Here is a 115,343-nt window from a genome sequence, read left to right as displayed (position 1 = left end):
TTCACAAGCATTGAAAAATCAGTCTGGGCAGCAAATCATTGAAGACTACAATGGCGAAAAGGTACTCTCTGCCTTCACGCCCGTTGATATATTTAATACACGCTGGGCATTACTTGCCGAAATCGATGAAACAGAAGCCTTTTCTTCAATCACTTCGCTGTCTCAATATCTTACACTCATACTCGCCATCACGATAATTCTGGTGCTGTTTATCGCATACTGGTTTTCCAAAACACTTACCAAACCTGTTCGTGAGCTGGTTGATACGATGAAATCTGTCGAGCAAGAAGGTAACTTTTCTCTTCGAGCCCCAGTTCATAGTGTTGATGAAATAGGGTTAAGTGCACAGGCATTTAATTCTTTGCTAGATGCGTTACAACTCTCCATTACAGAGGCTAATCGTGTGATGAACCAAATGGCTTCTGGTAAATTTGACGACCGAATTAAAGTGCCATGCCGAGGCGAATTAGAAACACTCAAAGAAGCAACGAATCACTGCGCCAATACATTAAACCGCGCAATCTCAGAACTCAATGACATTTCTATTGATATGGCGCAGGGTCGCTTCGATACCAAACTAAGCGTCCCCATGTCTGGTGATTTAGAAAAGCTCAAACATAATATCAACGACTCCCTCTCATCCATTAACTCAACCATGAGCGGAATTGTCCATGTAATGACAAATATTGAACAAGGTAACTTTAAAGAAAAAGTGACAGTTCCGGCAAAAGGAAAATTAGCGCAGCTTAAGGATGCAGTGAACAACTCGGTACAGAGTTTAAGCAGCGCAATTGACGGGATAAGTAATATCATGTCAGCAATGAAACAAGGCGACTTTTCAGTTCAGCTAGATGCACCTTTAGCAGGGCAACTTGATACGCTCAAACAAGATATCAACTCCAGCATGGCAAACCTAGACAAGGTGATGAAAGAGATAGGCACCGTGATGGCAGGGGTCAGTAATGGTGACTTTAAGCGACAAGTGGATGTGGCAGCGACAGGACAGCTTGCGCAGCTCAAAGATGACATTAACGCCTCAATTACCTCTGTCGATGTCGCTATATCTGAAATATCGACCGTAATGATGGCCATCAGTCATGGCCGCTTCGACAGAACGATTCAGTCTGGAATGTCTGGTCAACTAGACAACCTGAAAACCGACATAAACCGCTCTGTAAATAACCTCAATCAAGTAGTCGAAGAGTTGGGTAGCGTGATGGGAGCGATGTCTGAAGGTGACTTTAGCCAAAAAATAGCGCTACCGCTACAAGGGCAATTGCAGCAGCTTAAGGACGACGTAAATGACTCAACACAACAAATCTCTGATGCAATTACCGAGGTGAGCAGCGTGTTGGCCAATATTGCTAAGGGAGACTTAAGCAATAAAGTCGAGGGAGATTATCTTGGTGTGTTTGCCGCATTGCAACACGATACGAATACCACTATACAGAAGCTGACGAGCGTAATTGAAGGGATCCAAACCGCAGCCAATTATGTTGCCCAAAGTGCAGGTGAGATAGCGGCAAGCAATACAGAGATTAGTCAACGTACCGAAGAGCAAGCCGCAAACTTAGAGGAGGCGAGCGCCAGTACGGGCAATATGTTAGACGAACTGACAAAAGTTTCGAATCAATCTGGAGATGCCGTAACCCTTGCAAGAAATGCAGAAAATATTGCAAAAGAAGGTGGTAGCCTGTCGTCTCAAACCGTCGCAGCAATCAACGAAGTAAATAAAGCCAGTAAAGACATCAATGAAATTGTTTCTGTTATTGATGGCTTAGCATTTCAAACCAACTTACTTGCATTAAATGCTGCGGTAGAAGCGGCTCGTGCAGGTGAAAATGGCAGAGGGTTTGCTGTTGTCGCAAATGAAGTGAGAGAATTGGCTGGTAGAAGTGCAGCATCGGCAAAACAGATAAAAGAAATCATTGCCAACAGCAACCAAAAAGTAGAGCAAGGCACAGAGCTTGCCAACGATTCAGGAGAAAAACTGGAGCAAATAGTAGGCGCAGTGAGTGATGTTAATCATAATATCATTAAGATTAATGAGTCGACTTCGATGCAGCAGCAGGCCATAAAAGAGGTTGATTTAGTGGTTCAGCGATTAACTGACCTTATTCAAGAAAATTCAGCGATAACGGAAGAAACCATGGCTGCGGCTCGGCAAATGGCTGAACAAGCCCGTGAAATGCGTACACAATTGAGCTACTTCCACCTATCAAAAGATGAATACCGTGCAGAGCGTGAGGATGGAGAGCTATTGGTGCACCAATACAATGCCTCATAGTAGCAGTTTGTGACGAATTCACCCAGCATGGCTGGGTGAAGCGTCTGATCTTCGCTTTGCTTTAAACCAGTGGCAGCATTACGTCAAAGCAAATGCGTCGGCATCCAGATACGCTGGAAAGCGGCTTTTGTATTCGGCTAGTTTATTTGTATCGATCAGAACAGTAATAATCCCAGGCCTTTCATCAGCAACAGAGTCAAGGGTATTACCATTAAAATCGATAACCTTAGTACCGCCATCATGCTCGGTCCCATAACCGTCCTGACCGACTCGATTTACTGCCAGAACAAAGCATTGATTTTCAATGGCTCTAGCTGCGAGTAAGGTATCCCAGTGCAAGCGGCGTGCTGCGGGCCAATTAGCGATATTAATCATCACATCATAATCATTGTGGTTGCGTTGAAAAACAGGAAAACGCAAGTCATAGCAGATCTGCGGTAAAAATTTAACTCCGTTTAATTCGAACACTTCACGGCACTTCCCAGCCACCACAAAATCCCCCTCATTGCCTAAACAGAATAAGTGCCTTTTGTCATAGTGGCATATCTCTCCATCTGGCTGACACCACACCATACGATTGGCTTTTTTCTCTTCATGTGGAATCAATATACTAGCAGCCAACACAGCCTGAAAACGCTGAGCACATTGCTGTAAAAATGCGATGGCTGCCTCAGCATGATGCTCAACACCCTGCTCTTTTACCGCAAACCCAGTAGCAAACGTTTCTGGTAGCAAGATTAAATCACTGTCCTCTAAACCTTCGAGTAACTGTTCTATCCGGGCAAAGTTAGCTTCTGGCGACAGCCATTGGATATCTGTTTGAACAAGAGAAACGGTTAAAGTTGACATAAACGTTTTGCAGCCTCTTCTAATGTTTGGTTTTCCTTAGCAAAGCATAATCTAATCACTTTGTCTTTAGGCGCTTGCTGATAGAACACACTAAGAGGTACAGCTGCAACCCCCACCTCGGTCACCAAATAGCGACAAAATGCAACATCATCAAGTTCAGAAATGGCACTGTAGTCCAACAATAAGAAATAAGTACCTTCACTTGGTAACAACTCAAATCGACTCGATGCCAATGCGTTAACAAGCACGTCTCGCTTGTGTTGGTAAAATGCACTTAATTCATCAACATGTTCAGGCTGCTCAGCTAACATGTCTGCTAGCGCAAGCTGTGCTGGAGTAAAGCTCGAAAACGTTACATACTGATGGATCTTTCTAAACTCCATAGCCATCTGTTTTGGCGCCACACAGTAGCCCATTTTCCAGCCTGTGCTGTGGAACGTTTTACCAAAGCTGGAAACCACAAAGGCACGTGCAAATAGCTCAGGATCCGACAGCACACTTCGGTGAGCAAAGCCATCAAACGTGATGTGCTCATATACCTCATCACTAATAAGTAGGAGGTCATGCTGCTCTAGTAATTGCTTCAACTGTGCTAAATCGTCGCTTTTTAGGGTTTTTGCGGAAGGGTTATGAGGAGTGTTAATAATAATAGCGCGAGTCTTGGAAGTGATACTTGCGGCGACTTGCTGCCAATCAATTTGGTAATTCGGCGCAGTTAACGCAATGTGTACAGCTTTACCTCCAGCAAGTTCTATCGCAGGCTCATAAGAGTCATAAGCTGGGTCAAATACGATGACTTCATCTCCTTTTGATACAATAGCCTGAATAGCCACAAACAATGCCTCAGTCGCCCCTGACGTCACCGTTACTTGCTCTTGCCCTGACACATTTACTTGATAACGACGTGCAATCAATGCGGCGACTTGCGCTTGCAGGTTTGGTATTCCAGCCGAAGGCGCATACTGGTTCTGACCTGCATGAACATAATGATTCAGCTGTGACTTCAGATAATCAGGTGCATCAAACTCAGGAAAGCCCTGAGATAAGTTAATTGCACCATGCTCATTAGCTAATGCCGTCATTTGGCTAAATATACTGATCCCGACTTCAGGTAACTTACTTTTCACTGGCGACACTCTCTTTCTTATGGTGCTAATCATGAGTGGATGCTATCATTGCTCAAAATAGATGCATAGCCGTCCAAACGCATTTAATTTATAGGTGTAAGATATGCACACACAAGCCGCAAAACTCGCGCTTATCGAAGCAGGAGCTTGGGTTGCTCAGCAAGGCTGGGTTCCCGCGACTGGTGGTAATTTTTCTATCAAAACAGACTCTGGCTTTGTTGTCACGGCCAGCGGCTTTGATAAAGGCAAATTAACCCCTGAACAATTTTTAGAATTAAACTCTGAGGGTGCCATAGTTGCGGGCAGTGGTAAACCTTCCGCCGAGACGGCTTTGCACCTTAAGTTATATGCACTATGCGACCACGCACAGTGTATTCTGCATACTCACTCAGTCGCTGCGACAGTATTATCACGCTACATAAAAGGCGAGCAACTACAGATCTGCGGTTATGAAATGCAAAAGTCACTGTCCGGTATTCAATCACATGAAGAAACCTTATCTATTGCTATTTTTGACAACGACCAGGACATCGAGCGACTGGCACAATACGTGGCTCAACGTCATCAGACTACACCGATAAGACATGGTGTATTAATACGAGGGCATGGATTGTATGCAGTTGGACAATCAGTGCAAGAAACCCGTCGCCATATTGAAGGCCTAGAATTTTTGTTTGCCTGCGAACTAGAACGCATAAAATTGGAGGGGCGCCAATGATCAAAGCAATACTAACGGATATCGAAGGAACCATTACCCGCATCTCTTTTGTCAAAGAGATACTATTCCCGTATGCCACGGCGCATTTACCACAATTTATTCGCGACCATCAACACGACGTCGACGTTGCCGAGCAAATTAGTGCCGTAAGAACGGAGTTGGATAATACTAACGCCGATATTGATACCGTGATCACAACTCTGCTTGAATGGATTGCTGCTGATAAGAAAATCACGCCATTAAAACAACTACAAGGCCTTGTCTGGCAGTTTGGTTATAAAAATGGTGACTTTACTGGACACCTGTATGAAGACGCCTACCAGTTTTTGACCCAACAAAAAGCTAATGGCCGAAGCTTATATGTATACTCCTCAGGCTCAGTAAAAGCCCAACAGCTCCTGTTTGCACACTCTGACTACGGTGACATCCGTGCACTTTTCAGCGATTATTTTGATACTAAAGTGGGCGCTAAGCAGGAAGTTTCAGCATACCTGAACATTATTGCCACCTTGCCGTACGAGGCAGAGCATATTCTCTTTTTAAGCGATATTGTCGCAGAACTGGATGCTGCAAAGGCAGCAGGTATGAAGACGTTACAGCTATTTAGAGATGCTCAATCAACATCAGCAGAGCATCCAGTCATATCAAATTTTGATCATTTTGATGAAGGGGCATTTTCATGAGTCAACTCACCATTTTCTCCGCAAACAACCCAAATCAAGCGCTACAGCAAGTGCAGGATGCAAACACAATCGCATCTTTACTTGCAGAGCAAGGCGTGCGCTTTGAACAGTGGCAGGCCACAAAAGACATCCACTCGGACATGTCGCAAACCGAGATTATTGATGCCTATCAACACGATGTTGAAAGGCTAAAGGCGCAGGGTGGCTATCAAACTGTTGACGTCATTTCACTTGCAAAGGGCAACCCAAGCGCCCCAGAGTTACGACAAAAGTTTCTTTTTGAGCATACTCATAGTGAAGACGAAGTGCGCTTTTTTGTTAAAGGACAAGGGTTATTTTGCCTGCACTTAAACAACAAGGTATACCAAGTACGGTGCCAGCAGGGCGACCTTATCTCAGTGCCAGAAAACACACCACACTGGTTCGATATGGGCAGTGATCCAGAGTTTACGGCAATTCGCCTTTTTAATAATCAAGAGGGATGGGTAGCAAGCAGTACCGGCTCTGAGATTGCAAAGCAATTTCCACTACTTGATTGATCCCAAACTGAAAACTCGGAGCAAGGAAGCAACTGCTTAGTCTAGGTTGCTTCCTTACATTAAACCCCAACCACTAAAGTACTTACCTCAACAATATCACTGCTTTTTTAACCGTAACCAACTCTTGCAGTGGTTAATTCCCAAAGATATAAGTAATAACTGCTGAATATTATTTTAAAATCTTTGATAATATCGGCATTAGGATCTGTGTACCTTTCAAGTTTGTTGTTGCAATAGTTTGAGTGGTATTTATACAAGGCAGTGCCTACGTAGCATAGTGTGTCTATGTAAATCAGGCGATAAAGACTATGTACTACTACAAAGTCACCTTACCCTACTCCTATGTTGAGCAACGCAGCAGAAGTGCTAATAGAGCTCAGCGTTTTGGATTTACCTGAGTGCGCGTTGTTCATTGTTGCCCAACTTTTACTTAGATTACTTGGCGGCAAGTCGAGCGCAGTGAACAAGACACAATCAGAGGAACAAAAATCAAACAGCAAAGGTCAACAGACCCCAAACAAATTGATATTACTGGTCACTAATTTGGTATTTTCATGGATCTCGAAACAACACACCCGAACTATATTGATATTGGATGCTGGCAACTGAATACAGCCACGCAAACCATCAGTAATGCCCAAGAAAGTAAAGAGCTAGAACCATTACTTTTCAAAGCACTGATGTATTTTATTCAAAATCAAAACCGGATCATTACTCGCCAAGAGCTTGCGCAAAACGTATGGCATCTTAGCTTTGTTGATGATAATACAATTAACCGTGTCATATTCGAGCTAAGAAAGCAGCTGGCTTCTGATCTGCAACCAAAACCAGTGATTAAAACGCACTACCGAAAAGGCTATAGCTTTACTGTACCGCTAGCAGATGCAGCGGAGTTGCCCCCCGAAGCAGAGACCGCTGTTTGCAAAAAAAGCAAAGCATCAAAGCCTTATAAATATTATCTTATTGCGTTTACCTGTTTTGTCTTGGCAGCTATTGCCATCACCCTGTATGTGGTGATGCCCCATCAAACTACTGAGCGTAACCATCAGCCACCACAAGCTGCAACATTTAACAATCAAATACTCTCGTGGTATCGAGGCCATCATGGCAAATTATACAACTCTCCAGATCAGCGCTACCTCGCTTATAGCTTTAAATCCGCGACCAATGAAGCGAATACACTAGGAGAGATAAGACTGATGGATCTCACCACCCAACATGAGAAGGCGCTAAGCATACCGACAAACAGTTCCATTTTAGGGTGGTCCGCTGACAGTAATTGGATTTATTATCTACACCAAGCCGAGCGCGACTCAGAGCAACCGGTATGCGAATATCGCAAACATCGCCTATCTCCAAACACCGTTAACCGCGATCAAGCTTTATTCCCATGCTCTGGCGGCGCTATCAACGCAATATTTGATTTCGGCCAAGCACAAATAGTGTATAGCCGACGAGGTTATTTAGGGATACCTAGCCTCGGAGCCATTTATCGTTATGACCTTAATACACAAAAAGAAACTCGGATCACGACACCCAGCAATCATGGTTTTGGTGATCGCCTGCTTGCAATCATCCCCGACACACAACAGTTGATTTTTACACGTAACATTGGTGATAAGGTTGAGCTATTAGTCACCACACTCAATGGCCATAAAACCTTGAAATTAGCTGAATATCCACATTTGTTATGGGCTGCAAATTGGGATCCTAAGCAAAAAACAGTGTTGTGGTTTGACCATGACAGCAGCGAAATTAAGCGTTATTCAATGCAAACTTTAACTGAGCTACCACCTGTTAGGGTAGCAGTAGAACCAACATCTTATGTTTTGCCTATGTCAAAGAGCCAACTACTCATGACCACTTATGGCTATGATCATGACAGTTATGTCATTGATTTAAAAACGGGCGAGTCAACAACTTTTGCTAAACCCAAGATCTACGAAGTGATTATGGCCTACCTTGGAGAAGGAGAGTTTGCCTACACAGATTCGGTCTTTAAGGACACCGAGTCATATACTGTAATTCGAATCGACCAACATCATAGATATAGTCCTATCACACAACTGAGTGCTGGATATTCAATCATTGACTCCGATCCTGCCGAGCAGCAAATATTGGTTAAGCAGACAGTGAATAAAGTCGCCCAAGTAAGAGCTTTAGGCTCGCTCGATATACTATATACGATGCCAGATAACGAAAAAAATGGTGACACCCGCCTACACAATAATCGAGTGGCACAGCTGCGCGCCCATGAAATAACGGATGATAAGATAATTGAAGTGATTTCTATCAGAGATCAAAAGAGCACAACTCTTCCTGCTCGCAATATTGTCGGTATTGACTGGTATGACGATACCCAGCTTGTCACGCTATCAAGCAATCGAGACATCGCACTATTGAACGTTGTAACCACCGAAGTCACCCCATTAATATCGGGTGAAGCCCTGCACCATAACTTGAAAGGTGAAAAGGTCAGACCCATGATAACGGCAGCTAACGGTGATATATACCTTTATAATCGACAGTCTGTATTTAAGCTTAATGACGATAACACCCTTGAAACCGTTCTGGATATAAAGTCCGTAGTCAATGCCGACTCTAGCATCTACTATTTAGATGCACATGGTAACAAACTGCTGATTTCTTACATCTCTCGATACCATAATGAAATTAAGTTATATCAACGCTAGGGCATGCCAGCACAAATAATAGATGGCATCGTATTGCTACTCAGTTACCACGTGTTTGCCATCCTCCTAGTAACTAGCGAAAATACAACTTGGATATGCGCTTATTTGTCAAAAGTCGAGTTAAAAAAATGGCGAGCACAGAGTGCCCGCCACGGTTGGGATCAATTTGGTTAACTTATTGAACGGTTAATGTTTTAACTTTAAAGCCCTTAGCCTCTAGTTGCGTTGTCAATGAAGGCGCGTCACCCACTACAATGTAAGTCATATTTGTTGGTGCAAGGTGCTTAGCAGCTAATTGGTTTAGTTCTTTTTTAGTCACCTTTTCGATAATGTTAGCCTGTGTTTCTACAATACTTGAATCAACATTATGTGCGTGCATCATCGCAAAGAAACTTAATTTCGCAGCTGGTGTTTCATATTTCAGTGCATCTCGCTGGGCAATGGCATTTTTTGTAAACTCCACTTCTTTGTCTGTCAGCCCCGATGTACTAACCAATTTTAATTCATGTTGAATTTCGTTTAGTGCATCTGCCACATTTTCAGCATTAATTCCTGAAGAAATCACATAATGTCCTGTGTCTCGATTTCCTGAGAAAGTGCCACGGATACCATAGGTGAAGCCTTTATCTTCTCGCAAGTTTTGCGTAATACGGCTGTTAAAACTATTTGAGAATGCAAAGTTCATAATTTGACTTTTAAAATGCTCACCTGATAAGTCTGCAGCCACAGTATGCGTTGCCACCCTGATCTGCGCCTGAGGTGCATTTTCTTTGTGTACAAGGTAAATCGTATTGCTGTCTAACTGCGCAGGTGTTGCCTCAACCATAGTAAGCTCACCTTTACCCAGCCACTTAGATAGTGCACCTTCCAATGCCGCAATGAGTTTAGGCTGCGCCATATCAGATACTACCGACAATTTACTACCTTGCGGGCGAACTTGCTTGGCGTAATAGGATTTAATATCGGTAAGCTCTAGCTTTGCAAGCTCGTCAACAGTAGGTAACCAAGGTTTACTGTAGTTTCCTTTTGCATACATCACTTCATTTAATGCACTATCCGCTAGAAAGTCAGCACTATCTCGCTCTGTTTTACTGTACTCCATGACAAGGCCTTTCACTCGATCAAAATCTGATTCAGCAAATTTAGGCTGCAATAACTTCTCAGCCAACACCGCTAATGTTTGCGTTAGATTCTTCGTTAAAGTCGACACCTCAATTTCAATATGCTCAGGCTTAGCATCAAATGATATTTCCGCACCGAGTTTAGCTAACTGCTGAGCGAGTTCTGATTTTGTATGTTGAGTTGTGGCTTCTGTTAGCATTTCCACCGTTAATAATGCAACACCTGGTAATTGCTCTGGGTCATATAAGCGACCTGCTGGAATTTGCAATAGTAAGGTTGTAGTAGGCGTTTCAGCATCTTCTGCACCTAACACTTCAATACCATTCATCGTTTTTGTTTTCCAAAGCTTGGGTAACGTAATCGTTTTTGCAGCACCAGAGGTAGGCTTTATACTGCGGTCAAAAGTATCTACGATAATAGGTAACTCTACCTCAGCTTTTGCCGTTTCAGTGCCTGCTGGTTCGAAAAATGTTGGTGTATAGTTGTCCGGTTGCGCCACTGTCTCCGGCTTACCTTTAGGTACAATGCTGAGCACAGTATGCGGTTTGTTAGCAACATATTGAGCATATACTCGCTTAATATCATCTACTTTCAGCGCTCTGATACCCGCTAGCTGCTGACTCAAGTAGTCCGGACTGTTATGGAAAGTCTCAAATTCGGCAAGCATTGACACTTTACCTTGCACACTTTGCAGCGCTCTAACAATTTCTGCTTCTCGTTTGGTAATAAATAGCTCAATGTCATTTTGAGTCAGGTCATTTTCAATGTAGTCACTCACTAAGGTTTCAATATCTTGGTTTAGCGCTGTCAACGTTTTACCACTTACAGGGTGTGGCAGTGCGATAATAATCATCTGACAAGATAATTCAAAACACTTATGCGTAGAGCTTGCATGGACAGCTTGCTGAGTATCAACTAATTTCTGACGCAGCATCGAACTCTCACCTTGGCCAATAAAATAACCTAGCGCATCTAATGCGGCTTCATCTTGGTGCCCCATATAGGCCGTCGGATAGGTTTTTCTGATCATTGGCAGTGACACATTATCTTCGTACGACACAAAACGAGTTTCACTCAATGTACCTAGCTGTTTTGCAGCGCTGGTCACGGCCTCGCCTCGTGGTATTGAACCAAAGTATTTTTGTACCAATGGCAACACGTCATCGCGACTAATTGCTCCACCAATCGTTAGTGTCGCGTTATTTGGGCCATACCAACGTTTAAAGAAGGCTTTTAAATCGTTGGCATCAGCTCTATTTAGATCCGACATATATCCAATTGGCATCCAAGAATAAGGATGTCCATAGCCATACAGAGCTTGATGCGACTTTTCGGTACCCTGCCCATAAGGCACATTGTCATAACGCATCATGCGTTCATTTTTTACCGCAGCACGCTGAACTTCAAACTTTTCTTGAGTAATACCTTGAGCAAAAAACCCCATACGGTCTGACTCTAACCACAGCATCTTCTCCAACTGATTTACAGGGACGGTTTGGAAGTAGTTAGTTCTATCTAAATTCGTTGTGGCATTTAGCTTTCCACCCGCTTCAGTCACCATTTTAATATGTTCTTCATCTGCCACATGTTTTGAGCCTTGAAACATCATGTGTTCAAATAAATGAGCAAACCCTGACTTACCCAGCTCTTCTCGTGCAGAGCCAACATGATAAGTCACATCTACATGCACTAATGGATCAGAGTGGTCTTCATGTAGAATAACGGTTAGGCCATTTTCTAATTCAAACTTTTCATATGCGATACCAATATCACCGCGTTCAATATGCTTTTGCTCAACAAATTCTGCACCTGCATATTTTTCGCTTTCAGACGATTGAAACTGACTACAGCCATTTAATGTTGCAGCCATAATTACTGCCATTGCTACTTTGTTTAAAAGCATAAGAAAATCCTTACATCAACTTTATTATTTTATCTGTTTAGAGGAGCTCGCAGGCTGTCCCCTGCTGTTGACGACAAGATTAACTATCTCTGCTCGGTGAGTCGCTTATGAAGTTATCATGAATTCATTTTTATTTTATTAGCAATATAATCAATAGTTTAAAATTATTATAGAAATATTCCACACGGGCTTTCGTTATTTCGAGGCTTTTTACAAGCAGTATCTGGGTGTAATGTTAGCGCAAGTGGCTAAGTAGTCTTTAGCAATCAGTGTCTATTAGTAATGCGTGAAGTGTGGGCAGTTACAATAGCTTGGTTTATACCAATTATCTTTATTAAGTGGTCTATGTTGAAGCGAGCAAACCTTGTCGATAACACCGCTTCCGCGTCCTGCTCACAGCGAGGTATTTACCTCCAGTAGGCAAGACAAAAATTTGTTTTGTCTAATCGAACAAGCATTAAGGCAAATTGGCATAAACCTGAGCCGAATATATATAAGGCCATAAAAAAAAGCCTGACTTCAATACAGTATCAAAGTCAGGCTTTTATTAGATTCTTTGTTGTCTACAGCTTCAGCGGTTGCTCTAAAAATGCCAGCACTTTTTGGTAGTACTTCAAGCGATGTTCTGGTTTGTAAAACCCATGACCCTCATCTTCCAGCAAGTAATATTGATGCGGTACTTTCGCTTCTTTTAAAGCATCAATGATAGACTCAGCCTGCTCGATAGGTGCCCGTTGGTCTTCACCACCATGAACAATAAGCACGGGAACTTTTAGCTTATCTGCGTTGTAACTTGGCGAAAACGCCTTTAGCTGTTTTTCGTCAGTCCCGAGTACACGCTCTAAATATGCGACCCCTGAGCTGCGCTGAGCTACGTCACCTTCTTCAAACATCAGTGGTAAATCGTATACACCAACAACACCGACTGCGCATTGGAATAAGTCAGGTTCTAATATTGCGCTTTGCAATGCAGAATAACCGCCAAAACTTGCCCCCATAATACAGATCCGTTTGTCATCTACGATGCCCTTTGCGATTAGATCTTTGGTTCCATCAATGATGTCGTATTGAATTTCTTTACCCCACTTCTGATAACCTAGTCTCTCAAATGCTTCACCATAACCACCCGAGCCTCTAAAATTCACTTGTAACACTGCGATACCACGACTTGCCAACATTTGCACTTCAGGATCAAATTGCCAGAAGTCCCTTGGGCCATGAGGGCCACCATGCGGCATAACTATCAGAGGCAAGTTCTTTTTCTCTTTTCCAAGTGGTGTAGTCAGATAACCATTAATGGTCAGTCCGTCACGGCTGGTAAATGCGATGGCTTCCATGTTGGACATTTTTGCAGGTGCTATCCATTGCCTAGCAGATGCCAGATAACGCATCTTATTCTCTTTGCTATTATATAAATAATAATCTCCAGGATTGGTATCGCTACTTGCAAATACCACGACTTGCTCGCCATCTCTGGTACTACTAACAATACGAATTTGATTACCTGGGATCGATGCCACCAATGATTTCAAACGCTGACTCCAGTTAGCATTATCATCAATAAATGCGTACGTCGGATAGCCTGGATCTAGTTCTATCGCAAAAGGAGATTTATCAAGCGGGTCAACCCACACCTTAGTTGGGTCAACTTCTTTATCTTGGAAAATATGTGTTAGCGCTTTACTTTCTAAGTTTAACTGATAAAACGCTTTCGGCTCACCATTTTTAGATGCTGATAGATAAACAGATTTACCCGTTTTATCAAACCCATGCATCCAAAAATCGTCTAACTCATCAGCAAGTTTTAGCTCAACCCAATCTGACTGTTTTGCTGTGCGAGTGTACACTGATGAGTACCCATCATCATCTTGTGTTACGACAGCGCGAACTTCGCCATGATGATCTGTTAAGAAACTCCCCATTTTTCTTGGTGAGGCCGTAACTTTGCGTCTAACACCGGTATGAACATTCACTTCATACACTCGTGTTACCGGCTCTTTGGAACCGCTCCAGGGATAAGTCACAATCAACATCTTATCTTCGTCATTAACCAATGGGTCAAGAATATAAGATGTCCCGTAAAGGGGAGTTGCTTTACGCAGTCGCGACCCTGTTTGGCCTTCTCCTTGATACCCAACCAAGTATTTACCACGGCTGCCGTCTGCATTCACGCCAAATAATTCACCATGATATTCTGGGTGATCTTTCCAGCCACGGATGTACTGTTTTTCAAGCACCACTCTATTGTCATTAACCCACTCATATCGACCTATTTGCGCGTTGTCGTCAAACCGAACAGCATGGAGCAGCTTAAATTTATCTAGCTGCAAAAAGCCAAGCGTGTTTTTCCCCTCCCGCTTTGTAATGAAGCTCAGATATTCGCCATTGGGCGATATTTGTACATCAGAAAATTCACTGCCTTTACTAAAGTGTTCAAGTGGGACTACTGATTTTGCGAGCGCCTGTGTCGCGAGTAAACCAACAGCCAATATCAGAAACTTTTTCATCCTAATTCACTACCTCCATTCAAAATTAAACGGGTACAGTGTAGCAATAGAGTGACTTGAGTAACAAACACTTACAAGCGTTAACCTAGTGAAAAGATCCCACTTTCAACATCACTAGCAGAATACAGCCCGGTATCTAACACCCAACCGGTAATTAAGCTTGCCGGAGTAACATCAAATGCCGGGTTGTATATCTCAGCATTATCCGGCGCCCATTGGCAGTGACCAAAACTGCCACTTACTCCCGTCACCTCTGCTCTTTCTCGTTGTTCAATTGGGATCTGTTCGCCACTTAAGCATCGGCTGTCTACCGTGGTAACTGGTGCCACAACATAAAAAGGGATCTGATGAAAATGTGCTAATACCGCGAGATTGTATGTACCTACTTTATTAGCAACATCACCATTAGCTGCGATGCGATCCGCACCAACGAAAATCTTATCTACTTTACCCGCAGCCATTAAACTCGCCGCCATATTGTCACAAATGAGTGTATATGGAATTTGCCATGCTTGTAACTCAAATGCCGTTAGCCTACCGCCTTGAAGTAAAGGCCTTGTTTCATCAACCCAGACGTGAATATTGCGATGTTGTTTTGCCGCATGGTGTATCACACCCAGCGCTGTTCCAACACCTGCGGTAGCTAATGCCCCGGTATTGCAATGCGTTAAAATATTATCACCAGCATTCACCAAAGTAGCGCCTATCGTTGCCATCCGATCGCACAGTGCCGCATCTTCTTCAAACAACTGCTCTGCTGTTGTCACCAATTGTGTTTGCCAGTCAGGTTTATCCAGTACGCTACGTAATTTAGCCATTGCGTGCATTAAATTTACTGCTGTTGGGCGCGTTGCCTCTAGTGTATTAATGGCATGGGCGATGGTAACTTTATCTTCACCTTGCTCACTAAGATATGCAACTAATAGACTTGCCGCTAAGCCTATGAGCGGCGCACCACGAACCTTAAGTGTCAGGATCAAATCGCTCATGGTCGCGACATCTCGACACTCATGCCATACCTGCTGGTGTGGCAGTAAATATTGATCTAGTACTTTTACAACCCCGGCTTCAAATTTAAGGCTGCGTGCAATTAAAGTTTTCATAACATTGCGCTCTGTTAACACTACCCCGAACATTTTACATCAAGATCTAAAGAAGTATAGACATCTAAACATTTAAAAATATAGAATGCTATAAACAAATATTCTCAAGGTTCAAAAACATGTCAGGTTATGTTGCGTTTGATGCTGAAAAAGTGATTGATTATGTCACTCACTTGGGACACTTTTTTGCAGAAGGTGAAACCTTATCTTGCTATGAGTTTGGTGATGGTAATTTAAATTTGGTATTTCGCGTCCAAGATACTCAGCGCAATAGCATCATCGTTAAACAAGCCTTACCATATGCTCGCTGTGTAGGAGAAAGCTGGCCATTAACATTGGACAGAGCAAGGATAGAAGCTAGCGTGCTACGCCGCCACGGTGAGATTTGCCCAACTACCACTGCCAAAGTCTTACACCACAATTCAGAGTTGGCCGTAACCATATTAGAAGACTTAGGTCAGTTACACATTTTACGTGGCGAGCTAAATCAAGCGCATACTTTCCCACAGCTTAGCCAAGACATCGCAACATACTTGGCGAAAACCAGCTTCTACTTTTCTAGTTTTTACCTTGAACCTAGCGAGAAAAAAGCCTTAGTCACTGAGTTTACCAACCCAGAGTTATGTGCCATTACTGAAGATTTATTTTTTGATGACCCATACCGTGATACCGAGCGGAACCATTTTCCCAGCGCTTTACAAGCCTCAGTCAACGCGCTGCGTCATAACAAAGCACTACTGATAGAAATTGCCAAACTCAAAGCACAATTCTTAAACGCCCCAGAAACCTTGCTTCATGGAGATGTTCATACCGGAAGTATCTTTGTAAGTGCTGAGCAAACTAAGCTTATCGATCCAGAATTTGGCTTTTTCGGCCCAATCGGATTTGATTTAGGCTCATTTATTGGCAACCTATTACTGAATTATTGCGCTCAACATGCACGGATTGAAGCACTGCCAAAGCGTCGCAATATGCAGGTATACTTACTAGATTGTATTGCCAGTACATTATCTGGCTTTTATGCAACTTGGCTAAAGCTGGCAAAAACGCAAACTCGTGATTTATCATTGCAAGCTGAAGGATATGCTGAGTATTTTCTAACAAAAGTACTGCAAGATGCGGTTGGGTATTGTGGCTGTGAGTTGATCCGCCGCACTATCGGCCTTGCGCATGTCACAGATATAGATGACATTGAAGACGATACTGCGCGCCTTGAAGTACAAAAGCGAGCGCTACAGCTAGGCGAACAACTGATATTAAACGCCAATAAGTGTCACACCACTGAAGATGTTTATCAATTAATCATTAGCTTTGTGAATTAATCAAAAATCAAGCAGGGTCTAACGCAAATGGCAGCCCAAAGCGTCTACTTTGGGCTGCTAAACATTTACTGCGCTTGACCCATAGTCGTTTCGATATATTTACCTATTTGCTCTTCTAAAACAAATAACGGAACGGATCCATGACGTAAGATTTGATGGTGATATTCTCGAATATCGAATTGATCACCCAGTGCTTTTTCCGCCTTTCGGCGTAAACGTTTAATGGTTAGCTCACCTATTTTGTATGACAATGCCTGCCCTGGCCAAGAGATATAACGGTCTGTCTCTGTTTTAACATTATGTAATGATAGTGCCGTGTTGTCTTTCATAAAGTTCATCGCTTTTTCACGACTCCAGCCAAACATGTGCATACCAGTATCAACTACCAAGCGTGCGGCGCGCCACATTTCGTAAGTTAAACGGCCAAAGTCACTGTATGGGTCTTGATAAAAACCGGCTTCAATTCCCAAAAATTCAGCATATAGTCCCCACCCTTCACCAAATGCAGAAATATATTCGTTGCGGCGATATTCGGGAAGATAGTCTAACTCTGCATTTAATGCGATCTGAAGGTGATGCCCCGGCACAGCTTCATGCAGTGTCAGTGCCTCTAGCACATACAAAGGACGCTTATCCAAAGCATAGGTATTTACCCAGTAATAACCCGCATCAGTATCGCTGCGCGCACCTGAGTAACGCCCTGTTGTGTATTTTGGTGCAATACTCGCAGGAACTGGCGCTACGCCATATGGCTTACGTGGCAATGTATGAAAGAGCTTAGGTAACTGCGCATCCATCTTTTTTGCAATATACGCCGCTTCTTTTAATAACGCTTCAGGCGTTTTTGCATAAAATTGCGGATCTGTTCTTAAAAATTGAACAAAATCAGCAAAGCTACCTTTAAAGCCCACCCTTTTGATGATTTTTTCCATTTCAGCACGGATCCGGGCAACTTCTTTTAACCCCAACTCATGTATTTGCTGCGGTGACATATCTGTGGTTGTGTAGTATTTGGCTCGATTGGCATAAAAGGCTTCACCATTTGGAGTGGCTGAAATACCTATTGTTGTTCTAGCAGCAGGCCGATATTCGCTGATAAAAAAGTCAAGGTAGTCTTGATAAGCACTTATCACATCTGTTTTGATGATATGCTTTGCGCGTTGCTGTAACGCACTAAATTCAGAGTCAGACAACCCTGCTTGATTGTGCTTAAAAGGCGCATAGAATTCAGATTTAGTCACTTCATCTACGATATATGCTTCAATAGAGCTTTCATAGCCTTCTAGCACCGCCTTTGGTTGTGTCAGACCAATTGCCATGCCCTGTTTCATCCAATGGATATTTTGCTGAAAATAGCGAGGAACTTGCTGCAAACGAGCAAGATATAGCTCATAACCGGAACGTTTCTTAAAATTATGATTTGAAATCATAAAAGACAGCCCAGAATGGAAACCATATTCAGAAGTTAGTGGCATATAGTGACTGTTAAAATGATATTCATCGACACTATTTTGTATTTGATTACGCAATATGGTGATGTTTATCTGGTTTTCTTCACTGAGTTGCGTTTTATCAATATCATCTAATTGAGCGAGAAAATCGAGTCGTTGTTGATACTGTGTACTAAGCTGTTGCGCGCTTAAGTTTGGCAGCAAAAACTCTGCGTTGACGTCACCACGTCCATAGGCGTTGTTATCACTTCTAAACTTCATCACATCGCCTGCTAACTGAGTAAAATCAGCATTCTTATCAATACCTGTAATGGCACAACCAGACAAAGTAACAGACAGACATATGGCAATGCTTGAACGCTTAGCCCACAGTTTTATTTTTGGTGATAACACGCTAACTTCCTCGATACTTGTTATGTCTCAATACTTGCACTTTCGCTGCTAAAAACTGCTGTTTTGAGTATTTGTTATGGTAGAACGAACTTATGAGCGTTCAAATTAGGAGAGTCAGGCCACAGATGCAACTTAATTCGACAAAACCACGAAGAACTAAGATCGGATACAAATCACTCAACCTAATAAAAATTGCTGATAAAATCAGCAAATCAACAAAAAAATGTAAATTTTCTATTTCGTAGACAAACTTTTTGCTTTTCAATTCGAACGATACAGATTAATGTAGCTCTAGTGCAATTAGGACAAGAGTGATGCCGATGGAGTTGGTGGTTGTTCATTAACGTTTGATAATAAATTGTTGTGATAAATGAAATGATGTTCCATGATCCCATGGCTGTTGCCCAAGAAAAAATGACACAGGTGTGCCTATTTTTAGAGCAGCATCATTTGCCGCCTACTCCTCTGAATTATCAGGTTGCATATACTTATATCAGTGCTACCAATAAGCCTCTTAATGAAACCCTAGCTAAAACCATCAAAAGCAATACTAAGATTGACTGTGTACTAATCGAGCAACTTTACTATCAATTTTTAGACCCTGGCCAAAAAGTGCAGTCTGAATTACTTGAAGGCGTAGATTCATTAGTTACTGAGCTCCATGAAAATACCGAGAGCTCACAGAAGCATATTATTCGCTTTGCACAGCAGGTGAGCCAATGTATTCATAATTTAGATGAACACAACATTCAAAAAAGTAAGCGTGCACTTTCTACACTTACTAAGCAAACCGAGCTATTGCTAAAACAACACAAGCTCTTTAAACAAGCGTTAATAAAAGCGCGCCAAGATTACGAACGAAACCAACAATTACTTTTAGACTTGCGCAAGCATCACCTATTAGACCCACAAACAGGGCTATATAAACGCCATTATCTTCATCAAAAAGTGGCGCTGTGGCAATCACAGCAAAAGTCTGTGTGCGCGTTATCAATACAAGTTGATAATCTTGATGCGTTTTCTACTCGTTTTGGCGATGTAGTCAGCGAAGTTGTGCTTAATCGGGTTGCGAATAATATTAAGCGTTATGTGGTAGAAAGCGGCCTACCGGGGCGCACTGGTAAAAAAGAATTTACTATCATTCTCGCTGATGTTGACTTAGACACAGCCAGTGTAATCGCGGAAAAAGTACGCAAAGGCGTGGAGCGCCTAAAGTTTGTCAGCACCAAAGGCAAAATGCCACTGCCTAACCTCTCTTTGGCACTGGGAATTGCACAACTTGCACCTGAACATGACTTCAATATCTTGGCTAAACGTGCCAGTTTTGCCGCGCAAAAAGCTCAATCTCTAGGTCAGCACTGTTATATAAGCCACTAATACGACACAAAGCGTGGATAGCAATGCCAAACTCTCGGTTTTTCCGTGATTTTAAAATACTTCCGTATTGAAGCTACAAACCTAGCAAACTCAACACAGGGAGCGCTAATCCAGGTTGCTAGCAAAACATTAATTATCCAAAGCCCAGGTCAAAGTACATTTATCTTTGTTTTTGTGAACATTATCAGCCTGACAAGGTAGATAAGAAATTGCACCTACAGCTACCTATCAAGTACACTAATGACACAGTTACCGTGTATTGATGGAATCCGCATGAAAGAATCACAAGACAACACCACCCACTTTGGATATAAAACAGTAGAAGCAGACAAAAAAGCTTCTATGGTTGCAGACGTGTTTCATTCTGTCGCAGCAAAATATGACATCATGAACGACCTGATGTCTTTTGGTATTCATCGCTTGTGGAAACGTCAAACCATCGCTTGTTCAGGTGTTCGGGCTGGGCACAAAGTCTTAGACTTAGCTGGCGGAACAGGCGACTTAACTGCCAAGTTTAGTGAGTTAGTTGGTGACAAGGGGCAAGTCATCTTAGGTGACATCAATGACTCGATGCTGAAAGTTGGCCGTGAAAAGCTGCGCGATCTCGGGTTGGTCAGTAACATAGAATACGTGCAAATGAATGCCGAAATGCTTCCTTTTGACGACAACACCTTTGATGTCATCACCATCGCATTTGGCTTACGTAATGTCACTGATAAAGATAAAGCGCTACACTCTATGTATCGCATACTCAAACCAGGTGGCCGCTTACTGGTATTAGAGTTTTCCAAAACCGATAACGAAGCGCTGGCAAAACTCTATGATATGTACTCATTCACTCTACTGCCTGCGATGGGTAAGTTAGTAGCAAATGACAGCGAATCATATCGCTACCTTGCAGAGTCTATCCGTATGCACCCAGATCAAGACACGTTAAAGGCTATGATGGATGACGCTGGGTTTGAACAAACTGATTATCAAAACATGACCGGCGGTATTGTCGCACTTCATCGTGGTTTTAAATTTTAGGAGTCTCCGTGCTTGCATCGCTACTTGGCGCCGTAATTGAAGCGGCGCTAAATAAAGCCCTAACACTCTCATCTGAGTTGCAAGGTGCATTAAGTAAAGGACGTCACAAAATACTGAGTGTTGAGGTTCGCGATTTGCATCTGCATTTAGCTATCACCAATACCGGTGAGCACATTCATGTATTATCCCCTTTTGATGGCAACGCTGATTGCACCATTAGCGCAGACTGCGCTACGCTGCTTGAACTCACAGATCCAAGTAAGCTAACCGCACTAATACGTCAAGATAAACTCGATCTAGATGGCGATCTCGCTTTAGCACAATTGTATAGTAACGCTCTTGCGGCTCTGGATATTGATTGGGCGGAGCACCTTGCTCAGTATCTTGGTGATGCCCCCGCACAAGTCATTGTGGATAGTATAAACACTATCCGCAAGCGAGCTCAACAAGATGCACAAGTTGCTAAAGTGACGCTCAGTGAGCTGCTTCAGGATGAACTCAAGGTATCTCCTCATCCACTCGAATTTGAACAGTTTAAGCAGCAAGTGCGTTCCGTGAATAGCCAGTTAGAGAGCGTCGCACAACGTATCAATACTTTACTTCAAAACTCCAAAGGAAATTAGCTTGTCTCTCCTTCGCTTGCATCAGATCACAAAAACGTTTTTAGATTATGGCCTAGACGAATTAATTCCTGCACACAAACAGCCTTGGTACGGCAAAGCTGCGCGAGCTAGCTTATTCTGGATGCGTAACAAGCACAAAGACAAACCTATTGGGACACGCCTTCGCCTTGCCTTACAGACACTTGGGCCGGTGTGGATCAAGTTTGGTCAAATGCTGTCAACTCGCCGCGACTTATTGCCGCCTGAAATAGCCCAAGAGCTGGCATTCCTTCAAGACCAAGTACAGCCTTTTGATCCGAAGCTTGCACAACAGCTAATTGAAGACGCTTTGGAGATCAGCGATATACACGAGCACTTTGTAGAGTTCGAAGCACAACCTCTCGCTTCTGCATCAATTGCACAAGTGCATGCAGCCAAGTTACATCACCAAGATGACGTCAAAGATGTCGTGATTAAGGTTATTCGTCCCGACATTGAGAAACAGATTCACGCTGATTTATCCCTGATGGAGCGCTTTGCCAAAGTGGTCGTCAATTTACTTAGTGAAGGAAAGCGACTTCGCCCAGTAGAGGTGGTACGAGAATATAAAAAAACCTTACTGGACGAGTTAGACTTAATGCGTGAGGGCGCCAACGCCATTCAGCTTAGACGTAACTTCGAAGATTCTGATTCTTTATACATTCCAGAAGTTTACAGCGATTACTCAAGAAAAAATATCCTCGTAATGGAACGTATCTATGGCATTGCGGTTTCAGATACCGAAGCGCTTCTTGCCCAAGGTACAAACATGAAGCTGCTCGCAGAGCGTGGTGTCGAGGTCTTTTTCACTCAAGTATTCCGAGACAGTTTTTTTCACGCAGACATGCACCCTGGGAACATATTTGTCTCTCGCGAAAACCCACACAATCCAAAATATATTGGCATTGATTGCGGGATTGTTGGTACGTTAAATCGTGAAGATAAGCGTTATCTAGCCGAAAACTTTATCGCTTTTTTTAACCGTGATTACCGCCAAGTTGCACAGCTCCATGTAGATTCAGGCTGGGTACCCGCAGACACCTGTGTGGAAGAGTTTGAATTTGCCATTCGCACTGTTTGCGAGCCTATCTTTAATAAGCCACTTGCGGAGATCTCCTTTGGTCATGTACTGGTGAACTTATTTAATACTGCTAGACGCTTTAATATGGAAGTACAACCACAGCTAGTATTACTACAAAAAACGTTGCTTTACGTCGAAGGCCTTGGACGTCAACTTTACCCCCAGCTTGACTTATGGAAGACTGCTAAACCCTTCTTAGAAAACTGGGTTCAGGAACAGGTTGGTCCATTAGCAGTAGCGAAGAAACTCTACGCCAATCTGCCGTTTTGGGCAGAAAAAATGCCAGAACTACCTGACTTAATTTATCAAAGTCTCAAGCGCAGGCCACCTCAAGTTGTCACAAAAACAGCTGATACTGCAACTAAACCGCTATTATTAGGTTTAGTGGCAAGTAGCCTAACAGTGGTATCAGGACTGAGTTATATATCCGATAAGTATTTAGCAAGTGCTATTGTGGCAATAATCGCCTTGTTAGTATTTGTTACCGCTTGGCGTAAAACAGGGTGATTTTTTGCTCGCTAGGCGTATAATCATTATTCTTAAGCTGTAAGTATCAATGGAGTTAGTATGGGATTCGGTGGGATTAGTATTTGGCAATTACTTATTATTTTAGCCATCATTGTTTTGTTATTTGGAACTAAAAAGCTGCGTGGTATCGGCAGTGATTTAGGCGGCGCAATAAAGGGGTTTAAAAAGGCCGTCTCTGATGAAGATTCAGCGACAGAGTCTAAACCAGAGGCTGAACCCGAAAAACTAAATAACACAACAACTCAACAAGCACAGCCTGCCTCAGAGAAAGAAAAGAATAAGGTGTAATTGAAATGGGTATGTGGGAGTTAGTGGTTGTACTTATCGTTGGTCTAATAGTACTTGGCCCTGAACGTCTTCCTGTCGCAATCCGCACTGTAGCTAGGTGGATCAAAACTGTGAAATCTTTCACCAACTCAGTAAAAGCTGAGGTGAGCGAAGAGCTTAGAGTGCACGAGCTACATAATAATTTAAAAAAAGCGGAACAAATGGGAATGCAAGACTTAGCCCCCGAGCTCAAACAGTCCGTTCAAGAGTTACGAGATGCTGCTGAATCAGTTAAGCACTCTTTTAAACCAACTGACAACAACAATAAAAACTAATTCAATCTTACTATTGAGTAGTTGAGTCATTGCAAAGCTTGGGCTACCGCGGCCCAAGTTTCGTCCATCAGCTAGTCTAATTTGCATTTTACTTCTTACGAGTCAAGCTACATGACAGAATCAGCCCAAAGTGGATTTATCGCCCATTTAGTTGAGCTACGAAACCGCTTAATGAAAGCGCTAATGAGCGTTTTTATTATTTTTGTCGCATTGGTGTACTTTGCCAATGACATTTATGCCTTTGTTGCAGCTCCACTGGTGGAGAGTTTACCAAGCAACACCACCATGATTGCCACCGATGTAACTGCACCTTTCTTTGCGCCATTCAAGCTAACATTATTTGTTTCTTTATTTGCTGCAGTGCCATTTATTTTGCACCAAATATGGGGGTTTATTGCACCGGGCTTGTACCAGCACGAAAAGCGTATGCTGATCCCTATTTTGCTATCTAGCGTGCTACTTTTTTATGGTGGTATCGCATTTTGCTACTTCGTCGTTATGCCTATCATTCTAGGCTTTTTTACTAGCGTAGGCCCTGAGATGATGACGCTATCACCGGATATTAGCAGCTATTTGGGGTTTATTCTTAAGCTATTTTTTGCTTTTGGGATCGCCTTTGAAATTCCAGTAGCCATTATGCTTATTTGCTGGAGTGGTATGACAACAACCGCGAGCCTAAAAGCAAAGCGACCCTATGTGGTCGTGGGCGCCTTCGTTATCGCCATGTTTTTAACCCCCCCAGATGTTCTATCTCAAACTTTGTTAGCATTACCCATGTTACTATTGTTTGAGGTCGGATTGATTTTAGCTAGATTTTACAGCACCAAACCACAACAACAGGAGTCAGAAGAATGAAAAAAACCATGATGCTGTTTGCAATGGGATTTTCTTCATTGTGTGCCGCTGAAACAATAAATACTCAAGCACTAAAAGCGTGTACCTTAATTGAAAATGATTTCAACCGCCTGATGTGTTACGACAACGTGATCGCGAATAAGCCCATTAGCAAGCCACAAGTTGCTAAAACATCGGCGCAGCCTACTGTGCAAAAGCAAGTTGAGTCTCTGGCTAATACAGCACCTACACCACAATCAGTAGAGGAAGGTTTTGGCTTAGAGCGCCGCGTCAAAGCCGCCAGCGAGGACATTGAAGAGATCACAGCCAAAGTCACTGAAATTACCGAAAAAGCGAGAAATAGAATGGTATTCACATTAGACAATGGCCAAGTGTGGAAACAAGTAAAATCAGAAACTTTCTTTGTCGATGCTGGTGACACAGTAATCATTGAGCGCGCATCTTTTGGTTCTTTCTTAATGAAAAAAGCGGGGCTTAATCGCACTACGCGCGTCAAACGAGTTAATTAATGAGCACCATGATTGATGCTGGAGTTAATTTAACCAGCTCACAATTTTCGGCCGATCTACCGTCCGTGATCGCCAGAGCTAAAAGTGCTGGGGTAAGTTCTATGCTGGCTATTGGTTGCGACCTGCAAAGTAGTAAAGAAAGTATAGAACTTGCCGAAAAACACCAATTGTTTTGTTCGGTGGGCGTACACCCTCATGATGCCAGACATGCACCAGATAGCCTCTACGATGATCTGAGTGCGTTATTAACCAGTAGTAATCATGTTGTAGCCGTTGGTGAGTGTGGTCTTGATTTTAATCGCGACTTTTCACCCAGACCAATCCAGCAGTCAGTATGCTTAACACAACTGCACCTTGCACAGGCGGCCAACTTTCCCGTTTATCTGCATGAAAGAGAGGCCCACTCAGCGTTGATGCCATTGCTCAACGAAGTTAAGGTTGAAGGTATACTACATTGTTTTACCGGTGATAAAACCGCGCTGAAAAACTATCTAGATTATGGACTAATGATTGGTATTACAGGCTGGATCTGTGATGAAAGAAGAGGCCAAGACCTGCAACAGTTACTACAATATATTCCTCTAGATCGGCTATTGATAGAAACGGATGCTCCCTATTTACTTCCGAGAACCATTACACCAAAGCCCAAGTCGCGGCGTAATGAGCCGATGTTTCTATCCTATGTGGCTGACCAAATCGCACATCTTAAGCAGTGTTCAGCGCAAACCATCATGCAGGCCACGACTCAAAACTTTAAACAACTGTTTGTGAGGTAAAACCATTGCTACGCCTGATGCTGTCTTTACTCTTATTGTTATCAAGTTTTATTGCGTGCTCTGCGGTGACGATATCTGAATCGTTTGATGCCGAACATCGAGTCAAACTGGATTATACGCTGAGTAAATACGCATCATTAAATGAGCTGCTCTCAGAGCCAGTAGAGTGGCACCAAAGCGCCCGCCTGCCAACAGGACTTAGACCTAATAAAAAGTACCTTTGGCTTAAGATAGAGCTGCATAATGCAAGCAGCGCTGTGAAGCCAATACTGGTGAGCATTAATAATAATCTATTAGATGCTGTAACCGCTTATCACGTCAGGCCAAACCACCCTATTTTAACTGTAGACAGTGGCGATGCGCTGCCCTTAATAAAGCGCCCCTTAAAATACGAGGCATTGATTGTACCACTAGAATTACAGCCGCAAACACAGAGTCAATTATATCTACAGCTCAGTGATGAAGGGGTGATAAATGCGCCAATCACAATTTGGGAGCCCAACGCGTATCTCAAACACAAAAGTAAATTTAATTTAATTTTTGGTATTCTAGCAGGCTTCATCTTAGCACTAGCATTAACCAATGTTACTTTGTATAACGTGACCAGAAAGCGTTACTTCTTATACGCCACTGTATTTACTTCGCTAGTATGGCTGCTTAATGCCCACCTTTATGGGTTTGGATATCGATATTTTTATTCTTCTTGGCAATGGTTCCAGCAATACGGTCAAGGCATAATGACTCTGTCACTAAGCCTATTACTATTACCTCAACTGCATTTCTGTTCGGGAAAACAGCTGTTATCTCATCCAACGCTTTCAGATAGCTGGGTGAAACTTGTGGTAATGTTGTTGTTGGTTAGCGTAGTCACGTTACCTGTTTCATTTTCAATTCTGCTGGCGTTGAGTGTCAGCTTAATAATCACAATCCTACTTACTTATAGTGTTGTGCGCCTTACTCATCCACGTCGAAATGCGCTACTTGCGGTGCTCTTGTGCCACTTTATTTTGGTTAGCTACCCACTCACTGTGGAAGTTGGCATTCAGTCAGGCAGTTTCTTACATCATGTTGGCTACTTCGGTATTTTTACCCTTGAAACAACACTACTTTGCTACCTTGTGGTTCACTTATACATTCATCAAAGAGATGAAAAACTCGCCAGCCAGCAACGCCGCCTCGCACACACGCAAGCTGAAGATGCACTACTAAAAGAAAAACTAAAACTACAAGAACAAGCACAATATGATTTAGAGTCCAGTATTGAGTCACGCACTTTTGAGCTTCAGGTCACGTTGCGCGAACTCGAAGATAAAAATCGCGAACTTGAGCGCATGAACATGGAAGACCCCTTAACTAAAGTAAAAAATCGCGGCTATTTTGATAAGCGCCTTCAAATGGAAGCGCGCCGTTCTAGACGAGAACAAACAGTACTGAGTCTGATCATTTTTGATATAGACCACTTTAAAAAAATTAACGACCAATATGGTCATTTAGCAGGTGATCAAGCCATTTGCGAATTCGCTAACTTGATTAAATCACATTTACGCCGACCACATGATGAAGTATTCCGTTATGGTGGAGAAGAGTTTATTTTGCTCCTACCCAACACATCAGAAGCGGGTGCCTGCGAAGTTGCAGAACGTGTAAGAATGGCAACCGCTGAGCTTGTTATTGAAATTGGTGAGCATCAGCTAACGATGACAACAAGTGCTGGTGTTTATAGTGCTATTGTTTCAGATCCACATAACCCACAACTTTATACTGATAATGCGGACAAAGCCTTATATCAAGCTAAACAGCAAGGCCGAAATCGTGTTATTACTTTTCAAACCAATCAGGAGAATTAACGTGGCTCAATCAGGACTTGATCTTTTCCCCCTTACTCGCATGCGCAGAATGCGTCGCGATGACTTTTCAAGACGTCTAATGAGCGAAAACACGCTGACAGTCAATGACTTGATTTATCCAGTTTTCGTATTGGATGGAGAATCAAAGCGCGAAGCTATTCCCTCTATGCCAGGTATCGAACGTTTATCAATTGACTTACTTGTTGAAGAAGCTAAACAACTCGTGGCGCTTGGTGTACCTGCCATTGCACTATTTCCTGTGACGCCAGCTGAACATAAATCTCTGCTTGCAGAGGAAGCTTATAACCCTGAAGGGATAGCGCAACGGGCAGTAAGAGCTATAAAGGCTGAATGTCCAGAGCTTGGTGTGATTACCGATGTTGCACTAGATCCGTTCACCGTCCACGGTCAAGATGGCATTTTAGATGACGATGGCTATGTAATGAACGAGGAGACCATTGAAGTACTGGTCAAACAGGCCTTATCCCATGCTGAAGCCGGCGCAGATGTGGTTGCCCCCTCCGATATGATGGATGGCCGAATTGGTGCTGTAAGAGAGGCGCTTGAGGAATGTGGTTTTATCCATACGCGTATTATGGCTTATTCAGCTAAATATGCTTCAAGTTATTACGGCCCCTTCCGCGATGCGATTGGATCAGCTGGTAATCTTAAAGGTGCCGACAAGAAAACCTATCAAATGGATCCTGCAAATTCAGACGAAGCACTCAGGGAAGTTGCCCTTGACCTACAAGAAGGTGCGGACATGGTTATGGTCAAACCAGGCATGCCATATCTTGATGTTGTTAGACGTGTAAAAGATGAATTTGGAGTACCTACATTTGCTTACCAAGTCAGTGGCGAATATGCAATGCACAAAGCTGCAATTGATAACGGCTGGCTGGCAGAAAAACCAGTGGTGCTTGAGTCCCTTTTAGCATTCAAACGTGCAGGCGCAGATGGCATTTTAACTTACTTTGCAAAGCAAGCAGCTATTTGGCTAAACGAAAAATAATCTGCAATTAAGTAGATGAGCACGTATCCCAACTAGCTTGGATAAGTGCTCATTTTGAACTTTGGAGTTTTATCAAGCATATCGCTGCCGCCAAAGTACCTATGTCCATATAGATAAGGCAAAGATTTGGTTACTTAGCTAACCTGAACTTCGGATAATGAATGCCATTCTGAGTAGCCAATTGTAGCACCTGATTTACTCTCTAGATGAGCAAGAATTACGCTGAAGTGGTGTTACCTAGCGTAATTTTATATGTTGAGAATAGCAACACTCTTTGTAGATTATCAGTGTAATATTGTATCTGCTTTATTCAGCTCTTCGCGGGTCATCTTCCAGCTTAAAAAGCGTTTAACAGTACCGTTATCTAGGTAAACTGCAGGGATGCTCAACACTCCAAAAGAGCGTAATTTAATAGACTTGATATGCTCAGCATGGATATAGTGTGTTTTACCAAAGCAGCTATAACTAACACCTACTTTGTCAATATGTAAAAAGCGCTTTCCCGTTAGTGAGAAGGCAAGTGTTGTTAGCACAGACAGTAATAGTAACATGGTAACAATTTGAAGCATTGATGCAGGAATGCTAAATGTTGAAAAGACTACGTGACCTAGCCATATCAGTGATAAAGAAAGTGCGTAAAAAAGCCAGTTAATTTCCAATTCTATGGTTCTCATTGAGTATCTCCTTTATTTACCCAAACACTCCCACCGACAGTTTCAATGACATCATGGAGCTATATTTATTCGACAAACCGTAATGATAAAGTGGCAATGTTCCTAAAGCAAGAACTTTAGAATTAATAAAATATGAATTAAAAGTGACGAATTGTAGAGGGAATATTCCTAGTTTAACCTATTGAATTTAAAAAATAAAAAAGGCCGCAGAAGGCGGCCTTTTCTGACAGAATAAGTAATTTATTACTTAGCTGCTTTTTTCTCTTTCTCAGCTGCGATTACCGCTTCAGCAACATTTGCTGGACACGGAGCGTAGTGTGAGAATTCCATAGAGAACTGACCACGACCAGACGTGATAGTACGTAGGTGACCGATATATCCGAACATTTCAGATAGTGGTACTTCACCCTTGATACGAACGCCCATTGCGCCAGCTTCTTGGTCTTTGATCATACCGCGACGACGGTTAAGGTCACCAATTACGTCACCTACGTTGTCTTCTGGCGTGAATACATCAACTTTCATGATTGGCTCAAGAAGTTGTGCACCCGCTTTAGGGATAGACTGACGGAATGCGCCTTTAGCTGCGATTTCGAACGCGATAGCTGATGAGTCAACTGCGTGGAAACCACCGTCGAATAGCTCAACTTCAACGTCTAGTACTGGGAAGCCAGCTAGAACACCTTCTTCCATCATTGACTTGAAGCCTTTTTCAACTGCTGGCCAGAATTCCTTAGGAACGTTACCACCAACAACTGAAGAAGAGAACGTGAAGCCTGAACCAACTTCACCTGGCTTGATACGGTAGTCGATTTTACCAAACTGACCAGAACCACCTGACTGCTTCTTGTGCGTGTAGCTATCTTCAACTTCTTGCGTGATAGTTTCACGGTAAGCAACCTGAGGCTGACCAACAACTAGCTCAACGCCGTAAGTACGCTTAAGGATGTCTACCTTGATGTCTAGGTGAAGCTCACCCATGCCTTTAAGGATAGTTTCACCTGAATCTTCGTCAGTCTCAACTTGGAATGACGGATCTTCTGCAACCATCTTACCGATAGCGATACCCATCTTCTCGTTACCACCTTTATCTTTAGGTGCAACAGCGATAGAGATTACTGGATCAGGGAAGATCATCGCTTCTAGAGTACATTCGTGCTTAGGATCACATAGCGTGTGACCAGTTTGAACGTTCTTCATACCTACAACAGCGATGATGTCACCCGCTTGTGCTTCAGTAAGTTCGTTACGCTCGTCTGCTTGCATCTCAACCATACGGCCGATACGCTCTGTTTTACCAGTTGCAGAGTTAAGGATCGTGTCACCTTTCTTCATGCGACCAGCGTAGATACGGATGAACGTAAGTGCACCGAAACGGTCGTCCATGATTTTGAACGCAAGCGCTTTAAGTGGCTCTTCTGCGTCAACTGTCGCAACGTCACCAGTAGGCTCACCTGTTTCAGGATCAGTTAGAGGCTGTGGATCAACTTCAGTTGGAGAAGGTAGGTAATCAACAACTGCGTCTAGTACTAGCTGCATACCTTTGTTCTTAAACGCAGAACCACAGTATGTAGGGAAGAATGCAAGATCGCGAGTACCTTTACGGATACATGCTTTGATTTGCTCAAGAGAAGGCATTTCACCTTCCATGTACGCTTCCATTAGGTCGTCATCTTGCTCAACAGCAGACTCAACTAGCATCTCATGGTACTCTTCAACTTTGTCTACCATGTCTGCTGGAACGTCTTGTACTTCGTAGTTCTCAGGAAGACCAGTTTCATCCCAAACGTATGCTTTCTTCTCAAGTACATCAACAACACCAGTAAATTGGTCTTCGATACCAATTGGTAGCGTCATCACTAGAGGGTTAGCGCCAAGTACTTTTTCAACCTGACCAACTACACGGTAAAAGTCTGCACCCATACGGTCTAGTTTGTTTACGAAGATTACACGTGCAACTTCTGATTCGTTCGCATAACGCCAGTTAGTTTCTGATTGCGGCTCAACACCACCAGAACCACAGAATACACCGATACCACCGTCAAGTACTTTAAGTGAACGGTATACTTCTACTGTGAAGTCAACGTGTCCAGGAGTATCGATAACGTTTAAACGGTGGCCTTTCCACTCACAAGTTACCGCTGCTGATTGGATAGTAATACCACGCTCAGCTTCCTGCTCCATGAAGTCGGTAGTAGACTCACCGTCGTGTACTTCACCAGTTTTGTGGATTTTACCAGTAAGCTTTAGAATACGCTCAGTGGTGGTAGTTTTACCCGCATCAACGTGCGCGAAAATACCAATGTTTCTGTATTTCGATAAATCTGCCATTGTTTTACTCTATTTAAAGTAGAAAAATTATTCGGCGGGAGTATATCACCTCTTGTAGCGAACATCATCCTTGAAGTCGTTTAAAATGCAATCAATTCGCGAAAAAGTTTCTAATGCGAAATTTTCGAGGATGATTTACCTGTACCTCACTTCTTAGAGCAGCATTTTTGGCGATGACATGACATATTGACACCTATATTTTACATCGCTTAGCTTGAGGATCAGAGAAAGAATAAGCTAGTTTATACCAATTAGGCTTAATCCTTGCTCAATTTGAAGGCGTAAATCTGACGCTAACCGCGTTAAGAATTTCGATTTAGAACAACTAAATAGCAAAATTTTTGCCTTGCCTAAATGGATGTAGGTACCTTAGCGATAGCAGGAGGCGGTAGCGGAGTTATCGACAAGATTTTCTTGCCTCAAAATAAACCACTTAATTAAGAAAATTGGTATTATCGTTTTATCAATTATTGCCTTATTAAACCAGAATGCTTTGAAAGTAGCTCAACTCTCATATCCGGCTAATTTGTATCCGATAGGTTACGTGAATTTACCCATAAACTTATTGGCTGTTGGAAGTGATTCCGACGCTGTTAGCACGAAACACTAAAAAGACATTGGTTATTCAAAGCCTAAGTTAACTTGCCAGTCTGAAAATATAACCACTCTCCACTTTATATCCGCACGCTAATGACAACTAATAATAGCCATAAAAGAATGCAGGAGTTGAACAGAAATACAACGATATCTAGCAGCATGTGGTTTGTTTTTGAGTCTCGTATAGGAGAGCAAAAGTAAACATCAGGAAAAAAGAATAACCAAATCGACACAATAAAAAAACATACGCCTCTAAAAGTTTATATTTGATTGATTTACATACACTTAGATCTAAATAAGAATTATTTTCAAAAAGAGTGTTGACAGCAACCTAGATCTAATTGATAATCAATATCAACAAGAAGGGAGTGACGGCTCAACTTGTTAATACACTAGTTTCTTGACCCGAAACATGGCTGGTAACCATAACTACCTAGGATGTTAGCAGGCACTTGCATTGCTCCTCGTATTTAGACGCTAACTCCACTTTTTACTTGCTACATTGCTCATATCGGTGACGGTAGATATGAAATCAAAAAGCCCTTTTCAGGGCTTTTTTTATTTTAAGGCTATTTAAATTGCGAGATGTAAGCTAATACCAATTATCTTTATTAAGTAGCCTATGTTGAGGCGATAAAATCTAGTCGATAACCCGCTGCCGCCTCCAATTCTCGCCAAGGTACCTCCCCGCCATGTAGGCAAGGCAAAAATTTTGCTATTTAGTTGTTCTAAATCGAAATTCTTAACGCGGTTAGCGTCAGATTTACGCCTTCAAATTGAGCAAGGATTAAGTCTAATTGGTATAACAACCTGTCATGACATAAAAGACCGCCTAAAACAGCGAAGACATCTGTAGTAGACCCCCAACAGTATTAAATACACACTCTACACATCACAAAGATATTAATGAGAATTATTTTCAAAAAACTATTGACTCACCACCAAATCTAACTGATAATCAATATCAACAAGACGGAAGCGTGTTGTTTAGCCAACTTAGTTAGATGTGTTGATGGTATCTATTAACCATCCACCCGATGTACTCCTAATTTGGCAATAGTACTCTAGTTTGTTTCTCGACCCTGAAACACGGATTGCCAACGTTAATGGCTTGAATGAACTTAATTCGGTCGCCCCTAAAGCTGACTAAGTCCATTCTCACAATTTACTTGCTACATTGCTCATATCGGTGACGGTAGATATGAACTTAAAAAGCCCTGCTCAGGGCTTTTTTTATGCCCTAAATCCAAGATATTATAACCCTTCACTCTAGCTAACCTAATCCGCAGATAATTAATACCTGTATAGCAGCGCTAGCTGGGTTAAGTTCACTTTTAAGCAAGGCAAAAATTTTGCTATTTAGTTGTCATAAATAAAAAACTTTTAGCACAGTTAGCGTCAGATTTACGTCTTCAAAATGAGCAAATATCAAGACTGATTAATATAAGAGGATTCCTTATCCGAACCTCAGGTTTGTCACTCACTCCCCCAAAAAAATCGATAATGAGAATTATTTTCAAAAAGATATTGACGTTTGAGTAAATCTAATTGATAATCAATCTCAACAAGAGCTCATACTCTTGCTGATTCGACCCTGAATCGTGTTGTCGGTGATGCGCTACAACGCCCCTTGATGTGTGTCACTGGCAACCATTACTTGCTACATTGCTCATATCGGTGACGGTAGATATGAACTTAAAAAGCCCTGCTCAGGGCTTTTTTATTTCTCACTCACGCTTAATCCCTCGACTTCAAATTAAGCTGTAATAGCGTGTTATCGCTTTCTGTTAGCCAAGCTCGTATCATGCTACTTTTCCTGAAATAACAATAATATGAACGCGAGACGCTATCGTTACAATATGTTGTTAAGTTTGCTACTGTTGGTAGGCTTCATCTTTACAAGCTGGATCAGTATTGAGCATGCAAAACAGTCTCTTTATCACGGGATTAGCGATGACGCTCTACTACTTACCAGTCATCTCGTCGATTTAGATTTACAAAAACGTTTGCAAGCACCAATCATTGTATCTCAGCAAATGGCGAATAATGTATTTATTAGACAGTGGCTGCAATCTGAGCAACGTAACTCAGATCTCATCTTCACTTACCTTGCTGACACCCGCGCACTGCACCAAGCCAGAACCAGTTTTTTAGTCGATGATAAACGCCTTACTTACTATCATGCGAATGGCTCAACAGAGCAATTAGATATTCGTGAAAAACAAGATGACTGGTACCGCGAGAGTCTTCACAGTGACTCCCCCTATTCTCTCAATGTAGACATTGACCCAAGGGATAATAGTGAAGCTATCGTCTACGTTAATCACAAAATAGAACTTGACGATGAGGTGCTAGGTATTGTCGGAGTGGGTGTGTTGTTGGCTGATTTACATCACTTAATCACGCAGTATGAAAATACTTATGAGCGTAAGTTCTACTTTATCGATCATAAAGGTAGAGTACTATTTTTTAATGATACTGTGTTGTCTGGCACCAGCATTCATGACCATTTCCCATCACAAGCAACAACATTACTTAAACAATCTGAATATCAATTTATCATTGAGTCGCAAAGCCATACAAAATTTGTCCATTCGCGTTACTTGGATTCTATTGGGTGGCATTTAATTGTTGAGCAGAAAGTTGATAAATCCAACGGTATAGATGACATTCTTACTACGAATTTATGGGTCGGTAGTTTTGTTACGATATTTATACTGGTCGTTGCACACTTAACATTTAACCATTATCAAAAGCGCTTAGAAAAAATGGCTAAATACGACAAACTCACAGACACCTTTAATCGCCAAGCTTTCGAGCCGCAGCTACAACATCACCTTGCGAAATCCAGAAACCAATCAACCCCCGTTGTTATGCTGATGATGGATATTGACCATTTTAAGCAAGTTAACGACCGACATGGCCATGTTGTCGGTGATAGGGTGCTGCAATGTTTCGCAACTGTGTGTAAACGCCAAATAGAAAACAACGGCTTATTGTGTCGCTGGGGTGGTGAAGAGTTTATGGTTTTGCTGCCAAAAACGACGTTAGATGAAGGAATTGCGGTAGCTGAGAAAATTCATATCGCTCTGGAAAGAGCTGAGTGTGAGGTAAAAGTCACTGTCAGTATTGGCGTTGCACAATATCACATTGATGAATCGGAAGATGGTTTTATAAAGCGCGCTGATGCCGCGCTTTATCAAGCTAAGCAAGGTCGAAATCAAACCAAATTCGCCGCTTAGCGGCGATTTTTTCGAGCCCTCGCGCGGCGCTGACGCTTCTCTTCTTCGCGAGCAGCCTTTTTGGCCTCTGCTTGAGCTCTCAATTCAGCGACCATTTGTTCTTCTGACTCACGCATTTCTGGTGTTTCCATGGTGATCCTGCCGATAACGGCATCGCGCAACTCATTAATGAGGATCTCTGACATTTTGTGAGTATCTACCTGATTTCCGCCCTTAACACAGCCTCGCTTACGACCCGCCATCTCGATAAATGTCCAATCACAATCAGGCAATTCATCCAGTTTGTAGCGCAGCTTCAATAGCTCAGGGTATGCAGTTAATAAGTACTCAGCAGTGTAACTTGCCACCTCTTCATAATTAATCGCGGTATCACGAATAGCGCCTGTCGCTGCCAGACGATAGCCTGAATTTTCATTTTCCACTTTTGGCCATAGCATCCCAGGCGTATCGTACAGCATAATACCGTCTTCAAGTTTAATTCGCTGTTGCGCTTTGGTTACTGCAGGTTCATTACCCGTTTTTGCAACAATTCGACCGGCAAGGGTATTGATAAGCGTTGACTTACCCACATTTGGAATACCCATTATCATCGCTTTTAGCTGCTTGTCTTGACCGACTTTATGGGGCGCAAGCTTTTTGCAAAGCGCATTAATGCGCTGCACTTCATTCGCCTTGTCATGACCAAACGCCAGCGCTTTTACGCCACTCTCACGCTCAAAGTACTCCATCCACTGCTTGGTTAATTCAGGGTCGGCCAGATCTGCTTTATTCATGATTTTGATAACAGGCTTATCACCACGTAACTGGCTCACCATCGGGTTTTCACTGCTATATGGAATACGGGCATCCAGCACTTCAATAATGACGTCCATCTGCGGCATGATTTCTTTGATCTCATTGCGCGCTTTATTCATATGTCCTGGGAACCACTGTATTGCCATTTTAATCACCTGTATTAATTAACTTTAAAAGCTCATATATTGAATACGTTGCGCTCAACTCACCGCCCTTGATGTGCTATTTGCATCTGACAGCCGCGGCACTTCGGATCAACATAGGGTACTAAACGCTTTTAATACAGCAGCAGTACCTCATCACTAAAGCTCCTATTCTACTATAAAGTAGAAGAATTGGGGTAATGACGAGTTAATTCTGTATAACTCGTGATGTATACCAAAAGTGTTTATCAAAAAATGGTAATTACGAAGACGCGAGTGCAACTAAACTAAAGTAAAGCTCACTAGCTTTGATGGATTATTTCACTGGGTGTAATTATATACATTCATTATATGCTCCCTAGCACTAATTGAACATATATCGCGCTATAGTGCAGGTTTTAAGCATGTTAGTTTTATATACGATAATTATGAAGCGCTTATTTATCTACCTTGGGCGGTTGTCTGGAGATTAATACTCACGATGATTATTTGCTCTTCGAACACGACTCCCATGCAAGAAACCAAAGCCTCCTACCAGCTAGACACATTGCGTTCGAGTCGGCGACCTTTTTTACCGATTGACCAAGTAAGAAAAACTCAAGCATCACAGGGATGATCGACTTACAAACGCTTTACGCTATGTTGTAATGATAAAATCACAACGTGAACTTCGACAGTAACGTTTCTTGCTCATGGGCATTTTTAGCAAGCTCTTCGCTGGCGCTGTACTGCTTGTCTGCAAAGCTACCAACTTCAACACTAATATCGTTGATATGTATTGTGTTTTTATTTATTTCTTCTATCACTACGCTTTGCTCTTCAATAGCGGTGGCGATTTGAATATTACGATCCATCAATTCTTTCACGGCTTCTGAGATTTCTTCCAGCATGTGCGTGGCTTGCTCTGTTTGCGACACACATTGCTGAGTTTTATCACGACTACTACCCATTGACTGCTGCACTTGTGTTGATGACACTTGGATTTGATCTATCATCGACTTAATTTCAGTCGTTGACTCCTGAGTTTTTGATGCTAAAGAACGTACTTCATCTGCTACGACAGCAAATCCACGCCCTTGTTCACCCGCTCGTGCAGCTTCAATTGCAGCATTTAATGCCAGCAAATTAGTCTGCTCTGCGATCCCGTTGATAACTGACAAAATATTTTCAATACTCTGGCTATACTCAGCAAGTTGAGTACTGAGCTCATAAGATGCAGTGATATCATCTGCTAGCGTATTAATTTGACCGCGAGCTTGGAAGAAAATCTCCCGCCCCTCAGAAGTCTTTTCATTAACCGAAGTAATAGAACTTGCTGCCTGTTGTGCATTACCTGCTATCTCCGTAGAAGTGGTGCTCATTTCGTTCATTGCTGTTGCTAGATTTTCAATTAAGCTCACTTGTTTATCCAGCCGACTCGATGAATGTGTCGCCAGCTCTTTTGCTGCATCGCTACTTAGTACGACATCATCAGCACGTTCTTTGACCCGGCCCACTAACCCATGTAAAAAACCTAAAAACACATTAAACTGCTGTGCTACCACACCACATTCGTCTTCATTAACTATTCTCAAGCGCTGGGTTAAATCGCCTCCCCCACTTGCCATACCAGTGATTGCGGTTTCTAAATCATGAAGTGGCTTCAGGAGATGTATTGCCAGTGTTCTAACGCATACCACACCAATAAATACTGCCAAAACAGCAATAATCAATGAGTTCAGAGTAATTTCCGTTAATGTTTTATATGCTTTTGCTTTGTCGATAAGTACCGCAAGATACCAATCTGTTCCGTAGGTATTATCTAATGGGTGTAAATAAAAAAGCCGGCTACCATCTTTTGTATCCACTTCTTGCAACTCACCGACGCCGGATAGACGCAAGTTTGAATACACCTGCTCCATCTTTTTCCCATTAAAATCAACATCATGATGTGAAATTACTCGACCGGCACGATCAACCAAAAAGGCATACCCAGTGTCGTCAAAGTTCACCAGATTGACACTACTTGCAATCGTTTTAAGACTTAGATCTCCACCTATCACTCCTTTGAAGCGGCCGGCAGCCATGATGGGCGATACCACAGACAGCAACAACTCTCCCGTTGCCGCGTCAGTGTAAGGGCTGGTGTAGACTGTTTTATTTTGGTTTTTACCCAGCTGATACCAAGCGCGTTCTCTGAAGTCAACGCCTAGAGGGTTTTTGCGCGCAGGATTGTTAGACCTTAATCCCTCTTCGGTTGCTAACGTCCCAAAAGCAAGTAAAAATTCGCTTTTGAATACGGGGATGTTCAATGCTTGCTGAAAGTGCTCTTCACTAAAATTTTGTTCTATTTGGCTCTTTACCACATTAATCTGGTTAGCTTTGCCCGCGAGCCAGTTTTCAATACTAATTGCCAACAGTTTCGTACTGTCAGTTACGTAAGCACGCGTTTTAGCTTTTACTGATTCACTGACAAACCAATAAGTAGAGAGGGTCGTTACAGATATTATTAACAAGATCACAACGGCGGAAGCCACAGAAAACTTAGTCCGGATCTTCATATTTCAACAACCTGAATAAAAAGTACTCGAATATCGAAAGTGTTGTCTATAATTCGGTTATTAGCAACTGAGAGATGTAAAAACGATGAATTTTACTTTAGCAACCTCAACCGCACTAATAAGCATTGCTTGTTTGTTGACTCCGACAAAATTACAGGCTTCTGAGCAACCCGTCACTATGGCCGATATTCAAAACTTAGAGCGCCAGCTTGCTGATTTGAAAGCACGGTTTATGATACAAAAAAAAGTTACTCCGCCCGAACCTGCAGTAAAGCCACCTCCGGCACAACAGTCTTCCCAAGCGACTACGACTTTGCCAAAAACCACACTCCGTACCTACGCCACAATAAGACCAACATTTGGGTTGCTTAATGAAAATGACGAGAGCAATTGGGATGTTCGCGACGCACTGTCTCACGCAGGGATTAAGGTCACCCATGAATTTATGCCTGGCTGGCAAGCTGAGCTTCATGGTGAATGGGGAATAGATCTGGCAAATGAAGGAAACTTCGGTAAATCTAGACGTGCCTATACCGCATTGGGTACGCCATTTGGACGCTTTGGAATTGGTAAACAACGACCTGCGCAGTATTTATTTATCGCTGAGTATGTTGATATTTTTAATCACGCAAGCAGTCCCTTTGCCTACGACCCTGAGAGTATTTTTTTCGTCGACAACCTTGTAACCTATCGCTATCACTTTGGCCCAGTGACGTTCATTGCGGCAGGGCAGTTTAACGGCGACAAGGGCGACAACCAAAGCGACTTATTTAATACCGGATTAAGTTACGACCAAGCAGGGCTACATGCTGCTATTACCTATCAGCATAATGATGTATATGACAACGAACTGCATATCGGTGAAAACCGGTTGTGGTCTGGTGCACTTGCTTATCAATTCACGCCTGATTTATACGCTGCTGTGGCTTATCAAGATAAAGAGTATGAGCGCAATAGTTCTCTTGCTTCAAGGCAAGGGCATACCTTTGATGTTTCCTTAGCGTATCAACTATCAAAGCATTACAAGCTAAAAACTGGTTACTTTAATTTTGATGATGGTTACTACCAATTCGATCCGCTCAATCAAAGTTTTGACGGTTACAACATCACATTGGAGTGGCTTCCCACAGCACCACTGAGAGTTCACCTTGAATATTTGAATAAGTCTTATGATAATCAAGAAGATATGGATTCAATCTCTATTGGCTTTCGGTATGATTACAAACAAGAGTGGCAATTTGAATAACCAAGTCATCAAGTATTCAAGTGAGAGTGATACACTTAAGCCAAACCTCGGGGTATTCACGTTCTCAGGAGCAACATGCGTCACTCTCCCATTCCTTTAGAAAACGTCGTAACACAACAAATACAATGTGTTGTTGTGTTACACGGATTGTATATGTCAGGCTTTGTAATGAAGCCCCTTAGCGCACGTTTGGAAAGATCTGGCTATCGTATCTTAAACTTGAGTTACAACACCTTAACCCCCAATCTCGACAAGATCTGCAAGGCGATAGACGACTTTATTGGTAACCACCCAGCTGCGTTAGTTTGTCACTCGATGGGAGGCTTGGTCGCGCGTGCTTATTTAGAGCGCAATTCAGTGGCAAGTACACAGGTAAAAAAAGTGGTGACGTTGGGGACACCACACAAGGGTAGTGCCATTGCCAAGCATATGCACGATAAAGGCCTAGAGTTACTGTTAAAAAACAGTGTGGAGTTTTTGTTGTCTCGTAACCAAGATTGGCCATTTAACGCCAAGCTTTACAGTATTGCCGGAGACTTGCCCATCGGGCTAATGCCATTGCTACAAAAAGGCAGTCAATCAGACGGCACTGTGCTGCTAGAAGAAACTAAACTCAATGGTATGGCTGAACATAAAGTATTTCACCTCAGCCACACCAGCCTAATTTATTCTCGCGCAGTCATGGATTATATATGCGATTTATTGAAAAACCCCTAGTGCTCTGCGCTTGCAGCCACTTTATATGCAATAAATGCAATCAACCCAACGACTAATGGAACCGGCGCAGCGATGTAACCAAAGGTATCAGAATTCGCAATACTTGCACCTGCCAAGTGACCAACTAGACCAACTACAAAAGCCACTAAAGCGATAACGACAACGACGATTTCCATTTTGTGTTCGGATGTTGTTTTGCCTTTCATACTCATTTCCTCAAGTAGTTAGACACGCTACTTTGTGTGCCTTGATGACCTGATTATGCGCTTCTACTTCGTTGATATTTTGACCTAAATCAATTTTAAAACCGCCAAAAGACCTAGCGGCTTTACGTTTTGTTTTGGATCAAATTTTATTCAACCTTGTCGATTTCAGGAAAAAGTTGGCAAACTTTATTCCCCAACGGTGGCGTCACTTTTTCGCTATTTGCTAACGATCTGATATAGGTCATCTTGTCTTAATATTTGATGTGTTTTCATGATAACGATTGATTTTTTAGATTAAATGGTTTGGTTTTAATCATTGGGCAATTCATCACGGTTGCGCCATACTGACTGTAAATCAACAAGGAGCATCGCATGACAAACATTAATTCTATCGGTTTAGACAAAGACAAAAGCCAAGCTTTAGTTACTGCTTTGAATACACTACTGAGTAGCTATCAAATTCAATACATGAATGCGCGAGGCTTTCATTGGAACATCAAAGGTCGTGAGTTCTTTGAACTACACCTAAAATTCGAAGAAATCTATACATTACTTCTGGAAAAAGTAGATGAAATTGCTGAACGTATTTTAACGATTGAAGGAAATCCACTACATGCGTTCTCAGATTACTTAGAAACCAGCAAAATTAGCGAAGCCAAAGGGATCAGCGACGGTACACAAGCGCTTGAGACTCTACTTAAAGGTTACACAACACTCATCGCCATGCAGCGTGAGATCTTAGCCCAAGCAGGTGATGCTGAAGACGAAGGAACCGCAGCGCTCATGAGCGACTATATCAAAGAGCAAGAAAAGTTGGTTTGGATGCTAAAAGCGTATTTAAACTAGCCCATTTGCTTGAAAGAGCATTCATTCTTTAAATACGCCATTACCTAGCGGTATAACTGACTGCGACCAAACTCGCTTAGCCTTTGGGTAAAAGTGAGTTTGGCCGTGATACTATATGAGCAATTAAGCTTGGCTATGTGTGTCCAGCAAACTTATAAAAAATGCCATTTCTAAAGCACGTTCATGCAAGCTTTTAAATCGCCCAGAAGCTCCGCCATGCCCTGCTTCCATATCCGTTTTAAACAATAGCAAGTTACCGTCCGTTTTATATTCCCTAAGCTTGGCTACCCACTTCATCGGCTCCCAATACTGTACTTGTGAATCATGAAGGCCTGTAGTAACCAGAATATGAGGATAAGCTTTTGCCTCGATGTTGTCATAGGGTGAGTAAGCCAATATCGTCTGATAATCCGCTTGGAAGTTCGGGTTACCCCATTCGTCATATTCATTCGTGGTCAGGGGAATAGATTCATCCAACATGGTAGTTAACACATCTAAAAACGGCACATGACAGCCTAAGCCGAGATAGAGTTCTGGCGCTTGATTTGCAATTGCCCCCATTAATAAACCACCAGCGCTACCACCCGATGCAAATACCTTGTCTTTATCACCATAACCTTGCTCAACCAATGCCTTAGTTACGTCAATAAAGTCGTTGAAGGTATTTTGTTTATGCGCTTTTTTGCCTTGCTCATACCACTGGCGACCTAGCATTTCAGAGCCACGTATATGTGCAATCGCATAAACAAAACCTCTGTCTAACAAACTTAAAATCTGACTTGAAAAGTTCGGGTCTATCGTGATCCCATAAGAACCGTAGCCATATTGCAGCAAAGGGTTACTGCCATCTTGTTGAAACTTATCTTTACGATAAACCAAGGATACCGGGACTTTTACACCATCTCTAGCAGTAATATGTAGGCGCTCAGAGTGATAATACTCTGGTTTAAAATCACCTAGCACCTGTTGTTGTTTTTTTAATGTTTTTTTACCGCTTGTTAGGTTGCAATCATACACAGAGCTAGGCGTTGTCATGCTTGAGTAATGGATACGAACGCTGGTTGCACTGGGTTCAGGGTTACTTCCAATCGTTGCGTAATAACAAGCATCATCAAAGCTAAGATGATAACTCTGCCCCTGATAGTCATGTACAACAAAGCGAATTTGCCCTTGCTCGCGCTCGGTCAGAACAAAGTGGCTATTAAATAACTCCAGTCCCTCTAATAAGACATGCTCTCGATGTGCTACCACCTCTTCCCACTGCTCAATATCAACGATAGTTTGCTCGGTGGCACGCATTAAGCGAAAGTTTTTAGCCGCTTTATTTGTCAGGATATAATAAAACTCTCCCATCTTTTCAAGGCCATACTCATGACCCTCCACTCTTGGGAGTAGCGTTTTAAACTCTCCCATTGGGTCATTCGCGTCTAATATAAGCTGATCGCTGGTTTCTGTAGCAGCAAGATAAATGAAGATCGCACTGTCATCTCGGCTTTTACCTAGCCCCATATAAAATTGGCGGTCTTGCTCTTCAAATACTAAAATATCATCGCTTTGCGGTGTGCCCAGTACGTGACGATATACTTGGAATCCCAGTAATGTTTGCTCATCTTTTTTAACGTAAAACAGTGTCTTATTATCGTTAGCCCACACTACCTGACCTTCTGTGTTATGCAGTACATCAGGAAGTAGTGTATTGGTAGTAAGATCCAAAAACTTAATTGTATAGATGCGGCGACCATCAGTGTCTTCACTATAGGCTAGCAGCTGTTCATGTGGGCTTACGGTAATATCTCCGACATCATAAAACTCGTTGCCTTGCGCTAGTTGGTTGACATCAAGCAATAAGGTTTTGTCTGACAGATCTTCTTGCGACGCGCGATAGTGCTTGGCATATTCCTCATCACCATTCACTTCACTGACATACCAGTAACTGCCATCTTTTGAGGGCACTGAGCTATCATCTTTTACTATACGTCCTTTCATTTCTTCAAATAGCTGTGACTGTAATGTTTGGTGCGGTGCCATTAGTGCATCACAGTGGGCATTTTCCGCATTTAAATGCGCCAACACTTCGTCATTTTTACGCTCATCATCCCGCATCCAGTAGTAGTTATCGATACGTTCATGATCATGATGTAGCAAAGATTTTGGTAACTTTTTGGCTAGAGGTTGTGTTTTATCCATCACCTAGTGTTCATCCTAAATTTCTATCATTTTTTGCCAGTGTAATATCAATCAGCTTAATTCTCCAAGCAATTCCAAGGCAGACATAAGGCGTAAACAAAAAGGCCGAGCTTTATGGCTCGGCCTGTTGAATGACTAATAATGATACTAAATTACTGGATCTCAGCTTCGTCTAGTGGTTCATCATCTGTCAGTGGCTTACGTCTGATTTTTCCTTTTAGACGAGCACCCGCAGCTTGTACATCGGCCAAGATAAGATATAAAGCAGGTACTAACACCAGTGTTATCAGCGTTGCAAATAACACCGCGAACCCTAGTGAAACAGCCATTGGGATCACAAAACGCGCCTGCAAGCTTGTTTCAAAGATGATGGGCATCACACCAGCAAAGGTCGTGATGGATGTTAGGGTGATAGCCCTAAAGCGAGCACAGCCGGCCTCAACTACCGCATCTTTGATCCGCACACCTTCTGCACGAGCTTGGTTAATATAATCTGTCATTACCAAGGAGTCGTTAATAACAACCCCTGCGGCTGCAACCAAGCCAAACATCGACATGGTACTCATATCTAAGCCAAAGATTAAATGCCCCCACAGCGCACCGACTAAACTAAATGGGATAACCGACATTACGATCAGTGGCTGTGCGTAACTTTTCAGCGGCACAGCTAAGAGGATATATACCATCAGCATACCCGCGGCGAAGAAGAGGATTTGCTCACTGGTTTGCGCTTGGCGCTCTTCAACAGAGCCACCCAATTTGGTTTTCACACCAGGGAACTGTTTGAGCAGATCAGGTAAAATGTTGTCTTCAATATTCTTCACCACAGCATCAGGCTCGATCAGCTCTTCATCAATACTGCCGTAAACATAAACGGTTCTAAACCCATCTTCACGACGAATATAGTTGATCCCTGGCTTTTCAATAAATTCGACTACGTCACCAAGCATGACTTCTTTACCTTGTGCGGTGGTAATGATAGTGCGCTTAAGTGAAGCAAGTGCCCTACGGTCAAGCTCTGGGTAACGTACCATCACTTTAATTTCTTCACCGTCACGGATCACGCGCTGCGCCTCACCACCATAGAAGCTATTGCCTACTTGAATGGCAACATCTGAAAGTTGTAAGCCTAATTCATAGGCAACTGGCTTCAATGCTATTTGCACTTCCTTGCTTGCAGGGTCAATACTTGAGCTAATATCAAATAGCCCAGGCTGTTGTTGCAGCATGGCTATAAGCTGTCTGCCAGCCGCATTAAGCGTATCTATATCAGAGCCGAGTAGGCGATAACCAAATTCGCCTTCGCCACCGCTTTGCTCACCAACACTATCGTATACAATGATTGATTTTACTGCGGTAATTTCTGGCATCGCTTCACGCCAACGACGTGCCAACTCAAAGGCTGTAAATGGTCTAAGATCCTCTTCAACTAATGTCGCAAGTACCGAGCCCTTAGTTCGACTTTGGTTCCAAGCGTATACATCTTTGATAATGCCTTGGCCAAACTCTTGAACAATCTCTTTATCCACGTTACGTACCATCAACTCAATTGCCTGCATTGCTGCAATCGTTTGTTCATCCGACACATTATCGTTCATGGTGATTTCTATTTTCGGATAGTCTTCAGGCACTTTCGGGAACGGAATAAAGCGCACAAGATTTGAAGTCACCAAACTTAAGCTGAACACCAACATCGCAACAAAGCTCAGCAGTACAGTCCAGCGCCACTCAACACAACGCTCAATAAAACGTTTATAAGGCCCATTTACAAAGGCAAAAAACTTTTTGTTAAACGCAGCGCGGCGGCTGTTGGCACGCATTGGCTTAATCTTAGTGTGGGCGATATGCGCAGGTAAGATCCACTTAGATTCTATTAAACTGAATATCAAACATAATATAATCACGCCTGAAATTGATTTAAAAAATGCGCTTTCAGGGCCTGAAGAAAACAGCATAGGCGCAAACACCGCAATCGTCGTCAATACGCCGAACGTTGCTGGAGTCGCTACGCGCTTAGCACCAATCACCACATTCTTTACACTGTGACCTTTGCGCTCGATCTCTGAATAGGCGGATTCTCCTATGACAATAGCATCGTCCACCACAATACCCAGTACCATAATAAAGGCAAATAAAGAGATAATATTGATACTGATCCCAAGGGCTGGCATAAACAAAAACGCCCCTAAGAAACACACAGGTAAACCAATCATCACCCAAAGGGCCAACTTGAAGCGCAAGAAAAGTGTCAGCATAATGGCAACCAGCAGGGCACCTTGCAGCATATTGCTCTTCATCATTTCTAATCGTGCGTTAAGGTAGTACGTCATATCCACAATAGGTTCAAGACGTAGACCTGAAGGTAAGGTTTGGTTTTTTTCTTCTATGTATTTATGTACCGCTTGCGCGATTGGGATCATATTTTGGTCTTTCGTCGCTTTTACCGACAAGAACACCGCGTTCTCACCATTTAATCGAAAGTAGTACTCGCCTTCGGTAAGACCATCTTTGATTTCTGCAATGTCTTGCAGGTAAATCTTCGCGCCATTATCGCCAACTTTAACGGGGATATTTCTAAATTCATTTCCACGGTACATTTGGTTTTCCACACGCACCGCAATAATGCCGGAGTCTGTTCTAATTTGCCCAGCCGAAATGTTAGTTGAGTAACGACGTATAGCATTGCTCACATCACTGATAGTTAAGTTATAACGACGCAGCGCATCAGGGTCCACTTCGATGCCAATCTCGTAGTTAGGTGTTGAGCGGTCAACTAGGGAAATAGTTGGGATCTCTAATAGCTCGTCCTCAATCTCTTTCGCTATTGGCTTAAGCGCATTTAATGGCAAATTACCAGCAAGGGCAACATTCACAACATCTTGACGAAACTCCACCAACTGTACTTGAGCGGGCTCCATAGATGCAGGGAACGTCGCAATACTGTTGACTCTAGAGCGAATTTTATCTTCAACCTCGGTGAGGTCTTCATCTTTATAGATCTCTAGCTGCGCACTACCGCTACCACGAGCAGCACGGTACACCCCTTTTTTAATTTCGGTAACGTCTTTTAATGCTTCCTCAATCTTAACTAGGATACCTTCCTCAATTTCTTGAGGAGAAGCGCCTGGATAAACAGCTGACACTGTCACATAGTTAATTTCGAAGTTGGGAAACATTTGCCTTTGAATAGTCATGTAACTGATAAAGCCCATTATCAGTATAAAAACCATCAACAAATTCGCTGCTACTGGGTTATTCGCAAAGTAAGCAATAATCCCGCGCTGCGGTGCTTTTTCTATATCACTCATGGTCGCTCCTTGCTGTTACAGCTTTTCCGGCTGACTACTACTTGGCTTTGCTGGCTGATCCGTGCCTGCAACTTTTACTTCCATGCCCTTTTGCGGGTACTCTGGTGGTGTCATAACCACTTTGTCGTGACTCGTAATGCCATCACCAATCAAGAAAAACTTACCCTCTTCGCGGATCACCTGCACCTTTCGAGGCTCAAGTTGGTTGTCTTGATTAAGCAACCAAATGGATTGATTATTCACGATTTCTTGAGGTAGACGGTAGATTTGCTTTAACGTTTTACCTGCAAAGCTAACCTGTACATAAGTGCCGTACTTCACTGCTGGCTGACCAGTTGTTAGCCCATAGGGGTCTTCAATACGCACCACTAAGTTGTTCATCCGTGTCTGCTGATCAACCGTGCCCAAGTCTCTGTCTATAACAGCTTCACGGCTAAAGGCATTAGCACCTCGCTGATAAACAGTTGCAGCCAGTCCAGATACACGCTCAGGTAAAAATACGGAATCAAACCCCGCGATCGGAATAATAACTTCCGCTGTTTCAATATTATTTAAAATGCCAACCGAGCTGCCCATAGAAACAAACTGACCAAGGCCCACCTGCTTACTCACCACCAAGGCATTATAAGGGGTAATAACTTCACAATTTTCAAGATCTCTTCTAGCGCGTTGTAGTGCTGCTTTGGCTGATTTAACTGACGCCTTTGCGCTCATCACTTGGGGCTTGCGTAAGAATAGGTCGGTATGTTTTTTGGTTGGAAATCGTCTCGCTTCATCTGCGGCAACATCCGCTTGCGCTTGCTCTTCAATTAACTGCGCTTCTGCTCGTGCCAATTCAGCTTCCGCTTGGAGTACAGCTGCCTCATAATTATCTTGCTCAATTCGCAATAGCACTTCGCCCTTTTGCACTATACCACCCTCGACAAAGCTCGGATGCCAGTATTCTACTTCTCCCGATACTTGGATAGACAGTTGAGTGCTTTCAAGCGGTTTGACTTCCCCATAGCTTTGTATCACCACTTGATGATCTTGCGCGGCTAAGGTTTCCACTTCAACAACAGGACGAGAATCAACTTCTTGTTTCTCAGGCTCACTTTTAGCAACCGCATTGACGACATTAAAGCCGACAACACCGGCTATAAGCACGGTAAAGGGTAGAATCCATTTTAGAGTTTTAGCTTGCATGACAGTACCTATTGATAATTTCCTGACCGTATAGTAACAAGTTTAGCGCGTTCTCGGATGTGACATTTGTAAGAATCTGTTACACCTTCCCACCACCTCCTCTCAGTGCGCCTTAAAACTGGAGCATTGTTTATTTATTTCAAATAATTAGAACTAAACTCCAAGTTATGTACAGCGCCAATATTTCGTATCACTATTGCAGATTTCATAACAAAAAGTTTCTGTTCTAGTTACAAACTACTGGGGTTCTTTGGGGTTTGCTTGTTGAGAAACATGATAAAGTTCAAGTATAAAAATAATACAACTGGTAAATACGCACGCAACTATCATATAGATCCATAACTGCGCAGTTAAAATACCAAACGCGCGACCTATAGCTAAAGACAGTATGTATGCGCAGATCATCACTGGTATTATCAAATATGCGCGCACTTTACATTGCTCGACTAAAATATCCCTGACTTTGGCTCCGACTAAACATTTAATCGAAAAAACAGGCGCACTAAGAATAGCTAAATACCCAATTAAGCCATACATACCCGCAACGACTTGAAACAGCATTACCACAGCTATCGCTAACCCTGCCCAAAAACTCAACATAGCGGATTTGTTCAGTTGCTGCATGCGCGCCTTTATGTCTACGAGTCTCAAGATAGACTGGCTTGGGTTATGTGCCTTATAAAGCTCAGTTATCGTGTTTAATTCCAGCGAAGCATTCGCTTTTGCGCGCACGATAATATTGCCGTTGATAAAGTTAAATGGCAGGTAGGCAAGTGGTTGCACTTGTAAACTATGACTGAAGGTATTCTCAACGATGCCGACTAGTTTTATCGGACGCTGATGCCTGTCGTATAGCGTCGTGCCAACATCATTGCTATTGAGCTCCAACATCTGTGCTAGCTTTTGGTTGATGATCACCTTTTGTCCAGTATCTGTTGTACTCAAGTCATCTTGATTAAACCCACCACCGGCAATAAAACGTTGACCCGTAGTGACAAAATAGTTTTCACCAATAAGCTGTAAATAAGCCGTTATCATATTAGTACCATCGTCACCGCGACTTAATGGCTCTAAAAATACAAATTCATGAGGAATGACTGCTGCTAGCGCTGCACTGTCTATATCTGGGTGATTATTTAACGCTGCTAAATTGATCTTTGCTTGGTTATATCTCGCTTGTATAGCGTCATCGCTCCGAGCATAGTCACTTTGCTGTAGCTCAACAAAATAAAGTGATTCAGCGTTAAAACCACTATGGGTAAGTAATTGACCACCAAAATAACTCAGCAGCCAAAATGCTAGCCCCATCGTAATGGCGCCAATGCCCATTTGTGTACCAAGTAAACTCTGGCCAACCCAGTTTGGTAATTGCTTGGTTTGTCCTTTGCCCGAGCCACTGAGTTGACTACGAATATCTCGAAATGAAACTTGCGATAATGCTAATGACACAAATACCCATGCACATAGCTGACTAAAAGCGATAACACTCAGAATGCTCCACCATGGTACAGATAACCATGTAACATGAGCCAAGCTCGCTTGTGTCCAAACGCGAAATAGTCCAAGTCCCCCTTGCGCTATCACCGCTGCAATCGCTGATGACAGTAAAAATATGAACGCGATATAACACCATTGTGCTCGCTTTAAGTCAGCGCGCTTGGCACCCATTGTGATCGCTAGCGCCAGTTGTGTTTGCTTTGATTTAAAATCTAAAAGGTATAGCGAAAAAGTATTCACTAACGTAATCAACAATAACGCGACACTAGCAAAAGTCAGCCAGTGCATTGTCGTTTTTAACTGGCCTTTGAGTTTATTCACCAATGGCTGTAAGGCAAATACAAGCTCAACCCGTCCAGGTAGTCCTTGCTGAATTTGCGCCTGCTTAAATGCGCTTTGTAGGTTTGCCTGTTGCACAGCAAGGTGTAGCTCAACGTCCTTACTCTTTGGTACTCGACCAACAAGAAACACATCACTTCTTACTGCTAAATGATCCAGATCAGAGATACCTTCCCCTATGGCCAAAGCAAAAGGCAGAAAAACATCACTACCTTGATTAGACTGAAATAACTGAGGCTCTTGGTCATCACACGCGGCAACGCCTACAATAGTGAAATATCGCTCATCTAGTTGTAGTATTTGACCAATCAGCGCATCACCGGATAAATGCTGCTGAGCAAAGCATTCGCTAACCACAGCTTCATTCAACGTTTCGCCTAATGTATCTGATTGAGAAAACCACCGCCCTCGTTTAAGCGACATGTCAAATAAGGAGAAAAACTCTTGATGCACATAAGTGGTCGATACCTTGGGCTCAACGAGCGCTCCTCGAAGTAGCCCTTGGCTGTAAAATACCGCAGAGGCCTGTTCAAAAACCTGTTTATCCTGTGCCAATTGCCATGCGACGGGCGTAGACATTGCTTGCGCCATGACCACTTTTTGATCGTCACCTACCATGTCTGAACGCAGCCACATCAGCTTGTCACTTTGCGGGTAGGGCAAAGGCTGATATGCGTGCCACGATAGCGCAACGCTCATCATTAACGCAGCAAAAGATAAGCTCAATAAGATGACCAAAACCACGTTAAGTTTGGCTCGACTGAGTTGTGCATGCCAATATTTCATTACACCTCCTTGGTCGCGGTAGACTGATCTATGAGCACACTCAAAGGCATGCGCAGCAAACGTTGCAACGAGGTAAGTAAGCACACACTAGATGTAATAACGATGCCAATCGAAGCGAGTATGAAGTCGACAACAGAAAAGGGCTGTTGAAAATACCAAGACAACAAAAAAACCCCAGCTAATGCGATACAAATTGCAACGCCAAGATGTTGTACATGGGTATACAGCACTTCTATTCGTAAATCTTGAAATTTAGCCCCTACTACCATCTTTGTAGCGTAATAAGTAGACCTGAGCGACTGCCCATAGCGATAGACACCAGCTAAACCGACCACAACCAAAAGCAATACCAACGAAAATAGAAACAGTGCACCATAGGTTACTAATGTGTCAGTTAATAAATATTGCTCTCGCTGCTTAGCCAAAGACTTAAAGCTAAATATTTTTAAAGCTGGGTGTACTTGCGCTAGCAATGCTGAAAAGTGTGCTTTGTTCACCGGGATAGTAGTCTGTAATAGTATATTATTTTGGCCAAGTACCGCGTTGTAGACATGTGGTTGCAGTGGCTTTCCGGGTTCGACTAAATCGGCGACGATGCCAATAATTTCAAAAGCGGCGCTGTCATCTGTAATATTGAAACTGAGAAACTTTCCAAGTGCCTGCTCTTGTCCACCAAGTTGCTCTGCAAAGGTTTTATTAATGATGAGTTGTTGCTCACCGCTGCGCACCTCTTCACTATCAAAAAACCGCCCTTCTAATAATTCTAACGAGAAAAATTCGAAGTATTGGCTATCAATAACTCGCCCAACAGGGTGCACGCGTTCAAGCGTAGTCACCTCTTGGAGTGACCAAGTTCCTGAACCTAACTCTATAGGTGAGCGACTACGACTGACAGCTGTAACTTCAGGTAAATTGACTAATACCTCACTGGCTTGGTGCATTACCTGTTGGTATTCAGATGCGGACATACTGTCTGGCGCATACAATACCATTTCATACTTATTTTCTAAGTCCACCGCGTAGGACTGCTGTAAGTGACTCAATGCGGACAGCCCCACTTGCAAACAAAAGAAAATCAACATGACAGAAAGACTGAGCTGGCTGATGGCCATTAATGTTTGTACGCGCTTGCTGACTACCACAGCGCTTCCTTTACCACTTTGCTTTAGTACTTTCGCCAACCGCTGATAACGTATCGCAGACATACCACCACCTAGCAGCAAACCACTTGTTAGTAACGCAACCATGCACAGCGCCGCAACGCTTTGCCATGTTAGTGTTATCAGTTGTGCTTGTGGTAACAGACCAAGTAATTGTTGCTGTAGCAACTCACACAGAAAATAGCCCACAATTATGGCTATCACCACAGAGCCAAAACACAGCTTTAATAATGGCAGCCATTGTGACCATGCAATGTCTTTTACCTTGGCGCCAACAACAGCTTGAATAGCTAATTTTCGCTGGATCTGGCTGAGTCTAGCCAAATACAAATTACAAATATTCAGCAGTGCAATGGCGAGTAGACCGAGCGATGCGGCAAATATACCAACCAACAAAATAGGAGATTTACCAAGCATTATGGTTTTCAATGGAACCGCCCTGACTCCGATACTCCACCCCGCAAAGTATTCACTTTCACTCACCTTGCTTTGCCATAACGTATTCATTTCATTAGAAAGAGAAAGTGAAACCTCTCGGTGTGTTGTCGTGGGTGCCAACTTTCCCACCATTAAATTTAATGGGTAACGATTCCACCAATAAGGCTTAGCCTCTTCTGAGGTTAAATTGTATTGCCAAGGTAACCATACTGCTGTTCGGTGGGACAACATTTTTAAGTTAGGTTCTGTAAAATCCTGTGCCACCACACCTACAATGGTAAATTGTTGTTCATCAAGCTTGACGGTTGTATTGAGAATATTAGGGTCGCCGTTAAAGTGTGCCTGCCACGCTTCAAAACTCAACACCGCAACTGGATTGCTTTGGGTTGCAGGCTCCGTTATCGCGCGTCCTAATGCCAATGGCATATCAAAAATGTTAAACCACTCTGGTGATACATAAGCAGTTTCTACACGTGGCATGTGTGCATGCGAAGTTAATAACTGCTCACCGTAGTGTACCAATGCAAGTTGCTCAATTGACTCTGGTTTATGCTCGTATAAGTGCATCAAAGAGGGGTAGTTAAAAGCTTCGCTGCTTTCATCACCTTTTTCATCAAACATCGGATATTCCAGCTTAACGATGCGTTCAGAGTCTGGGTATGGCAACGCAGACAAGTACAAACTATGTAACATCGCCATTGCCACTAACATAACCATAAACACACAGCTCAACGTGGTTATCACCCCAACATGATATACCCCTAACTGAGATAAATTTTTTAGTTTCATATCACCCTCGCTAGGCACTCTGATCTAAGGGCTGTGTTGATGCGACGGTACCTAACAGTTCACCGTCAAACAACTTCACCTGCTTAGGGGCCATATCGGCATAACGGGGATCGTGAGTCACCATACATATTGTGGTGCCCTGCTGGTGTAACTCAGCAATTAACTGCATCACTTGGTCGCCACTTTTTGAGTCCAAGTTACCTGTGGGTTCATCGACAAGTAAAATCGTTGGCTCAGTTACCAGCGCACGCGCTATCGCTACACGTTGTTGCTGGCCACCTGAAAGCTGATTTGGGGTATGCTGCGCTCGGTGTGACAAGCCAACTTTTTGCAAACAAGACTCAACGCTTTGTTTTATTTCTGACTTAGTGAGTTTCTTGCTCCGATACTTTAGTGGCAATGCCACATTGTCGAACACCGATATTTCATCAATGAGATTAAAAGACTGAAATACAAAGCCAATATGCTCATTACGTAGTTCAGCAGCCTGATCGAGTGTTAATGACGTCACATCGTGACCGCCGATGGAATATACTCCGCTGGTTGCGCGCTCAATTAACCCCATAATTGAAAGTAGCGTCGATTTGCCACATCCAGAAGGGCCAGAAATCGAAATAAAATCACCTTGGTCAACGACCAGTGAGATGTTTCTCAGTGCATGTGTTTGAAGTTCTTCAGTTTCGAATACTTTATTTATATTTTTTAGCACTATCATCATGATATTCCTAATTTAATGAGATCGTTTCACCTAAGCTAGCAAGGTGTGCTAGGTCAGAAATGATAAGTTCGCTTCCAGCTGAGACGCCAGAATCTATAACAATATATTTTCCTGTTGAAGTACCAAATTGGACTGGCACTGGGTGAGCGGTGTGTTTACCGTTTAGCTTGAACAGCGTGTGAGTTTGATTGTCTTTGGCATTAGCTGGTCGCTGCACATAAATTGCGTCTTTGATGTGCTTAATGGCAATGCTCGCTGAAATACTCAGCTGCGCACGCGCTTGTTTTGGCAAATTATTGGGCAAACTTACTTCGACTTCCACTGTGTTATCTGTCACCACAGGGTCAATGCGAATAACATTGCCCTTTACCCTATCGTTTTGCATTTTTACCGTGACGACTTGACCTGTTTCAATCCAGCGTACTTGCGATTGCGGGACAGATAACACAGCGACAAGCGATTGATTTGACCCGATAAGCGTCACCATATCACCAACATTGACTCGCTGCCCTAGCGCCAAAGGCATCCGCTCTATCATGCCAGAAGTACTTGCTCGAATAACAAGCTGCTTCTGTTTGTCCAATAGGTTTTGTAATTCCTGTTCACGAATGGCAATTTCTTCATTCGCTAACGCAAGCGCTGAAGTATGTAGCGCTTCCAGTTGCTGTGAACGCTTTTCTAGCATGGTGATCTCATGCTCTAAGGTGCTCAAGCTGGTTTGTGTTTGGGCAAACGTCAGTGCCGAAATAATCCCCTGCTGGGCCAAGTCTCGCTCCGCTTGGTGACGTAGTATCAAAGTTTTTAACGCTCCTTGTTTTTGCGTCAACAGAGTTTGTTCATTGAGCAATTCTCTTTGTTGTGAGAGCGCTAGCTGCTCATACCCTGTCTTTGATTGACGCAATGCTTGCATCGCTTGCTGTACTTGCAAATCAAGGTCTGGACTAGTTAATTCAACAATGGCTTCGCCCGCCTCCACAACCGCACCAGCTTTATGGTAGAGCGCTTTTACAATGGCGGCAGTTTGTGCATTTAGTAAGTGCTGCTGCGCACTACGTAACTTCCCAAAGCTATCCACCGATAAATTCAGTGGCCCTTGTTGCACCTGTGCAATAAGCACCTCACTGCGTGCTATGCGATGTTTAGAGTCAAGCAACTGCCACACAACAAGACACATGATGATGCTCACCACAACGCTCGCGATGACATAAAATTTGGTTTTCTTAGGCTTTGCTGGTTTAACTAAATCCATTTTCCCTCCTTACAGACCATCTGTTAGGAGCGAAAACTGTGCCAAAAAATAATACCCATATATATCAAAAGCTTAAATTAAAACTATAACTCAAGGTCTAGTGTAATTTCCGATATCGTATCACCTATTTCGGAATCGGAGCGGATTTGTTGTGTTGATTACAGGGTGATTTATCTTTTGTTACATTCATTTGGACTAGAGTTTCTGACATCACAAAATGTTTTAGGTACACTCAAATTTTTATAATTTTTGGTCTAACAACATGAGAAAAACAGCATTGAGTATTGCGCTCGCTCTGACATTTGCCAGCGCGCCTAGCTTCGCTAAAAAAGACAAAAAAGAAGAAGAGAAAACCATCGCCTCGCTGATTGAAAACAAAACCAGTATCGATGCGTTATTTCCACTTTATCAAGACAACAAAACAGGTGAATACCTGATGCAGCTGAATGCGTCTCAGCTCAATACCCCATTTCTATATTTTGCACATACCGTTGATGGCGTCACAGATGCCGGTCACTACCGTGGTGGTTACCGCGAAACTAAGCTGATTGAGTTTAGAAGACATTTTGATCGCATTGATATCATCAGTAAAACTCCTCGTTTTGTCTTTGATGATAACTCAGCCATTGCTAATGCTAGTGATGCGAATATCAGTGAAGCAGTATTGGCAAGCATTAAGATTGAAAAAGCAGAAGACGATAAAATTTTATTTAAAGCTGACAAGCTATTTTTAAGTGAGTCTCTTCATAAAGTTTCTCCGTGGAAACGTGCTAACGATAAAAATGCCAGTAAACGGTTCGCACTAGGAAAGCTAGATGCGAAGAAATCACGGATCGTAAAACACCGTCCTTACAGTAATAATCTAGATATCGTCGTCGACTATGTATTTAGCAACCCAGAGCCTAAAGTCAGAGGTTCAAATGCCATTACTGACCCTCGTTTTGTGACATTAAAAGTTCAGCACAGTTTTGTTGCATTGCCAGAGAATGACTATCAACCGCGTTACGATGATGCCCGTATCGGATATTTCACCAATCAATTTGATGTGCAAACATCTCCAGATTGGACGCCTTACAAAGATGTGATCAAACGTTGGGATCTCGTGAAAAAAGACCCAAATGCAGCGCTTTCAGAACCAGTAGAGCCGATTGTATGGTGGATAGAAAATACCACACCACTTGAGTGGCGAGATACTGTTCGAGAAGGGGTATTGGCTTGGAATAGTGCGTTTGAAAAAGTTGGTTTTAAAAATGCTATTGTCGTAAAAGTACAACCTGATGACGCTGACTGGGATGCAGGAGACATCAATTATAATGTGTTGCGCTGGACTTCCTCTCCTCGCCCACCATTTGGCGGTTATGGACCTGCTACTGCACACCCACTAACAGGTCAAATTCTTGGTTCAGACATCATGTTAGAGTATGTATTCATGCGTAACCGCTGGATCTACGATTCTCTGTACTCACAGGGGCAAGCAAGCCAAAGCGCAGATCCCGAGCATCATGCCCTGCACTGCTCTTTGGGACATGAGATGCAAGGCCAATTAATGACAGCCAGCCTTGCAACAGGCGCAGACATTGAGCGTAAAGAAATGTTACGTCAAGGTCTAGTGCAACTGATCCTACATGAAGTTGGCCACACCTTAGGACTCAATCACAATATGAAGTCTTCGATTTTGTGGGGACCAAAAGAGATCCATGACGCATCAAAAACACAAGGGGTGTTAACGGGCTCGGTGATGGACTATGCACCAGCAAACATCGCGCCTGTGGGAATGAAACAAGGTGATATTTTCCAAACGAAACCAGGTCCATATGATAATTGGGCGATAGAGTTTGGTTATAGCCCTGCACTACAAGATGAAGCGCAAGAACAACTACGACTTGAAAAGATTCTATCTCGCTCTGGTGAACATGCCCTCGCTTTTGGTAATGATGCTGACGATATGCGTGCACCTGGACGTCATATAGACCCTCGAGTCATGATTGGGGATCTATCATCAGACCCAGTGACGTATGGTGTAGATCGTATGACACTGATCAACCAACTATTCACTGAGCTAAAAGATAAAGCGAGAGTCTCAGGCCAGTCACATCAGCAACTATTAACCTCAGCTAACATCTTGTTTAGCCAGTACAGCGGCCAAGCTCGAGTTATCTCTCGTCAAATTGGTGGGGTATATGTTGAACGTCAAGTAGTTGGTACTGAGAATGACACTAAGCCATTCATGCCAGTGCCACAAGCGCGTCAAAAAGCAGCAATGGCGGCGTTAAAAGACATGGTGTTTGCACCTAACGTGCTAAAAAACATGCAGCCATTATACAACTATATGCAGGCTCAGCGTCGCGGTTTTAATCACTACGGTAAGAACGAAGATCCAAAAGTGCATAAAATGGTACTAGGTATGCAAAAGTCAGTGCTTGATCAAGTGCTCCACGCAAACGTGTTACAGCGTATCAGTGACTCTGCCTACTACGGTAACCAGTATAGCCTTAACGAGTTTTTAAATGATCTTAGTGCTGCTATTTTTGTTGCTGACAAGCATGCAACAACACTAAGCCGCAACCTACAAATTGAGTATGTAAATCGACTTATTAAAGTTGCAGGTCTCACGAAAGCGAGTAAGTACGACAATTTGGCAAAATCAGCTGCGCTGTATCAGTTGCAACTTATTTTGGACAAGGACACCTCATGGGGCGCTGATCAAGCGACGAAAGCACACAAAGCGTATCTTGATCGCTTAATCACTAAAGCGTTAGAAGTGTAATAGCGATTTAGAACGAAATGAGCGTGGCGATTGCTACGCTCTTATTTTGCTATTTAGTTGCTCTAAATAACCTGAGCTTCGGATAATTAATGCCTTTCTAGCAGCCAATTTTAACGCTAACTGGTATTACATCGCTCAAGCCAATGCTGGGCGAGAGCGATAATATTGGATGCAGCCAAGCTGAGCCGCATTAGTAAGTAAGATCATCACAAACATCATCACATGTGCCACGCTGACATGAGCAAGGCTCAACTCCGCCGCTAGTCCTATTCCACCAGCCAAGAATTGCAGAGAAAAATACCTTGCACTTAAATTAGAAACATCACCACTTTTTAGCGTTTTATATGTTTGTGGCATCACACGAATAGAGCTCATAACCAGGCCAAGATAAGTGAGCGCTTCAAATACCACCGATGCGGCCAAATTGGTAATCATTAATAATGTAAATGGCAACGCCGATGCACCCAGTAACAATGCAAGTTGATTACGCTGTTTGGTGCTTGCATTATAGCGAATAAAATAATATAAAATTAAAGCACTTAGTAATCCAGTGACCACAAAAGGCAGCACCATAAAGAAACGTTCAAAAAAGACGTTGTAAGCAATAAAGTAAGTGCTTTGCGCAACACCAAAGCTCATCATCAACAGCGATACACCTGACGCACTGCGATTTTTACGGATTTTCCCAATCAAAGGAATAAAGCTTAAAACCAAAACGAAAGAGGAAACGATCGGTAAATACTCGCTCAATGCAAACTCCAAATGTATAAAATGTTGCTAAGTTAAAGTGCTGTAAAACCTTTACTAAAAAACAGTAAAATAATGATTTTTAAGGTTTTATTTTTTGAAGGCGCGCATTTTAAGAGCTAACTTTTAAAATACAAGAATGATGGCGAGATCAGTATTGAGTGTGTTGGCAAGGTTAAAATACAGGCGTATAAAAATAAATACAGGGAACTCACAATGAAATGGCTATTTGTAGTACTTACCGCGATTGGACTGCTCGGGTGTAGCTCAACACCGACTTCTTCTACAGCTGATAAACCAAGTATGACGGTTGCCTCATTATTTAATCACGCATTATTCACTCCTCAACCTGTAGTATCAGAGCAAGCTATCTTTTCACTGCCGCAGAGTGAAGTGCAAGCACTGTGGCAATATGTAGAAAAACACAAAAATAGTGACATCACCATAGATGAGTTACTCGGTAACTTTTTACAAAATAAGATTGGTGACTTTAGCTATGATGGCGCAACATTTATCGCCAAAGATGCCCTCTCACAACGCTCAGGAAACTGTATTTCGTTAGCAATTGTATCTCAAGCATATGCCAATGTTTTAGGGATAAAAACCAGTTATGCTAAAGTTGATAGCTACCCTGTTTACCAAAAAAATAAAAGCTTTGTCCTGACCTCCAGCCATTTTAAAACCAAATTGATCACCCCAAGAGAGCAAGAAAACGATAGTATGATATTTTTTTCTTCGGGTACCATTATTGACTATTTTCCCAATCAAGACAGTGTGTTTTCTGGCAATGCAAACTATGCAGATCTGGTTGCGAAGTTTTATACCAACTTGGCTGTTTCAGCTTTATTAGCAGCAGACTATGACAAAGCTTACTCGCTACTGATGGCAGCACTTGAGTATGCACCCAATGATCCAGAAACAATTAACATTTCCGCGCTGTTACACAAACACGTAGGCGATAGAGTACGTGCAAAACAAATTTACGCCTACGCAGCACAGCAGCAACTTACTAGCACTAACCTACTTCTTAATTATTTAAACTATATACCTGCGGATCAAACCGCCTTGAGAGAATCTATTTTGGCACAACTCGAGCGCAGTCCTGCCTCTCCTTTTGACACACTAACTCTGGCTTCGAGTTATATTGATAAGCAAAACTATAGCAAGGCTAAAAAGCTCATTGAGCCACTGCTATTAAACTACCACTACCTGCCTGAGATCCATGCTGAGCTGGGTAAAATCGCTTATTTAGAGGGTAACCTTCAAGCGGCATTAGTATATTTTGATCAGGCAATTAATAAGTCCAGAGAAACATACAAAAAAACACTTTATAGCGCGAAACAAAACATGCTAACGCAACTGATGATGCAATAAAGCAATATTATCAATGTACAGGGTAAATTATTTGTATATTTTGTAAATAAAAACTTTACAATCCACACAGTCGTTTCTACTTTGGTGTATGGGTGTTTAAAAAACGCGCTAAATTTGTGCGCTATAGTGCACGTAGGTTATACCAGTTACCGTAATTACGTAGTCTATTTTGAGGCAAGAAACTCTTGTCGATAACACCGCTACCGCGTCCTGCTATCGGCAAGATAAAAATTTCGCTACTTAGTTGCTCTAAGTTAGAAATTTTTACGCAGTTAACTCCTTCAAACAGAGCAACTATTAAGGCTAATTGGTATAAGACCAAATGGCTCGCAATGACCAATCACCCACTAAGCAATCTACGCTAATCACACTCAAAAGGAATAACAATGCAACGACAAATGATTACTGCCGTATTGGGTTTGGCCTCTGGTCTGGCAATGGCGCAGGCAATGGCACAGGCACCATTAACAGAAAACCAAATGATGGAATACACCAGTAAGGTGAGTAAAGCAACTATTGGTAAGAAGTATGATCTACATTTACCACTCGTATCGCAGCAAAGTCCCAGCATAGCTAACGCTTCAGCTGCAATTGTCCAGACAGTCTCCCACCCTGGCGCCAGTTATATCAAGCTACACTTTAAAAACCTGAACCTTGAACAAGGTGGCAAACTCATTGTGCGTTCAGAAAACAATGCCGAATACTACGCTTACAGCCAAGACAATCTTCGTGCTGCCACCATCGACCCTACGATATCTGATGATGGCATAACACAATTTTCAGCGATGTCGGTGTCTGCTGATAAGGTCATCGTTGAGTATATCCCAGGTGCAGGTAAAACCGATAAAATCCCTGAGATCGATTTTTACTATCATGGTGTTGAAGGTCAAAACTATCTTGAGAGTGCAACCGATGTCACTACTCTATCTACCTGTGGTGCCATGGAGCGTAAAGATGTACAGTGCTGGGCGCAGTCACACCCAGTGGAGTTTGAGCGCTCACGTCCTGTGGCTAGGCTATTAATGAATGGTAGTGGCTTATGTACGGGTTGGCGTGTCGGGGCTGATAACCGCATGTTTACCAATAATCACTGTGTTGGCTCTGCATCAGAGCTGGCAAATACTGAGGTCTGGTTTAACTATCAAAACACAAGCTGTAATGGAAGCCAACGTGAAACGGTCGTTAAAGTGACGGGTAAAGACTTCCTAAAAACAGATTACACCCTAGACTATACGCTTTTCACCATTAATGATTTCGCCAAAGCACAGCCGTTTGGCTACTTTGGGCTTGATGTGCGCAACCCATCTCAAGGCGAGCGTATTTATATCCCACAACACGGTTCTGGCAATCCAAAAGAGTTGTCAATTGAGTCAGACCAAGACAATAGCGGCCTTTGCTCTGTGAACCAAGCAAATGCCAATGGTAGGGGAACGGGCACAGATATCGGCTATTATTGTGACACTATTGGTGGCTCTTCAGGCTCTCCAGTACTGGCAGCTGCAACTAACAATGTTGTTGCACTGCACCATTTAGGTGGCTGTACTAACAAAGGTGCCAAAATTAGCCTGATCTGGCCGCAAGTTTCTAGCCACTTCGGTGGTCAGATCCCGGTTGGGGATAATGGCACAACCGATCCCACACCAATCGCTTTGTTTACCTATAACTGTACTGACCTTTCGTGTAGTTTCGATGGTTCAAGTTCCAGCTCACCCGATGGTGCCATCACACAATATAGTTGGCAGTTTAGTGACGGTGCAACTGCATTAGGTGCGCAAGCATCACACAGTTTTACAGGTTCGGGTAGCTACAATGTTGAGCTCACGATAACGGACAATACTGGTGCAACGGCATCAACTAGTCAGCAAGTAACTGTGAGCCTACCAGGTGAAGAGCAAAAGCTTTTCAAAGGTGTGGCAAAAAGCAACTTGTCGGGAAGCAGCGGTAGTGAGATGTTTTTCTACTATGATGCACCGGCGGGGGTAAATACAGTGACCTTCAATATTAGTGGCGGAACAGGTGATGCAGACCTGTATGTCCTCAAAGGTCAAGAGCCCACTACCAGCAATTGGACTTGTCGACCTTACCGCTACGGTAACAATGAGTCTTGCAATTTAAATGAAGGGGCTGGTCGTTATTGGGTGATGATCCGTGGTTACAACGCATACTCAGGATTACAGATTGTCGCAGACCATAACTAATACCGTTAGTTACAATAGTAAACTGGTATAAATTGCAGTGTAAAGCACATAGAGCGGGGTTTGCCCCCGCTTTTTTGACTACAACTCGTACCAAACTCCGAGCCAAACTCGGTTTTCATTTGCCATGTTATGCCCTTCTACGCGACCAATACCAGCACTAAAATACAGATCGGTTAAACCCGCAGGGGCAAAATTTGCGGCTCTGCCTAACACGGTTTTTGATAATGATGATTGCATTTTTATCCCGTAGCTTTGCCCAATAACGCTACTATCAACTTGATGCTGCTTATAGAATAATTTAGGTCTACCTTGCTGCCATGAGGTCGCAAATTCGTAACCCAAATAGCGACTACCTGTGGCAAACAAATAAGGTAACATTGGCTCACTTATGGCGTTCAAACCGTTACTAACTGAGGTACTTGTCAACTGACCACCGCCAAGTGAAATAGGGAGACTATTACTATAACGACTATCAACCGAAGCATAGAAAGGAATATGCCACGCTTTTGCGAATAAGTTTACTTGGTAATCAAAGCCATTTAGCTCTCCCAACCATTGACTAGCAGATACATGCAGCGCAGTACCGTGTTGCTGTGCATCCCAAACCAAATTGCCGTTTGCCCCATAGCGGCTGCCGTTCCAAACAGTGTCACCCTGTTGTATCCGAATTACACCAAATTCAGGCGTTACATTATTGAGTATGTCACCAAAACGATAGCTAGATGTGAGCGCAAATTGCTTAAAGCGAGCTTCATTCCCCTTTCCTAATATTGCATTGGATTGCTTATCCGGTGCGAGATCTTGATACCCCGCATCTAGCGTTGTTTTCCAATTATGTTGAAGGTATTCAAGCTGAGCAAACCCTCCCAATAACGCTCCATTATTAATGCTTTTCTCAATCCCCAACTGCCATGAAAGCTGCCTCAACACATCTTGTCCTTTTAATGCCACGCCAACACTGTCAAAGGCAGCGCTGTGTAGTGCACCGGATAAAGCAATGGAGTAAGACTGTTCAGATGCCGAATACGCCACGGCCTCGTGTGCTGTTTGATCTATTTTCGCAGGTGGTAGTTGATGTTTATGCTGCGCTTTTCGCTCAGCATTATCGACGGGCTCCGATACCCGAACGACTTGCCAACGCGGTGAAACAATTTGCGCCAATTTGACGCCATCAGGAGCCGCATAACTAACAAATACCTTTTGAGAGTGTACCAATACTTGCTTGAGTGGCTTTGCGTTTTTCGGTAAGGTTTCAAGTTTGCGGCTCGACAAATCATAACGCATCACTTTCATATGACCTTCAAGCCCTGAGATGAAATAGAGTTTATGTTCATCGCCTGACCAATGTAATGCCGTTAGATATTGGTGCTGCTTTGGTAGATAGACAATATCAATTAAATTGCCTGTAAGATCTTCAACTACCAGCTGCCAACGTTTATTTGGAGACACGCGCAAATAGGCTAATGTCGAGTTACTTTCAACTAATACAGGGAAATCATAGACATCACCAAGTTTTGCTGTAGTGATCGGAGTCAGCTCGCCAGAATCCAGCGCTATTTTCATTAATTGAGAATAGCCCTGACGCGATACCTCAGCGATGATAGTATTCGCATCAATAATACTAAAACGGCGAATACCAGTACCACGGGTTAGCTGCTTTAATACACCTGTATCACTTTGCCACAAGAACAAATCATTGACGAAGGTATGCTCTGAAGTTGGTGTTTTTGCGACAAAATAAATGTGCTTATCATTGAGCCATTGTGGGTGATAGATCCCACCAAAGTTATGAGAATTAAATTGTGCAAGACGCTTTTTTGGAAAGACTTCCGGTTTAATATCCGGTACGTCTTCTGGATCAGCAGCCAAGATGGCTTGATTGCGCATGTTGAATTGCTCAGCAGCTTCGTCATTGTCTTTAGCTTCATAAATCCCTAGTGTCACTCGACGGTTATGGTCTTGCTCTACCACTAAGAACCGTCTTCGATCCGGCGAAAACACAATATCTCTGGCATCAAATGAAAACGTCTGCCACAACTGGCTTGCTGTTGGTGGCAGTGCCAATTCTTGCTGCATAGCTTGATAACTGTACTCAACAACAAAGCGTCGATATAACTGATTGGCAGATTTTCCAAACGCGCCTCGAAAAGCAGTTTCAAAATTACGAGACTCAAGCGCTTGCACTCTTGTCCATACCGCATCGAGAGTCTGCGCACCATAATTATCTTCCAACCATGCTAAAAAACGTACACCCACTAAATACGCCATAGAATTAGAAAGATAAGATTTATCACCATTGTTTAACGCACCATAAGTCGGCAATGCGCCCTGCTGCGCATAGTAGCGCACAACGCTTTCACTGTAGTTGTCGTACAGCCGTCCACGACCCGTCAATCTTGACTCCAACAAAGTGGCATACCCTTCACTCACCCAGCGTGGTAGTACTGCATCCAGCAAGTCAGTAATATCGTGCCAATCACGCAGCTGCTGACGCCACAGGCTGCGGCTCGACTGAGAAAGGTGTACCAAATGGATATATTCATGCAAAATCAAAAGCTGTTGCCAGCTCGTGTTGTTTGCGATAAAGGAATCGGATTGGGGAGGCGTTGCCAGCAGTGCCATCATTGGTTTATCTGTGCTAGGTAACGCAAAGCCATTTGCCGCATTATGAGGGTCATAGATCACTACATCAGCGCGCTCATCCAATGCCCTCCCTTGCTGGGCTAGCACTTTCTCTCTTACAATTTCTAGTTCATTTGCCGCTGAATAGGCCCAGTGTTGCAATGAACGGGGATAGTGGACATTAAAATTATCAGTTTTAATGGTTAGCCATTGAGCCTGTGCACCAAAATTTGCCACAGCGACTAATACGACGAGTAGAGCACGCATAACCTGTCCTAAAACGCTTAGATTATGACTAGCTTATCAAGATATTGAGAGAAAAAGTGTGATTTTTATACTTGTTAGTCGTTAAGTTTCGTTATTGTTGCTGTGGCTGTGCCAGCGTTATAAACAGGCTGAGTACACCCAGAGAAACCGCAAATACAAAAAATATCACTGTCGTACTTAGCCCAGCTTGCCACTTTGCAGCCGCAATCAAAGTTGCGCTTAACAGCACCGCACATTTCGCTTTGGTTTGCCCTTGAGGTTGACAGGACTTGGAGTAGCTATTCGCGACAAACATAAATGCACAAGCCAATAGGTAGGTGAATAGCATATAAAAGCTCCTTGCTGAGATTTCGAAGACAACATTTATTATATGCTAATGATAACTATTATCAAATAGAAAAGATCATTTTTACTTGTCCACCTGTCTCTGTATTTTCACACACCAGTTGTCCATCATGTAGCTCCACTATATTACGGCTAAAAGTCAATCCAATGCCTTGGCCAGCAGCTTTGGTCGAATAAAATGGTGTAAGAATATTATCCAAATTAGCAAAACCAGGACCATTATCAAGCACTTCAATAACGGCCTGTTGCTGCTGGTAATACGCTTTTAACGTTAATTGTGCCTCTGTTGTGCATGCCTCAATGGCATTTTTGACTAGGTTAATCAATACTTGCTCAATCAGCGCTTTATCTAGTTGTAAGCTACTCACAGTACAATTTACTTCGATGTCAGTTGACTCAAACAAGGCTGCCACCGACGATAGCAACATCTTCACAGAGATCGGCTCTCGGGTTAACTCTGGCGTTTGTGTGACTTTTGCATATTGGCCAACGAATTGCCGTAGGTGCTGGCAACGCTGACCGATCACACTCAGCGCCTGTTTATCTCTATCATTCTGTGCTTTAGCCAGTAACGTTTGCGCTAAAGAGCTCACCGGTGTCAAACTATTATGGATTTCATGGCTGATAACTCGGATCAGGTGCTGCCATGCGGCCAGCTCTTGCTGACGCAGAGCTTTGGTAATATCTAACGCCACCAATAAAGAAAACTGCTTACCCTCTTGAAAAAATTCACTGCTGTGTAGCTGCCATCGCGACTGTTTTGTGGGATCTCGAAACTGCCAATGCCCATCCTGCTGCATTAGTCCAAATTGAGTGACATTTACGCCTTTACATTCTTGCCATGGACGATGATAAAGTGACGAAAAAGCGCCATTGGCATACGCCAATTTCAAGTTATCATCAAACATTAAAATGGGCGTATTTAAGCTGTCAATTAGCTGATAAATAATAAATTGTTGGCTATGATAACGACGCTTTTGAGTATGAAGCTGAGTACTTAGTGCCAATAGCCGTTGCTCAAACTCAGCAACCACACCTGTTTTATAGTGGGGCTTCATTGTTTGAGTAAAGTCGCTCTGTGCGATGGCTTCTAGCTGCCAATTGGCACGTGTGATAATACGCCGACAATGGGATAACACCCGCAGTTGTAAAGCGCTTAACAAGATAAAGACACTCGATACTATCACCCCGACCCATACGATGTGTAATGGAGACTGAATAAGTAATAGCAGCACAAGTATCGAGCAACTTAGGGTTAATACGGTGCAATACCAGTTGAGCCGCTGTTCGGCACTAGTTAGCAGTTTTAAGGCCATACTTTTCTAACCGCCTATAAAGCGAAGAAGCAGTTAACCCTAAGGCTTTAGCCGCAACGGCGACGTTTCCTTGAGCGCGCTGCATCGCTTGCTCTATCATATCGCGCTCGACTTGTTGTAAAGTCTGTCCAGAACCACTCGGCACGATTGAAGGCGCATGTTTAAACCGTAATTGGCAATCGCTTAGCGCAATATAACCACCTTCAGCCATCAACACTGCCCGCTCTATCACGTGACTCAATTCTCGAATATTACCCGGCCAAGTATGTTCTACCAATGCCGCCTTAGTTTCATCGCTTAATTGCCTTACAGGTTCACCATATTGCTGGCTGTACTTGGCAATAAAAAATTCAGCCAACGGTACGATATCCCCATGTCGTTCAGCCAGTGGTGGCACCTCAATCACTATGGTATTGATACGGTAAAATAAGTCTTCTCTAAACTCACCGGCGCTAACCATCTGCTCAAGATTGGCATTAGTTGCGCAAATGAGCCTGCAATCCGCTTGTTGAGTTTGACTACTTCCAACGACTTCAAAACTGCCATTTTCTAAAACGCGTAACAATTTGGCTTGCAACGGTAGTGGGATCGTCACTATTTCATCAAGAAATAATGTTCCACCTTGTGCCATCGTAAAGCGCCCTACCCGATGCTGTTTTGCATCAGTAAAGGCACCTTTACTGTGACCAAACATTTCACTCTCAAACAAAGATGCAGGTACAGCGCCCATGTTAACCTCCACCCAAGGTTTTTGAGCTCGCTCAGAGTGTTGATGTAACCAGTGAGCTAAATGGCTTTTTCCAGTTCCGCTAGGTCCTGTCAATAATACTCGCGCCTGTGTTTTCGCAACTTTTTCAAGCTGCTTATACAGCGAGCGCATCACGCTAGATTGCCACTGGAACTCTGAGGTAGTAGGCACCTGTGACATGATATTCGTTTGCTTTGCCGTGATGGTGAGTTGTTGTTGTATTGCTTGTAGTAATTGCTGGTTATCCCATGGTTTTTCGATGAAGTCACACGCACCAAGCTGCATTGCAGATACAGCCAAGGTCACATTCCCCCAACCGGTAATGCAGATCACCGGTAGCGTAATGTGCTGTGACTGTAACCACTGTAAAAAAGCAATACCTTCATTTCCCGAGGTGGTATCGCGAGCAAAATTCATATCTAACAGCGCAAGGGCAATCTTGTGTTTAGTAATGAGTGTTTTAGCAAGCTCAGGTGTGTCGGCTTCAATTACATTAAAACCCTGATCTTCCAAAAAAAATGCAGCACTTAGACGAACTTCAGCGTTGTCGTCAATAACCAAGATGGTCGGATTTTCCATAGCAGAGTTTTTATTCTTTTATTGCTTTTGCGGAGCGAAGTTACTCCGCAAAGATTTCATTTATGCCAATTTACTGAACCTGAGCTCAAAAGATGTAATATCACGCTAGCTCGCAGTTCTTTCTTGATACAAAGCAAATTTGTGCGTCAATAGCTAAACAAATTTAACGCTGTAGTAAGAGGTAACAGCTGCTAGAGTTCAAGTTATTATCCCGAATTCAGGTTGCTCAGTTATTTGCTTAGTTAAGTGAGCTACTTTTCACCGAGGAAACCTAGTCGGCATCACCACTATCACTACGACCTATACATCCTTATGCTATTTAGTTTGTACTAAATAACAACATTTAATGTCGTTAGTGTTTGATTTAGAAGTAAAGCACACACAAACACGCGTTATAACCAGCGCAGCACCGTGCCTAGTGTATGACTTTCTCCAGGTGCCAACTGTACAGCATCGTCCATAACATTCGCAGCTTCCAAGCACAGCATGTTGTGGTACTCCTCGTCATTAAAATTACTTAGGCGTTGTGACTTCTCAATCCAGGGGTTCCACAATACACAAGAGCTAGATTGCTCACGTTTTACTTCAATAATTCCAGCTGGGGTATTAATCGTTTGTACTGCGCCCGCTTGGGTATAAACCATGTCTGTTTCGCGCGCAAAACTCACTATCTCATTTTGCTCATATGGGCCTTCACCAAACTCAATATACTTAGCACCTTGTAACCCATCCACCGTGGTGTTGCCAATCTCTGGTGTCGGAAAATAGGTGTGTAAAGCTTGTGTCAGAGTGAAAGGCACATCACCTGTATTCGTATTGGTCAGTCGCACAGCCAGTTTATCTGAAAGCACAAATTCAACTGCTAACGTTGATTGATGGGGCCAATATTGCGCTTCGACCAAGGTCATTGGCAAAGTGAGTTTTACGATAATTTCGTTGTCGTTTTCTATCACACTATCAGCACGCCAGACCAATTTACGCGCGACGCCATGGATAGGCCACTCAGCCTGACTATGCACGCCAAACCAAGGCCAACAAATAGGAATACCACCACGAATTGGTTTTCCTTCGAGATAATCTTCAGCCTCAGAAACCCAGATTAAGTTGCCTTTTCCAGCTGGTGTAAACTCCGTCAGCTGTGCGCCTTGTAAAAAAATCTTTGCCTGACACAGTGCACTGTCAACCCAGATATATTCCAGACCTGACTCTGTGCGCTCAATCGAAACAGAAGGTGATAGTTCCATGGTAATTCCTACGTCAACTCGATGATATGCTTACCTTACCACTTAAATACTGCGAGTAAACTGTTATCAATCATTTTGAAACTTATTCAATTACTTGATAATTAAATATTGCGTTATCAGGTACTTTTTGAGCGCAGGGAAAAGCCTTAAAATATAGTAAAAGCGGGTTACTATGGGCGATTAGAACCATTCAGCTCACCCATCCCCACTTTCAGCGATACACATTAAGGTTTGGATAAGAGTGAGCATACTCATGCTGTTTCAATCTATGGCGGATCACACCTTAAATTTGCCAACTAAATCGGTCAATGCGCTAGATAAAGAATGCAGCCTCACTCCGTTTTCATTTGTGTTCACCGCTATATCACTCACACTATCTGCGGCATTTTTAATCTCTACCACGTTGCGATTAATATCTTCTGCAACATGCTGTTGCTCTTCGGCTGCGGTAGCAATTTGCGTATTTAAATCACTGATATTCACAATTGCTTGAGTGATCTCGGAAAACTGTTGCTGTGCAGAGTTAGTCAACTCCACTGTTTTTTCTGTGCGTGTGAGACTACGCTTCATTTCCCCAGATACCAACTCAGTCATTTTTCGCAGCTTATCAAGCTGTGATGCAATTTCTTCTGTTGACTCTGAAGTACGTTGCGACAAGGCTCTTACTTCATCTGCAACCACAGCAAATCCCCTACCGTGCTCACCTGCGCGCGCTGCTTCTATTGCAGCATTCAACGCCAATAGGTTAGTTTGCTCAGCAATGCCTCGTATCACGCTTAAAATAGACATAATATTTTCGCTTTCAGTATCAAGCTGCATAATATCTGAAGTCGCCTTGTTAATAACTTCAGATAGAGTGGCTACACTCTCTACCGATTCTGTAATCACACTTTGCCCAAGCTCAGAGGCTTGTTGCGTTTGACCAGCCAGCTCTGCGGCATTTGCACAACTGGCCGCCACTTCATTGGCCGTAGCCGCCATTTGGTTGATGGCTGTGGCAGCCATTTCCAACGCTTGTTGCTGTTGACTCGTCGCCCCAGTGAGCTGATCAGACTGCGACGCGGTTTGTTTTGATGTTTCATTTACTTGCTGCGCACATTCATTTATTTGTGCCACTAATTCAGTGATTAAATTTAGGAATTGATTAAAACTAGTTGCGAGTTTACCTGTTTCGTCTTTGGTTTTTATATCTAGACGTTGGGTTAAATCACCTCCCCCTTGCGATATTTCAGTCAGTCCATCACTCACCTCTACAATAGGCGCTGAAATCAACTTGGAAATGTAATTGGCCAGCACCACAAAAATGGCAATCAGCACGGCACTCAAGATTAGAATGGTAAGCGTCATTGCGTTTGATGCTGCCATTACTTCACTTTTTTCAACTAACCCAATAAATTTCCAGCCAAGCTTAGGCGACGTATAAATGTTGGCAAAATAGTCTTTTTCGTCTATTTCCAACTCAAATAGACCGTCATTATTTTGCGCCAATTCGCGATAACGGCCATTTGCGATGTCATTTAATTTCTTAAACCTGTGTTCCGAAAACTTCGCATCAACTAGGACATTACCGGTATCCTCCACCAGCATTAAGTATCCCGTTTCTCCGAGCTTAATATTACGAATAATCTTGGTTAATCCCTGCAAAGATACATCCATGCCTTGCACTACAACATTTTGGCCGTTAGCTTTCACGGCCTTCACCGTCGACACTATCACCATATCATCTGGCGCCCAATAGTACGCACTTGTACGGATAGTATCGCCATTACCGCCCTGTCCTGTTTTAAACCATGGGCGCTGACGTGGATCGTAATTGGCATTTACTTGTCCCAACGGCCATTGAATATACCCGCCTTGCTGATTACCCATATAGATATAGGCAATGCCAGGATGGGTTTTGCCAAAGTGCTCAAACAGGGTATATGCTGCGCGTTCACTCTCACTACCAGCCATTGAGTTGAGACGGCTTGCACTGGTTTTGTCCATATACGTTTGTACGCCTTGACGGGCACTTAACACATCAGGGTGGGAAGCTAGATAATCAACATTTTTTGCAATTTCATCAAAAAACATCTGAATGCCATTATCGACTTGGATCGCTTCTCTATCGCTTAGCTCTGAAAAAGTCTCAATACCCTGCTGCCTTGTTTGACTAATAATGAGCCCAGCGATAATCAGTAACGGCAGGGCGATTGCCACTGCAAACGATAGTCTTAACTTTTGCGATATATTCATGAATCAACACCATTTCATCGATTATAAAAATATAGTGATAGATACCTTATTGAGCAAGAATGACACAAAAATATGACTACTTGAGCAGCGATTACTGTTCGTTATGACCGCTTATCTCGGTGACTTTGGGGTAAAGCCTTCGGCATGTTATTGTAACAACTTGATAAAATGTCTGGGTCAGGTGTGATAACGCACTTTTCAACTCAGCTTTTTAATTACTAGACCATATATGCCATCTTCTGCAAAATTGGTTTTTATAGTCTATTATCCGTAAGAAGTTTTTGCGCTCAACCACTTAACAACGGGACAACTATGTTAAAACTTTCAACCATCTCACTGGGATTAGGTCTAGCACTAAGCACTAATCCAGTGCTTGCCAATAATTCAGAAATTGACCTATTAAAACGCCAATTGGCTGAACTTCAAAAGAAACTCACGCAATTAGAGGAGAAGGAACAAGCTCGAGCTAAGCAGGAAGAACTTGCAAAAGCTGAAAAAGCTGAAGCGCAAGATAACACCACAACCACCGTTGCCGCAGCAGAGCCAAAGCCAAGTATCAAAGTTGGCGGCGCCGTACGAACTAATTTCAGTCATACCTCATACGATGATGACAATAAAAATCGCGGCGGTGATTTTGATTTCGATATTTTCAGGCTTAACTTTTCAGGTAACGTAGGTGGGTTTGGCTTAAATGCAGAAATCCGCTTTTTTGACTACATGACTGCTGTAAAGTATGCCTATTTAGACTACGATTTCGCCGAGAATTGGCAAGCACAGGTTGGTATGACCAAAGTGCCTTTTGGCAATTCACCTTACAACTCCCATAACTGGTTTTTTAACACCACCTATTATATTGGCCTCGAAGATGATCATGATATGGGGGTGGTCTTTAAACGAAAAGTTGCAGATAACTGGCAGCTCGACCTCGGCTTTTTTAAAAATGACGAGTTAGGTGGCGTAGATGGTTACGTTGATGACCGCAGTGACCGCTATTCTTATGACGTCGTCGGTTTTCGTAAGGCGGGAGATGGTGTCTATGATGATCCCACTCAACCAATCGGTGAATACAATACGTTTGTTGGCCGCTACGCCTACCACCTTGAGCACAGCGGTGGTGTCACAGAAATTGGCCTCTCAGGATTAGCCGGTGGTTTACACGACGGTAATGACCGTGCCGGCGATTACCACGCATGGGCGCTGCACCTAAATAGCAATATTGGCCCTTGGAACTTGCAGTTACAGCATGGCGAGTACAACTACGATATTGATGACGTGAATCGCATGGCTGTGGGCGCTTATGCTTTCTATGACTCAATTGCAGCAGAAGCAACCATGTCAAATGTTAACTTAGCTTACAGTATGCCAGTTGAGTTTGGTCCTATTACCGATCTGCAATTTTATAATGACTTCGGTATTATTTATGATAAATCCGATAACACTGAAGATACATGGATGAATGTAACGGGCGTATCACTTGCCGCTGGTGCATTTTTTACCTATGTTGACTTAGTTCACGCAAAAAACCAGCCGTTTATTGGCGGCTCAATTGCTGGCGATAGCGATGAAACCGAGCGTCGCTTCAATATTAACTTTGGCTACTATTTTTAGCCGTTCATGGGACGCCAATAAAATTCACGCATAAACCTGCAAAAAGCGTGATATTCAGGCGCTGCAGCTATTAGCGCATCGCCTTTTGTCGCACACAATGGAGCAGCAAATTACTACCCGCTTCAACATCATGCCAGTGACTCCATTCGTCTTGTGAATGGCTAACACCGTTAAGAGACGGAATAAAAATAAGCCCCGTTGGACATATATCACAAAAAACCTGACAATCATGTCCAGCGCCACTTGGCATGATTTGATAATTAAGTGACAAAGCGTCTGCCTGTAGGCGGATAAACTGGATCATATCAGGTGAACATTTTACTGGTGGTACCCAACTCATCCGCTCATGCTCAAACACCAATTGATGCTTACGAGCAATCGCGCTTAATACCTTATGACAGGCCAACTCCAAGGCTTCCATTATCGTTTCATCCATATCGCGCGCCACAATAGTAAAATTAACCTCGCCCGCAACAGTATGCGCAAAGCCAGGCTTGATTTCCGCTTTGCCAACCGTGATCCTTGTAGTATCAGTACCATCTTCGGCAATAATTCTATCAAGCTGATAAGCAAAGTCTGCCAGCCCCATAAAGGCATCACTGCGCATTTCCATTGGCACAGTACCAGCGTGGCTCGCTTTACCTATTAACTTAACCATCCATTTAAATACGCCAGCAATTCCCTCTACCACGCCGATTTGTATTCCGCTTTGGTCAAGTACAGGACCTTGTTCTATATGAAGTTCTAAAAAGCAGTCAATTTGCTCTGGCGGTAATTTTGCACCCAGCGCCGCCATCGGTTCTAACCCTTGAGCACGCATAGCGTCACTGAGCATATATCCATCGGCATCATGGCTACTGAGTAATTGCTGTGTGGTTAACTTTCCAGTTAACGCCTGTGCGCCAATCATGCCACTAAAACGTCCCTCTTCCTCACTAGTACCTATTACCCATACTGGATGAGTCAATGCTACCTCTTGCTCTTTAAGCACTCGCAGGCATTCAAAGCCTGCAACAACACCCAGCGTGCCGTCAAACATACCACCAGCTGGCGCACTATCTCAGTGCGAACCTATGATCACTGCGGGTTTTGTTGCTATTTCAGGAGAAGTCATTTCAATGATCACGTTGCCTGCACCATCCATTCGGCTTATAAATCCCTCTTGTTGTGCACAGGACATCAGCCATTTTCTAGCTGCAAAATCTTCGTCACTAAACCCTTGTCGATAGATCCCCTTGTCTTCATGGTTGTAGCCAAACTCTGCGAGCGCGAATAGCATTGACTTGAGACGTTCCAAATTCACGTTCATAACTCATTCCTCATTTTCGATGACACCTTCCGTGTGCTGTTATTTACTTCGTAACTATAACCCTTAGCCGACAATGTGTGCCTGCTACGCTCACAAGTTACTACCTATACCAACTAGGTGCTCACATTGATTCAGGCTTGGGCTCTGCCTTAAGCTTAGCTTTAGCTTAGTTGAAAATTCGCGAATTTCCGGCTCTGTGGTATGCTTTTAAGTGTGTGAAGTGACTGTCTCTGTCGCTTGAAAAGTGAGAATTTCAATGCCAAAACATAACACCTCCCTATTCAACCGCTGTTTCTGGTTTCACGCAGCAGGGATCCTGTTTGTTGGCCTTGGCTTTATTGGTATGGCGTTACCTGTGATGCCTACGACTATTTTTTTCATTCTCGCGCTGGGCTGCTTTACGCGCTCCTCTCCAAAATTAGCGCATTGGCTACTGACTCACCCAAAATTTGGCCCCAGCCTAGTGGCATGGCAACAATATCAAGTTATTCCACCCAAAGGTAAAATTGGTGCAACAGTAGGAATGGCGATTGGCCTTGTCATACTAAGTCTAAGCGCTGCACCTATGTGGGTGATCTGGGTTGTCGCAAGCATCGAGGCCACAGTGCTTTGTTATATATTTTCACGCCCAAGCACAACACCCGTTAACATTAGAGATTAAAAACACATAAATAAAACAAAGTAAACCCAAAGTTTACATTACTACCCATTTAAGGTATATCTCTTGTTCTTGTAAAAGAAACAACAACAAGTTGAGATACTATGAAAATAAAAATAACCTATCTAGCAACAGTGTTAGGCATAATGGCAAGCTCTGCCAGCGCCCAACAGGAATACCCTTTATTTCCCGGTGATCCTCTCGTACACCAGCAATGGCATCTAAAAAACACCGGACAAAATGCTTTTTCTGAACGAGGTGGCGTGGCAGGAGAAGACCTGAACTTAAGTTTAACTCATGCGCTTGGCATTATGGGAAGCGGCGTCACCACCGCTGTAATTGACGGTGGTGTTGAGCTGACACACCCCGATTTAATTAATAATGTAAAACCAGGATCGTGGGACTTTCTAACCAACTCACCAGACTTAAAACCAGCCAACAGCAGTGACAGTCACGGCACCGGTGTTGCAGGGATTATTGCAGCAACTGCATTTAATGGTATTGGTGGTCGTGGGGTTGCTCCAAGAGCTGGACTTGTTGGTTTTAACTACCTAAAAAATGGCAATATGGAGAACTGGCTACAGTCTCACGGCATGTATTCTGATGGCTTTAACAAGGCTTCATTTGATTTTCCTCGGGTGTTTAACCAAAGCTATGGTCGCACCTTATCTGCACCGCAGCGCTTTAATTATGACTCAACACCATGGCTACAAACCTATGAACAGGCACAAGAAGAGATCACCACCACCAGTCACAGCGGACGCGGTGCTATTTTCGTGAAGTCAGCGGGCAATGGGTATCGGGTACAAAGCTTTAACGCCCGTGGTCTTGGCTCAGGTTACTTATGGTTTGCAAATCGTAACCACGGCTTACCCATGCAAAATGTAAACCTTGAGCGAATTGATACCAGTTACTGGAACTTAGTGGTCTCAGCATATAACGCAGATGGCAAACTTTCTTCATACTCTACGGTCGGTTCAAGTGTATTTGTGAGCGCGCCGGGTGGTGAGTATGGCTCCACAACACCAGCGATCATCTCAACCGATATCAGCGGTTGCGATTGGGGTAAAAACCCAGCCAATTTACGTAACAGCTTGCATGGTGGGCACCCACTCGACCCACACTGTGACTATAATGCCACAATGAATGGAACGTCTTCAGCAGCACCAAATACAACAGGTGCAATCGCATTAATTATGTCAGCAAACCCCGCTTTGACTTGGCGCGATGTCAGGCACATATTAGCTTCTACCGCACGCAAAATTGATGCGGAGCACCCAGGCGTCACCCTGACTTTTAACAATGCACAGGGCGAAGCACAACAATACGACGCTATCCCTACATGGCAAACTAACGCGGCAGGTTATGACTTCCATACCTTTTATGGTTTCGGTGCCGTAGATGTTGACGCGGCAGTTCACATGGCAAGATTCTATAATGCAGATCGCGGCAATTTTACTATCACACCGTGGCAGCAAGTTGATGCCAACGTAACCATACCTGATGGTTCAGTTGCAGGTGGTGAAAGCTCGGTACAAATTGACAGCGATGTCACCGTTGAAGCTGTCCAGATCCGAGTAACAGGAGAGCATACCAGCACACGAGACGTGGCAATTGAACTTATTTCTCCAGCAGGAACTCGCAGTATATTGATGACCCCAAGAACTGGAACGATCACAGGTCGTAATGGTTTTGATGACATGCAGATGTTGTCACATCACTTCTATGGCGAAGTCGCTCAAGGCCAATGGACAATCCGGCTCATTGATACACAAGGTGAAGATGAGGCGTTCGTATTTGACCCTCGTAATGGCGCACAAGATATTCGAGCAGTTCACAGAAATAATGCACAAGATGGTGTACTCACCTCATGGCAAATTCGTTTTATTGGTCATAACTAAGGAGAACCTTCATGAAAGCAATCGTTTTAACTGCCTTATTACTGAGTGGCCACGCTTTTGCAAACAACGACGCATTGGTTGAGCTGGTAGAAGCCTCTCAAGGCGCTGCTGTTACTATTAATAATCAAGAGTTTATTGCTGTAGAAGCGAATAGTGTTACCTTAACAAAAGGCTTGCAGCTACAGTCGCCGTCAACCGGCGAATTGTACACGGTCACGGGGGAAATTATCGTGGAGCACCTTTCAGTGATCGATGCTACAACTTTTGCGCGAGATAATACGCTGACTTTAAGTTATGTCAGGGGCAATCGCGCTATTTATAGGCATGCTGACTCACAGATAGATCTTCAAGTATTAAACGCTCAATTACGCGCTCTGCCAGGAATATTGAGCACACAAATTGGTCTACAACTCGAAGGATTAGAAAGCGAGTAATGGGGTATGAAGTGGAGGCGCTACGCCTCCTCTGCACACTATGCAAACGCCTTAAAAGCGTCATCTAGTGGCGTGTGTGCAATATGATTCACATAATTACTCATCACTTTTTGACTTAGCGCTAAAATGATTTCCAACAGGTTTTGCTTGGTGTAACCCACGGCAAAAAACGCTTTAGTTTGTGCATCACTTAACTTACCGCGCTCACGCAGCATTTCGAGTGTTGTGGCACGCAATACTTCTAATTTTTCATCGCCCAATGGTGCTTGCTCACGCAATGCTTTGACCAACTCATCACTCACTTTCATTGATTTTGCGATAGCGGAGTGAGCAGGCACACAATAATGACATTCATGCTCTACGTTAATCGCTTGCCATACCACGGTTTTTTCATCGTTATTGAACGAGCTGTTTAAAAACGCTTCGTGTAACACTTGATAACCATGTAGATGCTCAGGCGACTCAGCCATCACGCCATGAAGGTTTGGAATACGGCCAAACGCTTGCTGGGACTTCTCGAGTAATGGTTTACCTTTTTGCGGTGCAGAGTCCACAGTATGGATTGTAAAGTCAGTCATAACTTGCTCCTTTTGGTGCATTTTGTATTGGTATAACCTGAGATCTAACTAACCTCAGGTTAACTACTCATTGAGTACTAGACTAACCTTACTTGAATGATCGTTCAAATAACTATTCGCTATAGTAAACACAATAACTGTCTATATTAGTATGAAATATAATTCGCTACTGGCTGGTCGGGTCAAGCCAGCAGTATTGGGATCAAAAATAAATTTTGTTCTCAGCATAGTCTATAACTAGCTTGTCATCCTTAAAGTTACTTAAGCCAAGTAGGATAAATGGCTCATCTTTATATCCAAGCACCTCAAATACCGGCATATCTGACAAGTGACTTTCAGTATTGATGATTTCCTTGCCACCTACGCTAAAGCGCAGTGACTCTATGGCGACCTTTTTGTTTTCTATATTATTTAGACCTCGGCCGATATCTTCTTTACCAAGTGTCAAAGATAGCTTATTTGCCAAGTGTGAGTTGATGTAATTAGTTGGCGCGCCGGTATCTAGTAACGCATCCACCCGTTCACCATTAAAACTTGCTTTGAGTTTGATAAAGTCGTCGTCTATCGTAAAGCGCGCACTTTTTAGACCTTGTGTCACACTACTTGGGCAATCCCCCTGATACAAACTAAACGCATTACTTTTGAAATCAAACACATTACAATACTGCGACATATATCCATGCCCCAAAATGCCAGGTAAGACGCCTTCCACCTCTAAGTTATCCATATCTTTAAATACATAAGGCAGCGACTCAATTGCAAAACGCCCGACACTCGTGTGCTCTATCTTTGTCAATTCCAGCTTTGAATTACCATTAGCCCCTTGCACATTCATTGTGCTTATTTTGTCTTCTGGCAAGGCTAATTTTACTTTCATGTCTACTGGCAAAATACCAACGTTCGCAGCAGTGTCTAAAATCATGGGATGCGTGACCTGATGATTAAGCGCTGTCATTACATAGGCGTGACCTTTCTCGGTATACTTCATCGGTAAGGTTAGTGACTCAGGTTTGGTAGGCGCGCTGATGCCACAGCCAACGGTAGTACATGCTAATACTGATAAAATAATTGCTCTCATAATCTTGCTCTCACACTGTTGATGTTTTTGTTGAGCTAACTATGCCGAGCAATTGTCAAGCAATTATCAAGTTAGTCGAGAAAACCTCAGCGTAAAGCTCGCTCCTTGATTTTCAGTGCTATTGGCAGTCAAGGTCGCCCCCATCAACTCAGCAAGTTGACGACAAATTGGTAAGCCGAGCCCCAAACTAGATGTGTCATGGCGTGACGCCTGAACTCGGTAAAAGCGTTCAAATATTTGTGTTAATTGAGTAGGAGACATACCCTGACCGCGATCAGTTACCGTGATAACCAGTTCATTGTCTTGATAATGTAGGTGTAGCATTACAATGCCGCCATCAGCGCCGTATTTAAACGCATTATCGAGTAGATTCACCACTATCTGCCTAACTCTTCCTGCATCGAGCGTAGCGGTTACGCCCGCTTGAATATCCGCTGTCAACGCCACACCTTGCTCCTGTGCCTGCGCTTGATAACGCACCAAAAGCGCACTTAGCAACTCAGAAACATTCACCTGTGTAGGTGACAACGTCAGTTGTTTTGATTCGGTTAACGATAATAAGCACAAGTCGTCGATGATACGATTGACGTTGTGAAGGTCTTGGGCGATCACTGCCAGCTGAGCTTTATCCATCGGCAAGATGCCGTCTTCCATTGCCTCCAAGCGTGAGCGAATGCCGTTAAGTGGGGTTCTGAGCTCATGAGATAAGTCTGAGTTCATTTGTTTATATTGCTGATGTAACCCCTGTAACCACGCAGCAAGATTATTGAAGCTGCTAATGATTTCACCCACTTCATCATGGCGCTTAAGCGCCAAGCGGGTATCTAACTCGCCCGACTCTATCGCCTTAAAGCTACGTTTAAGCTGTTTAAGCGGCGACAAGAAGTACCACGACCCCAGCCACGCAAGTAATGCAGCAATAATCGATAAGATGACCAAAGTAAGCATAAAATCGTCCAGCATTGCTTGCTGTAGCGCTTCCTTTTCAAACGACCTGTCTAGCAGTACCTTGGGAAGCCAAAATAATTCTTCATTTTGCGCCAGTTCATGTTGCACTTCATTAAATTGCACCACAAAGGCTGCAACACCGGGATGATGAATTGAAAATTGATGACCGGATTTGACCTGCTCATACTCAATTGAGAGCGTTGGGTCGAGGGTTTTTGCACTCGTGGTTAACTTGGTGTCTCGCCAAATAAACAGTTGCTCGGGAAAAGTCGCTGATAAAAACGTCAGCGTCGCTTCTGGGTTTACAAAAGCTTTATCAGCCAATGCGGCTTCCACTAAGTCATCATCAAGCAATGTATGCCCAAATGTCACCGCACTTTGCTTATTGAACGCTAAAAAGGTGCGCTCCGCCGAGTGTTTAGATAACTGATAAAAGCTCCCAAGCAATGCAAAGGTACATAGTGCCACAAGTAAGGTAAATTTAGTTTTTAATTTCATGGCAATACCTTATGCGCGATAAATTGATAACCCTGACCATAACGCGTAGCAATAAACTTAGGCTCAGCTTTGCTATCGCCCAGTTTCTTACGAAGGTTTGCTAAATGCGTGTCAACGGCACGGTCTGTGATCGGTGCATCGCTCCCCCACACTTGCTCTATTAATTGTGCACGGCTAAATACTTGGTGAGGTTGTTTGGCCATGGTGAGTAGTAACTCAAACTCTACCGCCGTCAACGCAGGAGTCTGCTTTGCCACAGTGACGGATTTGCTCTCTAAGTTAATGCTTAAGCCATCAAACAGCAAAGCGGCACTTTGCTGTCCACGATAGCTGCGCTTACATAGCGCTTTTGCTCGGGAGATAACTTCACGCGGACTGTAAGGCTTACACACATAATCATCCGCGCCAAGTTCAAACCCCTCAAGGCGGTCGGTTTCAGACACTTTTGCGGTCACCATAATGGTAGGAATGTTGCGCATAACGGATTCTTTAAGTAGCTCACGGCCATCACCTCCTGGGAGCATAACATCCAAAATCGCAAGCTCAAATGTGAGGTTTTGTAAGGCTCGATGGGCATCTGGGGCGTTATCGAAATGGACAACCTGCATATCCGCTTGTGCCAGATATAAACTTAAAATCTCGGCACTGCTTGGGTCATCCTCGACATATAAAACAGTATATTGGTTAGGCATTGTTGAAATTAACTTAACGAGTCGTGCTGAAGTATTCGAAGCCTTTTGATAGCCGCAATACCTTTCATCATTATTGTGATGAGAGTCAATCGCGCCCACGCAAGTAAGCGATCCGTCAGCTGATAATGTCAATAGCTGCACTATGCCACAACCGCACAGCTTATTAAACGTAGTGACCATAGCAAATTATACCAAGCTGTAAACACCGCATAACAAAAAACAATCAACCATTCACCCTCTTGATTGATGGTAACCATCTATAATAAAAGGACTTTTACATTACTTATCAATGCAAAATCGCAACCTTTGCAACCCGTAGTTAATAGTGTCACTAAGACACAAATACACAACAATACAAATTTTGATCGATTTAAATCTTAGTGTCGCACAGACAAAAACTTATATTTATTAACATAAAAAACCCTTATTTTTGATTTAATCTGGACAATCGTTTATTGTGTCCAAAAGACAGTATCTAGATAACCGATGACTTCTGAACACGATTTAACCGAGTTTCACACCCCACTTTTTTCAGTAAACAACGTGCTATTTACAATGTTGCAGGACAGCCTAAAAGTACTGTTGGTAAAACGTACTAGCGCCCCATTTAAAGGTCGCTGGGAGTTACCTGGCGAGTGTGTTGATATTGAACTGGACGACAACACGGATATGAGTGCGCTGCGCAACATCAAAGCGCTCACCGCTGCCACTCCGCAATTTTTTGAGCAGCTACAAGCCTTCTCTGGGATCAACCGTGATCCACGAGGCTTTAGCGTATCGCTGGTTTATTACGCTTTGATTTCACCGCAATGTATCGCCGTAAAACCAAGTGCAGTAGAGGAAGTAAAATGGATGGATCTGAGTGCGATCCAAGATCTCGCAATAGCTTTTGATCATAAGCAGATCATCGCAACGGCAAGATCTCAGCTACAACAAAAAGCATTATATTCAATGATCCCCGTTTATTGCTTAGCGGATCAATTTACCATCGGACAACTTAAAGCTGCCATTGAGGCCATCATCGCCAAGCCTATTCAACGTAAAAGCTTAATAAGGCGTGTTGAAGCTTCCGGCATGCTTGAAGCACTCGATGAAAAAGTGAAGTCTGGTGGGCGACTGGCACAGTTATACCGGCTAAAGTCAGACACAGAAACTGTGTATTTTGAACGGAGTTTGAGCTTTGGATAAAGCACAGATCGTGGCAGTTTTTACGACAACGACAATATTGCTCCTTGCAAATAATCTAGTGCCTGACATTGTGCTTGCAACTGTTCGATAAAATCCTTGGTGTGAGCCGGTGGGATCTGCTGGTTTGGCCAAAGCGCATAAATGTTACGAGTAAATTGACAGTCACCGATATATTTAAATGCTGTTTTAGAGTGCGCGCGCAGCGCGGCTATTTCCGTCATTGGCAATACACCCGCACCGTTCTCTGAACCAACCAATTTTCTCACCAGAGTGATATCACCCACATAAGATACGTGATTGAACTGTGCAAGTAGTGTGAGCCATTCATCGGTTGCTGGAATTTGTGAAGCTTTAAACGGTAAGAACAAAGTTTGCGTAGTCGCAATCTCTTTAGCGACCACTACCCGCACGGTAATTTGCCCCAAGCGCTTTTGATAGACGCTAGAATCCTCCAGCTCGCCAACACGGATCGCTAAATCAAAGCGTTTTTGGCTTAACAAGGCCACACTGTTGGCAGGTTCAACATGTAATTGAATATCAGGATGTTGCGACTGAAACGATTGCAGTGCATCGTATAATGGATCAATTATTAGGTTTTGCGGGCATAGCAGGTGAAACGTCTTAGCTTCTAGTGTCGAAAGCGTTTCACTTTTTGCATGCAGCGCAAGCAGCGGATCAGCCATCTCATCGACTACAGCTTGACCGTGATTTGTTAGTCTAAGCCCTCTGGCACTGCGCAGTAATAACGGATAACCAAGCTTGTCTTCTAGCGCTAACATCCGTTTAGACAGCGTCGGGGCGCCAATCCCAAGCTCTTCTGCCGCCTTGGCAAAACTTCCCCAGCGGCTTATCTCAATAAACAGTCGTAAGTCATCTAGCATAATTACCCTTGCAATCTTAGCTTTCCACTTCTGCCATTCTGATCGACTGGCTATTCCCTACAATCATACCAACAGCCAAAGGAGAAAACATGCAAAAACTCGTTTTTACATTGCTACTGTCACTATGCCTGTCACTTATGGTGTCTGGGTGGGTTACGTACATCAACTTAGGATTAGTGGCAGACTTTACCATGCGATGGGCACATGCTTTTGCCAACGCTTGGCCAGCCTCGTTTGTCGCAGCTTATTTATTATCAGCCCCCGTTACCGCCGTTACTAAACGCATTATGGAGAAATACCATGACCATCAGCCACAATAACGTTAACTTTATCGCCCATATCACACCTAAGCCCGAGCACTATCAAGATTGTATTAACGCAATCCAAGAGATCTTGCCTGCCACTCATGCAGAAGCAGGTTGTTTACGCTTTGAACTTTATGAAAATGAAAACCGCACCCAGCTTACCTTAGTTGAGCGCTTCATTGATCAAGCCGCGTTTGATTTTCATCACCAGCAAGCTTACACCAAACAGGTATTTACACTGTATCAAGGATGGTTGGCAAAAGCGGTGGATATAATCGCCATCAAACCGCTGTAACCAACACTTTAGCTCGATATAGCACAATGCCATTTTATTAGGTGTTGTGCGATTGGTTTAGTGACTTGTTAAACCTTGGGTATTTTTACAAAGACGATATACTAAGGTGAAGTACAACAATAAAAGGAAAATGCCATGCCAGGATTACCAGCTGCACGGATTTCAGATATGCACGTCTGCTCTTTGGTGACTGGCACCGTGCCACATGTAGGCGGGCCAATATCAGGCCCTTCGGTGCCAAACGTGTTAATTGGGGGAATGCCTGCTTCTGTTGTTGGTGATATCGCTGTTTGTGTTGGTCCACCAGATACCATCGTAAAAGGCAGTACCAGTGTGCTTATCAGTGGCAGACCAGCAGCAAGAATGGGGGACACCACCAGCCATGGCGGTAATATCGTCCTTGGCATGCCAACGGTGTTAATAGGCTAAACACAATTAGCGGTGAGCTTGAAGCCCAGATCTACGCTCACTCGCTGTCCAAGCACCACGTTAATCAGACAGTAAGGCATATCGCCTATGCAGCTTTTCCAAAGACATAGCCAAAGCCTGTAGTGCGTTACGCTCCGATTGACAAGCCGCATTAAGCCTTGTCATCGCAGGACGACGAGGACTGGTTCGATGTGTCGAGTCCAGCTGAGATAACCACTTTTGTGCAGGGTACAATACATCACGCTGCAAGATCTCGATACGGTGAGCAATGATGGCTAAGCAAGCGGGGATATGCTTACAGTTACGTGGCCTAATTAATGCCTGTTTGCGCTGGCGGAAAAACTGGTAGTACTTACCAATACCATTGTCGATAGCTTTAGTAATTTCGTGACGGCGACCAAATTTCACCCATGTTAGCTTTTTCCACTGCGCGACATTAACTGGCGTCTGCTCCAGTGTATTCAAATCATGCGACAGCGACGATTTACCTAATAACGTTTGCCCAAGCAGCTTATAGTCTAAGGCCTGCAACTCCATTTCTAATCGTTTTAGTTGCGATAGCTGGTCAAACTGATTGGTGCTTTGTTGTTTCAGTACTTTTTTATTAAAAAGCTCAACTTGATCCAATACACTCACACCCTGTTTTACCGTCGTATTCGCTTTACTCAATGACTTTTTGTTGAATAATTCCAGCTGGTCGAGCACACCAACCCCGCGCTTTACTTGGGTATCACTTGGCATTAATTGTGAGGGGTTAAATCGGGTCACCTCATCTAGTAGTCCCAAACCGCGCTTTTCTATTGTTTTCACCGAGTTTAAGTTGCTCTGATTAAACAGCTCAATATCATCCAACAACCCATGACCGTGCTTTTCCTGCGTTGACGTTGATTTTAAAGTAGATTTATCAAAGCTTCTGATATCATCAAGTAAAGAGCTAGGCTTAGATAACTCCACTTTACTCAGTAAGGATTTATCAAAATTTTGTACTTGTTGCAGAAAAGGCGCAGGACCCACTTCATCGCTCTTGGTTTTCAGATCCTTCAACCGAATTTTACGAGACTCGATATATTCTTGCGCTCGCTCCTTTAGCGACTCAAATTCAGATAAATGCTCATTGCAGTAGTCAAGCCACACTGCCATATCCGTATTGTCTCGCACTGTTGCAAATAAAGTGGAGTCGGTTGCATTGACAATAAGGTAAGCAGCAATGAGCGGATCTTTTAGCAAATTGTCATCAAGATACGGATGATGTTTATTGATTTGCAGTAAATGTCGGTTAATCTTTCGGGTGTAGTAGTACTCTTTCGCTAATACTGCGATCTTTTGTACATAAAAAGCGGTCAGAGTCAGTATTTTCGTGACATTACCAGGGAGTGTGATCCCAGAAATGACCGAAAAGCTGTTATCAATTGCCTTCACCAACTGTTTACCTGCCTCAGCCATCGCCAGCAAGAATTGGTTATTCGCAAATGTCGTCAAGGCTGTTCTCAGCTGATAGGTTTTATTGGCCAGCATCATCGTTTTGCTATCTTTAAAACGCTGAGAGCAAGCTTTAGCTGCCATTTTCACCGCATCTGTGTACTCTTTTACAGATTTGGCGGCAGAAACGATAGCGTTGATACCAGGCACTAAAGCAATACAAATTTCAGCAACCAAGCTTATCAACAGTTCGCGGATACTCACCCAGCATTCTTTGACAAAGAACATAAAGTCTTGCGCTATGCCTTTCAAAAAATCGATAACGGTTTGCGCGATTTCTTTTACCCAGTGGTAGCCCTGTTTAACGGCGGTAGCCATGACATTGCCACTTTTGATTTGACTCACAATCGCATTGGCAATTTTATGAATTTCTGATGATTCACGCCGCTGCTCTTCATTGTAATTTGACTGTACTTGGCGATCTTTCTCTTGTTTTTCACGCTTTGACTGTGTGATGTCTTTCTTGGCCTGCTTCACCATGTCTTTCAAGTCATCTTTATACAGAAACTTTGCACGGCTGCCGTATAAAATCCTCACACAATCTCGCTTGGCCTCTTTGGCCAGCAACAAAGAGAAGTCATCAATCTCTTGATCTTGTTTTTCTGGAAATAGAAAGTGATGCAAGCGCTCAACAGGAAAGTTATTATCAGCCGAGTTTCGCTGGCTTGAACGCCAACCGTCTTGCTTCAAATATTTTTCTTCTTTGCTTACCTGCCATAAGAAATAGGCACTTTTTAATTCTCTAAAGTTGGCAGCAGTTGCAGACGCTCGATACGCTGCAACTTTGCTATCCACTTTTCGTAATAATTTGCCTCTAGGTGTCAGTCTAATACTGGTGTCATTGCGCCATGTATTCAAGATATGAGTCGTGGCAAACGGCATGAAAGCTCCAAGGGATTATTGATCTATCATAGATAATAATATTGCAGCATTGATAGCATGGCCAACCATATTTTCAGGTGGTAGTACCACAGGTAACTCAGGTGCAACGATTGACCCGGTTCCTGACCAAAAGACTGAGTAAGCTAGCCAACCAAATGCGTTGTCTAGCCCTACCCGTTCAGCGAGTTGTTGTGCACGGATACGTAAGGTTTCGCTCGGGGACTGCAACCAGCTCTCTACACAGCTTAATACCTTATGCTCATCATCTGTGTTTGCGCCATAGGATTTCACTATTTCAAGCCCCCAGCGGATAGCATTCATCACCGCTAGACCATGTGCAATAAGTTGAATCGCATCCCGCTCTAGATCAGCTTTTAGCAGTACAGCGACCCCCTGCTGTGGCGTCAATGTTGGCTGTAATAAGTGGCTAGCTTCTTCAGAAGCCTTATAGCGCCCGATAATCGTCGCGATAGACGCTTGCTTGAGTTGCCCAAGCACTTGCTCATTAATTCTCGTCATTAATCTACTCAGTTTATTTTTACCAGCGCACCACTGATCTCAGCCATTGCCGTACCACTGAGCTTTGCCATTGCCGTTGAAGTGACTTGTGCACCGGCCGTCCCTTCTAGCTTTGCAATGGCTGTAGACTTAACATTGACCCCAGCTGTCCCCTCTAGATTAGCTTGAGCCGTGGCTTTTAAATCCAAATTGGCGGTAGCACTAATTTTGGTTGAAGCTTTGCTAGCACTCGTAAAATTCATCGCCGAGATCGACGTATCTTGAGACGATTTCAGGTCAATAGCCGCGCCTTCTATTTTAATTCCAGAGCTAGATATTGTAATTTGATTGCTCCCCACTTTTAGCGCAATCTCACTGTCTCCTTCCAGTGTAATTTTATCCGCTTTCAAGCAATAATTTTTCGTCACAGAAACCGTTTGTGACTCTTCCACTGAAGTCGTCTGATTTTTCTTAACCGTTAGGCTATCATCGGCATTGACTAAATGTGTGGCATTGTTTGCCACCGTGACGGTAAAGTCTTTACCTGACGTAATCGACAGTAACTCCTCACCTTTTTTGTCATCAAAGCAAATTTCATGGGCGGTATCGTCGGCTAAACCCGTTTTAATGCTCGACTGTGTCGCATCTTTTTGTGGGTAAAGTGGTTTAGTATTGCTATTAAAAACACTGCCAATCACTATCGGCTTATCAATATCGCCATTGATAAAGTCAACGATAACCTCATCCCCTATCCGCGGGATAAACTGCATTGCGGCCTTACTACCAGCAGTTTGCTGCATTACACGCAAATAGCAACTGGTGGACTTATCATCTGCCGTATCCCAATAAAAATGTACTTTGATACGCCCATCAGTATCTTGGCTGATTTCACCTTTACTATCTGCAGCGCCACTTTCCGTGACTACCACCGCAGAGGTGATCCCACGTGCCAATGGCTTAGCTGGATGTCGGGGGGTCAATGGTTGCGCTTCATCACGACAGCGCACCACACAGCGATAACTAGTCGCTTGATTTGACTGACGCACATCAATATGGTGATTGACTGCTAAAACGTTATAATCGCCTTCTAATTGACTTTGAAGGTGCGTCACCACTGATAGCTTGTTCCCTACTACGACCACATTCGCATCTGTCTCCATTTCGATATCGCCACCTTGTGCTTGTTCAGCCTGGTTTAGCTGCGTCGCGAGTGTACTGACATCGCTAAAGTCATTGCTATCGCTTTGTAACCCAACATATTCAAAGCCGTTGCTCGTAGCGGTAGTCACACTGGAGCTTGAAACTTGACTTTTGGCCGACTCAACTTTTGTTTTTGTATAGTTATAGCCAGAAAGGGACAGTGACTTTTTAACCAGCTTTTGCATCGGTTCAAAGCGTTGTAGCAAGAGGTTTTTCGCGGTTTTAACTTGAGCATGGTCAAACTTAGCTTGACTGTTTGTGTCTAGTGGTGAACTTGCACTTTGTACCTGCAAAGTGTGTTTACCACTTGATTGCGCAAAATAGAAAATAACACCTGACTGTGCCATCAATCGAGTAACAAACGCTAAATCGGTTTCATCATACTGGGTACAGTATTCCAATTTAGCGCTAGGCATAGTGCCAAACTTGTACATCCCCTTAAAACCCGCATTATCAAAAATATCCGACAGAATATCTTTTACAGATTGCCCTTGATAAATTCGATATGTGCGATTAAAACGCAGTAACCAGAGCCAAGATTTGAGCACCAGTTGAAACCGTCGCACACTATCAGCTCCGCTTTCAAGTTCAGTTATTTCCGCCACATACGCCTGATACTCTAATAAATTATTAGGTCGACCCGCGACGTCCTGATACCAGTTTACTGTTAAAGTTTCTCCTAGCAAACTGGTACCATCATCACCATCAGTGACAAGTTCCACTTCAGCAGATACGCCCTTATCTACCTCATCACTGATGTTGCAGTAGTTCAGGCGATACGTTTTGCCGCTGGCTGTTTTTGCAGCCAAATAGCTCACCTCACCTGCAATATAAGTTTCCATATTGATACCTTATTGAAGTAGATTAATCACTGTAAAACGGTACTTGGCACTGACAGCCGAGCAAAAAATTCAGGACTCAGTAAGCTGCTGTTATCACCAGCGCCTTTAATATTAAACACCACAGATGCGCCTTGTTGTGTACTTATCTCAATCGCATCTTGTCCTGTGTGTTGCTGAAAGCGCTCTATTAATCGCATGGGCGACCACACCCCTTCAAAGGTTTGTGTCAATTTTTGGTTGTTAAGATCGGTTAATATCAGCTGTAAAGACTGCTCTGAGAAATTTTCTGGCCACACAAACTGAGTCTCCACTAGAGGCCCATGCGTGTAGCTCAATTTACGCTCTCCCACCCGGAGCAAAAACTCACTTAAGGCAGCAGACATAGCTTTTGGCGCTACGGTAATAGTAAACTTCAAATTCCCATCTTGGCCATAAAGTGTTTGTTGTAGTTGACGATACGTTGACAAGAACTGGGTGACATCCGGTGCGATGGTTAGGCTTGCCTGTCGTCCAAATACGGGTAATTCAAGCACGTCACCAACCGTTACAAATTGTGCCAGTATTTGTTTATCAAAATCACTAATAGCACTATTTGGTGCAAAGAATGCAGCCAGTGCACTCAGTTTCAAATCTTCACCAGACTTATTAAATGGGTAATAAGCAGCTACATTATTGCGGTACGGGGTTACCACATCTTGCTGCCATTGTTGTTGTAAGTATTCAGAGACCTTACGCTTAACATGGGTAGTGGTTTCACGCAGCACCTGTTCAACAAGTTCAGCCATCAAAGGCTCATCATAACGACTTAACCAAAGTCCAGAAAAGTCTTTAAAGTTAGTGGGGTCGTTAAGCTGCTCAAAATATGTTTGACCAGGAAACACCGTACTATCAGCTTGAGCTTTCCAATCTTTTAATGCTTTTAATTCAGCAACAAAGACTTGGTACTCTGCTGCTAATACATCTGCACTTTGTACGAGAATTGGACTACTAGAAAATGCTTGGCGGATCTTTCCTGCAATCTCGTTAAACTCCTTGGCCTGTTCTATCTCCAGCAACAACGCTTTATTTAACGTTGCATTGGCTTTGTCAGCCAACTGCTGCGCTTTTTGTACTTTAGCCGCCAGTTTTTTTGGTGCATTCGCAGCCGATACTTGCGATTGTTCTGTACTAGGCACATCAATGGACTGGACGTATACGTACGCTCGCAATGTCGTGTAAAGTTGTAATAACGGAGACTGTTCACTTTCTGTAAGTTCAGACAGCAACACCTCTAACGACAGCTCAGGTACAAGATGGATCCCTGAATAATACTGCCGCCAAAAACTGATATAGTCATTGATATAACTAAATTTAATATAATTACCAATGCGGGCAAGTTCACGCTTAGAAGGTGTTTGTTGAAACAGACCATGATTGTCTTGCACTAGTTTCTGCATAAATGCAGACTCTGGTAAAAACGACAGCTGCTGTAATGCCTTGGGAGTAAATAGTTCAGGTACGAGAAATTGGGTATTTTCGCGCGAGACTCCAAACAAGCTCACATGGTTGTTATGCTTTGCTAAAAGCGTCGGCCTAATGTCAATTAACTTAGCAAATTCAGGTAACTGCTTAACATATTCATACATAAGCTGATTAGTGTCTTGCAGTGCAAGCTGTGAATCAATCAGTGCCAATAATTCTTCGTTGGTATCTATCTTGTTGTAACCAAGTAGGTATAGGTCATCAATTAGGCTCAACACGGTCTGAATTTGTGTATCGTCTAGCATACCACTTTGCGCTAACGACTTTGCGAGGTGCTTTTCTACTTGTGCTTTATTTTCTGCTTGCGCAAATGATAGATAGATATCCTTCACATTGATCACATTAAGGTAATCTTCTAATTCTAAGTAAACAAAGAGTTCTTGTTCCAGGTATTTACTCAATGTTGGCTCTAGTGTGGTGGCTAATTGCTGTTGATATAAATCTCGATAATGCTCTTCTCGATCAATAGAAGCCAAAAAAGGAAATACATACCAAGGTTTGTGCGCTTTACTTTGAGAAAACGCTCTATAGCCAGATTGTAGCAAGGTGAGCGGCTCAATCAGTGAATCTAGCTCATCAAAGCTGATCGCTTCTTTGTTTAAAATATACTTATAGTCTTGATGTAACTGACTAAACTCTTGATGCAACGATTGGTTATAATCATAGGCTTGCCACCCGATCCACGCAGAGCCTGTCAATACCGCCCCTGCGGTACCAAGCATAACAAGCTGACGAAAACTATGACGCCAGATCTTCCATTTATTTACTGGTGCTAAATGCGCTAATGGCAGTACTTGGTTGGTAAACGTTTTTGTGATTTCTGCTTTGGGTTTTAAGGTGGTTTCAGCTACGACTGGCAGTAAAGACTGGTTGACCTCAATTAATGTATGAGCCGTTGCAAGATTGACACGTTGCTGCCCGCCTTCCGACTCAACAAGATGAAAACTTTCAATTTTGTACGGTAATACCTGACCATTAAAATCAGCCAGCTCATCAATAAAGTGTGACACCGCAAGCTTTAAATACTGCAGTTGCATCGGCCCTAGCAGCTGCTTACGTTTAAATTCATCATCTAACTGCAACGATACTTGTTGCAGGTTGTTGGCAAATAGCTTTTTAAATAACAAGTCATAAGCTTCACTGAGCGCCTGAGATGACTGTAACCCTTGCTCAGAAAAGTAAATAGAGAGATCAGCAAGCTCAACGCGCTCATTGAGGCTTTCAGCAATACCATCAAGTTTGTTAATACCACATAAGAACAAATGCGCCGGAACAGGATAACCACTTCGTAAGTAGATAGATTCAAGGCGAGCTTTAAAGTCTGCAATAAACTCTTGTTTTGCTTTTTGCGAGCGCTGGATCACGCTAAACGCATCACTCAGTAGCAATACACCATTTAGTGGCTGCTTGGCACGAATAAAGCTTAACCACGCCAAAAAGTGCTGCTGCTCCTCAACTTTAGCTTGAACATGCCAAATCAGTGCTCCTTGAACATGGTAGACCGTAATATTGGCCGGCATTCCATTGAGTTTAACGCGGTTAAATTGAGCAAATGAGTCGCTGGTATTACCTTCTGAAATAACCAGATACCAAGCCGTTTTATAAATATTTCCACTTAGCTTCAGCTTTTTCGCAATCCGCTGATAAAGGGTGGAATATTGCTTAAAAAAGTTTCTTCTTTGGTATCTTCCCACCACAAAGCGGTTAATACTCGGTACATAAATCACCAGTAAACTCACCAGCGCAAGCAGTGCTCCAAGCCAATACCAGTGGGTCGCCAACGTTAATAAAAAAGTCATTATTACGAGCAGCATAGCCAATAACATGATGGATGCACCGATCCATAAACGAGCTAATGGGGTCTTCACTGATACTCCTTGATGTAGGGTGAAATATTACAACTTTCGGCAAAGAACTGACTCACCTCTTTCGCTTGGGTAAAACCATTGGCAATAAAGCCAACAAATTGGCTTTGTCCGACTTCTTCGATAACTAAGGGGTAGCGTGCATTGTCACATTCCTGCTTCAACTTCTGCGCCCGAGCCATATTTTTAAACGCGCCAATTTGCACTAAGTAACGAGTCGCTGCCTCTGATGTCATCATCAAATCTGACTGACTATGCTCTAGCGCAACTTGTGCTTGTGACTGCTGTAATGACGGATCACTAGGCACTGTAGTGTCAAGTTGCTGTATTTGTCGGCCATCATAAAACCTCGCGTTTTCGATGAACATTTTTTTCGGCTGCAACTGCTGGATATGCAAAAAAGTATCTCCCGCCATTTCTTGGTATTCTTGGTTCTGCTGCGCATAGATTTCACCAAAATACTGGTTATAAATAAGCAAGCCAGTGATCATCAGCGCCATGAAAGTGAACCAAAAGCTCAGTGGTGAGATCCCGGTAAACAGCCCTATGTTTCGGCCTAATTTTTGAGCTGGAGGAGCAGGTGCTTCCAGTGATAGTTTGAATGCACCAAGCTCAGTTAGTGCAAAGCTTACCTCTGCGGTGAGTTTTTTAAGCTCAGTTACCTGACCGTTGTGATACTTTCCTTTAAAGCCCAACTGCAAAATGAGATAGCAGATTTTAAGCAGTGCCAGATGTTTTTTGGGAAACTCCATCAGCTGAAACACTAGGTTAAAGAAGGTATCACCACTGTTACGGATCCCAAATAATTGGCTCACTAGGGTCTTGTTTTGCCACTGAGTAGTATCCAAATGACAACCGTAACTGACTCGCTCATCAAAAAAAGCAGCCCAAACAAAACAGAGTTTATCGAGCAATGCTGGCGATACCGTTCGCTCTCTTCCTCTTTGTTTAATACTTTTCAGCTCAGTAATAACATTGGCTCTAAAGTTTTCTAGTGCCGCAGCATCCTCTAACGACGATACCGACTCAACCATCGCAAGCAATGGTAAGCTAAGTTGTAACAGTGCCTCTTCCTGCCAACTAAACTCTGTTAGCAAGTCTTTTAACGCGGCATTTTTCTCATCTACAAGTGAAAACTGGTTCACCGTATAACTGGCGGTATTCATCATTAACTAATCAAAAATAATTTAACGTCATCGACATGAATACGGGCATCAATATGTAGTGCCAGCATCTCCTTGTTGTCTACTATTTTTACCCACAGCGGATCGTCCAAATCAATCTGAAAGTATTCGGTTGAACCTTGCTCTTTTAACTCTGGTGGCGCATAAGGCAACGCACTGACTCGCACGCCTGGCGTCGCATTTTTTATACAGTTAATGATGCTTTTATTGCCCGCCAGCTTAAACCCTGTAGTAAATAGCTCTTTAGCTAGGCTTTGCGGACTAGTTACAGCAATTACCATGCGTTTAGTCTGACTAATATCGTGTTGCTTCACCTTAACCAGCAACATTCTGCGACTATCAAACAGGGATTTATCCCAGATATACTCAATGACATTTTGCTGCTGCGTAATCGACAATTTATCTTTGATTTTTGCCAGTACGGTATGGAATTTCTCATACAAGCTATCGAATGTCAGCGGTGTCCAAGGGGTACGCATTTCAAAATCGATACTCAGTAGTGCGGCTTCAAACTGCTTAAGTTCAAAGTAAAAACGACCTAACTTATAGTGCTGTGTTCGCTGTGTAGCCTCCAGCCAAGGCAGCCAGTGGTAAATCACCGTCAATAGCTGCTGCTCTTTATACCACGCGCTGTTACTTTGCGTATCCACTACAGACTGTAAGCGTGTCAGGAGCTGATTGACCTTAGCATTAGCCAGTGTTTCTAGCTCCTTTACTCGCTCCAGAAGAATATCGGCCGCCCCGATACTCAAGCAATCAGGAATAAAGGCGCGATCTATCACCACTTCACCGTCGCTGCCCACTTCTAATACTTTCCCGACCGCCAGTTTCACAAAACCATCAAGATTTTCTTGCTCTAGCTTCAACGCCACATTTAAGCGTGCAGTTTCAATTTCAAGCTCAGCAGCTTGATTGTTGGTAAAATCAAACACACGCGCAAATTCTGTGGTATACCTTGAGTTAGACGCACCATTGTCAAAGCTATTATTGCCAGCAAGATAAGCAGGTACAACAAGATAAACCATTTGGTCTATCGTCCCTGCGGGGATCTGAAATGCTATTTCATGACTGAGTTTAAAATACTGGCCGTCTGGTAATATCCCTTCACATGACATCACCGAAAATTGACCAAGCTTCAGTAACCCCTCATTGATCTTTAACTGTGCCAAACCGCAATGGGGAGCAAATTCACTAGTTGTCAACGCACTATATTGTTGCGTAACATTTTCAAGGTGTGCTTCCATTTGCTGAAAGTGCTGAGGATATAAAAACGTGCCCTCACGCCAAACAATTTTATTACTCAAAGTTATGCTCCCCAACTAAACAAACTATCCATCCAGCTTTGTTGTGGGATGACAGAGAACTTTATTGAAGTCCCTTGGAGCCCCAGCCAAATCACTGTATTTTCAGATACGTCTTCTGGCACTTCAATCACCGCTTTGGTTGTGCCTTGTTGATAATCACTAAATTCTACTAATACCGCCAAATACCTCACCCCAGGTAACAGCTTAAGGGTTTTTTGTTGTTTGGTATTGGGCATCACCGGATACAAGCGCTGCTTTTCAATTAATTGTTCCGCTAAGATCTTAGTATCAGATTGAAACAAAGAGATAAACTCGCTCTGCATAAACCTGTCCGACTTAGTCAGCTGGTAGACACGCACAGCAACTGGGTTGGCGACTTCGTTTGCCCAGTTCAGCTTTTCATTGGCCTCTAACTGTAGTTGGATCGGTAACGAAAAGCGCTGTAGCGGATCAGCACTTGAGCAACCCACCATAAAAAAAACCAACAGTGAAACTAAAATTACTTTTGCATACATTCGATTAATAACGCTTTAAACTGACGCTTAAAGTGTCCTTCGTTCATTTTTCTTGTGTAATAGTGCTTATATGCAGTCCAGTGCTTGCCACTCCATCGTGAAGGTGGCCCCACCATTTCCTCTATCAACTGTGGGTCAAACTCTTTGAGAAACTCATCCATCACTTGGTCGAGCATCAACAACATTTGTTTTTGTTGCTGCCACGGGCTGCGAGAGGCCTCAAGTAGCTTATCTAGCTTTTGCTCAATAGCTGCATTATTGACGCTACTCTCTGACTCTACCGCATTGCCATGCTCTCGTTGGTACTCTATAAAAGGTGCTTGCTCCGCTTGTTCTGTTTGCGTATTTATCTGTTCCAGTTCAGTCTCTAGATCAGCAAAAATATTGCTAGCATCAAACTCAACCTCATCAATAACATCAAAAAAAGCTTCTTCTTTTGGTTCGGTGGTAAGTGGCGCAGCTGACAATTCAGGCTGCATTGAGAGTAATAAGGTGTAACCGAATACGACGATAATATCGCCATCAGAGAGCAACGATGAAGAGTGTGTGATCTGCGGACGGCCATTTAAGCGCACCCCTTCGACTTCAGTGTAAAGGCGCAGCTGCCCACTGTCGGCTTCTTGTTCGATGCGCGCGTAGATGTCATGCTGCTGCGTCTCTTGTTCTGCGTGAGGTAAGATTAAGTCACACTCGATTGAAGCGCCTAACACCACCCCTGACTTGGAAACCGTCGCCATTCTCGAGAGTAGCCGAACATCATCAGGACACTCTGTGACTTGTAACATTGCAGCATTCATTTATTACTTCCTATTATCGGCAACAAGACAATTTGAGGCGGCACTATTAAAAGCCTCAAGAAAAGTGGGGCGCGCTTTTAAAAAGGCGTTTGAGAACAAAACACCCAGTTCTATGGTGCCATACTCGCGCCGAGAAAAGTTGGTATTATGTAGCTTAAACTTGGCCAGCTCATACTCAAATTCATGCTCATCGATTAAAATCGCATCGACTTCATGACCTAATAACAACTTTAACAGCGCATGTCCGTTGCGTGGTTTCATTTGTACGTTGTAGCCTTTACGTTTGATGTCAAACCATTCATCTGAACCAAACTCAGCTGCCACTTTATATTTTTTATACAAGGGGTTGCTGTCACTGATATCCATTTCAGCACCAGAGAAATACCAGTACAAGTGTTTTTTCGCGATGGCAGTAGATAAACTCCCATAGCGCGATCTTGCTTCACTCCCCGCGACAGCAAAAATGGCGTCCAGCTTACCTGTACGCAACTTAAGCTCAGCTTCTACCCAAGTATCAAATTCTGCACGATACGGAGTTTCCATGCGGCTAAATGCGCACTGAACTTGACGGATCACCTTTCCTTTAACCAGCTCGTTTTCAACGTAGTGGTACGGATAGGCGTCATGCGTTGCCAGTTGCACCACCTCTTTGGCCACCGAGTGTGTTGTCGTTAAGGCAAGACCCAATATAAGGGTCTGTATAAGGTTGATTGTTCGCATCATTTCGTTAATTTATCGTCAGTTCAAAACCTGAGCTATCAGCCGTTCCCGAGATCACCACCGCTGTGATGGCCTCACCTTGACTAATACGTTCAATACAGCGCTCAGCTAGTTGCGGCATCAAATTGCGATTGATGATCTGCTCGATAGCACGGCCACCAATCGTTGGCTCATTGCCTTTTGCTACCACATATTCCACAAACGCCTGATCATAACTAAGCGTCGCACCATATGTTTCTGATAGCTTTTGTGCCACACGTTTTAATGAAATTTCAGTAATTTCAGCCAGCTCATCGGTATTTAACGGATAATAAGGAATAATATTACAACGACCTAAAAAGGCCGGTTTAAAGAAGCTTTGTAACGCAGGTCGCACATTCTCAACAAGCTCCACTAAATCTGGACGTGAATCACTGACATTACAAAAGTCGACAATAGCGCTATCTGCGGCATTGGAAGTCATGATGATCAAGGTGTTTTTAAAATCTATATTGCGACCTTCACTGTCTTGAATACAGCCTTTATCAAATATTTGATAAAAGATATCATGGACACTCGGGTGGGCCTTTTCCATTTCATCAAGCAGTAGCACACAATAAGGGTTGCGGCGAATAGCTTCCGTTAACACACCACCTTTACCATAACCAACATAACCCGCTGGAGAGCCAAGCAACATAGACACTTTATGTGCCTCTTTAAACTCAGTCATATTGATGACCGTCATATCCTGCTCACCGCCAAAAAGTTGATCTGCCAACGCCAATGCGGTTTCTGATTTACCGACCCCACTTGGGCCACACATTAAAAACACCCCAACTGGTTTACGCTTATCCGTTAGTCCCGCACGCGATACCCGAATGCTCTTAGACAGCTCATGCAGTGCATGTTTTTGACCAATAATTCGCTGATGTAATGCCGTTTCTAATGTCAGCAACTTAGCCACTTCGTCTTTAACCAAATTACCAATTGGGATCCCCGTCCACGCGCCAATGACTTGTGCAATGATGTGCTCATCAACAATTGCATGTACCATTGGCTGCTCACCTTGTAACGCTTTTAATGCTGCCAATTGCGCCGAAAAGTCGCCTTGCTCTTCACCAGCTTGGATCTTTGCCAATGTTGAAACTAATTCTTTTTCCTTCTCCCATTGCGCCTTCAATGACACTAATTGGGTTTCAAGTTGCGATTTTTGTTCTTCTTTTTCAGCTATTGCTGTTGCCTGATTAGCCAGCATCTCATGTTCTTTAGCCAAAGATACTAGTGCTTTTTCTAAATAGCGGATCCCTTGCTCTGCTGCTTCGATACTGGCAGGTTTAGCACTTTGTGTTAATGCAATCCGTGCACATGAAGTATCTAGCACACTAATAGCTTTATCTGGCAGCTTACGACTTGGTAAGTATCGGATAGATAAGTCCACTGCCGCTTGCAGCGCCGCTTCCGTGATGAATACTTGATGATGGCTTTTTAACGATTCAGCTACGCCACGGAGCATCTGAAGCGCATCCTCAGCATTGGGCTCTTCAACCTTGACTACCTGAAAGCGACGAGTCAACGCAGGGTCTTTTTCAAAATACTTTTTATACTCTTCCCAGGTCGTCGCGGCGATAGTGCGAAATTCACCACGTGCTAATGCCGGTTTTAGTAAATTAGCAGCATCATTTTGCCCTTCGGCACCGCCTGCGCCAATTAAGGTATGTGCTTCATCAATAAAAACAATGATGGGAACTTCAGAGTTTTTCACTTCATTGATCACATCTTTTAAGCGATTTTCAAATTCACCTTTTACACTCGCACCGGCTTGCAATAAGCCAAGGTCTAGTGAATGAATTTGCACACCAGACAATACTGGAGGTACTTCATTGGCCGCTATTTTTTGCGCAAGTCCCTCGACCACCGCTGTTTTCCCAACCCCAGGTTCACCAACAAAAATAGGGTTGTTTTGACGCTTTCGGCACAAAATATCTATCGCTTGCCTCACTTCATCCGCGCGACCAGATACCACATCAAGTTCATTATCTGCGGCTGCTTGGGTAAGGTTTACGGTATATTTATCTAATGCACCAGTAACGACATTATGTGCTGCGGTATTTGCAGCGCCCTTCGCTGATGTTTTCGGTGCAACAGACAAAGATTGAATATGTGCTTTTAAACTCTCCACCGAGACATTTTTGAGTGCTGCATATTCTTTTTGTTTAAATGACAATGGATCTGGCTGCAATATCTCCAATAATAAATGGAGTCCAGCAACAGCACTGTGGGAAAACTCGACAGAGGCAAGTAACCAAGCTGATTTAACTAACTCAATTAGCTCAGGACTAATGGTTGGCTGTCCAGAGTGGCTTGGCGACAGTTGGCTTAATTTGGCTTCGAGTTCTTGTACGAACTGCGCAATATTAACCTGTTGTGACTCAAGAAACTGTTGTAGTTTAGGGTCTCTGCCCTTCAATAATGAAAGTAACCAATGCTCGACCTCAATAGCACCAGCTTGACTATTCATCGCATCTGCTGCTGCATATTCCAACGCATTTTTTAAGTTACTATCTAAATAAGAAATTAGTTTTGAAATAGATACTTGAGACATGATTTATCCCTAACTCTACAGAGCCCTTACTGTTCGTTTCTGGTTGCCATTGCGTCGTGTTACATTCGCGTTCACACCTAACACAATGCCCTTTTGATGATGAGTGAGTACCAAATCAGATGGCACGGTTCCAATATATTGTGCTTCCACTTCAACCACGACTTCGTGGCTCACATAGTGGCTGCATAACGACTTGATCGCGCTTAATAGCTCAACTTGCTGCGCTTCTTGCTGCTCTAATTTCGAAAAAATAGCAGCATCTTCGTACATAACAGTGACCGTTAATGTTCTGCCAAGCTGAGCAAACTGTGCACCGAGTACCGCGCCTCGACCAAGCTGACAGGAGCCTAAATGGCTTCTTGCATGTGAAGGTATACTTTTGACCTCAATGTCACTCATCGCTAAGTGAATTGCATGAGGAAAATAATGCCTTAGCAAGCGCTGTAAGTTACTCAGAGAATAATGCTCTGCCCGAGTGATAAGTGTTGCAGGAAGCATGGATAACTCGCCGTAGTGCTCTGTAAGCGAGCTAAAATAGCTTTGCAAGAGCTGGCGCTGTTGTTGTGCTGCGGTCGTTGTTTCTGTACGAAAAATCAAAGAAGAAAATGATTTTATCTGTAAAGATTGATGCACCAAGGTATTATCAAAAATAGCAAGAAATCGTAGATAAGCTCGGTTATTTCGCAGATACGCTTCTTTGAGCCAATCTAAAATAAAATGTGCCAACCCGCCACGCTCACCAAATAAAGTGGCTTCGTTACTGTCTACCACAAAGTGCTTATCAGCCAGCTCTTGATAGTCTATTTTTCTTTTGCCATAGGTGTCTGAAAACAAGTGCTGCTTGAAGCTGATTTTTTTCGCCCCAGCCACCCGCAATAATCGAGTAAAGTGAAGTACCGAAGAAACTTTAGCAAATAAGCGTCGCGTCAACTGCATACTCGCGCTCCTAGTTGCGCATCAAAGCGCTTTGCAGGCCAGTTGTAACTGGTATATTTCACGGTTAATTGACTACAGCGATCAAATGGAGTTTGTGCTGCTAAAAAGTCATTAATAAGCTCAGCAAAAAGTGAAAAGTCAGCATTGAGCTCTGAGTTATCTAACGTCAGTGTAAGCGCCATGCCAGGTACAAATATCATTCTTCCTTCAACAAGAAATGGTGCATTGATCTTTTCAGCACACACGTCATAAATTGAATTTAGTTCCTGATGAGTGGCATTAGCGTTGACAAACAATTTTAAAAAGCCAATTAATGACGTTTTGGCGTCTTCTACTTGTAATAGCTGAGAGAGATTAAAAGACATGAGCTTGAGCAAGCGCCAGTAATTTTTTTCATCTGTTGCGACATTACTTGGCTGGATAGTGACACCGCCAACGTTAAACTCTCCTGCCAACGCTTCTTCAGTATTCACCACGATTTGGTTACCTACATGGACTTTGTTAGCAAGCTGCGCATCATAACAGGTGATATGTGCAAACGCGGTAAACCCATTAGGGTAAGTCGCTGTCGTCTTGTTTATAGGTAAAACAAGGTGCTTAACCTCATCCAAAGAAGCTGTTTTATTAGCCTCGTCAATATGCCCTAGTTTCACACTCTGAGACCAATATAACTGCGACTCAAAATCGACGGTCTGCGTACCTACCACAGGCGGGATCTCTTGCTGCCCCTGGGAGGTCACAACATACACTTTATCGATGGAATAAATTTGCACATGATGCTGACTGGCATCTGCTATCACGGGATATGACAGCTCTTGATAGTTCACTCTTACGGGCTCAGAAGATTGATGAAATAAATTACTAAATAGTGTTTTGTTTATCTTCACTGAGAGATTTCTTTCTTCCAGCAACACAGCTCCTAGCTCATTTAGGTAAAAGTCGATAAACACACTTTTACCATGACCGACATTAAGCTTATGCGGGTTTTTCAAAATAAAGAACTGGCGCTTTGCAGGGACAGAAAAGTACTCTTTAAGCTTAAAATAGGCGGGAATTTCGTTACTATCTATCGGTGAGATAAGGAAATCGTCGTCAGCCAGTAATGGATGAAAATTACCTTTACCCACATCATATGCAAAGTCGTCATCGGCCACACAAATGGCCACTTTGGTGACGGCTTGGTTAATAATATCGGCAACATTACGGCCAATAGACTCGTTACTAAAGTGCAACTGGATTGGTTGTGCCAGTGCTTGCTGCATATCCACATCACTGCTCAATGGCGATAATTCGACACGCAAGCAATATGGTGAAAGTTTACTATCGAGGTTGGCAGGCACAGCGTGTTGAAATGGGGTTTGCTCTAACTTAAAGCGCGATACCGACATAGGTGAGAAAGTCACAGGCAAGGAGTTACACAACTTAACCGTGGTGTTATCGTCACCTTTATTAATGACATCCAACTCAACTTCTACTTGTTTATCTAAAAACACCGGTTTGTTAAAGTCGTCGGCATTAGGCTGAAAATGCGCTTGCACCACCATAGGTAACGTTTTAAACAAATTAGGCGAGACAATATCCGCAAACTCTTCTACATGACGTGTTCGTAGGGCATCAATTTCCATCGCATTTTTTGCCGCAACCCATGCAAAACTGTCAATTAACCGTGTGACATTAGGATCTTCTTGGCCTTTGTCATTGAGGTTAATATGCTCAGCTTCTCTTCGAAAATGTTTTCGAAAGCCTTCTAAGCCATAGCGAATGCTCGCTAACTCATCTTCGAAGTGCTTTAACATACGACTAATCATATTGACTCTCGTTTTCAATCAATACAGTAAGACGCGTCAAATCAATATCAGTGTCAAACTGCAATAATTCTTCTTTGCCTTTAATCGAAAGTACAGCTGAGATCTCAAAACGCATCGTATTAGCAATATGTTTTTCTTCGTCTTGCGCAAGATACATAACTTCTATGCTGTGAAGCCTGGGCTCAAATTGACTTATTTTGTTTTTTATCCGCATGGCGATTTGCTCACCACTATTGAGTCGGCTAAATAGCGCAATGTCTTCAAGACCAAAGCAAATACTCGATTGATTGACCAATTCTCGGTCACGTTCCTGTAAAAATGCGGCCTCTGTTTTTAAGATCAGACCGATATTATGGTGGATCGACTGCACCACCTCGGTAGCATGATCCGCAGAGACATCTTCTCTATCCATATAAAATGCACTGAAAAAGCTCATCGTTCTACCGCCGTGGATAAACTTACCGTACTGGCGACTCGGTCAAATTGATACTGTGGCACCAAATCAACATGACAACTGTAACGCTTAAATTCACCGGACTCTTCCACGACACTGACTTTAGCCGACTTTAGGGGCATCTTCGCGAGTGTCATTTCATCCGACACAATTGAATTTGAGCAGTACTGCTCTAACCAATGTGTCAGGCTGTTTTCACAATCATGTGCTTCCATTGAGGAGCCAACCATTTCCCTAAGTTGCACCTTAAGATAATGGGCAATGCGACTGATCATCAGTGTAGTTTGTAGCAAATAGCGATTTTCTGTCTCACTTTCTGTTTTGATAGAGCAATTGGACTGAAAAAAGTACCTTTCATTTAATGGGTTATGGAATATGGGGATCAAACCAAGCTGAGAAATAAACGCCGCATTACTGGCCGAAAGCCGCGTTTTAAATACCACGGGCAGCTCCTCCTTTTTGGCGCCATAATAATGAATGGCGCTGCCCCCTGAGCCATCTAATTTGCGTGATTTTAAGAATCCAAACCACCTAACCCGATTAAACTCAATAATGACATTCTTTAAAAATGTCGTCGCCGTATTTCCCCAACGAAAGTTGTCTTGGGCATCTTCATTAAACACAAAACCCGCGGGGTGATAACGGTAAATGCGTCGATAACCGACCTTGTTAAATACCAAGCCAATAAAATGGCTGTTGTCTTTAGCCCTTAGACGATGCCAACTCTCAAATTCATGGGCGGCCAGCACCCGCTTTACCTTCGCGGTATCGCATAAAAAAGACTCTCCTATCGCCCCGAGGAACGCTTCATCAGCATCCAAGACGATAGGACAGAGGCTTTTCTCGCCAAGCTCTGCAAGTAGCTCAAGGGTATAAATATCATCAAATTCATTAGCATAATCGATATCTAAGCTAATATTATGGTCAATAACGATAAGACCATAAGGCTCTCCACCAAGTGTATTAAACTCACGGTTGGCTATTAGGTTATATAGCTTTGCCTGTTTTACCGACGGCGAAATATTGAGATCTTGAGATATTTCAGCCCAAGAGATATTCAGCAACTTTACTCTTACCGTCTTGTAATTGACTGGTAGGTTAACCAGCTCATGCAGTGATCGCCAACGCGCCTCTAATGCCACAAACTGGTGATGAGACATAACCAGTGACAGCTGTTCACTGATCAAATTGTCTATCTCAGCAATTAATAGCTTTACTTGTGCAATCTGGTTTGAGTGATGTACTGTCGTAGACATGGGGAATCGCGTTCCAGCGCTCAGTTAGTTAATACAAAGAAGTGGAGTGAGCATACCCACAGGTATTATCTCACTGCCACTTAATGCTTTTAACGCTCAGGTGAGGCGATAAAAACGTTTTTATCATTAGCCAGGTAGGCTTGCTACCATACGCACAGAGGTCGTTAGCTCTTCCATTTGTAACCAAGGACGCAAATGCGCAACGGCTGAATACGCCCCAGGGCGACCAGGTTGTTCGATCACTGAGATTTGTGCTTCAGCAAGTGGGGTTTTAGCACGTTCTTCATTACCCATAGCACCTGAGTTTGTGTACATCGCAATCCACTCACTCATTTGCTTTTGAATATCTGCCGCTTCCATATTCGAACCAATATTGTCACGCCCCATTACCTTGAGGTAATGAGCGATCCGGCTACTCGCCATGATATATGGCAAACGTGCAGAAATAGCTGCATTAGCGGTAGCATCAGGATCCGTATACTCTTTTGGTTTTTGCGTAGTCTGCCCACCTAAGAACACGGCATAATCTGTATTCTTATAATGTACTAGCGGCAAAAAGCCCAAATCGCTCAGCTCTTTCTCACGCTCATCGGTTAAGTTCACTTCAGTTGGACATTGCTGTGTAATATCACCAGAATCCGTGAGGTACGTGAGATTTGGCAAAGCCTCTACTTTACCGCCGTTTTCCATACCACGAATTGCAGTACACCAACCATAAGCTTCAAATGCTTGGTTCATTTTAAGCGCCATTTCATAGGCCGCATTTGACCAAACAATTTCATCATTGCTTGTCGGCTTTGGATTACCAGCGTTGTCAGTTGCAAGCTCTTCAAACTCAAACGATTTGATTTTTTTGCCTTTACCACCGTACGGTAAACGCGCCATGGTGCGAGGCATAGTCAACGCCACATAACGGGCATCATCGCTTTCTCTAAATGAGTTCCACGAAGCATAACTAGGCGAATCAAAAGCAGGTGCTATTGGTTTACCTTCACTGAAGGTAGAAAAGCTACTTAATTCGAACATTTCTGGCGCCGCCGCTGCGATAAATGGTGCATGGCTTGCTGCTGCCACTTCTCCCATATAACGCAATAACGCAACATCTTCATCATTTTGTGAAAACGCGTAGTCACCCAAGATCAGGCCGTACGGCTCCCCTCCCGCTGTGCCATACTCATGTTGATATAGCGTATTGAACAACGGGCTGCGGTCTACCGCTGGCGCATCTTCAAATTGCTCAAGCAGCTCATCTTTTGTGATGTTGAGTAACTTCACTTTTTGAGATGTACCCAGCGCACTGTTGCGGATCAGTTTTTGTAAACCTAACCACGAACCCTCAAGCTCTTGAAAACTGTCTTGCTGCATAATCGCAGAAAGCTGCTGAGACATTTTTTTATCAATCTCAGCCACCGCATTTGCAATAGTGTCAGTGAGGTTTTTATCCCATGTTACCGTGCCAGACATTGCTTCTTTGGTTAAAGAAGTCAGTAGCTCTTTAGTTCTATCAGGTGCCGTTTGACTCGTCGCACTGATAGCACGGTCTAAAAACGAACTGCTATCGCCTGCTGCTGCGCCGCCATCTTGCTGTAATTCTTCAGACATTACTCTTCTCCTTTCACGCCAAGCTCGCTAGACAACGCGCTCAATGAGTCCGCGCTTTGTAAAATGTCTTTAAGGAGCTTTTCAAAATCGCGAGAGCGATCCGCTTTACTTAGCAGCTCATTCAGCTGATTACGGGTTTCCAGTAGCTTTTTCAGTGGTTCGATACGTTGAACCAAAGCGTCAGGCTCAAAGTCTTTCATAGATTCAAAATCTAGATTAACTTCAAACTGGCTGTCATCAGCTTCGATGACATTATCTACTTTCAATGAAAGTGAAGGTTGAATACGGCCCAGTACATCATCAAAGTTATCTTGATCGACTTGAATAAACTCGCGATCTTCAACTTCTTTTGGGTCTTCTCTGTCACCAGAAAAATTACCGAGTACCGCTGATACAAACGGCAGCTCTTTTTTCTCAGTAGCGCCGTTAGTTTCAACATCATACGTAATACTTACGCGGTTTTTACTAACACGCTTATGTTGCGAATTAAGTGCCATAATGATTTACCTTACTTAAGATCAGCCGCAGAAGTAAGCTGGTTGGTGGTTGCATCGTATTTAACAGATGCAGCTTTCTCAAGCTTACCGCCTTCGTCTTCAACGAAGAAGATTTGCTCAATTTTGGTGTAAGTAAGCGAGAATGACTCAGACGGTTGACCACCATCGCTACCTGAAATACTAAAGTTTGCCATACGTGCTTCTTCAAGAGAGATAACATAGTAAGGCACAATCCCTTTACCATCACGAGACGGCTTAGTCATCACTAGCTCAACGGTTTTACCGTCTGCACCTGGCTGGAATAAGTAAGTTAGTAGGTACGGTGTTGCACCATCATACGTTTTAGAAATGCTGATTTCACCCAGCGCCACCATACCGTTATCTTGGTTGTTTGCATTGCCAATATCTACAGAAACGCCACGCATAGCGCCCCAAGATAGGCTATCTACCGCAAACCAACCTTTTTTGCTGTTTAAATCGGCAACTGTAGCAGCCCCTTTGATGCTGTCATTGCCGTCGATTCTCATGAAAATTGACGCCATTTGTATTCTCCATAGCTATGTTATTTTTCCCTACTTAGTGTAGGCACAAATTTAAATCTTTCATTTCCCTGAACCATAAGTTCAGGACTTTTCGCTACCAAAGTGGTCCTGATGTCGCGCTGCTATCTGTTGCAGGCTTTACTTCAGGCTCTGGTTCAACGTTTGTTTGCACGGGTTGCACCGGCTCTGGCACAACTGGTTCAACAACCGCAGGCGTCGGATTAGATACTGCTATACTCTCTTCCGACAATAATTCACCTAAGTCATTGTCTACGCCCGTCAGCTTGCTGATTTCTGCAAGTGCTGGTGAGTCTTTGGCGATTAACTCTCCCATTAAGTCGGAGAACGACATATTTCCCCACCGAATTGCTCTTGCAAGCAAGTAAGGAATAGGACTGTGTGGCTCGGTTTTTTTGAAAAAAACCGCAATTCTATTTAATTCTTCCAGCGCATGTTCACGTGTATACACAGCTTTTGCGACAACTGGCTGCGTGGCAACGACAGCGGCTTGCGGTGCTTGATAGGTGGCCTGTGGCGCGCTCTTGGCGGTTTCATTTGGCGTAGCGACAACAGGCTCTGCTGACTGTACTTCCTCAGTGATTGCTGACTCTTGCTGCTCAACATCAGGAAAAAAGTACTGATACATCAACTTTATTTGCTTGATCGTATCGCGTATAAAGCGAAAGCCAAGCAACGCCAAGCCATGTTTGTTGCGATAACCATTGATAAATAAATCAACGTCTTTAAGCTTGCTTTCAATCTCGCTCAACAGGTTAAAGCGCTCACTCAACTCCCCTTTTCGCGACTGCAGCGTGGCTGCAAATTCCGCTTTTTTCGCCTCAAGACTGCCATCTTTTTGCGCCAGCAAGTAGTCACCAAAGGTGTATTCATCTAACAACGGATAGTGCATCAATGGTACGTTTAACAAGCCAGAATTTGGACTGTCGCCAGTTAGCTGCTCAAGCGGTTTGGTTTGGTTATCACAATGCTTTTGTGCAGCCTCTGTGGCATCTAGCTTGGCGACTTTCTTTTCAGGAAGCCTTGGATGAATAGATTCTCCAAGTTGCTTAAGTGCAAACAAAAAATCGCCTAACCCTTTATTAAATAAAGATAAGTCATCTTTTTTGTACGCCAGTGAAGCAAGCCACCATACAAACACTTCGATGTCACGAGAATCATTTTTAAGCGTTTCACCTGCGCTTTGCTGCAACTGATACCAGTCATCAGCGTTTTGGCGCTGAAGCACTTGATCTTGAGCCGAGGTAGGCGTTTCTAACAACTTGCGCAGGCTGGACTGTGCGACGTTGAGTAAATTACGTAGTTCCCGAAACTTAGTCCGCTCTTCTTTAAGAAATACACCGGCATCAAGCTCAGTACTCGGAGAAAAAAGTAACATAGGCGGCTAATTTCAACCCTATACGCGTTATTATTTATTCTTCATTCCATTGTGGAGCAGAATGATCCAAAGTCAAGATATTAATACCTTGTTAAATTATGGGGTTAGATCACAAAACCGTTAACATACAGAGAAAAAACCATTGTTTTTCGCTATAAACACAAACATGAACCGCCCTAAATGACGAGAAAATATCAAGCAACTATGGACAAAAAATGAATTTATTCAGACTTTTTGCTGTTTTTCAAAAAAACCTAAAAAACACTTTAATTATAGTTTTTTAACTTTGATTCAACTTTTACATTCCACTATAGTTGCGCCAATTGGCGTCATACAAAGAGGTTTAAATGAAAGACAATTTCATCAGGGATGGCATTAGAGGCAACTTAGTTGTTAAAGACTTTGTGCCTGCCACAAAAATCGGTAAGTTTGATCTCAAAGTGGAACCACACAAAAAGAAAATCACCGTGATTGTCAAAATCTTTTATCGGTTTATCGACAACACCGAAGATCAACTCTCTTGGTCCATGAATGAAAAGAATGAATTTAAACGCAATGCCCGGCGCGTCATTTTAGAAAAGTGGGCAAACAATTATAAGATCCGTTGTACTAAACAAAACTGGGAAGAGTTTGTGATGGACATTAACTTTGTCATTGCAGAAGTGAACAACCCAGCGTACTGCCGTTATATTGTCGAGGTGAAGAAGCTTGCACGGTATAAATCTAGTGGTGGTATTAATCATGGTATGGTTCCGCATGTTTGCGGCGTAAACAATTTCGCCAATGAAATTGACACCACCAAAAATCAAGAGCGGATTTTCAACTACAAAGAGGGGTTGCTGCGCTCAGGATTGAGAAGCTTGCTGCCTGCGGGTGATGGTGACTACATTACTTTTTCATCGGATCAACACATTCTAACTAGTGGTATAAAAAGCTATTTAGACCGTTTTTTAACGATTGTAAGAGCACGTAGAACCCCTGATGTACTTGGTATTAAAGCGTACATTATTGGCCTGAAAGGCAAAAATGACAGCACCTTTACATACAATTTAGAATCACGCCGAGCAAATTCAGTCGCAAGCTATATTAACCAGCGCATTGTCGGCGACAACTTTGCGATTGTGGCCAACACGTCTCAACAGTGGGCAAAAGACGCAGTGACCTTTTTAAAAACTCGCGATCGTAACCATACGGTGTCTGGTCAAAATGGTGGCGTACTTATCGTTATTCGCACACCGCATAACGTCGATCGCACCGTACCGCATAAATACATTGTGATGACACATGAATTTGGACATATGCTTGGGCTACCTGACGAGTATTTTGGTGTGCATAGCAACTCCACCATGGCAAAGCTAAGGCTAGATAATGTTTGGCCAAGTACCATACGCTCACAAAGGGTATCGACAGGGAACAAGCGCCTCAGAGAGATGCAAGACGGCTTTACGCAAATGGCCACGCAGGCCAATGTCTCTTTACCTAACCTGATTTCTAAGACCACCATAGTCAAACGGCCAGAGGCTGAACAAGCTTATCAAGAAATACAAGATAAAAATGACCAAATCACTCGACGCAAGCAACAGTTAAAAGATACCTTTGGTCAAAATAGTTGGGCCTACAAAAAGTATAAAGACTCGCATCCTAGACTTTATGCGCCCCCGAGCACAGAAGCAATTTCCAACAGCATCATGCACAGTGGCAGCGATATTCAAAAAGTGCATTTTGTGACAATTTGGTCGGCGTTGTGCAAAGCAACTGAAACACATCTAGATGTCACTGAATGGGAGATTGTCCCCGCTGAATAAAGACTATCACTCCTGACGTGTGAGTAAGAAAGGGGTAAGCAACGACAACAGTCTTTAGTGAACAATAATAACCATGTAGCACAAACTAAGGGGGAAGCATTGTCTGGTTTTCCCCATTTGATCTTTGTTAGGTATTTTTATAACGAAGTTGTGTTTAAACGATATTCCACATTGTTAATTTTGATAGCGTCTGGAATTTGAGCAGTAGTGAAGCAACCAAATGAAATAACGCTAAATAGTACACCTATGAAGCGAAATTTCACGCTACCGTCTTGGTAAGCCTAACGCTTGCCTAACTGGCGCGAAATAGCAGGCAAAAGTCAACGACAAAGGAACGCAAGCCTGCTGTTTTGCTGCCGTGGTTTAGGCACTTGTTAAGCCTCATTTACTTACGAGTTCCTTAATGCTTTTTACGACCAAGTCACTGTCATGAATATGCAAGAAATGTTTTTCTGATTCCGAATATACAATTTTGCTATTTTTTGACAAGCTCTTGAAGTAACCATCTGCGTTACTATCAAGATCATCCATTTTTTGGGCAATCTCGTCTGGAACAAATGGCGGGTCATAACGTTTGTCCGTATTTTTTGCACGTACTGTAATTAAAGGTTTTGATCCAAAAGTTGAAGCATTCTTTAATTCTTTATAGCTTTTCATGTGATCGACTTTTTCTGGTACCTTTTCAAATAACGGATCAAGTACTGTTAGCTCAAAGTTCATCTGACGCAGTAGTTGCTTATTATCTGTTTTAAGTTCTTTTGGCCAACGTGTACCCATAGTATAAAAGTAGCCGAAAGTTGGTGGGTCAATTAACACCGCTCCAAGAACCTCTTTTGGAAACAAGTTATTATATGAGTTTATGATATATGAACCATACGAATGGCCTGCAAAATAATAAGGGGATTTAACATTTGCAGCTTGTAATAAGTTGCGTAGCCTTCTGGACATGTCATTTACTGTAAATGGAACAGGGCCTTTTTCACTCTTTCCAAGGCCAGCACGATCGTATAAGCACACACTAAAATCGTTTTTTAAGCGTTTTATGTTTTTTAGCCAAACCCCATCAGAACCAGAAAGACCAAAGCCTTGCTCAAGTATTAATTGAGGCTTGTCATTTTCGTAGCATTCAAGATACAACTTAAACCCACCCACATCATATAGCCCTGACTTTGTTGGTTGTAACTCTTGCTCTGTACCTAGGGCACCAAAGCTAATAAAAATTGAGAATAACCATACAATTGATTTCATTTAGACTCCACTCCCTCAATGAGGCTTAACATTTTAGTATTTATGCGACACGCAGTTTGTGTTGCATAATCGCTTGTTGGACTGAGCCGCTACCTGCTCGGTGTGACAGAGTTGGTGTTGTCTATGCTATAGCTTAATTGGAAAAATAGGCTTTTTGGAGGCTCTCACTTTCCTAGCTAGTGTAATCAGTTTAGCTACTGTTATGTAAGCTTTCCCTGCATTGCTCAGCGCTTATTATGTATTCATTACACCTAAATTTGCCTTAATAAGCAATTATATTTTTACGCGTAAAGAAGCCACTAGCCTGAGCAGTTAATCAGGTTAACCAGTTGATTTTAAACAGCTATCTAGCTACCAACTCGTTCGATCTACTTTGGCCGTTGTTGCATCTAACTTGAATACGCCAATTAGCCGCAAGATACCTGTTGTTGTGGTTCAATAAATCCGGACACTATTTTAGGTGGTATCATTACCATTCAACTAGTGAGCAAATTCGCTGACACCCACCACTAATTTGCACCTTCATGAGATGCCGCCTAAGCTTTAGCTCTACACTCAATGGATTGAGGAAACCAAACGATGGCGACTGCCCGTAAAAGACAAATCAGTTTAACTGACACCAAATATTATCACTGTATCTCCCGTTGCGTCAGGCGCGCCTTTTTATGCGGTGAAGATAAATTTACCGGAAAATCATACGAGCACCGCCGAGATTGGGTTGAAGAAAAGCTATTGATGTTGGCTTCCGTATTTTGCATTGATGTTTGTGCTTATGCAGTGATGAGCAATCATACTCACATTGTTTTATATGTTGATGACAACAAGGCGAAACGTCTGTCCGATGAAGCGATAGTGATACGATGGCACAAGTTGTTTAAAGGTAATTGGATAAGCCAAAAATTTATTGAAGGAGAGCCTCTCAGCGAGTCGGAGCAGTTGATACTAGATGAACTGGTTGATAAATACAGGGAAAGGCTGGCCGATATTAGCTGGTTTATGCGAGTGCTTAACGAAGACATCGCCCGCCGAGCAAATAAAGAAGATAATTGCACAGGTCGGTTTTGGGAAGGACGGTTTAAGTCTCAAGCATTACTGGATGAAGCAGCGCTGGCTGCTTGTCTCGCATACGTAGACCTAAACCCAATTAGATCCAACATCGCCGCAACGCCTGAAACCTCAGACTACACCAGCATCAAAAAACGCATCGACCACGCGAAGATGGGAAAGCAACCAAAAAACCTACTACGCTTTGTCGGCAGCCCACGAAAACATATGCCAAAAGGCCTGCCTTTTGAACTCAAATCCTATATTGAATTGGTTGAACTCACAGGCCGTTGTATTCGAGACAACAAGCGAGGCTATATCTTTGAGTCTCAACCCATACTCACTCGACTCAATATAGAGCCTGAGAACTGGATAAAACTCACAACACAGTTTTCACGTGTATTCCACGGTGCAGTGGGCCGAGAGCGAACAGTAACCGCCTACTGTGAAACACTGCAAAAGCGACGGTGGACAAACCTAACAAACTGCGAGCGCTTGTTGGCTTAGCAAAACTAACACTATCAACTCGAAAATCTATAACTGTTGTATTTACAACGCTTTGTCATACGCGATAACCCAGTTTTAGTGTAGGGATATGCCTGGGCGCTAAAAATTGGCCTACCGAAAAACGTTTTTGTATCCAGTGATTGAGGTGTTTATATACTTTTTTACTTCACTACCTCAGTTTGGATGCTAATTGTGATTAATTGTGATGGGTGTCACTTATTTTCCTCACTTATTTTCCTCTATTAATTGTGATGGGTGTCACTTATTTTCCTACTCTACCTCAGTTTGGATGCTAATTGTGATTAATTGTGATGGGTGTCACTTATTTTCCCCTAAAGCATGAAAGGCATTGGAAAAATCGCGGCAGCATCCATCATTAGTAACTTACCTGAACTGGGATATATGACCAACAAACAAGCTTCCGCATTAGTTGGAGTTGCACCGATAAATAGAGAGAGCGGTCGCTTCAAAGGTCTCAGAAAAATACAAGGAGGTCGCCATCAAGTTAGGACTGTTTTATACATGGCCATGATGTCAGCAATACAATCTAACCCAGTTTTTAAAGGTCAATATCAAAAGCTAGTTTCTGCCGGAAAACCGAAAAAAGTGGCGCTTATTGCGTGCGTTCGCAAAATGATTGTGATCTTAAATTCTATGCTTAGGGAAGGTGTAATGTGGGAAGCGCCAACAGCTTAAAATTAGCTATTGACGCCATAGTCTCTTGTTAGGCAACCGACTCTACTTGGACGATTGAAAATGTATTATTGCTTGGGTCAATTATGTGAGTCATTAAACCTCCCCAAAATTGTTCTTCGGGAGCACCAGTAAACTTAACGCCTCTTTCATTTAAACGGGCGTAAAATTGGTTGAGATTATCGACTTCGATGCTGAAACCAAGATACCTACCACTTTCGAACTCGCCTTTTTCTTCCGGCTCTATGATTACTTGAACATTATCAAGCTTGTACCCAATAAAGCCTTCTACTTCTGAACCAAACAACTTCAAAAGACCAAGATGTTCCGTGTAGAAAACTTCAGATTCCTTAAGACTTGTGCAAGGAATCCTTATTGTATTTAGCTTCATTTCATCCTCCTGATGCCTAACGCCTTAATAAACGGCGAAAAATAGCAGGCTAAACTAAGCGAAGAATGAGCGCAAGCCTGCTGTTTTGCGTCCACTGTTTGATTAACTTGTTAGCTATACTTTAACTCGTTATCTGTAATAACTAACATGTCATCAATAACTTCACCATCTAATAGCGTGTGCCAAGAATAATAACCAACTTCTTCCTCTTCGAGTAGAATAGTTAAATTGGTTTCAATATACGAAACTTCGATGTATTCATGTTTAAAACAAAGTTTGTGAGAATGAAATTCGAATTTAAATTTATCGGTTATTGAGTTATCAATACCAAAGTCCTCAGAAGAGACCCACAATTTCGCTCCTGCAATCGCATTTGAAATCAAATTCTGTTGAGCAGCGATCTGTTCAAGATTTGTAAACAAGGTGTCCATTTGAGTGCAAAGTTTTCCTTGTATAGCTAACACTTTAGTATTTATGCGACACGCAGTTTGTGTTGCATAATCGCTTGTTGGACTGAGCTGCTACCCGCTCGATGTCTCAGAGTTGGTGTTATTTATGCTAAGGGAATTTGCTTTTTGGAGGCTC

General features: G+C 43.1%; 87 protein-coding genes and 2 pseudogenes (1 of these 89 running past the window's edge). 36 read left to right on the top strand and 53 right to left on the bottom strand.

Features of this window, described 5'->3' with window-relative positions; genetic code table 11:
* On the top strand, window positions 1-2,287 hold the 3' portion of the coding sequence (locus F9Y84_RS07350) for a methyl-accepting chemotaxis protein (protein WP_147388931.1). 1,016 nt of this gene lie to the left of the window's left edge; only the last 2,287 of its 3,303 coding nucleotides appear in the window; its start codon lies off the left edge, out of view; its stop codon occupies window positions 2,285-2,287.
* Between the two features lie 78 nt (window positions 2,288-2,365).
* On the opposite strand, the gene F9Y84_RS07345 is transcribed toward F9Y84_RS07350, so the two are convergent.
* Both F9Y84_RS07345 and F9Y84_RS07340 read right to left on the bottom strand, forming a co-directional pair.
* Window positions 2,366-3,136: an amidohydrolase gene (locus F9Y84_RS07345; RefSeq protein ID WP_147388932.1), complete on the bottom strand. Its 771-nt coding sequence runs from the start codon at window positions 3,134-3,136 to the stop codon at window positions 2,366-2,368.
* Window positions 3,124-4,296, bottom strand: a complete 1,173-nt coding sequence (locus tag F9Y84_RS07340) for a methionine aminotransferase (RefSeq protein WP_167508211.1) — start codon at window positions 4,294-4,296, stop codon at window positions 3,124-3,126. The genes F9Y84_RS07345 and F9Y84_RS07340 overlap by 13 nt, the downstream gene beginning before the upstream one ends.
* A gap of 70 nt (window positions 4,297-4,366) precedes the next feature.
* On the opposite strand from F9Y84_RS07340, the gene F9Y84_RS07335 reads away from it, so the two are divergent.
* The 5 genes from F9Y84_RS07335 to F9Y84_RS07320 all read left to right on the top strand — a co-directional run bounded on the left by F9Y84_RS07335 (window position 4,367) and on the right by F9Y84_RS07320 (window position 8,896).
* A complete protein-coding gene (locus F9Y84_RS07335) occupies window positions 4,367-4,981 on the top strand; it encodes a methylthioribulose 1-phosphate dehydratase (protein WP_147388934.1) in 615 nt (204 codons plus the stop codon).
* Window positions 4,978-5,664 (top strand): acireductone synthase, encoded by a 687-nt coding sequence (gene mtnC / locus F9Y84_RS07330; RefSeq protein ID WP_147388935.1) that lies wholly within the window; start codon window positions 4,978-4,980, stop codon window positions 5,662-5,664. Before F9Y84_RS07335 ends, mtnC begins: the two co-directional genes overlap by 4 nt.
* Window positions 5,661-6,203 carry a 1,2-dihydroxy-3-keto-5-methylthiopentene dioxygenase gene (locus F9Y84_RS07325; protein WP_147388936.1) on the top strand — a complete coding sequence of 181 codons (543 nt, stop codon included), beginning with the start codon at window positions 5,661-5,663 and terminating at the stop codon, window positions 6,201-6,203. Before mtnC ends, F9Y84_RS07325 begins: the two co-directional genes overlap by 4 nt.
* 342 nt (window positions 6,204-6,545) lie before the next feature.
* A complete protein-coding gene (locus F9Y84_RS22115; protein ID WP_147388937.1) occupies window positions 6,546-6,812 on the top strand; it encodes a hypothetical protein in 267 nt (88 codons plus the stop codon).
* Window positions 6,758-8,896, top strand: a complete 2,139-nt coding sequence (locus F9Y84_RS07320) for a winged helix-turn-helix domain-containing protein (protein WP_147388938.1) — start codon at window positions 6,758-6,760, stop codon at window positions 8,894-8,896. Before F9Y84_RS22115 ends, F9Y84_RS07320 begins: the two co-directional genes overlap by 55 nt.
* Before the next feature lie 175 nt (window positions 8,897-9,071).
* On the opposite strand, the gene F9Y84_RS07315 is transcribed toward F9Y84_RS07320, so the two are convergent.
* From F9Y84_RS07315 to mtnA, 3 genes are all read right to left on the bottom strand, one after another.
* On the bottom strand, window positions 9,072-11,921 hold the full coding sequence (locus tag F9Y84_RS07315; protein ID WP_147388939.1) for a M16 family metallopeptidase: 2,850 nt from the start codon (window positions 11,919-11,921) through the stop codon (window positions 9,072-9,074).
* Between the two features lie 563 nt (window positions 11,922-12,484).
* Window positions 12,485-14,428, bottom strand: coding sequence for an alpha/beta hydrolase family protein (locus tag F9Y84_RS07310; protein WP_147388940.1), 1,944 nt, complete (start codon window positions 14,426-14,428; stop codon window positions 12,485-12,487).
* An 80-nt stretch (window positions 14,429-14,508) separates the two neighbouring features.
* A complete protein-coding gene (gene mtnA / locus F9Y84_RS07305; RefSeq protein ID WP_147388941.1) occupies window positions 14,509-15,531 on the bottom strand; it encodes an S-methyl-5-thioribose-1-phosphate isomerase in 1,023 nt (340 codons plus the stop codon).
* Window positions 15,532-15,650: 119 nt separating this feature from the next.
* On the opposite strand from mtnA, the gene mtnK reads away from it, so the two are divergent.
* Complete coding sequence (gene mtnK, locus F9Y84_RS07300; RefSeq protein ID WP_147388942.1) at window positions 15,651-16,853, top strand: S-methyl-5-thioribose kinase; 1,203 nt, start codon at window positions 15,651-15,653, stop codon at window positions 16,851-16,853.
* A 65-nt stretch (window positions 16,854-16,918) separates the two neighbouring features.
* Here mtnK and F9Y84_RS07295 read toward each other — a convergent pair whose 3' ends face one another.
* Entirely contained in the window at window positions 16,919-18,697 is a 1,779-nt protein-coding gene (locus F9Y84_RS07295; protein ID WP_147388943.1) for a DUF885 domain-containing protein, read from the bottom strand.
* A gap of 375 nt (window positions 18,698-19,072) precedes the next feature.
* On the opposite strand from F9Y84_RS07295, the gene F9Y84_RS07290 reads away from it, so the two are divergent.
* From F9Y84_RS07290 to hemB, 11 genes are all read left to right on the top strand, one after another.
* Window positions 19,073-20,074 (top strand): GGDEF domain-containing protein, encoded by a 1,002-nt coding sequence (locus F9Y84_RS07290; protein WP_147388951.1) that lies wholly within the window; start codon window positions 19,073-19,075, stop codon window positions 20,072-20,074.
* A 273-nt stretch (window positions 20,075-20,347) separates the two neighbouring features.
* Complete coding sequence (gene ubiE / locus F9Y84_RS07285; RefSeq protein WP_147388944.1) at window positions 20,348-21,103, top strand: bifunctional demethylmenaquinone methyltransferase/2-methoxy-6-polyprenyl-1,4-benzoquinol methylase UbiE; 756 nt, start codon at window positions 20,348-20,350, stop codon at window positions 21,101-21,103.
* Between the two features lie 8 nt (window positions 21,104-21,111).
* Window positions 21,112-21,726, top strand: coding sequence for a ubiquinone biosynthesis accessory factor UbiJ (locus F9Y84_RS07280; protein WP_147388945.1), 615 nt, complete (start codon window positions 21,112-21,114; stop codon window positions 21,724-21,726).
* Window position 21,727: 1 nt separating this feature from the next.
* Window positions 21,728-23,332 carry a ubiquinone biosynthesis regulatory protein kinase UbiB gene (gene ubiB / locus F9Y84_RS07275; RefSeq protein WP_128731413.1) on the top strand — a complete coding sequence of 535 codons (1,605 nt, stop codon included), beginning with the start codon at window positions 21,728-21,730 and terminating at the stop codon, window positions 23,330-23,332.
* Window positions 23,333-23,392: 60 nt separating this feature from the next.
* Window positions 23,393-23,641 (top strand): Sec-independent protein translocase subunit TatA, encoded by a 249-nt coding sequence (gene tatA / locus F9Y84_RS07270; RefSeq protein WP_125250710.1) that lies wholly within the window; start codon window positions 23,393-23,395, stop codon window positions 23,639-23,641.
* Between the two features lie 5 nt (window positions 23,642-23,646).
* Window positions 23,647-23,955, top strand: a complete 309-nt coding sequence (gene tatB / locus F9Y84_RS07265; RefSeq protein WP_125250711.1) for a Sec-independent protein translocase protein TatB — start codon at window positions 23,647-23,649, stop codon at window positions 23,953-23,955.
* 111 nt (window positions 23,956-24,066) lie between these two features.
* Window positions 24,067-24,810, top strand: a complete 744-nt coding sequence (gene tatC / locus F9Y84_RS07260) for a twin-arginine translocase subunit TatC (RefSeq protein ID WP_125250712.1) — start codon at window positions 24,067-24,069, stop codon at window positions 24,808-24,810.
* Window positions 24,807-25,319, top strand: coding sequence for a hypothetical protein (locus F9Y84_RS07255; RefSeq protein WP_128731415.1), 513 nt, complete (start codon window positions 24,807-24,809; stop codon window positions 25,317-25,319). Before tatC ends, F9Y84_RS07255 begins: the two co-directional genes overlap by 4 nt.
* A complete protein-coding gene (locus F9Y84_RS07250; RefSeq protein ID WP_147388946.1) occupies window positions 25,319-26,095 on the top strand; it encodes a TatD family hydrolase in 777 nt (258 codons plus the stop codon). The genes F9Y84_RS07255 and F9Y84_RS07250 overlap by 1 nt, the downstream gene beginning before the upstream one ends.
* A gap of 17 nt (window positions 26,096-26,112) precedes the next feature.
* The gene (locus F9Y84_RS07245; protein WP_147388947.1) at window positions 26,113-27,942 is read left to right on the top strand and encodes a sensor domain-containing diguanylate cyclase; all 1,830 of its coding nucleotides are present in this window, start codon (window positions 26,113-26,115) and stop codon (window positions 27,940-27,942) included.
* 1 nt (window position 27,943) lies between these two features.
* Entirely contained in the window at window positions 27,944-28,954 is a 1,011-nt protein-coding gene (gene hemB, locus F9Y84_RS07240) for a porphobilinogen synthase (protein ID WP_125250716.1), read from the top strand.
* A gap of 284 nt (window positions 28,955-29,238) precedes the next feature.
* Here hemB and F9Y84_RS07235 read toward each other — a convergent pair whose 3' ends face one another.
* Together F9Y84_RS07235 and fusA are read right to left on the bottom strand one after the other, a co-directional pair.
* Window positions 29,239-29,628, bottom strand: a complete 390-nt coding sequence (locus F9Y84_RS07235) for a hypothetical protein (protein ID WP_147388948.1) — start codon at window positions 29,626-29,628, stop codon at window positions 29,239-29,241.
* Between the two features lie 243 nt (window positions 29,629-29,871).
* A complete protein-coding gene (gene fusA, locus F9Y84_RS07230) occupies window positions 29,872-31,959 on the bottom strand; it encodes an elongation factor G (protein WP_147388949.1) in 2,088 nt (695 codons plus the stop codon).
* Window positions 31,960-34,388: 2,429 nt separating this feature from the next.
* Here fusA and F9Y84_RS07225 point away from each other — a divergent pair.
* On the top strand, window positions 34,389-35,798 hold the full coding sequence (locus tag F9Y84_RS07225) for a sensor domain-containing diguanylate cyclase (protein ID WP_147388987.1): 1,410 nt from the start codon (window positions 34,389-34,391) through the stop codon (window positions 35,796-35,798).
* On the opposite strand, the gene ylqF is transcribed toward F9Y84_RS07225, so the two are convergent.
* Window positions 35,795-36,739: a ribosome biogenesis GTPase YlqF gene (ylqF, locus tag F9Y84_RS07220; RefSeq protein ID WP_128731421.1), complete on the bottom strand. Its 945-nt coding sequence runs from the start codon at window positions 36,737-36,739 to the stop codon at window positions 35,795-35,797. The genes F9Y84_RS07225 and ylqF overlap by 4 nt on opposite strands.
* A gap of 653 nt (window positions 36,740-37,392) precedes the next feature.
* Window positions 37,393-39,276, bottom strand: coding sequence for a methyl-accepting chemotaxis protein (locus F9Y84_RS07215; RefSeq protein ID WP_147388986.1), 1,884 nt, complete (start codon window positions 39,274-39,276; stop codon window positions 37,393-37,395).
* 85 nt (window positions 39,277-39,361) lie between these two features.
* On the opposite strand from F9Y84_RS07215, the gene F9Y84_RS07210 reads away from it, so the two are divergent.
* Together F9Y84_RS07210 and F9Y84_RS07205 are read left to right on the top strand one after the other, a co-directional pair.
* Window positions 39,362-40,522: a porin gene (locus F9Y84_RS07210; protein WP_147388985.1), complete on the top strand. Its 1,161-nt coding sequence runs from the start codon at window positions 39,362-39,364 to the stop codon at window positions 40,520-40,522.
* Between the two features lie 75 nt (window positions 40,523-40,597).
* On the top strand, window positions 40,598-41,239 hold the full coding sequence (locus F9Y84_RS07205; protein ID WP_128731424.1) for an alpha/beta fold hydrolase: 642 nt from the start codon (window positions 40,598-40,600) through the stop codon (window positions 41,237-41,239).
* Here the strand turns inward: F9Y84_RS07205 and F9Y84_RS07200 are convergent.
* The gene (locus F9Y84_RS07200; RefSeq protein ID WP_125250724.1) at window positions 41,236-41,445 is read right to left on the bottom strand and encodes a hypothetical protein; all 210 of its coding nucleotides are present in this window, start codon (window positions 41,443-41,445) and stop codon (window positions 41,236-41,238) included. The two genes, F9Y84_RS07205 and F9Y84_RS07200, sit on opposite strands and share 4 nt — an antisense overlap.
* A gap of 372 nt (window positions 41,446-41,817) precedes the next feature.
* Between F9Y84_RS07200 and F9Y84_RS07195 the strand changes: the two genes are divergently transcribed.
* A complete protein-coding gene (locus F9Y84_RS07195; protein ID WP_125250725.1) occupies window positions 41,818-42,291 on the top strand; it encodes a Dps family protein in 474 nt (157 codons plus the stop codon).
* Window positions 42,292-42,414: 123 nt separating this feature from the next.
* Here the strand turns inward: F9Y84_RS07195 and F9Y84_RS07190 are convergent, their stop codons facing one another.
* The 7 genes from F9Y84_RS07190 to F9Y84_RS07160 form a co-directional block, all read right to left on the bottom strand.
* On the bottom strand, window positions 42,415-44,478 hold the full coding sequence (locus F9Y84_RS07190) for a S9 family peptidase (protein WP_147388984.1): 2,064 nt from the start codon (window positions 44,476-44,478) through the stop codon (window positions 42,415-42,417).
* Between the two features lie 152 nt (window positions 44,479-44,630).
* A complete protein-coding gene (locus F9Y84_RS07185; protein WP_147388983.1) occupies window positions 44,631-47,786 on the bottom strand; it encodes an efflux RND transporter permease subunit in 3,156 nt (1,051 codons plus the stop codon).
* A 15-nt stretch (window positions 47,787-47,801) separates the two neighbouring features.
* Window positions 47,802-48,971, bottom strand: a complete 1,170-nt coding sequence (locus tag F9Y84_RS07180; protein WP_147388982.1) for an efflux RND transporter periplasmic adaptor subunit — start codon at window positions 48,969-48,971, stop codon at window positions 47,802-47,804.
* A gap of 237 nt (window positions 48,972-49,208) precedes the next feature.
* Window positions 49,209-51,593 (bottom strand): ABC transporter permease, encoded by a 2,385-nt coding sequence (locus tag F9Y84_RS07175; RefSeq protein WP_147388981.1) that lies wholly within the window; start codon window positions 51,591-51,593, stop codon window positions 49,209-49,211.
* Window positions 51,593-53,980: an ABC transporter permease gene (locus F9Y84_RS07170; RefSeq protein WP_147388980.1), complete on the bottom strand. Its 2,388-nt coding sequence runs from the start codon at window positions 53,978-53,980 to the stop codon at window positions 51,593-51,595. The genes F9Y84_RS07175 and F9Y84_RS07170 overlap by 1 nt, the downstream gene beginning before the upstream one ends.
* Window positions 53,981-53,990: 10 nt before the next feature.
* Entirely contained in the window at window positions 53,991-54,695 is a 705-nt protein-coding gene (locus F9Y84_RS07165) for an ABC transporter ATP-binding protein (protein ID WP_125250832.1), read from the bottom strand.
* A 10-nt stretch (window positions 54,696-54,705) separates the two neighbouring features.
* Entirely contained in the window at window positions 54,706-55,947 is a 1,242-nt protein-coding gene (locus tag F9Y84_RS07160; protein WP_147388979.1) for an efflux RND transporter periplasmic adaptor subunit, read from the bottom strand.
* Between the two features lie 262 nt (window positions 55,948-56,209).
* Between F9Y84_RS07160 and F9Y84_RS07155 the strand changes: the two genes are divergently transcribed.
* The gene (locus F9Y84_RS07155) at window positions 56,210-58,714 is read left to right on the top strand and encodes a zinc-dependent metalloprotease (protein ID WP_128731431.1); all 2,505 of its coding nucleotides are present in this window, start codon (window positions 56,210-56,212) and stop codon (window positions 58,712-58,714) included.
* Between the two features lie 135 nt (window positions 58,715-58,849).
* Here the strand turns inward: F9Y84_RS07155 and F9Y84_RS07150 are convergent, their stop codons facing one another.
* A complete protein-coding gene (locus tag F9Y84_RS07150; protein ID WP_147388978.1) occupies window positions 58,850-59,464 on the bottom strand; it encodes a PQ-loop repeat-containing protein in 615 nt (204 codons plus the stop codon).
* A 213-nt stretch (window positions 59,465-59,677) separates the two neighbouring features.
* Between F9Y84_RS07150 and F9Y84_RS07145 the strand changes: the two genes are divergently transcribed.
* Both F9Y84_RS07145 and F9Y84_RS07140 read left to right on the top strand, forming a co-directional pair.
* Window positions 59,678-60,835 carry a tetratricopeptide repeat protein gene (locus F9Y84_RS07145; RefSeq protein ID WP_147388977.1) on the top strand — a complete coding sequence of 386 codons (1,158 nt, stop codon included), beginning with the start codon at window positions 59,678-59,680 and terminating at the stop codon, window positions 60,833-60,835.
* 386 nt (window positions 60,836-61,221) lie between these two features.
* A complete protein-coding gene (locus F9Y84_RS07140) occupies window positions 61,222-63,033 on the top strand; it encodes a PKD domain-containing protein (RefSeq protein WP_128731434.1) in 1,812 nt (603 codons plus the stop codon).
* Window positions 63,034-63,111: 78 nt separating this feature from the next.
* Here F9Y84_RS07140 and F9Y84_RS07135 read toward each other — a convergent pair whose 3' ends face one another.
* The 6 genes from F9Y84_RS07135 to F9Y84_RS07110 form a co-directional block, all read right to left on the bottom strand.
* Window positions 63,112-65,922 carry a TolB family protein gene (locus F9Y84_RS07135; RefSeq protein ID WP_147388976.1) on the bottom strand — a complete coding sequence of 937 codons (2,811 nt, stop codon included), beginning with the start codon at window positions 65,920-65,922 and terminating at the stop codon, window positions 63,112-63,114.
* 91 nt (window positions 65,923-66,013) lie between these two features.
* Complete coding sequence (locus tag F9Y84_RS07130; RefSeq protein ID WP_125250737.1) at window positions 66,014-66,250, bottom strand: hypothetical protein; 237 nt, start codon at window positions 66,248-66,250, stop codon at window positions 66,014-66,016.
* A 61-nt stretch (window positions 66,251-66,311) separates the two neighbouring features.
* Window positions 66,312-67,583 (bottom strand): sensor histidine kinase, encoded by a 1,272-nt coding sequence (locus F9Y84_RS07125; RefSeq protein WP_147388975.1) that lies wholly within the window; start codon window positions 67,581-67,583, stop codon window positions 66,312-66,314.
* The gene (locus F9Y84_RS07120) at window positions 67,561-68,910 is read right to left on the bottom strand and encodes a sigma-54-dependent transcriptional regulator (protein ID WP_147388974.1); all 1,350 of its coding nucleotides are present in this window, start codon (window positions 68,908-68,910) and stop codon (window positions 67,561-67,563) included. The genes F9Y84_RS07125 and F9Y84_RS07120 overlap by 23 nt, the downstream gene beginning before the upstream one ends.
* Window positions 68,911-69,302: 392 nt before the next feature.
* On the bottom strand, window positions 69,303-70,154 hold the full coding sequence (locus F9Y84_RS07115; RefSeq protein ID WP_147388973.1) for a D-hexose-6-phosphate mutarotase: 852 nt from the start codon (window positions 70,152-70,154) through the stop codon (window positions 69,303-69,305).
* A gap of 276 nt (window positions 70,155-70,430) precedes the next feature.
* Window positions 70,431-72,389, bottom strand: a complete 1,959-nt coding sequence (locus tag F9Y84_RS07110) for a methyl-accepting chemotaxis protein (protein WP_147388972.1) — start codon at window positions 72,387-72,389, stop codon at window positions 70,431-70,433.
* A gap of 312 nt (window positions 72,390-72,701) precedes the next feature.
* Here F9Y84_RS07110 and F9Y84_RS07105 point away from each other — a divergent pair, with 312 nt between their 5' ends.
* Window positions 72,702-73,997 (top strand): porin, encoded by a 1,296-nt coding sequence (locus F9Y84_RS07105; protein ID WP_147388971.1) that lies wholly within the window; start codon window positions 72,702-72,704, stop codon window positions 73,995-73,997.
* Between the two features lie 70 nt (window positions 73,998-74,067).
* Here F9Y84_RS07105 and F9Y84_RS07100 read toward each other — a convergent pair.
* Window positions 74,068-75,045: pseudogene (locus tag F9Y84_RS07100) on the bottom strand (allantoate amidohydrolase); the annotation flags it as partial.
* A 12-nt stretch (window positions 75,046-75,057) separates the two neighbouring features.
* Entirely contained in the window at window positions 75,058-75,306 is a 249-nt protein-coding gene (locus F9Y84_RS22110; protein ID WP_225740651.1) for a hypothetical protein, read from the bottom strand.
* A 256-nt stretch (window positions 75,307-75,562) separates the two neighbouring features.
* Here F9Y84_RS22110 and F9Y84_RS07095 point away from each other — a divergent pair, with 256 nt between their 5' ends.
* The 3 genes from F9Y84_RS07095 to F9Y84_RS07085 all read left to right on the top strand — a co-directional run bounded on the left by F9Y84_RS07095 (window position 75,563) and on the right by F9Y84_RS07085 (window position 78,299).
* The gene (locus F9Y84_RS07095) at window positions 75,563-75,967 is read left to right on the top strand and encodes a YbaN family protein (RefSeq protein ID WP_128731442.1); all 405 of its coding nucleotides are present in this window, start codon (window positions 75,563-75,565) and stop codon (window positions 75,965-75,967) included.
* Window positions 75,968-76,068: 101 nt separating this feature from the next.
* Window positions 76,069-77,865: a S8 family serine peptidase gene (locus F9Y84_RS07090; RefSeq protein WP_147388970.1), complete on the top strand. Its 1,797-nt coding sequence runs from the start codon at window positions 76,069-76,071 to the stop codon at window positions 77,863-77,865.
* A gap of 11 nt (window positions 77,866-77,876) precedes the next feature.
* Window positions 77,877-78,299 carry a DUF3379 domain-containing protein gene (locus F9Y84_RS07085; protein WP_147388969.1) on the top strand — a complete coding sequence of 141 codons (423 nt, stop codon included), beginning with the start codon at window positions 77,877-77,879 and terminating at the stop codon, window positions 78,297-78,299.
* Between the two features lie 38 nt (window positions 78,300-78,337).
* On the opposite strand, the gene F9Y84_RS07080 is transcribed toward F9Y84_RS07085, so the two are convergent.
* The 4 genes from F9Y84_RS07080 to F9Y84_RS07065 all read right to left on the bottom strand — a co-directional run bounded on the left by F9Y84_RS07080 (window position 78,338) and on the right by F9Y84_RS07065 (window position 82,273).
* Complete coding sequence (locus F9Y84_RS07080; RefSeq protein ID WP_125250747.1) at window positions 78,338-78,877, bottom strand: carboxymuconolactone decarboxylase family protein; 540 nt, start codon at window positions 78,875-78,877, stop codon at window positions 78,338-78,340.
* 202 nt (window positions 78,878-79,079) lie between these two features.
* Window positions 79,080-79,955: a retropepsin-like aspartic protease gene (locus tag F9Y84_RS07075; RefSeq protein ID WP_147388968.1), complete on the bottom strand. Its 876-nt coding sequence runs from the start codon at window positions 79,953-79,955 to the stop codon at window positions 79,080-79,082.
* A gap of 66 nt (window positions 79,956-80,021) precedes the next feature.
* Window positions 80,022-81,401, bottom strand: a complete 1,380-nt coding sequence (locus tag F9Y84_RS07070) for a sensor histidine kinase (RefSeq protein WP_147388967.1) — start codon at window positions 81,399-81,401, stop codon at window positions 80,022-80,024.
* Window positions 81,398-82,273 (bottom strand): response regulator transcription factor, encoded by an 876-nt coding sequence (locus F9Y84_RS07065; RefSeq protein WP_225740650.1) that lies wholly within the window; start codon window positions 82,271-82,273, stop codon window positions 81,398-81,400. Before F9Y84_RS07065 ends, F9Y84_RS07070 begins: the two co-directional genes overlap by 4 nt.
* A gap of 306 nt (window positions 82,274-82,579) precedes the next feature.
* On the opposite strand from F9Y84_RS07065, the gene F9Y84_RS07060 reads away from it, so the two are divergent.
* The gene (locus tag F9Y84_RS07060) at window positions 82,580-83,281 is read left to right on the top strand and encodes an NUDIX hydrolase (protein ID WP_147388966.1); all 702 of its coding nucleotides are present in this window, start codon (window positions 82,580-82,582) and stop codon (window positions 83,279-83,281) included.
* 20 nt (window positions 83,282-83,301) lie between these two features.
* Here the strand turns inward: F9Y84_RS07060 and F9Y84_RS07055 are convergent, their stop codons facing one another.
* Window positions 83,302-84,162, bottom strand: a complete 861-nt coding sequence (locus F9Y84_RS07055; RefSeq protein WP_147388965.1) for a LysR family transcriptional regulator — start codon at window positions 84,160-84,162, stop codon at window positions 83,302-83,304.
* An 89-nt stretch (window positions 84,163-84,251) separates the two neighbouring features.
* On the opposite strand from F9Y84_RS07055, the gene F9Y84_RS07050 reads away from it, so the two are divergent.
* The 3 genes from F9Y84_RS07050 to F9Y84_RS07040 all read left to right on the top strand — a co-directional run bounded on the left by F9Y84_RS07050 (window position 84,252) and on the right by F9Y84_RS07040 (window position 85,191).
* On the top strand, window positions 84,252-84,482 hold the full coding sequence (locus F9Y84_RS07050; protein ID WP_147388964.1) for a DUF2798 domain-containing protein: 231 nt from the start codon (window positions 84,252-84,254) through the stop codon (window positions 84,480-84,482).
* A complete protein-coding gene (locus F9Y84_RS07045; protein WP_147388963.1) occupies window positions 84,463-84,762 on the top strand; it encodes a putative quinol monooxygenase in 300 nt (99 codons plus the stop codon). The genes F9Y84_RS07050 and F9Y84_RS07045 overlap by 20 nt, the downstream gene beginning before the upstream one ends.
* A gap of 135 nt (window positions 84,763-84,897) precedes the next feature.
* The gene (locus F9Y84_RS07040; RefSeq protein WP_125250755.1) at window positions 84,898-85,191 is read left to right on the top strand and encodes a PAAR domain-containing protein; all 294 of its coding nucleotides are present in this window, start codon (window positions 84,898-84,900) and stop codon (window positions 85,189-85,191) included.
* Between the two features lie 60 nt (window positions 85,192-85,251).
* Here the strand turns inward: F9Y84_RS07040 and F9Y84_RS07035 are convergent, their stop codons facing one another.
* The 18 genes from F9Y84_RS07035 to F9Y84_RS06950 form a co-directional block, all read right to left on the bottom strand.
* On the bottom strand, window positions 85,252-87,552 hold the full coding sequence (locus F9Y84_RS07035) for a hypothetical protein (RefSeq protein WP_167508212.1): 2,301 nt from the start codon (window positions 87,550-87,552) through the stop codon (window positions 85,252-85,254).
* Between the two features lie 15 nt (window positions 87,553-87,567).
* Window positions 87,568-88,071, bottom strand: coding sequence for a DUF6931 family protein (locus F9Y84_RS07030; RefSeq protein WP_125250756.1), 504 nt, complete (start codon window positions 88,069-88,071; stop codon window positions 87,568-87,570).
* A gap of 8 nt (window positions 88,072-88,079) precedes the next feature.
* Window positions 88,080-90,092, bottom strand: coding sequence for a type VI secretion system Vgr family protein (locus F9Y84_RS07025; protein WP_147388962.1), 2,013 nt, complete (start codon window positions 90,090-90,092; stop codon window positions 88,080-88,082).
* Window positions 90,093-90,118: 26 nt separating this feature from the next.
* Window positions 90,119-93,481, bottom strand: coding sequence for an ImcF-related family protein (locus F9Y84_RS07020; RefSeq protein ID WP_125250758.1), 3,363 nt, complete (start codon window positions 93,479-93,481; stop codon window positions 90,119-90,121).
* Complete coding sequence (locus tag F9Y84_RS07015; protein ID WP_225740649.1) at window positions 93,478-94,647, bottom strand: DotU family type IV/VI secretion system protein; 1,170 nt, start codon at window positions 94,645-94,647, stop codon at window positions 93,478-93,480. The genes F9Y84_RS07020 and F9Y84_RS07015 overlap by 4 nt, the downstream gene beginning before the upstream one ends.
* Entirely contained in the window at window positions 94,647-95,966 is a 1,320-nt protein-coding gene (gene tssK, locus F9Y84_RS07010; RefSeq protein ID WP_125250759.1) for a type VI secretion system baseplate subunit TssK, read from the bottom strand. The genes F9Y84_RS07015 and tssK overlap by 1 nt, the downstream gene beginning before the upstream one ends.
* A 2-nt stretch (window positions 95,967-95,968) precedes the next feature.
* Entirely contained in the window at window positions 95,969-96,481 is a 513-nt protein-coding gene (gene tssJ / locus F9Y84_RS07005; RefSeq protein WP_147388961.1) for a type VI secretion system lipoprotein TssJ, read from the bottom strand.
* The gene (locus F9Y84_RS07000) at window positions 96,466-97,278 is read right to left on the bottom strand and encodes an FHA domain-containing protein (protein ID WP_147388960.1); all 813 of its coding nucleotides are present in this window, start codon (window positions 97,276-97,278) and stop codon (window positions 96,466-96,468) included. The genes tssJ and F9Y84_RS07000 overlap by 16 nt, the downstream gene beginning before the upstream one ends.
* 3 nt (window positions 97,279-97,281) lie before the next feature.
* A complete protein-coding gene (locus tag F9Y84_RS06995; protein ID WP_125250762.1) occupies window positions 97,282-98,001 on the bottom strand; it encodes a type 2 periplasmic-binding domain-containing protein in 720 nt (239 codons plus the stop codon).
* Between the two features lie 4 nt (window positions 98,002-98,005).
* On the bottom strand, window positions 98,006-100,579 hold the full coding sequence (gene tssH / locus F9Y84_RS06990) for a type VI secretion system ATPase TssH (RefSeq protein WP_147388959.1): 2,574 nt from the start codon (window positions 100,577-100,579) through the stop codon (window positions 98,006-98,008).
* A gap of 15 nt (window positions 100,580-100,594) precedes the next feature.
* A complete protein-coding gene (locus F9Y84_RS06985) occupies window positions 100,595-101,515 on the bottom strand; it encodes a type VI secretion system baseplate subunit TssG (RefSeq protein WP_147388958.1) in 921 nt (306 codons plus the stop codon).
* A complete protein-coding gene (locus F9Y84_RS06980; RefSeq protein ID WP_147388957.1) occupies window positions 101,506-103,323 on the bottom strand; it encodes a type VI secretion system baseplate subunit TssF in 1,818 nt (605 codons plus the stop codon). Before F9Y84_RS06980 ends, F9Y84_RS06985 begins: the two co-directional genes overlap by 10 nt.
* Entirely contained in the window at window positions 103,316-103,759 is a 444-nt protein-coding gene (tssE, locus tag F9Y84_RS06975) for a type VI secretion system baseplate subunit TssE (protein ID WP_125250766.1), read from the bottom strand. The genes F9Y84_RS06980 and tssE overlap by 8 nt, the downstream gene beginning before the upstream one ends.
* Window positions 103,756-105,033 carry a type VI secretion system contractile sheath domain-containing protein gene (locus F9Y84_RS06970; protein WP_147388956.1) on the bottom strand — a complete coding sequence of 426 codons (1,278 nt, stop codon included), beginning with the start codon at window positions 105,031-105,033 and terminating at the stop codon, window positions 103,756-103,758. The genes tssE and F9Y84_RS06970 overlap by 4 nt, the downstream gene beginning before the upstream one ends.
* A gap of 126 nt (window positions 105,034-105,159) precedes the next feature.
* Complete coding sequence (gene tssC / locus F9Y84_RS06965; protein ID WP_147388955.1) at window positions 105,160-106,635, bottom strand: type VI secretion system contractile sheath large subunit; 1,476 nt, start codon at window positions 106,633-106,635, stop codon at window positions 105,160-105,162.
* Window positions 106,635-107,132 carry a type VI secretion system contractile sheath small subunit gene (tssB, locus tag F9Y84_RS06960; RefSeq protein ID WP_125250769.1) on the bottom strand — a complete coding sequence of 166 codons (498 nt, stop codon included), beginning with the start codon at window positions 107,130-107,132 and terminating at the stop codon, window positions 106,635-106,637. Before tssB ends, tssC begins: the two co-directional genes overlap by 1 nt.
* 11 nt (window positions 107,133-107,143) lie before the next feature.
* The gene (locus F9Y84_RS06955) at window positions 107,144-107,674 is read right to left on the bottom strand and encodes an Hcp family type VI secretion system effector (RefSeq protein ID WP_125250770.1); all 531 of its coding nucleotides are present in this window, start codon (window positions 107,672-107,674) and stop codon (window positions 107,144-107,146) included.
* Window positions 107,675-107,768: 94 nt separating this feature from the next.
* Complete coding sequence (locus tag F9Y84_RS06950) at window positions 107,769-109,070, bottom strand: type VI secretion system protein TssA (RefSeq protein WP_147388954.1); 1,302 nt, start codon at window positions 109,068-109,070, stop codon at window positions 107,769-107,771.
* Window positions 109,071-109,417: 347 nt separating this feature from the next.
* Here F9Y84_RS06950 and F9Y84_RS06945 point away from each other — a divergent pair, with 347 nt between their 5' ends.
* Complete coding sequence (locus F9Y84_RS06945) at window positions 109,418-110,875, top strand: hypothetical protein (protein ID WP_147388953.1); 1,458 nt, start codon at window positions 109,418-109,420, stop codon at window positions 110,873-110,875.
* 381 nt (window positions 110,876-111,256) lie between these two features.
* Here F9Y84_RS06945 and F9Y84_RS06940 read toward each other — a convergent pair whose 3' ends face one another.
* Window positions 111,257-112,123, bottom strand: a complete 867-nt coding sequence (locus F9Y84_RS06940; RefSeq protein ID WP_147388952.1) for an alpha/beta fold hydrolase — start codon at window positions 112,121-112,123, stop codon at window positions 111,257-111,259.
* A gap of 579 nt (window positions 112,124-112,702) precedes the next feature.
* On the opposite strand from F9Y84_RS06940, the gene F9Y84_RS06935 reads away from it, so the two are divergent.
* Both F9Y84_RS06935 and F9Y84_RS06930 read left to right on the top strand, forming a co-directional pair.
* Complete coding sequence (locus tag F9Y84_RS06935) at window positions 112,703-113,674, top strand: transposase (protein ID WP_168756748.1); 972 nt, start codon at window positions 112,703-112,705, stop codon at window positions 113,672-113,674.
* Between the two features lie 336 nt (window positions 113,675-114,010).
* Window positions 114,011-114,370, top strand: a pseudogene (locus F9Y84_RS06930) (transposase); the annotation flags it as partial.
* Between the two features lie 28 nt (window positions 114,371-114,398).
* Here F9Y84_RS06930 and F9Y84_RS06925 read toward each other — a convergent pair.
* Both F9Y84_RS06925 and F9Y84_RS06920 read right to left on the bottom strand, forming a co-directional pair.
* On the bottom strand, window positions 114,399-114,758 hold the full coding sequence (locus F9Y84_RS06925; protein WP_147391510.1) for a VOC family protein: 360 nt from the start codon (window positions 114,756-114,758) through the stop codon (window positions 114,399-114,401).
* A gap of 110 nt (window positions 114,759-114,868) precedes the next feature.
* Window positions 114,869-115,189 carry a hypothetical protein gene (locus F9Y84_RS06920; RefSeq protein ID WP_147391511.1) on the bottom strand — a complete coding sequence of 107 codons (321 nt, stop codon included), beginning with the start codon at window positions 115,187-115,189 and terminating at the stop codon, window positions 114,869-114,871.
* Between the last annotated feature and the right edge of the window lie 154 nt (window positions 115,190-115,343).

The organism is Pseudoalteromonas peptidolytica (assembly GCF_012641745.1).
Classification (GTDB): Bacteria; Pseudomonadota; Gammaproteobacteria; order Enterobacterales; family Alteromonadaceae; genus Pseudoalteromonas; species Pseudoalteromonas peptidolytica.
This window is presented reverse-complemented; position numbering and strand designations above follow the sequence as displayed.

Excerpts from the sequence above, each read along its gene's own strand:
- F9Y84_RS07030 (WP_125250756.1), bottom strand. The coding sequence starts at position 88,071 with ATGACGAGAATTAATGAGCAAGTGCTTGGGCAACTCAAGCAAGCGTCT.
- F9Y84_RS06935 (WP_168756748.1), top strand. The coding sequence starts at position 112,703 with ATGGCGACTGCCCGTAAAAGACAAATCAGTTTAACTGACACCAAATAT.
- F9Y84_RS22115 (WP_147388937.1), top strand. The coding sequence starts at position 6,546 with ATGTTGAGCAACGCAGCAGAAGTGCTAATAGAGCTCAGCGTTTTGGAT.
- F9Y84_RS07255 (WP_128731415.1), top strand. The coding sequence starts at position 24,807 with ATGAAAAAAACCATGATGCTGTTTGCAATGGGATTTTCTTCATTGTGT.
- F9Y84_RS07055 (WP_147388965.1), bottom strand. The coding sequence starts at position 84,162 with ATGCTAGATGACTTACGACTGTTTATTGAGATAAGCCGCTGGGGAAGT.
- F9Y84_RS07045 (WP_147388963.1), top strand. The coding sequence starts at position 84,463 with ATGACCATCAGCCACAATAACGTTAACTTTATCGCCCATATCACACCT.
- F9Y84_RS06985 (WP_147388958.1), bottom strand. The coding sequence starts at position 101,515 with ATGCAGTTGACGCGACGCTTATTTGCTAAAGTTTCTTCGGTACTTCAC.
- tatA (WP_125250710.1), top strand. The coding sequence starts at position 23,393 with ATGGGATTCGGTGGGATTAGTATTTGGCAATTACTTATTATTTTAGCC.
- F9Y84_RS07015 (WP_225740649.1), bottom strand. The coding sequence starts at position 94,647 with ATGATGAATACCGCCAGTTATACGGTGAACCAGTTTTCACTTGTAGAT.
- F9Y84_RS07250 (WP_147388946.1), top strand. The coding sequence starts at position 25,319 with ATGAGCACCATGATTGATGCTGGAGTTAATTTAACCAGCTCACAATTT.
- mtnC (WP_147388935.1), top strand. The coding sequence starts at position 4,978 with ATGATCAAAGCAATACTAACGGATATCGAAGGAACCATTACCCGCATC.
- F9Y84_RS07290 (WP_147388951.1), top strand. The coding sequence starts at position 19,073 with ATGATGTTCCATGATCCCATGGCTGTTGCCCAAGAAAAAATGACACAG.
- F9Y84_RS06950 (WP_147388954.1), bottom strand. The coding sequence starts at position 109,070 with ATGTTACTTTTTTCTCCGAGTACTGAGCTTGATGCCGGTGTATTTCTT.
- F9Y84_RS07085 (WP_147388969.1), top strand. The coding sequence starts at position 77,877 with ATGAAAGCAATCGTTTTAACTGCCTTATTACTGAGTGGCCACGCTTTT.
- F9Y84_RS07200 (WP_125250724.1), bottom strand. The coding sequence starts at position 41,445 with ATGAAAGGCAAAACAACATCCGAACACAAAATGGAAATCGTCGTTGTC.
- tssJ (WP_147388961.1), bottom strand. The coding sequence starts at position 96,481 with ATGTATGCAAAAGTAATTTTAGTTTCACTGTTGGTTTTTTTTATGGTG.
- F9Y84_RS07145 (WP_147388977.1), top strand. The coding sequence starts at position 59,678 with ATGAAATGGCTATTTGTAGTACTTACCGCGATTGGACTGCTCGGGTGT.
- F9Y84_RS07180 (WP_147388982.1), bottom strand. The coding sequence starts at position 48,971 with ATGCAAGCTAAAACTCTAAAATGGATTCTACCCTTTACCGTGCTTATA.
- fusA (WP_147388949.1), bottom strand. The coding sequence starts at position 31,959 with ATGGCAGATTTATCGAAATACAGAAACATTGGTATTTTCGCGCACGTT.
- mtnA (WP_147388941.1), bottom strand. The coding sequence starts at position 15,531 with ATGAAAACTTTAATTGCACGCAGCCTTAAATTTGAAGCCGGGGTTGTA.
- ylqF (WP_128731421.1), bottom strand. The coding sequence starts at position 36,739 with ATGGCAATACAGTGGTTCCCAGGACATATGAATAAAGCGCGCAATGAG.
- F9Y84_RS07335 (WP_147388934.1), top strand. The coding sequence starts at position 4,367 with ATGCACACACAAGCCGCAAAACTCGCGCTTATCGAAGCAGGAGCTTGG.
- F9Y84_RS07225 (WP_147388987.1), top strand. The coding sequence starts at position 34,389 with ATGAACGCGAGACGCTATCGTTACAATATGTTGTTAAGTTTGCTACTG.
- F9Y84_RS07025 (WP_147388962.1), bottom strand. The coding sequence starts at position 90,092 with ATGGAAACTTATATTGCAGGTGAGGTGAGCTATTTGGCTGCAAAAACA.
- F9Y84_RS07210 (WP_147388985.1), top strand. The coding sequence starts at position 39,362 with ATGAATTTTACTTTAGCAACCTCAACCGCACTAATAAGCATTGCTTGT.
- F9Y84_RS07155 (WP_128731431.1), top strand. The coding sequence starts at position 56,210 with ATGAGAAAAACAGCATTGAGTATTGCGCTCGCTCTGACATTTGCCAGC.
- F9Y84_RS06955 (WP_125250770.1), bottom strand. The coding sequence starts at position 107,674 with ATGGCGTCAATTTTCATGAGAATCGACGGCAATGACAGCATCAAAGGG.
- F9Y84_RS07345 (WP_147388932.1), bottom strand. The coding sequence starts at position 3,136 with ATGTCAACTTTAACCGTTTCTCTTGTTCAAACAGATATCCAATGGCTG.
- F9Y84_RS06945 (WP_147388953.1), top strand. The coding sequence starts at position 109,418 with ATGAAAGACAATTTCATCAGGGATGGCATTAGAGGCAACTTAGTTGTT.
- F9Y84_RS07215 (WP_147388986.1), bottom strand. The coding sequence starts at position 39,276 with ATGAAGATCCGGACTAAGTTTTCTGTGGCTTCCGCCGTTGTGATCTTG.
- F9Y84_RS06925 (WP_147391510.1), bottom strand. The coding sequence starts at position 114,758 with ATGAAGCTAAATACAATAAGGATTCCTTGCACAAGTCTTAAGGAATCT.
- F9Y84_RS07245 (WP_147388947.1), top strand. The coding sequence starts at position 26,113 with ATGCTGTCTTTACTCTTATTGTTATCAAGTTTTATTGCGTGCTCTGCG.
- F9Y84_RS07160 (WP_147388979.1), bottom strand. The coding sequence starts at position 55,947 with ATGGATTTAGTTAAACCAGCAAAGCCTAAGAAAACCAAATTTTATGTC.
- tssB (WP_125250769.1), bottom strand. The coding sequence starts at position 107,132 with ATGGCACTTAATTCGCAACATAAGCGTGTTAGTAAAAACCGCGTAAGT.
- F9Y84_RS07120 (WP_147388974.1), bottom strand. The coding sequence starts at position 68,910 with ATGGAAAATCCGACCATCTTGGTTATTGACGACAACGCTGAAGTTCGT.
- F9Y84_RS07065 (WP_225740650.1), bottom strand. The coding sequence starts at position 82,273 with ATGGTCACTACGTTTAATAAGCTGTGCGGTTGTGGCATAGTGCAGCTA.
- F9Y84_RS06920 (WP_147391511.1), bottom strand. The coding sequence starts at position 115,189 with ATGGACACCTTGTTTACAAATCTTGAACAGATCGCTGCTCAACAGAAT.
- F9Y84_RS07095 (WP_128731442.1), top strand. The coding sequence starts at position 75,563 with ATGCCAAAACATAACACCTCCCTATTCAACCGCTGTTTCTGGTTTCAC.
- F9Y84_RS07090 (WP_147388970.1), top strand. The coding sequence starts at position 76,069 with ATGAAAATAAAAATAACCTATCTAGCAACAGTGTTAGGCATAATGGCA.
- F9Y84_RS07235 (WP_147388948.1), bottom strand. The coding sequence starts at position 29,628 with ATGAGAACCATAGAATTGGAAATTAACTGGCTTTTTTACGCACTTTCT.
- F9Y84_RS07165 (WP_125250832.1), bottom strand. The coding sequence starts at position 54,695 with ATGATAGTGCTAAAAAATATAAATAAAGTATTCGAAACTGAAGAACTT.
- F9Y84_RS06970 (WP_147388956.1), bottom strand. The coding sequence starts at position 105,033 with ATGTCTACGACAGTACATCACTCAAACCAGATTGCACAAGTAAAGCTA.
- mtnK (WP_147388942.1), top strand. The coding sequence starts at position 15,651 with ATGTCAGGTTATGTTGCGTTTGATGCTGAAAAAGTGATTGATTATGTC.
- F9Y84_RS07070 (WP_147388967.1), bottom strand. The coding sequence starts at position 81,401 with ATGAAATTAAAAACTAAATTTACCTTACTTGTGGCACTATGTACCTTT.
- F9Y84_RS07195 (WP_125250725.1), top strand. The coding sequence starts at position 41,818 with ATGACAAACATTAATTCTATCGGTTTAGACAAAGACAAAAGCCAAGCT.
- F9Y84_RS07140 (WP_128731434.1), top strand. The coding sequence starts at position 61,222 with ATGCAACGACAAATGATTACTGCCGTATTGGGTTTGGCCTCTGGTCTG.
- F9Y84_RS22110 (WP_225740651.1), bottom strand. The coding sequence starts at position 75,306 with ATGAACGTGAATTTGGAACGTCTCAAGTCAATGCTATTCGCGCTCGCA.
- F9Y84_RS06940 (WP_147388952.1), bottom strand. The coding sequence starts at position 112,123 with ATGAAATCAATTGTATGGTTATTCTCAATTTTTATTAGCTTTGGTGCC.
- F9Y84_RS07135 (WP_147388976.1), bottom strand. The coding sequence starts at position 65,922 with ATGCGTGCTCTACTCGTCGTATTAGTCGCTGTGGCAAATTTTGGTGCA.
- F9Y84_RS07040 (WP_125250755.1), top strand. The coding sequence starts at position 84,898 with ATGCCAGGATTACCAGCTGCACGGATTTCAGATATGCACGTCTGCTCT.
- F9Y84_RS06995 (WP_125250762.1), bottom strand. The coding sequence starts at position 98,001 with ATGATGCGAACAATCAACCTTATACAGACCCTTATATTGGGTCTTGCC.
- F9Y84_RS07205 (WP_128731424.1), top strand. The coding sequence starts at position 40,598 with ATGCGTCACTCTCCCATTCCTTTAGAAAACGTCGTAACACAACAAATA.
- F9Y84_RS07185 (WP_147388983.1), bottom strand. The coding sequence starts at position 47,786 with ATGAGTGATATAGAAAAAGCACCGCAGCGCGGGATTATTGCTTACTTT.
- tssH (WP_147388959.1), bottom strand. The coding sequence starts at position 100,579 with ATGTCTCAAGTATCTATTTCAAAACTAATTTCTTATTTAGATAGTAAC.
- F9Y84_RS07050 (WP_147388964.1), top strand. The coding sequence starts at position 84,252 with ATGCAAAAACTCGTTTTTACATTGCTACTGTCACTATGCCTGTCACTT.
- F9Y84_RS07320 (WP_147388938.1), top strand. The coding sequence starts at position 6,758 with ATGGATCTCGAAACAACACACCCGAACTATATTGATATTGGATGCTGG.
- tatB (WP_125250711.1), top strand. The coding sequence starts at position 23,647 with ATGGGTATGTGGGAGTTAGTGGTTGTACTTATCGTTGGTCTAATAGTA.
- F9Y84_RS07115 (WP_147388973.1), bottom strand. The coding sequence starts at position 70,154 with ATGGAACTATCACCTTCTGTTTCGATTGAGCGCACAGAGTCAGGTCTG.
- tatC (WP_125250712.1), top strand. The coding sequence starts at position 24,067 with ATGACAGAATCAGCCCAAAGTGGATTTATCGCCCATTTAGTTGAGCTA.
- F9Y84_RS07325 (WP_147388936.1), top strand. The coding sequence starts at position 5,661 with ATGAGTCAACTCACCATTTTCTCCGCAAACAACCCAAATCAAGCGCTA.
- tssE (WP_125250766.1), bottom strand. The coding sequence starts at position 103,759 with ATGAGCTTTTTCAGTGCATTTTATATGGATAGAGAAGATGTCTCTGCG.
- F9Y84_RS07175 (WP_147388981.1), bottom strand. The coding sequence starts at position 51,593 with ATGAAATATTGGCATGCACAACTCAGTCGAGCCAAACTTAACGTGGTT.
- F9Y84_RS07075 (WP_147388968.1), bottom strand. The coding sequence starts at position 79,955 with ATGAGAGCAATTATTTTATCAGTATTAGCATGTACTACCGTTGGCTGT.
- F9Y84_RS07315 (WP_147388939.1), bottom strand. The coding sequence starts at position 11,921 with ATGCTTTTAAACAAAGTAGCAATGGCAGTAATTATGGCTGCAACATTA.
- F9Y84_RS07130 (WP_125250737.1), bottom strand. The coding sequence starts at position 66,250 with ATGCTATTCACCTACCTATTGGCTTGTGCATTTATGTTTGTCGCGAAT.
- F9Y84_RS07110 (WP_147388972.1), bottom strand. The coding sequence starts at position 72,389 with ATGAATATATCGCAAAAGTTAAGACTATCGTTTGCAGTGGCAATCGCC.
- F9Y84_RS07190 (WP_147388984.1), bottom strand. The coding sequence starts at position 44,478 with ATGGATAAAACACAACCTCTAGCCAAAAAGTTACCAAAATCTTTGCTA.
- tssC (WP_147388955.1), bottom strand. The coding sequence starts at position 106,635 with ATGTCTGAAGAATTACAGCAAGATGGCGGCGCAGCAGCAGGCGATAGC.
- ubiE (WP_147388944.1), top strand. The coding sequence starts at position 20,348 with ATGAAAGAATCACAAGACAACACCACCCACTTTGGATATAAAACAGTA.
- F9Y84_RS07000 (WP_147388960.1), bottom strand. The coding sequence starts at position 97,278 with ATGAATGCTGCAATGTTACAAGTCACAGAGTGTCCTGATGATGTTCGG.
- F9Y84_RS07105 (WP_147388971.1), top strand. The coding sequence starts at position 72,702 with ATGTTAAAACTTTCAACCATCTCACTGGGATTAGGTCTAGCACTAAGC.
- F9Y84_RS07080 (WP_125250747.1), bottom strand. The coding sequence starts at position 78,877 with ATGACTGACTTTACAATCCATACTGTGGACTCTGCACCGCAAAAAGGT.
- F9Y84_RS07125 (WP_147388975.1), bottom strand. The coding sequence starts at position 67,583 with ATGGCCTTAAAACTGCTAACTAGTGCCGAACAGCGGCTCAACTGGTAT.
- F9Y84_RS07035 (WP_167508212.1), bottom strand. The coding sequence starts at position 87,552 with ATGCCGTTTGCCACGACTCATATCTTGAATACATGGCGCAATGACACC.
- F9Y84_RS07170 (WP_147388980.1), bottom strand. The coding sequence starts at position 53,980 with ATGAAACTAAAAAATTTATCTCAGTTAGGGGTATATCATGTTGGGGTG.
- F9Y84_RS07340 (WP_167508211.1), bottom strand. The coding sequence starts at position 4,296 with ATGATTAGCACCATAAGAAAGAGAGTGTCGCCAGTGAAAAGTAAGTTA.
- F9Y84_RS07310 (WP_147388940.1), bottom strand. The coding sequence starts at position 14,428 with ATGAAAAAGTTTCTGATATTGGCTGTTGGTTTACTCGCGACACAGGCG.
- F9Y84_RS07060 (WP_147388966.1), top strand. The coding sequence starts at position 82,580 with ATGACTTCTGAACACGATTTAACCGAGTTTCACACCCCACTTTTTTCA.
- F9Y84_RS06980 (WP_147388957.1), bottom strand. The coding sequence starts at position 103,323 with ATGATTAGTCGTATGTTAAAGCACTTCGAAGATGAGTTAGCGAGCATT.